108 protein-coding genes, 2 pseudogenes and 1 riboswitch (2 of these 111 running past the window's edge) are annotated in these 112,807 nt (G+C 59.5%); of the genes and pseudogenes, 37 read left to right on the top strand and 73 right to left on the bottom strand.

Annotation, left to right across the window (positions count from 1 at the left end):
• Both ACM6IQ_RS09220 and ACM6IQ_RS09215 read left to right on the top strand, forming a co-directional pair.
• Positions 1 to 709, top strand: partial view of an MraY family glycosyltransferase gene (locus ACM6IQ_RS09220; protein ID WP_414878568.1) — the 3' portion only. Its footprint begins 329 nt before the window's first position; 709 of the gene's 1,038 nt are visible here — the last part of the coding sequence; its start codon lies beyond the left edge, outside the window; it ends in the stop codon at positions 707 to 709.
• Positions 710 to 795: 86 nt separating this feature from the next.
• Complete coding sequence (locus ACM6IQ_RS09215) at positions 796 to 2,790, top strand: polysaccharide biosynthesis protein (protein ID WP_414878567.1); 1,995 nt, start codon at positions 796 to 798, stop codon at positions 2,788 to 2,790.
• Positions 2,791 to 2,954: 164 nt separating this feature from the next.
• Here ACM6IQ_RS09215 and ACM6IQ_RS09210 read toward each other — a convergent pair whose 3' ends face one another.
• The 11 genes from ACM6IQ_RS09210 to mtnA form a co-directional block, all read right to left on the bottom strand.
• Positions 2,955 to 3,194, bottom strand: coding sequence for a LapA family protein (locus tag ACM6IQ_RS09210; protein ID WP_414878566.1), 240 nt, complete (start codon positions 3,192 to 3,194; stop codon positions 2,955 to 2,957).
• Between the two features lie 27 nt (positions 3,195 to 3,221).
• Entirely contained in the window at positions 3,222 to 3,518 is a 297-nt protein-coding gene (ihfB, locus tag ACM6IQ_RS09205) for an integration host factor subunit beta (RefSeq protein ID WP_003369729.1), read from the bottom strand.
• Between the two features lie 136 nt (positions 3,519 to 3,654).
• A complete protein-coding gene (locus tag ACM6IQ_RS09200; RefSeq protein WP_017337301.1) occupies positions 3,655 to 3,933 on the bottom strand; it encodes a hypothetical protein in 279 nt (92 codons plus the stop codon).
• Positions 3,934 to 4,150: 217 nt separating this feature from the next.
• Positions 4,151 to 5,842 (bottom strand): 30S ribosomal protein S1, encoded by a 1,692-nt coding sequence (gene rpsA, locus ACM6IQ_RS09195; protein ID WP_007899744.1) that lies wholly within the window; start codon positions 5,840 to 5,842, stop codon positions 4,151 to 4,153.
• Between the two features lie 120 nt (positions 5,843 to 5,962).
• A complete protein-coding gene (gene cmk, locus ACM6IQ_RS09190; protein WP_017337300.1) occupies positions 5,963 to 6,652 on the bottom strand; it encodes a (d)CMP kinase in 690 nt (229 codons plus the stop codon).
• Complete coding sequence (locus ACM6IQ_RS09185; protein ID WP_414878977.1) at positions 6,649 to 8,856, bottom strand: bifunctional prephenate dehydrogenase/3-phosphoshikimate 1-carboxyvinyltransferase; 2,208 nt, start codon at positions 8,854 to 8,856, stop codon at positions 6,649 to 6,651. The genes cmk and ACM6IQ_RS09185 overlap by 4 nt, the downstream gene beginning before the upstream one ends.
• Before the next feature lie 28 nt (positions 8,857 to 8,884).
• Positions 8,885 to 9,997 carry a histidinol-phosphate transaminase gene (hisC, locus tag ACM6IQ_RS09180; protein WP_017337298.1) on the bottom strand — a complete coding sequence of 371 codons (1,113 nt, stop codon included), beginning with the start codon at positions 9,995 to 9,997 and terminating at the stop codon, positions 8,885 to 8,887.
• A 10-nt stretch (positions 9,998 to 10,007) separates the two neighbouring features.
• Positions 10,008 to 11,102, bottom strand: a complete 1,095-nt coding sequence (gene pheA, locus ACM6IQ_RS09175) for a prephenate dehydratase (protein WP_017337297.1) — start codon at positions 11,100 to 11,102, stop codon at positions 10,008 to 10,010.
• Positions 11,102 to 12,187 (bottom strand): 3-phosphoserine/phosphohydroxythreonine transaminase, encoded by a 1,086-nt coding sequence (gene serC / locus ACM6IQ_RS09170; protein ID WP_414878565.1) that lies wholly within the window; start codon positions 12,185 to 12,187, stop codon positions 11,102 to 11,104. Before serC ends, pheA begins: the two co-directional genes overlap by 1 nt.
• A 220-nt stretch (positions 12,188 to 12,407) precedes the next feature.
• Positions 12,408 to 15,071 carry a DNA gyrase subunit A gene (gene gyrA, locus ACM6IQ_RS09165; RefSeq protein ID WP_017337295.1) on the bottom strand — a complete coding sequence of 888 codons (2,664 nt, stop codon included), beginning with the start codon at positions 15,069 to 15,071 and terminating at the stop codon, positions 12,408 to 12,410.
• Positions 15,072 to 15,497: 426 nt separating this feature from the next.
• The gene (gene mtnA, locus ACM6IQ_RS09160) at positions 15,498 to 16,574 is read right to left on the bottom strand and encodes an S-methyl-5-thioribose-1-phosphate isomerase (RefSeq protein WP_017337294.1); all 1,077 of its coding nucleotides are present in this window, start codon (positions 16,572 to 16,574) and stop codon (positions 15,498 to 15,500) included.
• Between the two features lie 107 nt (positions 16,575 to 16,681).
• Between mtnA and ACM6IQ_RS09155 the strand changes: the two genes are divergently transcribed.
• From ACM6IQ_RS09155 to ACM6IQ_RS09135, 5 genes are all read left to right on the top strand, one after another.
• Positions 16,682 to 18,016 (top strand): TRZ/ATZ family hydrolase, encoded by a 1,335-nt coding sequence (locus ACM6IQ_RS09155; protein ID WP_414878564.1) that lies wholly within the window; start codon positions 16,682 to 16,684, stop codon positions 18,014 to 18,016.
• Positions 18,017 to 18,073: 57 nt separating this feature from the next.
• A complete protein-coding gene (gene ubiG / locus ACM6IQ_RS09150; RefSeq protein WP_038982154.1) occupies positions 18,074 to 18,772 on the top strand; it encodes a bifunctional 2-polyprenyl-6-hydroxyphenol methylase/3-demethylubiquinol 3-O-methyltransferase UbiG in 699 nt (232 codons plus the stop codon).
• Between the two features lie 4 nt (positions 18,773 to 18,776).
• Positions 18,777 to 19,448 carry an N-acetylmuramic acid 6-phosphate phosphatase MupP gene (gene mupP, locus ACM6IQ_RS09145; RefSeq protein ID WP_017337291.1) on the top strand — a complete coding sequence of 224 codons (672 nt, stop codon included), beginning with the start codon at positions 18,777 to 18,779 and terminating at the stop codon, positions 19,446 to 19,448.
• Between the two features lie 168 nt (positions 19,449 to 19,616).
• A complete protein-coding gene (locus ACM6IQ_RS09140; RefSeq protein WP_008031809.1) occupies positions 19,617 to 20,357 on the top strand; it encodes a YciK family oxidoreductase in 741 nt (246 codons plus the stop codon).
• Positions 20,358 to 20,730: 373 nt separating this feature from the next.
• Positions 20,731 to 21,657 carry a GGDEF domain-containing protein gene (locus tag ACM6IQ_RS09135; protein WP_017337290.1) on the top strand — a complete coding sequence of 309 codons (927 nt, stop codon included), beginning with the start codon at positions 20,731 to 20,733 and terminating at the stop codon, positions 21,655 to 21,657.
• 47 nt (positions 21,658 to 21,704) lie between these two features.
• Here the strand turns inward: ACM6IQ_RS09135 and ACM6IQ_RS09130 are convergent, their stop codons facing one another.
• The 4 genes from ACM6IQ_RS09130 to ACM6IQ_RS09115 form a co-directional block, all read right to left on the bottom strand.
• Positions 21,705 to 23,579, bottom strand: coding sequence for an MFS transporter (locus ACM6IQ_RS09130; RefSeq protein WP_414878563.1), 1,875 nt, complete (start codon positions 23,577 to 23,579; stop codon positions 21,705 to 21,707).
• A 96-nt stretch (positions 23,580 to 23,675) separates the two neighbouring features.
• Entirely contained in the window at positions 23,676 to 24,827 is a 1,152-nt protein-coding gene (locus ACM6IQ_RS09125) for a TDT family transporter (protein ID WP_414878562.1), read from the bottom strand.
• Between the two features lie 105 nt (positions 24,828 to 24,932).
• Positions 24,933 to 25,244, bottom strand: coding sequence for a cupin (locus ACM6IQ_RS09120; RefSeq protein ID WP_414878561.1), 312 nt, complete (start codon positions 25,242 to 25,244; stop codon positions 24,933 to 24,935).
• A gap of 44 nt (positions 25,245 to 25,288) precedes the next feature.
• Positions 25,289 to 26,479: an MFS transporter gene (locus ACM6IQ_RS09115; RefSeq protein WP_414878560.1), complete on the bottom strand. Its 1,191-nt coding sequence runs from the start codon at positions 26,477 to 26,479 to the stop codon at positions 25,289 to 25,291.
• A 91-nt stretch (positions 26,480 to 26,570) separates the two neighbouring features.
• Between ACM6IQ_RS09115 and ACM6IQ_RS09110 the strand changes: the two genes are divergently transcribed.
• Together ACM6IQ_RS09110 and ACM6IQ_RS09105 are read left to right on the top strand one after the other, a co-directional pair.
• Entirely contained in the window at positions 26,571 to 27,110 is a 540-nt protein-coding gene (locus ACM6IQ_RS09110; protein WP_414878559.1) for a TetR/AcrR family transcriptional regulator, read from the top strand.
• Positions 27,111 to 27,345: 235 nt separating this feature from the next.
• On the top strand, positions 27,346 to 30,816 hold the full coding sequence (locus ACM6IQ_RS09105) for a NahK/ErcS family hybrid sensor histidine kinase/response regulator (protein WP_414878558.1): 3,471 nt from the start codon (positions 27,346 to 27,348) through the stop codon (positions 30,814 to 30,816).
• Between the two features lie 85 nt (positions 30,817 to 30,901).
• Here ACM6IQ_RS09105 and rmuC read toward each other — a convergent pair whose 3' ends face one another.
• Together rmuC and ACM6IQ_RS09095 are read right to left on the bottom strand one after the other, a co-directional pair.
• Positions 30,902 to 32,266 carry a DNA recombination protein RmuC gene (gene rmuC, locus ACM6IQ_RS09100; RefSeq protein ID WP_193393023.1) on the bottom strand — a complete coding sequence of 455 codons (1,365 nt, stop codon included), beginning with the start codon at positions 32,264 to 32,266 and terminating at the stop codon, positions 30,902 to 30,904.
• A 175-nt stretch (positions 32,267 to 32,441) separates the two neighbouring features.
• Complete coding sequence (locus tag ACM6IQ_RS09095; RefSeq protein WP_017337282.1) at positions 32,442 to 32,765, bottom strand: sel1 repeat family protein; 324 nt, start codon at positions 32,763 to 32,765, stop codon at positions 32,442 to 32,444.
• 976 nt (positions 32,766 to 33,741) lie between these two features.
• Between ACM6IQ_RS09095 and ACM6IQ_RS09090 the strand changes: the two genes are divergently transcribed.
• The 3 genes from ACM6IQ_RS09090 (at position 33,742) to ACM6IQ_RS09080 (ending at position 36,142) form a co-directional block, all read left to right on the top strand.
• The gene (locus ACM6IQ_RS09090) at positions 33,742 to 33,966 is read left to right on the top strand and encodes a hypothetical protein (protein ID WP_008031832.1); all 225 of its coding nucleotides are present in this window, start codon (positions 33,742 to 33,744) and stop codon (positions 33,964 to 33,966) included.
• Positions 33,967 to 34,241: 275 nt separating this feature from the next.
• Complete coding sequence (locus tag ACM6IQ_RS09085; protein WP_008033583.1) at positions 34,242 to 34,724, top strand: hypothetical protein; 483 nt, start codon at positions 34,242 to 34,244, stop codon at positions 34,722 to 34,724.
• A 146-nt stretch (positions 34,725 to 34,870) separates the two neighbouring features.
• Entirely contained in the window at positions 34,871 to 36,142 is a 1,272-nt protein-coding gene (locus ACM6IQ_RS09080) for an OmpP1/FadL family transporter (RefSeq protein WP_414878557.1), read from the top strand.
• 89 nt (positions 36,143 to 36,231) lie between these two features.
• Here ACM6IQ_RS09080 and ACM6IQ_RS09075 read toward each other — a convergent pair whose 3' ends face one another.
• The 14 genes from ACM6IQ_RS09075 to cobO form a co-directional block, all read right to left on the bottom strand.
• Complete coding sequence (locus ACM6IQ_RS09075; protein WP_414878556.1) at positions 36,232 to 36,783, bottom strand: glutathione peroxidase; 552 nt, start codon at positions 36,781 to 36,783, stop codon at positions 36,232 to 36,234.
• A 55-nt stretch (positions 36,784 to 36,838) separates the two neighbouring features.
• Positions 36,839 to 36,961, bottom strand: coding sequence for a hypothetical protein (locus ACM6IQ_RS09070; RefSeq protein WP_017337278.1), 123 nt, complete (start codon positions 36,959 to 36,961; stop codon positions 36,839 to 36,841).
• Entirely contained in the window at positions 36,958 to 38,166 is a 1,209-nt protein-coding gene (locus tag ACM6IQ_RS09065) for an MFS transporter (RefSeq protein ID WP_017337277.1), read from the bottom strand. Before ACM6IQ_RS09065 ends, ACM6IQ_RS09070 begins: the two co-directional genes overlap by 4 nt.
• A 52-nt stretch (positions 38,167 to 38,218) precedes the next feature.
• Entirely contained in the window at positions 38,219 to 38,623 is a 405-nt protein-coding gene (locus tag ACM6IQ_RS09060) for a MarR family winged helix-turn-helix transcriptional regulator (RefSeq protein ID WP_414878555.1), read from the bottom strand.
• Between the two features lie 79 nt (positions 38,624 to 38,702).
• On the bottom strand, positions 38,703 to 39,437 hold the full coding sequence (locus ACM6IQ_RS09055) for an adenosylcobinamide-GDP ribazoletransferase (RefSeq protein ID WP_414878554.1): 735 nt from the start codon (positions 39,435 to 39,437) through the stop codon (positions 38,703 to 38,705).
• A 2-nt stretch (positions 39,438 to 39,439) separates the two neighbouring features.
• Positions 39,440 to 40,015 (bottom strand): alpha-ribazole phosphatase family protein, encoded by a 576-nt coding sequence (cobC, locus tag ACM6IQ_RS09050; RefSeq protein ID WP_017337274.1) that lies wholly within the window; start codon positions 40,013 to 40,015, stop codon positions 39,440 to 39,442.
• Complete coding sequence (cobT, locus tag ACM6IQ_RS09045) at positions 40,012 to 41,067, bottom strand: nicotinate-nucleotide--dimethylbenzimidazole phosphoribosyltransferase (protein WP_414878553.1); 1,056 nt, start codon at positions 41,065 to 41,067, stop codon at positions 40,012 to 40,014. Before cobT ends, cobC begins: the two co-directional genes overlap by 4 nt.
• Positions 41,064 to 41,585, bottom strand: a complete 522-nt coding sequence (cobU, locus tag ACM6IQ_RS09040) for a bifunctional adenosylcobinamide kinase/adenosylcobinamide-phosphate guanylyltransferase (protein WP_017337272.1) — start codon at positions 41,583 to 41,585, stop codon at positions 41,064 to 41,066. The genes cobT and cobU overlap by 4 nt, the downstream gene beginning before the upstream one ends.
• A gap of 40 nt (positions 41,586 to 41,625) precedes the next feature.
• Entirely contained in the window at positions 41,626 to 43,077 is a 1,452-nt protein-coding gene (locus ACM6IQ_RS09035; RefSeq protein WP_414878552.1) for a cobyric acid synthase, read from the bottom strand.
• Positions 43,074 to 44,066, bottom strand: coding sequence for a threonine-phosphate decarboxylase CobD (gene cobD, locus ACM6IQ_RS09030; protein WP_414878551.1), 993 nt, complete (start codon positions 44,064 to 44,066; stop codon positions 43,074 to 43,076). Before cobD ends, ACM6IQ_RS09035 begins: the two co-directional genes overlap by 4 nt.
• Positions 44,059 to 44,967, bottom strand: a complete 909-nt coding sequence (cbiB, locus tag ACM6IQ_RS09025; RefSeq protein WP_414878550.1) for an adenosylcobinamide-phosphate synthase CbiB — start codon at positions 44,965 to 44,967, stop codon at positions 44,059 to 44,061. The genes cobD and cbiB overlap by 8 nt, the downstream gene beginning before the upstream one ends.
• Positions 44,964 to 45,614 carry a 5,6-dimethylbenzimidazole synthase gene (gene bluB / locus ACM6IQ_RS09020; protein WP_414878549.1) on the bottom strand — a complete coding sequence of 217 codons (651 nt, stop codon included), beginning with the start codon at positions 45,612 to 45,614 and terminating at the stop codon, positions 44,964 to 44,966. The genes cbiB and bluB overlap by 4 nt, the downstream gene beginning before the upstream one ends.
• Complete coding sequence (locus ACM6IQ_RS09015) at positions 45,611 to 47,011, bottom strand: cobyrinate a,c-diamide synthase (protein WP_414878548.1); 1,401 nt, start codon at positions 47,009 to 47,011, stop codon at positions 45,611 to 45,613. Before ACM6IQ_RS09015 ends, bluB begins: the two co-directional genes overlap by 4 nt.
• Entirely contained in the window at positions 47,008 to 47,619 is a 612-nt protein-coding gene (gene cobO, locus ACM6IQ_RS09010; RefSeq protein ID WP_017337266.1) for a cob(I)yrinic acid a,c-diamide adenosyltransferase, read from the bottom strand. The genes ACM6IQ_RS09015 and cobO overlap by 4 nt, the downstream gene beginning before the upstream one ends.
• Positions 47,620 to 47,698: 79 nt before the next feature.
• A riboswitch (cobalamin riboswitch) is annotated at positions 47,699 to 47,934 on the bottom strand.
• Between the two features lie 154 nt (positions 47,935 to 48,088).
• Here cobO and ACM6IQ_RS09005 point away from each other — a divergent pair.
• Both ACM6IQ_RS09005 and ACM6IQ_RS09000 read left to right on the top strand, forming a co-directional pair.
• Complete coding sequence (locus ACM6IQ_RS09005) at positions 48,089 to 48,673, top strand: hypothetical protein (RefSeq protein ID WP_017337265.1); 585 nt, start codon at positions 48,089 to 48,091, stop codon at positions 48,671 to 48,673.
• 68 nt (positions 48,674 to 48,741) lie between these two features.
• Positions 48,742 to 50,055, top strand: a complete 1,314-nt coding sequence (locus tag ACM6IQ_RS09000) for a PQQ-dependent sugar dehydrogenase (protein ID WP_017337264.1) — start codon at positions 48,742 to 48,744, stop codon at positions 50,053 to 50,055.
• 117 nt (positions 50,056 to 50,172) lie between these two features.
• Here the strand turns inward: ACM6IQ_RS09000 and ACM6IQ_RS08995 are convergent, their stop codons facing one another.
• The 6 genes from ACM6IQ_RS08995 to ACM6IQ_RS08970 form a co-directional block, all read right to left on the bottom strand.
• Positions 50,173 to 50,826 (bottom strand): O-methyltransferase, encoded by a 654-nt coding sequence (locus ACM6IQ_RS08995; RefSeq protein WP_414878547.1) that lies wholly within the window; start codon positions 50,824 to 50,826, stop codon positions 50,173 to 50,175.
• Positions 50,827 to 50,841: 15 nt separating this feature from the next.
• Positions 50,842 to 51,378 (bottom strand): C40 family peptidase, encoded by a 537-nt coding sequence (locus tag ACM6IQ_RS08990; RefSeq protein WP_017337262.1) that lies wholly within the window; start codon positions 51,376 to 51,378, stop codon positions 50,842 to 50,844.
• Positions 51,379 to 51,600: 222 nt separating this feature from the next.
• Positions 51,601 to 52,227: a C40 family peptidase gene (locus ACM6IQ_RS08985; protein WP_017337261.1), complete on the bottom strand. Its 627-nt coding sequence runs from the start codon at positions 52,225 to 52,227 to the stop codon at positions 51,601 to 51,603.
• Between the two features lie 213 nt (positions 52,228 to 52,440).
• Positions 52,441 to 53,145: a DnaA regulatory inactivator Hda gene (hda, locus tag ACM6IQ_RS08980; RefSeq protein WP_017337260.1), complete on the bottom strand. Its 705-nt coding sequence runs from the start codon at positions 53,143 to 53,145 to the stop codon at positions 52,441 to 52,443.
• A gap of 230 nt (positions 53,146 to 53,375) precedes the next feature.
• On the bottom strand, positions 53,376 to 54,449 hold the full coding sequence (locus tag ACM6IQ_RS08975; protein ID WP_017337259.1) for an AI-2E family transporter: 1,074 nt from the start codon (positions 54,447 to 54,449) through the stop codon (positions 53,376 to 53,378).
• Between the two features lie 38 nt (positions 54,450 to 54,487).
• Positions 54,488 to 55,546, bottom strand: coding sequence for a DUF2066 domain-containing protein (locus tag ACM6IQ_RS08970; RefSeq protein ID WP_414878546.1), 1,059 nt, complete (start codon positions 55,544 to 55,546; stop codon positions 54,488 to 54,490).
• 384 nt (positions 55,547 to 55,930) lie between these two features.
• Here ACM6IQ_RS08970 and purM point away from each other — a divergent pair, with 384 nt between their 5' ends.
• The 5 genes from purM to ACM6IQ_RS08945 all read left to right on the top strand — a co-directional run bounded on the left by purM (position 55,931) and on the right by ACM6IQ_RS08945 (position 59,974).
• Positions 55,931 to 56,989, top strand: coding sequence for a phosphoribosylformylglycinamidine cyclo-ligase (gene purM, locus ACM6IQ_RS08965; RefSeq protein WP_414878545.1), 1,059 nt, complete (start codon positions 55,931 to 55,933; stop codon positions 56,987 to 56,989).
• Positions 56,989 to 57,639 carry a phosphoribosylglycinamide formyltransferase gene (purN, locus tag ACM6IQ_RS08960; protein WP_414878544.1) on the top strand — a complete coding sequence of 217 codons (651 nt, stop codon included), beginning with the start codon at positions 56,989 to 56,991 and terminating at the stop codon, positions 57,637 to 57,639. The genes purM and purN overlap by 1 nt, the downstream gene beginning before the upstream one ends.
• Positions 57,640 to 57,647: 8 nt before the next feature.
• Positions 57,648 to 58,361, top strand: coding sequence for a DUF3108 domain-containing protein (locus ACM6IQ_RS08955; RefSeq protein ID WP_017337256.1), 714 nt, complete (start codon positions 57,648 to 57,650; stop codon positions 58,359 to 58,361).
• A 265-nt stretch (positions 58,362 to 58,626) separates the two neighbouring features.
• Positions 58,627 to 59,043, top strand: coding sequence for an OsmC family protein (locus ACM6IQ_RS08950; RefSeq protein WP_017337255.1), 417 nt, complete (start codon positions 58,627 to 58,629; stop codon positions 59,041 to 59,043).
• 61 nt (positions 59,044 to 59,104) lie between these two features.
• On the top strand, positions 59,105 to 59,974 hold the full coding sequence (locus ACM6IQ_RS08945) for a pirin family protein (RefSeq protein ID WP_414878543.1): 870 nt from the start codon (positions 59,105 to 59,107) through the stop codon (positions 59,972 to 59,974).
• 50 nt (positions 59,975 to 60,024) lie between these two features.
• Here the strand turns inward: ACM6IQ_RS08945 and htpG are convergent, their stop codons facing one another.
• The 3 genes from htpG to ACM6IQ_RS08930 all read right to left on the bottom strand — a co-directional run bounded on the left by htpG (position 60,025) and on the right by ACM6IQ_RS08930 (position 62,936).
• Positions 60,025 to 61,929 (bottom strand): molecular chaperone HtpG, encoded by a 1,905-nt coding sequence (gene htpG, locus ACM6IQ_RS08940; RefSeq protein WP_031318553.1) that lies wholly within the window; start codon positions 61,927 to 61,929, stop codon positions 60,025 to 60,027.
• Positions 61,930 to 62,010: 81 nt separating this feature from the next.
• A complete protein-coding gene (locus ACM6IQ_RS08935; RefSeq protein WP_017337252.1) occupies positions 62,011 to 62,463 on the bottom strand; it encodes a PaaI family thioesterase in 453 nt (150 codons plus the stop codon).
• A complete protein-coding gene (locus ACM6IQ_RS08930) occupies positions 62,460 to 62,936 on the bottom strand; it encodes a PaaI family thioesterase (protein ID WP_017337251.1) in 477 nt (158 codons plus the stop codon). Before ACM6IQ_RS08930 ends, ACM6IQ_RS08935 begins: the two co-directional genes overlap by 4 nt.
• Before the next feature lie 159 nt (positions 62,937 to 63,095).
• Here ACM6IQ_RS08930 and ACM6IQ_RS08925 point away from each other — a divergent pair, with 159 nt between their 5' ends.
• Positions 63,096 to 63,329: a hypothetical protein gene (locus ACM6IQ_RS08925; protein WP_017337250.1), complete on the top strand. Its 234-nt coding sequence runs from the start codon at positions 63,096 to 63,098 to the stop codon at positions 63,327 to 63,329.
• Between the two features lie 67 nt (positions 63,330 to 63,396).
• On the opposite strand, the gene ACM6IQ_RS08920 is transcribed toward ACM6IQ_RS08925, so the two are convergent.
• From ACM6IQ_RS08920 to sdhC, 12 genes are all read right to left on the bottom strand, one after another.
• On the bottom strand, positions 63,397 to 63,798 hold the full coding sequence (locus tag ACM6IQ_RS08920) for an MAPEG family protein (RefSeq protein ID WP_414878542.1): 402 nt from the start codon (positions 63,796 to 63,798) through the stop codon (positions 63,397 to 63,399).
• Complete coding sequence (locus ACM6IQ_RS08915) at positions 63,798 to 64,535, bottom strand: DUF599 domain-containing protein (RefSeq protein WP_017337248.1); 738 nt, start codon at positions 64,533 to 64,535, stop codon at positions 63,798 to 63,800. Before ACM6IQ_RS08915 ends, ACM6IQ_RS08920 begins: the two co-directional genes overlap by 1 nt.
• A 170-nt stretch (positions 64,536 to 64,705) precedes the next feature.
• A complete protein-coding gene (gene brnQ / locus ACM6IQ_RS08910) occupies positions 64,706 to 66,019 on the bottom strand; it encodes a branched-chain amino acid transport system II carrier protein (RefSeq protein WP_017337247.1) in 1,314 nt (437 codons plus the stop codon).
• A 472-nt stretch (positions 66,020 to 66,491) separates the two neighbouring features.
• Positions 66,492 to 67,373, bottom strand: a complete 882-nt coding sequence (sucD, locus tag ACM6IQ_RS08905; protein ID WP_007898976.1) for a succinate--CoA ligase subunit alpha — start codon at positions 67,371 to 67,373, stop codon at positions 66,492 to 66,494.
• Positions 67,373 to 68,539, bottom strand: coding sequence for an ADP-forming succinate--CoA ligase subunit beta (sucC, locus tag ACM6IQ_RS08900; RefSeq protein WP_007898980.1), 1,167 nt, complete (start codon positions 68,537 to 68,539; stop codon positions 67,373 to 67,375). The genes sucD and sucC overlap by 1 nt, the downstream gene beginning before the upstream one ends.
• A 196-nt stretch (positions 68,540 to 68,735) precedes the next feature.
• Positions 68,736 to 70,172 carry a dihydrolipoyl dehydrogenase gene (gene lpdA / locus ACM6IQ_RS08895; RefSeq protein ID WP_017337246.1) on the bottom strand — a complete coding sequence of 479 codons (1,437 nt, stop codon included), beginning with the start codon at positions 70,170 to 70,172 and terminating at the stop codon, positions 68,736 to 68,738.
• 110 nt (positions 70,173 to 70,282) lie between these two features.
• Positions 70,283 to 71,506, bottom strand: coding sequence for a 2-oxoglutarate dehydrogenase complex dihydrolipoyllysine-residue succinyltransferase (odhB, locus tag ACM6IQ_RS08890; protein ID WP_017337245.1), 1,224 nt, complete (start codon positions 71,504 to 71,506; stop codon positions 70,283 to 70,285).
• A gap of 41 nt (positions 71,507 to 71,547) precedes the next feature.
• Positions 71,548 to 74,379 carry a 2-oxoglutarate dehydrogenase E1 component gene (locus ACM6IQ_RS08885; protein WP_414878541.1) on the bottom strand — a complete coding sequence of 944 codons (2,832 nt, stop codon included), beginning with the start codon at positions 74,377 to 74,379 and terminating at the stop codon, positions 71,548 to 71,550.
• Between the two features lie 259 nt (positions 74,380 to 74,638).
• Positions 74,639 to 75,343, bottom strand: a complete 705-nt coding sequence (locus tag ACM6IQ_RS08880) for a succinate dehydrogenase iron-sulfur subunit (protein ID WP_010456852.1) — start codon at positions 75,341 to 75,343, stop codon at positions 74,639 to 74,641.
• A gap of 11 nt (positions 75,344 to 75,354) precedes the next feature.
• Positions 75,355 to 77,130, bottom strand: coding sequence for a succinate dehydrogenase flavoprotein subunit (sdhA, locus tag ACM6IQ_RS08875; protein ID WP_008032662.1), 1,776 nt, complete (start codon positions 77,128 to 77,130; stop codon positions 75,355 to 75,357).
• A 3-nt stretch (positions 77,131 to 77,133) separates the two neighbouring features.
• Positions 77,134 to 77,502, bottom strand: coding sequence for a succinate dehydrogenase, hydrophobic membrane anchor protein (gene sdhD / locus ACM6IQ_RS08870; RefSeq protein ID WP_017337243.1), 369 nt, complete (start codon positions 77,500 to 77,502; stop codon positions 77,134 to 77,136).
• On the bottom strand, positions 77,496 to 77,870 hold the full coding sequence (gene sdhC, locus ACM6IQ_RS08865) for a succinate dehydrogenase, cytochrome b556 subunit (RefSeq protein WP_017337242.1): 375 nt from the start codon (positions 77,868 to 77,870) through the stop codon (positions 77,496 to 77,498). The genes sdhD and sdhC overlap by 7 nt, the downstream gene beginning before the upstream one ends.
• Before the next feature lie 363 nt (positions 77,871 to 78,233).
• On the opposite strand from sdhC, the gene gltA reads away from it, so the two are divergent.
• A complete protein-coding gene (gene gltA, locus ACM6IQ_RS08860) occupies positions 78,234 to 79,523 on the top strand; it encodes a citrate synthase (protein WP_017337241.1) in 1,290 nt (429 codons plus the stop codon).
• Between the two features lie 353 nt (positions 79,524 to 79,876).
• Here gltA and ACM6IQ_RS08855 read toward each other — a convergent pair whose 3' ends face one another.
• From ACM6IQ_RS08855 to ACM6IQ_RS08840, 4 genes are all read right to left on the bottom strand, one after another.
• Positions 79,877 to 80,086: a hypothetical protein gene (locus tag ACM6IQ_RS08855; RefSeq protein ID WP_414878540.1), complete on the bottom strand. Its 210-nt coding sequence runs from the start codon at positions 80,084 to 80,086 to the stop codon at positions 79,877 to 79,879.
• A gap of 202 nt (positions 80,087 to 80,288) precedes the next feature.
• On the bottom strand, positions 80,289 to 81,947 hold the full coding sequence (locus tag ACM6IQ_RS08850) for a cation acetate symporter (RefSeq protein WP_017337239.1): 1,659 nt from the start codon (positions 81,945 to 81,947) through the stop codon (positions 80,289 to 80,291).
• A complete protein-coding gene (locus tag ACM6IQ_RS08845) occupies positions 81,944 to 82,255 on the bottom strand; it encodes a DUF485 domain-containing protein (protein ID WP_017337238.1) in 312 nt (103 codons plus the stop codon). Before ACM6IQ_RS08845 ends, ACM6IQ_RS08850 begins: the two co-directional genes overlap by 4 nt.
• A 194-nt stretch (positions 82,256 to 82,449) precedes the next feature.
• A complete protein-coding gene (locus ACM6IQ_RS08840; protein ID WP_017337237.1) occupies positions 82,450 to 83,301 on the bottom strand; it encodes a glycine betaine ABC transporter substrate-binding protein in 852 nt (283 codons plus the stop codon).
• Positions 83,302 to 83,601: 300 nt separating this feature from the next.
• Between ACM6IQ_RS08840 and ACM6IQ_RS08835 the strand changes: the two genes are divergently transcribed.
• Complete coding sequence (locus ACM6IQ_RS08835) at positions 83,602 to 85,197, top strand: beta-1,6-glucan synthase (protein WP_017337235.1); 1,596 nt, start codon at positions 83,602 to 83,604, stop codon at positions 85,195 to 85,197.
• A 124-nt stretch (positions 85,198 to 85,321) separates the two neighbouring features.
• Here ACM6IQ_RS08835 and ACM6IQ_RS08830 read toward each other — a convergent pair whose 3' ends face one another.
• Positions 85,322 to 85,687 carry a hypothetical protein gene (locus ACM6IQ_RS08830; RefSeq protein WP_414878539.1) on the bottom strand — a complete coding sequence of 122 codons (366 nt, stop codon included), beginning with the start codon at positions 85,685 to 85,687 and terminating at the stop codon, positions 85,322 to 85,324.
• A 226-nt stretch (positions 85,688 to 85,913) separates the two neighbouring features.
• Here ACM6IQ_RS08830 and ACM6IQ_RS08825 point away from each other — a divergent pair, with 226 nt between their 5' ends.
• Positions 85,914 to 87,212 carry a serine protein kinase PrkA gene (locus ACM6IQ_RS08825; protein WP_017337233.1) on the top strand — a complete coding sequence of 433 codons (1,299 nt, stop codon included), beginning with the start codon at positions 85,914 to 85,916 and terminating at the stop codon, positions 87,210 to 87,212.
• Positions 87,205 to 87,993: a VacJ family lipoprotein gene (locus ACM6IQ_RS08820; protein WP_017337232.1), complete on the top strand. Its 789-nt coding sequence runs from the start codon at positions 87,205 to 87,207 to the stop codon at positions 87,991 to 87,993. The genes ACM6IQ_RS08825 and ACM6IQ_RS08820 overlap by 8 nt, the downstream gene beginning before the upstream one ends.
• A 92-nt stretch (positions 87,994 to 88,085) precedes the next feature.
• Here ACM6IQ_RS08820 and ACM6IQ_RS08815 read toward each other — a convergent pair whose 3' ends face one another.
• Complete coding sequence (locus ACM6IQ_RS08815; protein WP_414878538.1) at positions 88,086 to 89,000, bottom strand: DUF808 domain-containing protein; 915 nt, start codon at positions 88,998 to 89,000, stop codon at positions 88,086 to 88,088.
• A gap of 134 nt (positions 89,001 to 89,134) precedes the next feature.
• On the opposite strand from ACM6IQ_RS08815, the gene ACM6IQ_RS08810 reads away from it, so the two are divergent.
• Positions 89,135 to 89,743 (top strand): TetR/AcrR family transcriptional regulator, encoded by a 609-nt coding sequence (locus ACM6IQ_RS08810; protein ID WP_414878537.1) that lies wholly within the window; start codon positions 89,135 to 89,137, stop codon positions 89,741 to 89,743.
• A gap of 113 nt (positions 89,744 to 89,856) precedes the next feature.
• On the opposite strand, the gene ACM6IQ_RS08805 is transcribed toward ACM6IQ_RS08810, so the two are convergent.
• Entirely contained in the window at positions 89,857 to 90,297 is a 441-nt protein-coding gene (locus tag ACM6IQ_RS08805) for a GlcG/HbpS family heme-binding protein (RefSeq protein WP_414878536.1), read from the bottom strand.
• 267 nt (positions 90,298 to 90,564) lie between these two features.
• On the opposite strand from ACM6IQ_RS08805, the gene gcl reads away from it, so the two are divergent.
• The 8 genes from gcl to ACM6IQ_RS08765 all read left to right on the top strand — a co-directional run bounded on the left by gcl (position 90,565) and on the right by ACM6IQ_RS08765 (position 100,155).
• Complete coding sequence (gene gcl, locus ACM6IQ_RS08800; RefSeq protein WP_017337228.1) at positions 90,565 to 92,340, top strand: glyoxylate carboligase; 1,776 nt, start codon at positions 90,565 to 90,567, stop codon at positions 92,338 to 92,340.
• A 61-nt stretch (positions 92,341 to 92,401) separates the two neighbouring features.
• Positions 92,402 to 93,184 carry a hydroxypyruvate isomerase gene (gene hyi, locus ACM6IQ_RS08795; RefSeq protein WP_017337227.1) on the top strand — a complete coding sequence of 261 codons (783 nt, stop codon included), beginning with the start codon at positions 92,402 to 92,404 and terminating at the stop codon, positions 93,182 to 93,184.
• 200 nt (positions 93,185 to 93,384) lie between these two features.
• The gene (locus ACM6IQ_RS08790; protein WP_017337226.1) at positions 93,385 to 94,278 is read left to right on the top strand and encodes a 2-hydroxy-3-oxopropionate reductase; all 894 of its coding nucleotides are present in this window, start codon (positions 93,385 to 93,387) and stop codon (positions 94,276 to 94,278) included.
• A 149-nt stretch (positions 94,279 to 94,427) separates the two neighbouring features.
• Positions 94,428 to 95,708, top strand: a complete 1,281-nt coding sequence (locus ACM6IQ_RS08785) for a glycerate kinase (protein WP_017337225.1) — start codon at positions 94,428 to 94,430, stop codon at positions 95,706 to 95,708.
• Positions 95,698 to 97,113 (top strand): pyruvate kinase, encoded by a 1,416-nt coding sequence (pyk, locus tag ACM6IQ_RS08780; RefSeq protein WP_414878535.1) that lies wholly within the window; start codon positions 95,698 to 95,700, stop codon positions 97,111 to 97,113. Before ACM6IQ_RS08785 ends, pyk begins: the two co-directional genes overlap by 11 nt.
• Positions 97,114 to 97,302: 189 nt before the next feature.
• Positions 97,303 to 98,217, top strand: a complete 915-nt coding sequence (locus tag ACM6IQ_RS08775; RefSeq protein ID WP_414878534.1) for an urea transporter — start codon at positions 97,303 to 97,305, stop codon at positions 98,215 to 98,217.
• A 21-nt stretch (positions 98,218 to 98,238) separates the two neighbouring features.
• Positions 98,239 to 99,063: an ion transporter gene (locus ACM6IQ_RS08770; RefSeq protein ID WP_414878533.1), complete on the top strand. Its 825-nt coding sequence runs from the start codon at positions 98,239 to 98,241 to the stop codon at positions 99,061 to 99,063.
• A 93-nt stretch (positions 99,064 to 99,156) separates the two neighbouring features.
• A complete protein-coding gene (locus ACM6IQ_RS08765) occupies positions 99,157 to 100,155 on the top strand; it encodes a sulfate ABC transporter substrate-binding protein (protein ID WP_414878532.1) in 999 nt (332 codons plus the stop codon).
• 215 nt (positions 100,156 to 100,370) lie between these two features.
• On the opposite strand, the gene ACM6IQ_RS08760 is transcribed toward ACM6IQ_RS08765, so the two are convergent.
• A complete protein-coding gene (locus ACM6IQ_RS08760) occupies positions 100,371 to 100,988 on the bottom strand; it encodes a hypothetical protein (RefSeq protein WP_414878531.1) in 618 nt (205 codons plus the stop codon).
• Positions 100,989 to 101,220: 232 nt separating this feature from the next.
• On the opposite strand from ACM6IQ_RS08760, the gene ACM6IQ_RS08755 reads away from it, so the two are divergent.
• A complete protein-coding gene (locus ACM6IQ_RS08755; RefSeq protein WP_414878530.1) occupies positions 101,221 to 102,426 on the top strand; it encodes an MFS transporter in 1,206 nt (401 codons plus the stop codon).
• An 86-nt stretch (positions 102,427 to 102,512) separates the two neighbouring features.
• Here the strand turns inward: ACM6IQ_RS08755 and ACM6IQ_RS08750 are convergent, their stop codons facing one another.
• Both ACM6IQ_RS08750 and ACM6IQ_RS08745 read right to left on the bottom strand, forming a co-directional pair.
• A complete protein-coding gene (locus ACM6IQ_RS08750; protein WP_017337218.1) occupies positions 102,513 to 102,917 on the bottom strand; it encodes a type II toxin-antitoxin system HicB family antitoxin in 405 nt (134 codons plus the stop codon).
• The gene (locus tag ACM6IQ_RS08745; protein ID WP_017337217.1) at positions 102,917 to 103,129 is read right to left on the bottom strand and encodes a type II toxin-antitoxin system HicA family toxin; all 213 of its coding nucleotides are present in this window, start codon (positions 103,127 to 103,129) and stop codon (positions 102,917 to 102,919) included. The genes ACM6IQ_RS08750 and ACM6IQ_RS08745 overlap by 1 nt, the downstream gene beginning before the upstream one ends.
• A gap of 128 nt (positions 103,130 to 103,257) precedes the next feature.
• On the opposite strand from ACM6IQ_RS08745, the pseudogene ACM6IQ_RS08740 reads away from it, so the two are divergent.
• Both ACM6IQ_RS08740 and ACM6IQ_RS08735 read left to right on the top strand, forming a co-directional pair.
• A pseudogene (locus ACM6IQ_RS08740) lies at positions 103,258 to 103,398 on the top strand (DNA-binding protein); the annotation flags it as partial.
• Positions 103,395 to 103,511 (top strand): annotated as a pseudogene (locus ACM6IQ_RS08735) (PIN domain-containing protein); the annotation flags it as partial. The pseudogenes ACM6IQ_RS08740 and ACM6IQ_RS08735, both read left to right, overlap by 4 nt.
• Before the next feature lie 29 nt (positions 103,512 to 103,540).
• Here ACM6IQ_RS08735 and phnN read toward each other — a convergent pair.
• The 11 genes from phnN to ccmA all read right to left on the bottom strand — a co-directional run bounded on the left by phnN (position 103,541) and on the right by ccmA (position 111,569).
• Positions 103,541 to 104,107 carry a phosphonate metabolism protein/1,5-bisphosphokinase (PRPP-forming) PhnN gene (gene phnN / locus ACM6IQ_RS08730; RefSeq protein ID WP_414878529.1) on the bottom strand — a complete coding sequence of 189 codons (567 nt, stop codon included), beginning with the start codon at positions 104,105 to 104,107 and terminating at the stop codon, positions 103,541 to 103,543.
• Positions 104,108 to 104,185: 78 nt separating this feature from the next.
• On the bottom strand, positions 104,186 to 104,590 hold the full coding sequence (locus ACM6IQ_RS08725; RefSeq protein WP_414878528.1) for a hypothetical protein: 405 nt from the start codon (positions 104,588 to 104,590) through the stop codon (positions 104,186 to 104,188).
• Positions 104,591 to 104,605: 15 nt separating this feature from the next.
• A complete protein-coding gene (gene ccmI, locus ACM6IQ_RS08720; protein WP_414878527.1) occupies positions 104,606 to 105,805 on the bottom strand; it encodes a c-type cytochrome biogenesis protein CcmI in 1,200 nt (399 codons plus the stop codon).
• Entirely contained in the window at positions 105,798 to 106,271 is a 474-nt protein-coding gene (locus tag ACM6IQ_RS08715; RefSeq protein ID WP_414878526.1) for a cytochrome c-type biogenesis protein, read from the bottom strand. The genes ccmI and ACM6IQ_RS08715 overlap by 8 nt, the downstream gene beginning before the upstream one ends.
• Positions 106,268 to 106,804 carry a DsbE family thiol:disulfide interchange protein gene (locus ACM6IQ_RS08710; protein WP_414878525.1) on the bottom strand — a complete coding sequence of 179 codons (537 nt, stop codon included), beginning with the start codon at positions 106,802 to 106,804 and terminating at the stop codon, positions 106,268 to 106,270. The genes ACM6IQ_RS08715 and ACM6IQ_RS08710 overlap by 4 nt, the downstream gene beginning before the upstream one ends.
• A complete protein-coding gene (locus ACM6IQ_RS08705) occupies positions 106,801 to 108,789 on the bottom strand; it encodes a heme lyase CcmF/NrfE family subunit (protein WP_052909691.1) in 1,989 nt (662 codons plus the stop codon). The genes ACM6IQ_RS08710 and ACM6IQ_RS08705 overlap by 4 nt, the downstream gene beginning before the upstream one ends.
• A 3-nt stretch (positions 108,790 to 108,792) precedes the next feature.
• Positions 108,793 to 109,248, bottom strand: a complete 456-nt coding sequence (gene ccmE / locus ACM6IQ_RS08700) for a cytochrome c maturation protein CcmE (RefSeq protein ID WP_017337209.1) — start codon at positions 109,246 to 109,248, stop codon at positions 108,793 to 108,795.
• Positions 109,245 to 109,421, bottom strand: coding sequence for a heme exporter protein CcmD (ccmD, locus tag ACM6IQ_RS08695; protein WP_017337208.1), 177 nt, complete (start codon positions 109,419 to 109,421; stop codon positions 109,245 to 109,247). Before ccmD ends, ccmE begins: the two co-directional genes overlap by 4 nt.
• Positions 109,418 to 110,173 (bottom strand): heme ABC transporter permease, encoded by a 756-nt coding sequence (locus ACM6IQ_RS08690; RefSeq protein WP_017337207.1) that lies wholly within the window; start codon positions 110,171 to 110,173, stop codon positions 109,418 to 109,420. Before ACM6IQ_RS08690 ends, ccmD begins: the two co-directional genes overlap by 4 nt.
• A gap of 95 nt (positions 110,174 to 110,268) precedes the next feature.
• The gene (gene ccmB, locus ACM6IQ_RS08685; protein ID WP_017337206.1) at positions 110,269 to 110,937 is read right to left on the bottom strand and encodes a heme exporter protein CcmB; all 669 of its coding nucleotides are present in this window, start codon (positions 110,935 to 110,937) and stop codon (positions 110,269 to 110,271) included.
• Complete coding sequence (gene ccmA, locus ACM6IQ_RS08680; RefSeq protein WP_017337205.1) at positions 110,934 to 111,569, bottom strand: cytochrome c biogenesis heme-transporting ATPase CcmA; 636 nt, start codon at positions 111,567 to 111,569, stop codon at positions 110,934 to 110,936. The genes ccmB and ccmA overlap by 4 nt, the downstream gene beginning before the upstream one ends.
• Positions 111,570 to 111,766: 197 nt before the next feature.
• On the opposite strand from ccmA, the gene ACM6IQ_RS08675 reads away from it, so the two are divergent.
• Positions 111,767 to 112,807, top strand: the 5' portion of a protein-coding gene (locus ACM6IQ_RS08675) for a flagellar hook-length control protein FliK (protein WP_017337204.1). It continues 534 nt past the right edge of the window; only the first 1,041 of its 1,575 coding nucleotides appear in the window; it begins with the start codon at positions 111,767 to 111,769; its stop codon lies off the right edge, out of view.

The raw sequence follows: 112,807 nt of genomic DNA, 5'->3' as shown, positions 1-112,807 counted from the left end.
ATGGGCTTTATTTTGGATCGGCGGTCTGCCACCTATCGTTTTTTTTGGTATGACTCTAGATATTGAGCTGGTCGGCTTCGTTCTCGGCGTCTTTTATCTAGTATGGATGCTGAACCTATATAATTTCATGGATGGAATAGATGGTATTGCCAGCGTCGAGGCTTTATGTGCCTGCTTCGGAGCCTGTTTACTTTACTGGATAGGCGGATTCGGCGAAATCTATTGGCTACCCCTGATACTCGCTATGGCTGTCGTCGGTTTTCTATATTGGAATTTCCCTCCTGCGCGGATATTCATGGGAGATGCGGGTAGCGGCTTTCTAGGGATTACCTTGGGTGTCATATCATTACAGGCCGCTTGGACCTCTCCCCAACTACTTTGGGGTTGGCTAATCCTTTTAGGCGTATTTATTGTCGATGCGACTTTCACACTGATACGCCGCCTCATCCAAGGACAAAAAGTCTATGAAGCCCATCGTACTCACGCCTATCAGTACGCCTCTCGTAAAGCCGGAAAGCATTTGCCTGTCACGCTTGCGGTGGCAGCTATTAATTTATTATGGCTGCTGCCCATCGCGATCAGCGTAGAGGTATTTGACCTCGATGGTGCTTCATGCCTCGTGCTCGCTTATTTACCATTAATCATTCTGGCCCTGAGTTTTAAAGCCGGAAAGGTCGAAAAACCATTGCTACCGTCTAAGACCTCCTAGCCAAGGTATTCTTCAGGTAGGCTTACTCAGTGCGGACACTCCGCGTCCTGCAAATAAAAGTGTGGCAAGAGGTATGTAAAGGGGTTATGGAACAATTCCGGGCGTTATTATTAGGTCTTCCACGCCGCCACAAACGGCTGATCCAAGTGTTTGCAGACGTTATCCTGATCTGGGTTGCCCTATGGATGGCATTTGTAGTTCGCCTGGGGATTGACGAGATGATCAATCCTTTCACCCAGCATCTCTGGCTCTTTTTCAGCGCACCCGTTGTGGCGATCCCGCTTTTCATCCGATTGGGCCTGTACCGCGCAGTCATGCGCTACTTTGGCAATGATGCACTTATTGCGATTATCAAAGCAGTTAGCCTGTCATCGTTAACACTTGGAATCGTTGTCTATTTGTATAGCAATCATCAAAACGTTGTCCCCCGTTCGATCATTTTTAACTACTGGTGGTTAAGCCTGATCATGGTTGGCGGCTTGCGGCTAGCGATGCGGCAATACTTCATGGGAGATTGGTTTTCCGCAGCTCAGCACGTTCCTTTTACCAATCGGGATGACGGGCTGCCAAAGGTTGCTATCTATGGGGCCGGCGCTGCCGGAAACCAGCTTGTTGCCGCCTTGAGGATCGGACGCATGATGCGCCCGGTTGCCTTTATCGATGATGACGGCAGCATTGCTGATCGAACGATTTCGGGATTGAAAGTCTTCAAACCCGGATCCATTCAAGACATGATTGATACGACCGGGGCGCAGGAAATCCTGCTTGCAATCCCCTCCAGCTCTCGCGGTCGCCGCCGCGAAATCCTCAGCTTACTCGAGGTTTACCCGCTTCACGTACGTAGCGTGCCCGGATTTATGGACCTAGCCAGCGGCCGAGTAAAAGTCGACGACATCCAGGAGGTTGATATTGCAGATCTCTTGGGCCGCGATGCGGTTCCGGCGCAGGATGATCTGCTTGAACACTGCATAAAAGGGCAATCTGTATTAGTGACTGGCGCCGGCGGCTCCATTGGCTCAGAACTTTGCCGACAAATAATTGAGCTGAATCCAACAACAATTCTGCTGTTTGACCATAGCGAATTCAACCTCTACAGCATTCTCTCAGAGCTAGAGCAACGCGCCGCTAGAGAGTCCTTATCGGTAAGAATTCTTCCAATCCTAGGATCCGTTCGAAACCAGGACAAGCTTCTGGACATAATGAAAACATGGCACGTGGACACGGTATATCATGCGGCCGCCTACAAACACGTCCCCATGGTCGAACACAATATTGCTGAGGGGTTGCTGAACAACGTCATCGGAACACTCAATGCAGCCCAAGCGGCACTGCAGGCGGGCGTCGCTAATTTCGTATTGATTTCAACGGATAAGGCTGTACGACCTACTAATGTGATGGGCAGCACCAAGCGCTTGGCAGAACTGACGCTTCAGGCGTTGAGCAACGAAGCGGCCCCCATATTGTTTGGCGACAACTCCGCACTGCCCAGGATCAATAAAACTCGATTCACGATGGTCCGGTTTGGCAATGTGCTGGGATCCTCAGGCTCCGTGATTCCTTTGTTCCATAAGCAAATCAAGTCCGGCGGACCGCTGACGGTCACCCACCCAAAGATCACTCGTTATTTTATGACGATCCCTGAAGCTGCCCAGCTCGTTATTCAGGCTGGCTCCATGGGCAAAGGGGGGGACGTGTTCGTTCTGGATATGGGAGAGCCTGTCAAGATCGTAGAGCTGGCGGAAAAAATGATTCATTTATCCGGCCTCAGCGTTCGATCGGCCAAAAATACGCATGGCGACATCGCTATCGAGTTTACAGGGCTAAGACCAGGCGAGAAACTTTATGAAGAACTACTGATTGGCGATAACGTTGCTGCCACTCAGCATCCAATGATTATGAGTGCGCAAGAGGATCACATTTCGTGGGAAATACTAAAGTCCAGGCTGAACGAACTATTAGTGGCAGTCGACAAGGATGATTATTCTCGCGTCCGTCAACTATTACGAGACACCGTACACGGATACACGCCTGACAGTGAGATCGTAGACTGGATCTACCAACAACGCCGCCTTGAACCTTGATCTCTGCGTGGCAATTAAAAAGACATAGTAAAAGGACAGACTTCTAGAGGTCCGTCCTTTTTATGTTGCGCTCTCCACACGCCCCATCCTCCAGCGACCTCTCTATTCAAGATAGCCCCCCCCCCCCTTATCCAGCATCGAGTACTGACATACGGCTGTTGTGATTAGCCTATACGCTTTTTTGAAACCCTGGATCTACGCATAAAAACCCAGTAGAGAGCCGGCCCAACTATCATTCCAACAAGCAGCGCTGTAATCGTAATCAACGACAATGGAAGTTTCGGCCCCGCCCAACCAAGAAATATCAGTGATACGGATTGCTGGTTTTCAAGACTAAAAGCTAGAACCGCCAAAGCTAGCAGCAACACCAACACAGCGAGCAGTGCACGCTTGAGATTACCCATGAGCAGGTCCCTGCACGTTTGCTAATGTCAAAGGCCCTCCTCCTCATCCTCATTCACCCGATCCCGCAACTCCTTCCCCGGCTTGAAATGAGGAACGAATTTACCGTCAAGACTGACGGATTGACCGGTTTTCGGATTGCGCCCTACTCGCGGCGCCCGATAATGCAAGGAGAAGCTGCCAAAACCCCGGATCTCAATCCGATCCCCAGTGGCCAGGCATTGGGACATTTGTTCAAGCATAGTCTTGATAGCCAGCTCCACATCCTTTGATGAGAGCAGCCCTTGATGGGTGACAATTCGTTCGATCAACTCCGACTTCGTCATATTTTTCCCTTCTTTTTCAAGCAGCTAGGAAAAGCGCTTCAAAGGTTTTAGCATGCCCGGAAGAATTTGAACAGCCCGAGATCTTACATATCTTCAGCGGTATTCAGCGCGAACATTGATCATGCCCCGGCCCCGCTCATCGGCAGATAACCAGCATGGTGCGTGTCAGGTAACCCGCGGGATTGAAGCCGAAAGGATACTCATCTTCCTCTTTGGCATCATCGGATCGCGTGACCACCTTGTAACCGGCTCCCTTGCACTCCTTGGCAGCGCGCTTGTGACACTTTTCCCACCCTGACCCCAATCCTGAACAATCGACCTCAATACCGCTGACACCGCGCACCGCATGGGTCCTGGCAGTAGTGGTACAACCCGCCAATGTCATTAATGCTATTGCGACAATGAGCTTGTTCATTCCTTTCCTTATGCCGGGCGCCCTGCCCGACTGCCGTTCGCTTTTTGCTAAAGACTAGCTGCAAATAAGCGATTGATCCGATTAAAGAAAGAGACAGCTTCGCGGGACTGTTGGTTTCATGGGCGAACACTCTGTACCGGACGATCCCTGGCTGCATCAAATCGCAGGCACAAAAAAGGGCGACCGAAGTCGCCCTTTTTCTATGGTCTGACAGAACTTAGTTCTGTTTTTCCATTTGTGCACGCAACAGGTCGCCCAGAGTGGTAGGACCAGCAGCGATGCTATCCGAAGGCTTGTCTTTCAAGCTTTGGATGGCTTCTTTCTCTTCAGCATCGTCTTTCGACTTGATGGAGAGCTGGATTACACGGCTCTTGCGGTCAACGCTGATGATCTTGGCTTCTACTTCCTGGCCTTCTTTCAGAACGTTGCGCGCGTCTTCAACGCGGTCACGGCTGATTTCGGAGGCTTTCAGAGTCGCTTCGATATCGTCGGCCAGAGTGATGATGGCGCCTTTAGCGTCAACTTCTTTCACGATGCCTTTAACGATTGCGCCTTTGTCGTTCTCTTGAACGTACTCGGAGAACGGATCGCTTTCCAGTTGCTTGATACCCAGGGAGATGCGCTCGCGCTCTGGGTCAACCGACAGGATAACGGTGTCCAGCTCGTCGCCCTTCTTGAAGCGGCGAACGGCTTCTTCGCCCACTTCGTTCCAGGAGATGTCGGACAGGTGAACCAGACCGTCGATGCCGCCGTCCAGACCAATGAAGATACCGAAATCGGTGATCGACTTGATGGTGCCGGAGATTTTATCGCCCTTGTTGAACTGGCCAGAGAAATCTTCCCATGGGTTGGATTTGCACTGTTTGATGCCGAGGGAGATACGACGACGCTCTTCGTCGATGTCCAGAACCATAACTTCCACTTCGTCGCCGACTTGTACGACTTTCGAAGGGTGGATGTTCTTGTTGGTCCAGTCCATTTCGGAAACGTGTACCAGACCTTCAACGCCTTCTTCCAGCTCAGCGAAGCAGCCGTAGTCGGTCAGGTTGGTTACACGAGCGGTGACGCGAGTGCTTTCTGGGTAACGGGCTTTGATAGCAACCCATGGATCTTCGCCCAGCTGCTTCAGGCCCAGGGAAACACGATTGCGTTCGCGATCGTACTTCAGAACCTTGACATCGATCTCGTCGCCAACGTTGACGATTTCGGAAGGATGCTTGATACGCTTCCAAGCCATGTCGGTAATGTGCAGCAGGCCATCGACGCCACCCAGATCGACGAATGCGCCGTAATCGGTGAGGTTCTTGACGATACCTTTGACTTGTTGGCCTTCCTGCAAGGATTCCAGCAGAGCTTCGCGCTCGGCGGAGTTCTCGGCTTCCAGGACGCTACGACGGGAAACGACAACGTTGTTGCGCTTCTGGTCCAGCTTGATGACCTTGAATTCCAGCTCTTTGCCTTCCAGGTGCGTGGTGTCGCGCACAGGACGGACGTCAACCAGAGAACCTGGCAGGAACGCACGGATGCCGTTAACGTCGACAGTGAAGCCGCCTTTAACCTTACCGTTGATAACGCCCTTGACCACTTCTTCGGCTGCGAAGGCTGCTTCCAGAACAATCCAGCATTCAGCGCGCTTGGCTTTTTCACGGGACAGCTTGGTTTCGCCAAAGCCGTCTTCAACCGAGTCCAGAGCAACGTGAACTTCGTCACCGACGTTGATGTTCAGTTCGCCAGCGTCGTTGTAGAACTGCTCAAGCGGGATGAGTGCTTCAGACTTCAGGCCAGCGTGAACGGTTACCCAGCGAGCTTGGTAATCGATATCAACGATAACACCGGTGATGATGGAGCCTGCCTGAAGGTTCAGGGTTTTTAGGCTTTCTTCAAAGAGTTCCGCAAAGCTTTCGCTCATTTTAATTCCTGTTGATGAGGGCGAAGAATACGCCCATCTCCACGTCCCAGACGATGTGGGTTAGTTTCATTTAAAAGAAGCACCGCAGGACTATGACTGGTCCCCTGCGAAGCTTCTTGGTCACCCGGCGATATCGCGAATGGCGATCTCACTCATGATGCGTTCCAGCACCTGATCGATGGATAATTCCGTGGAATCCAGCTGAATGGCGTCAGCCGCCGGCTTGAGCGGGGCTACCGCTCGCTGGGTGTCACGCTCATCGCGTGCACGTATCTCATCTAGCAGACTCGACAGACTAACACCATCGACTTTGCCCTTCAACTGCAAGTATCGACGGCGCGCACGTTCCTCGGCACTGGCGGTGAGGAATATCTTCAGCGGCGCATCGGGGAAAACCACGGTGCCCATGTCGCGACCATCAGCCACCAGGCCCGGTGCTTCCTGGAAAGCGCGCTGGCGCTGCAGCAACGCCTCGCGCACGGCTGGCAACGCCGCGACCTGGGAAGCGCCGGAACCAATGCTTTCGGTGCGGATGACGTCGCTGACTTCATCCCCCTCAAGAATGATGCGCTGCAACTGACCGTCGGTCGCCGCGATGAACTGCACATCCAGATGAGCGGCCAGCTTTTTCAGCAGCTCTTCGTTGGTAAGGTCGACGCCATGGTTATGCGCGGCAAACGCCAGCAAACGATAAAGCGCACCGGAATCCAGCAGATTCCAGCCCAGACGCTTGGCCAGGATCCCGGCTACAGTGCCCTTGCCGGAGCCGCTTGGCCCATCAATGGTGATGACCGGTGCAATGATTTTCACGACTGAGCCTCTTGTGCAACACGGATACCGACCTGTGCGCACAGCGCCAGGAAGTTCGGGAACGAGGTCGCGACGTTGGCGCAATCATGGATGCGGATCGGTGCAGTGGCGCGCAGGGAAGCAACGCTGAAGGCCATGGCAATCCGGTGATCGCCGTGACCGTGAACTTCACCGCCGCCGATCTGGCCGCCGTCAATGATGATGCCGTCCGGAGTCGGTTCGCATTTGACGCCCAGCGCCAGCAAGCCATCAGCCATGACCTGGATCCGGTCCGACTCTTTGACTCGCAGCTCTTCCGCACCGCGCAGGATGGTGCGCCCTTCGGCACATGCCGCCGCCACGAACAGCACCGGAAACTCGTCGATGGCCAATGGCACCAGCGCTTCGGGAATCTCGATACCTTTGAGTTTAGCCGCACGAACGCGCAGGTCCGCTACCGGCTCGCCGCCGACTTCACGCTGGTTTTCCAGGGTGATGTCAGCGCCCATCAGGCGCAGGATGTCGATCACGCCGGTACGGGTCGGGTTGATGCCGACGTGCTCGAGCACCAGTTCCGAGCCTTCGGCGATCGAAGCGGCCACCAGGAAGAACGCAGACGACGAAATATCGCCCGGCACTTCAATGTGGGTGGCGGTCAGCTTGTGGCCGGACTCGACCGACGCGGTCGCACCGTTGACGGTGACCGGATAGCCGAAGCCGCGCAGCATGCGCTCGGTGTGGTCGCGGGTTGGCGCAGGCTCGGTGACGGTGGTCTTGCCTTCGGCGTACAGCCCCGCCAGCAGCAGGCAGGATTTAACCTGGGCGCTGGCCATCGGCATGGTGTAGGTCAGGCCTTTGAGCTTGTTGCCACCACGAATGATCATCGGCGGACGACCTTCTGCAGCGGTCTCGATCACGGCGCCCATTTCACGCAGCGGGTTGGCCACGCGATTCATCGGACGCTTGGACAGCGAGGCGTCACCCGTCAAGGTGCTGTCGAAGTTCTGCGCAGCCAACAGGCCGGACAGCAGGCGCATCGAGGTGCCGGAGTTGCCCAGATAGATAGGGCCCGGCGCAGGCTTCAGGCCATGCAGGCCGACGCCGTGGATGGTCACGCGCCCGTGGTGCGGACCTTCGATCACGACACCCATGTCGCGGAAGGCCTGCAAGGTCGCCAGGGCGTCTTCGCCCTCGAGGAAGCCTTCGACTTCGGTGACGCCTTCGGCGAGGGAGCCGAGCATGATCGAACGGTGGGAAATCGATTTATCGCCCGGTACACGAATCCGCCCAGTCAGGCGGCCACCAGGTTGTGCCAGGAAAATCAGGTCGTTGGAGTTCATAGCGTCCACATAAGCCCGGCGGGCCAGGATTTTACTGAAATGTTCGCGGGCAACCCGGGCGCGAGTGAATACGCCCAACAATTGGTGCCCATCCCCTGCATCGACCGCGTCGCGCAAGGCGTCGAGGTCACTGCGAAATGTATCGAGTGTGCGCAGGACAGCTTCGCGGTTGGCGAGGAAGATGTCGTGCCACATGACCGGGTCGCTTCCTGCGATTCTTGTGAAATCGCGGAAACCGCCGGCAGCGTACCGGAAGATCTCAAGGTTTTCATTGCGCTTGGCCAGCGAATCGACCAAACCGAACGCCAGCAAGTGCGGCAAGTGACTGGTCGCCGCCAGCACTTCATCGTGGCGCTCGACCTGCATGTGCTCGACATCGGCGCCCAGTTCGCGCCACAAACGGTCAACCACTGCCAGTGCCGCCGGATCGGTTTGATCCAGCGGTGTCAGAATCACTTTATGGCGACGGAACAGCTCGGCATTGGAGGCTTCCACCCCGCTCTGCTCGGAACCGGCAATCGGATGGCCCGGCACGAAACGCGCCGGCATGCCGCCAAACGCCTCGGTCGCGGCACGCACGACATTGCCTTTGGCGCTGCCGACGTCGGTCAGAATCGCTTGCCCCAGGTCCATGCTGGCCAGGCGGCCGAGCATCTTCTCCATGGCAAGGATCGGTACGGCCAGCTGAATCACATCTGCGCCCTGACAAGCGACCGCCAGGTCTTCTTCGCAGCGATCGACCACGCCCAATTCAACCGCAAGCTTGCGCGACTGCGGATCGAGATCGACACCGACGACTTCGCGGCACAGGCCGCTTTCACGCAAACCCTTGGCGAACGAACCGCCAATCAGCCCCAGACCGACCACCACCAGGCGACCGATCATAGGTTCAGCAGATTGCAGAGCAGTGACATCAACCACGAGCCAGGACCTTGGTCAGCGCCTCAAGGAAGCGGCTGTTTTCCGCCGGCAGGCCGATGGTGATGCGCAAGTGGTTCGGCATGCCGTAGTTGGCCACCGGACGCACGATCACGCCTTCGCGCAACAACCCCTGGAAAACCGGGGCCGCCACACGACCCAGGTCAACACAGATGAAGTTGCCCTTGGATGGAATCCAGCTCAGCCCCAGCTCACGGAAACCCGCTTCAAGCTGCTGCATGCCGGTTTCGTTCAGGCGACGGCTTTCTGCCAGGTAGTCGGTATCTTGCAGTGCAGCGCAAGCAGCGGCCAGGGCCAAGCTGTTGACGTTGAACGGCTGGCGCACACGGTTCAGCACATCGGCAACCACCGCGGTGGACAAGCCATAACCGACCCGCAGCGCCGCCAGGCCGTAAGCCTTGGAGAAGGTGCGCGAGACCAACAGATTCGGGTAGGCCGCCAGGTAGTCGAGACCATCCGGCAAGTCGCTGCCTTCGGCGTATTCGATGTAGGCCTCGTCCAGCACCACCAGCACATGTTCCGGTACGTCCTGCAGGAACTCGTCCAGCGCTTCGGCGCCAAACCAGGTCCCGGTCGGGTTGTTCGGGTTAGCGATGAAGACCACGCGGGTATCGGCATCGATTGCAGCCAGCATGGCCGACAGATCATGACCCCAGTCTTTGGCCGGAATCACTTTGGCCGTAGCACCGACAGCTTGCGTGACGATCGGATAGACCGCAAACGCGTGCTCGCTGAATACCGCGTTCAGGCCCGGTGCCAGATAAGCGCGAGCGACCAGCTCCAGGATGTCGTTGGAGCCATTGCCCAGCGTCACCTGATTCAGCTCGACGCGGCATTGGTCGGCCAGCAGGGTCTTGAGCGCAAAACCGTTGCCGTCCGGGTAACGAGTCAGCTCGGCCAGCTCTTCACGAATCGCAGCCAGCGCCTTCGGACTGGCACCCAACGGGTTTTCGTTGCTCGCCAGTTTGACGATGCTGGCCGGATCGATATTCAGCTCGCGCGCCAGTTCATCCACAGGTTTGCCCGGAACGTAAGGCGAAAGTTGTTGCACGCCTGGCTGTGCCAGAGCGAGGAAGTTGCCACTCATTTGCTACCCCTTAGAGAACGGCTTTCGGGTAGGAACCCAACACTTTAAGTGCCACTGCTTCCTGACTGATTTTTTCCAGCACACCTTTCACCAGCGGATCGCGATGGTGGCCGACGAAGTCGATAAAGAACACGTAGGTCCATTTACCGCTGCGCGAAGGACGTGTCTCGATTCGCGTCAGGTCGATGCCATTGTCGTGGAACGGCACCAGCAACTCGTGAAGCGCGCCTGGCTTGTTGCTCATGGAGACGATGATCGAGGTCTTGTCGTCGCCCGTCGGCGGCACTTCCTGGCTGCCGATCATCAGGAATCGCGTGGAGTTGTCCGGGCGATCCTCGATTTTCTCGGCCAGACGGGTCAGCCCGTACAGGCCTGCGGCCATGTCGCCGGCAATGGCCGCCGAGTTCCACTCACCCTTGACCCGCTTCGCGGCTTCGGCGTTGCTCGACACCGCCACGCGCTCGACATTCGGGTAGTGTGCGTCCAGCCACTTGCGGCACTGGGCCAGCGACTGGGCATGGGAATAGATACGGCTGATGCTGTCGGTCTTGGTGTTTTCACCGACCAGCAAGTGATGGTGAATCCGCAACTCGACTTCACCACAGATGACCATGTCGTGCTCAAGGAAGCTGTCGAGGGTGTGGTTGACCGCGCCCTCGGTGGAGTTTTCCACCGGGACCACGCCAAAGTTCACCGCACCGGCCGCCACTTCGCGGAACACTTCGTCGATCGCCGCCATGGGCTTGCTGATCACCGCGTGACCGAAGTGTTTCAGGGCCGCGGCCTGGGTGAAGGTGCCCTCAGGGCCGAGGTAAGCCACTTTCAGCGGCTGTTCGAGGGCCAGGCACGAGGACATGATTTCGCGGAACAACCGCGCCATCTCTTCATTGCCCAGCGGTCCCTGATTACGCTCCATCACGCGCTTGAGCACCTGAGCTTCGCGCTCAGGACGATAGAACACCGGCACTTCGCCTTCGGCCAGCGAGGCCATCTTTACTCGCGCAACTTCCTGGGCGCAGCGTGCGCGCTCACTGATCAGCTCCAGGACTTTTTCGTCCAGGGCATCAATGCGCAGGCGCAGTGCCTTGAGTTCTTGCTCAGACATTAGCCATGTTCCTTCTCGAACTCTGCCATGTACGAAACCAGTGCGTTGACCGCAACGATGTCGACGGCGTTATAGATGGAGGCGCGCATGCCGCCCACAGAACGGTGCCCCTTGAGGTTCAACAGCCCACGCTCGTCGGCACCGGCCAGGAATGGCTTGTCGAGACGATCGTCAGCCAGACGGAACGGCACGTTCATCCACGAGCGGTCGGACTTGTTGATCGGGTTGCTGTAGAGGCCGCTGGCATCGATGAAGTCGTACAGCGTGCGCTGTTTCACTTCGTTGAGCTTGCCGATGGCTTCGACACCACCCTGCTCTTTCAGCCACTCGAACACCAGGCCGGACAAGTACCAGGCCAGGGTTGGCGGGGTGTTGTACATCGAGCCGTTATCGGCCGCGACCTTGTAGTTGAGCATGGTCGGGCACAGGGAACGGGCATGACCCAGCAGGTCTTCACGAACGATGTTGACGACGATGCCGCTCGGGCCGATGTTTTTCTGGGCGCCGGCGTAGATCATGCCGAAGCGCGAAACATCGATCGGACGCGAGAGGATGTCCGAGGACATGTCGGCGACCAGCGGAACGTCACCGGTTTCCGGGACCCAGTTGAATTCCAGGCCGCCAATGGTTTCGTTCGGTGCGTAGTGAACGTAGGCCGCGTCTTTCGACAGCTTCCATTCGTTCTGACCAGGGATAGCGAAATAGTCGTAAGGCTTGGCGGTGGCGGCGACGTTGACGTTACCGTAGCGCGAAGCTTCTTCGATGGCTTTCTGCGACCAGATACCGGTATCGATATAGTCGGCGGTGCGACCTTCCGGCAACAGGTTCAGAGGAATCTGAGCGAATTGCTGGCTGGCACCACCTTGCAGGAACAGCACTTTATAGTTCGAGGGGATATTCAGCAGATCCCGCAGATCCTGCTCGGCCTTGGTCGCAATGGACACGAACTCATCACTGCGATGGCTCATTTCCATGACCGAGAGGCCCTTGCCGTGCCAATCAAGGAGTTCACCCTGGGCGCGCTGCAGGACAGCTTCGGGAAGTGCCGCAGGACCGGCACAGAAGTTATAGGCTCTCTTGCTCACATCCAATCTCGCTCTGATTTGGTGGTAGTCACGCAATAAATCTGTAGGAGCTGTCGAGCAGAGCGAGGCTGCGATCTTTTAGAGCCAAGTGAAAGCAAGAGCCAGATCAAGAGATCGCAGCCTCGCTTCGCTCGACAGCTCCTACATTAAAATCAATTCCACAGTTCCTGGAGGACAAACAACAAGGGGGCGAATTTTCATCCGCCCCCTGTTTGTCCGCTTACTCTTGCGGTTCTTCGTCGGCAGCGGCGTCGAGTTGCTGGTCTTCGGCAGCGTCGTCGATCACGACTTCACCGTCGAACACTGCACCTTCTTCGCCCTCTTCGCCTTCCAGCTCTTCGCCTTCGACTTCCGACGGCTCCTGAACCCGTTCCAGCCCTACCAGCGTTTCATCGCTGGCCAGCTTGATCAGGGTCACGCCCTGGGTGTTACGACCCAGGCTGGAGACTTCGTCGACACGGGTGCGAACCAGCGTACCCTGGTCGGAAATCAGCATGATCTCCTCGCCGTCGAGCACCTGAACCGCGCCGACCAGACGGCCGTTACGGTCGTTGCTGACCATGGCGATAACGCCCTGACCGCCACGCTTGTACTCAGGGAACTCGGTGATCGCCGTACGCTTGCCGAAACCACGGGCCGAGGCGGTAAGGATCTGGCTGCCCTCTTCCGGAATCAGCATGGAAATCAGCTTCTGGCCTTCCGGCAGACGCATGCCGCGGACACCGCGAGCGGTACGGCCCATGGCGCGGACGTCGGTTTCCTTGAAGCGAGTGACCTTGCCACCGTCGGAGAACAGCATGACTTCACGATCGCCATCGGTAATGGCGGCAGAGATCAGTACGTCACCTTCATCCAGTTCCAGCGCGATCAGACCGACGCTGCGTTGGCGGCTGAAGGATTCCAGCGGGGTCTTCTTCACGGTGCCTTTGGCGGTGGCCATGAAGATGAAGTGACCTTCGGTGTATTCCTCGACCGGCAGCATGGTGGTGATGTATTCATCACTGTCGAGCGGCAGCAGGTTGACCAGCGGACGACCACGGGCTGCGCGGGACGCTTCCGGGATCTCGTAGGTTTTCAGCCAGTACACCTTGCCTTTGCTGGAGAACAGCAACAGCGTGGTGTGGCTGTTGGCGACCAGCAGGTGAGCGATGTAGTCCTCATCCTTGACGCCGGTAGCCGATTTGCCTTTACCGCCACGACGCTGGGCCTGGTACGCAGCCAATGGCTGGGTCTTGGCATAGCCACCATGGGAAATAGTCACGACGCGCTCTTCTTCCGGGATCATGTCACCCAGGGTCAGGTCGAGACGGGCATCGAGAATTTCGGTGCGTCGCACGTCGCCGTATTCGGCACGGATCACTTCCAGCTCTTCGCGGATCACTTCCATCAGGCGCGTGGCGCTGTTGAGGATGCGGATCAGCTCGCCGATCTGGTTGAGGATCTCTTGATACTCGGCCAGCAGTTTTTCGTGTTCCAGACCGGTCAGGCGGTGCAGACGCAGTTCCAGAATGGCTTGCGCCTGTTCCGGCGACAGGAAGTACTTGCCTTCGCGCAGACCGTATTGCGGATCGAGGTTTTCCGGACGGCACGAATCGGCACCGGCACGCTCGACCATCGCGACCACGGCGGAGGATTCCCAAGGCGTGCTGATCAGCGCTTCCTTGGCTTCCGACGGGGTTGGCGAGGCCTTGATCAGGGCAATGACCGGGTCGATGTTCGACAGGGCAACCGCTTGACCTTCCAGAATGTGACCACGTTCGCGGGCTTTACGCAGCTCGAACACGGTACGACGGGTAACGACTTCGCGACGGTGGCGAACGAAGGCTTCCAGCAGGTCCTTGAGGTTCAGGATCCGCGGACGGCCGTCGATCAGCGCCACGATGTTGATACCGAACACCGCTTGCAGCTGGGTCTGGGCGTAGAGGTTGTTGAGGATCACCTCAGGCACTTCGCCACGACGCAGCTCGATCACGACGCGCATACCGTCCTTGTCGGACTCGTCGCGCAATTCGGTGATGCCTTCCAGCTTCTTCTCTTTTACCAGCTCGGCGATCTTCTCGATCAGACGGGCCTTGTTCAGCTGGTAAGGGAGTTCGGTGATGACGATCTGCTGACGGCCACCGACCTTGTCGATGTCTTCGATGATCGAGCGGGCGCGCATGTAAATGCGACCGCGACCGGTGCGGTAGGCTTCGATGATGCCGGCGCGGCCGTTGATGATCGCGGCAGTCGGGAAGTCCGGGCCGGGGATGTATTGCATCAGCTCATCGATGGTCAACTCGGGGTTGTCGATGAGGGCCAGGCAACCGTCGATGACTTCACCGAGGTTGTGCGGCGGAATGTTGGTCGCCATGCCCACGGCGATACCGCTGGAGCCGTTGACCAGCAGGTTGGGAATACGGGTCGGCATGACCGCCGGGATCATTTCGGTGCCGTCGTAGTTCGGCACCCAGTCCACGGTTTCTTTATGCAGGTCGGCCAGCAGTTCGTGCGCCAGCTTGGTCATGCGCACTTCGGTGTATCGCATGGCCGCGGCGTTGTCGCCGTCCACCGAACCGAAGTTGCCCTGGCCGTCTACCAGCAGGTAGCGCAGCGAGAATGGCTGCGCCATCCGAACGATGGTGTCGTAAACCGCGGTATCACCGTGAGGGTGATACTTACCGATCACGTCACCGACAACACGGGCAGATTTCTTGTACGGCTTGTTGAAGTCGTTGCCCAGCTCGCTCATCGCGAACAGCACACGCCGGTGCACGGGCTTCAAGCCATCGCGCGCATCCGGCAGTGCCCGCCCGACAATTACGCTCATCGCGTAGTCGAGGTAGGACTGCTTCAGCTCGTCTTCGATATTGACCGGGAGGATTTCTTTGGCCAGTTCGCCCATGAGAAGCCTGATTCCTTTTTCTGGTGAAACTTCGTCACATCCATATGGGACGAACGAAGCTCGCCGATGCAGGCTGATTGCCAGTGCACCGACTTACGACAAATCAACGAGTTATGCCATGGATCTGCGCAGTAAAGGCAGCCACATCGGGCTACCTTGGAAACCGCCGGATGTTATCACAAGAGCCGCCACGCACCTATCCCCCAGACGCGCATGGAGTGTAGTTAGTTGACTGGTGGCAGGCTTAACGGCGACGAGAGAGGCTCAGAGCCACTCCGAATGCAGAATTCGCGACCGAATTACGGATGTTTATTGGCATTGCGCGCCTCATCGCCAGCAGGCTGGCTCCCACAGGATCGGTGTCGATCACAAAACCTGTGGGAGCCAGCCTTCCGGCGATGGCGATTCACAAGACGCCGAACGCCCTCAATGCAGTCGCTTGCGGCACATCAACTGCGCCATCTTCGCCGTATCCGGACGCTCGACGATGCCTTTCTCGGTGACGATCGCGTCGATCAAATCCGCCGGGGTCACGTCGAACACCGGGTTGAACGCATCGACATCCGCCCCGACTCGCTTGCCGCCCACTTCCAGCAACTCGCGGCCGTCACGCTCTTCAATCGGAATGTCGTCGCCACTGGCCAGGTTCATGTCGATGGTCGAACTCGGCGCCACCACCATGAAGCGCACGCCGTGGTGCATGGCGTTCACCGCCAGTTGATAAGTACCGATCTTGTTGGCCACGTCGCCATTGGCGGTGATCCGGTCGGCGCCGACGATGACCCAGGTAATGCCTTTGGTCTTCATGATATGGGCAGCGGCAGAGTCGGCATTCAAGGTCACGGGAATGCCTTCGTTGGCCAACTCCCACGCCGTCAGACGCGAACCCTGTAGCCAAGGACGGGTTTCGTCGGCGTAGACGCGCTCGACCATGCCCTCGATGAACGCCCCGCGAATCACCCCCAGCGCGGTGCCGAAGCCGCCGGTGGCCAACGCGCCGGTGTTGCAGTGGGTCAGGATCGCCTGCGCGTTGCCCTGATGCTTGCGGATCAGGTCAACACCCAGTTGCGCCATGGTCAGGTTGGCTTCGCGATCACTTTCGTGAATGGCAATGGCCTCCGCTTCCAGCGCCGCCAGTGGGTCTGCATCTTCCTTGAGACGATCCAGGCGGTCACGCATGCGACTCAAGGCCCAGAACAGATTCACCGCCGTTGGCCGGGAATCGGCCAGCAACGCGTAATCCTCTTCCCACGCAGCCTGCCAGTCACCGCCTTCTGCAATTCGGGCACGGGCTGCCAGCACCATGGCATACGCAGCACTGATGCCAATCGCCGGAGCACCACGCACCACCATCGAACGAATGGCTTCGGCCACGCCAGCAGCGCTGGTGTAGGCAATCCAGGTTTCCTCGAATGGCAAAATACGCTGATCCAGCAGGTACAGGGCGCCATCACGCCAATCGATGGCCTTCACCTTCTCCGCAGCCAACAGTCGATCGCGCATCCCACACCCCGTACTCAGTAACAAAGCCGCCGATTATAGCGATCCCCCCGCGAAGACGCTCGGGTATACTTCGCCATCCTTTACAAAAGCACTGGAACCGACCCTCGATGCCGAACACTGCCGTTGCGCTCGACCTGTTATTGCTGCCGACCTGGCTGGTACCCGTCGAACCCGCTGGCGTTGTCCTCAAAGAGCATGGCCTGGGCATTCGCGACGGGCGCATTGTCTTTATCGGCCCGCGCGCGGCTGCGCTGAAGCTTGACGCCACCGAAATCCGCGAACTGCCGGACATGTTGCTCAGCCCCGGCCTGATCAATGCTCACGGGCATGCGGCGATGACGCTGTTCCGCGGCCTGGCAGACGATCTGCCGCTGATGACCTGGCTGGAAAACCACATCTGGCCCGCCGAGACCAAGTGGGTCGATGAAGCCTTTGTACGCGATGGCACCGACCTTGCCATCGCCGAACAGATCAAAGGTGGCATCACCTGTTTCTCTGACATGTATTTCTTCCCGAAGGTTGCCAGCGAACGCGTGCATAACAGCGGCATTCGCGCACAAATCGCGATTCCGATCCTCGATTTCCCGATCCCGGGCGCCAGCACGGCGGACGAAGCCATTCGTCAGGGTGTTGAACTGTTCAACGATCTCAGGCACCACGAGCGCATCAAAGTCACCTTCGGCCCCCACGCGCCTTACACCGTGGGCGACGAAAACCTGGAGAAAATCCGGGTGATCGCCGAAGAGCTGGACGCGTCGATTCACATGCACGTCCACGAAACCGCCTTCGAAGTGCAGCAATCGGTCGAGCAGCGCGGCGAACGCCCGTTGGCCCGACTCGCGCGCCTGGGCCTGTTGGGGCCACGCTTCCAGGCGGTTCACATGACTCAGATCAGCGATGAAGACCTGGTGATGCTGGTAGAAAGCAACACCCATGTGATTCATTGCCCAGAGTCGAACCTGAAGCTGGCCAGCGGTTTCTGCCAGGTGGAGCGGTTGTGGCAGGCTGGCGTCAATGTGGCCGTCGGCACCGATGGCTCGGCCAGCAATAATGACCTCGACCTGCTTGGCGAAACCCGCACCGCCGCATTGCTCGCCAAAGCCGTCGCCGGCTCGGCCACCGCGCTGGACGCCCATCGCGCCCTGCGCATGGCCACCCTGAACGGCGCACGCGCCCTGGGCATCGAGGCGGAGGTCGGCTCGCTGGAAATCGGCAAAGCCGCGGACATGGTCGCGTTCGACCTTTCCGGCCTGGCGCAGCAACCGGTCTACGACCCGGTTTCGCAGCTTATATATGCCACCGGTCGCGACTGCGTGAAACACCTTTGGGTGGGTGGCAAGCAACTGCTCGACGACCGTCGCCTGACCCGTCTCGATGAAGAACAGCTTTGCGCCACCGCCAAGGCCTGGGGCCGGCGCATCAGCGGCCACACCGAATCGTAAGCACCCCGGGGCGAACCGCCGGGGCAACAGGATTTTTCAAGTTTTAGAGGATGAACCATGAGTAACGTCGACTACGCCGAAATCGCCAAATTCGAAGCCCTGGCCCATCGCTGGTGGGACCGCGAAAGCGAGTTCAAACCGCTGCATGACATCAATCCGCTGCGGGTCAACTGGATTGACGAACGCGTCAACCTGGCCGGCAAGAAGGTTCTCGACGTCGGTTGCGGCGGCGGCATCCTCAGCGAGGCCATGGCTCAACGCGGCGCGACCGTGATGGGCATCGACATGGGCGAGGCGCCGCTGGCCGTTGCTCAGCTGCATCAGCTGGAATCCGGCGTGAGCGTCGAATACCGGCAGATCACCGCCGAAGCCCTGGCCGAAGAGATGCCGGAGCAGTTCGACGTGGTCACTTGCCTGGAAATGCTCGAGCACGTACCGGACCCGTCGTCGGTGATCCGCGCCTGCTTCAAAATGGTCAAGCCGGGTGGCCAGGTGTTCTTCTCCACCATCAACCGCAACCCGAAGGCGTATCTGTTCGCCATCGTCGGTGCCGAATACATCATGAAGCTGCTGCCGCGCGGCACCCACGACTTCAAGAAATTCATCCGCCCTTCCGAGCTCGGTGCCTGGAGCCGCATGGCCGGCCTGACCGTCAAGGACATCATCGGCCTGACCTACAACCCGCTGACCAAGCACTACAAACTGGCCTCCGACGTGGACGTCAACTACATGATCCAGACCCTGCGCGAGGAGTAAGCAGATGCGTATCAGAGCAGTTCTTTTCGACATGGACGGCACCCTGCTCGACACCGCGCCGGACTTCATTGCGATCTGTCAGGCGATGCGTGCCGACCGCGGCCTGCCGCCGATGAATGACAAGCACATCCGCGACGAGATCTCCGGCGGCGCCAGGGCGATGGTTGCCGTGACCTTCTCGATGGACCCGGAATCTCCGGGCTTCGAAGCACTTCGCCTGGAGTTCCTCGAGCGTTATCTCGCGGGCTGTGCGGTTCACAGCAAGCTGTTCGACGGCATGGTGGAAGTACTGGCCGACATCGAAAAAGCCAACCTGATCTGGGGCGTGGTCACCAACAAGCCACTGCGGTTTGCCGAGCCGATCATGCAGCAACTGGGGCTGGCCGAGCGTTCGGCGCTGCTGATCTGCCCGGATCACGTGAAGAACAGCAAGCCGGACCCGGAGCCGTTGATCCTCGCGTGCAAGATGCTCGACCTCGATCCGGCCAGCGTGCTGTTCGTGGGTGATGACCTGCGTGATATCGAGTCCGGCCGCGATGCCGGCACCCGAACGGCCGCCGTGACCTATGGCTACATTCATCCGGACGATAACCCGCGGCATTGGGGGGCGGATGTGGTGGTCGATCATCCGCTGGAGTTGCGCAAGGTTTTGGATAGCGCGCTTTGTAGCTGCTAAACCGATGGTTTGCCGGAAACATAGTGGTGAGGGGATATATCCCCGTTGGGTCGCGAAGCGGCCCCAAACCGTTAATTGCGGCTGCCCCGCGGCCGAAGGGGGATAAATCCCCTCGCCACGGCAAGCCCGCTCGCCACTGGTTCGATGCACGATTTTGACGAGGTTTTTATGTTTGATTATTCCGCCCGCCCTGAATTGCTCAAGGACCGGGTCATTCTGGTCACCGGCGCTGGTCGCGGCATCGGCGCTGCCGCTGCGAAAACCTATGCCGCCCACGGCGCCACCGTACTGTTGCTGGGCAAGACCGAAGCCAACCTGACTCAGGTCTATGACGAAATCGAGGCCGCCGGCCATCCACAACCGGCCGTGATCCCGTTCAACCTCGAAACCGCCCTGCCCCATCAATACGATGAGCTGGCGGCGATGATCGAAACCGAGTTCGGCCACCTCGACGGCTTGCTGCACAACGCATCGATCATTGGTCCGCGCACCCCGATCGAACAGCTGTCCGGCGAAAACTTCATGCGCGTCATGCAAGTCAACGTCAACGCCATGTTCATGCTCACCAGCACGTTGTTGCCGCTGCTCAAACTGTCGCAGGATGCTTCGGTGGTGTTCACTTCCAGCAGCGTCGGCCGCAAGGGCCGTGCGTATTGGGGTGCATATGGCGTCTCCAAGTTTGCCACCGAAGGCCTGATGCAAACCCTGGCCGACGAAGTCGACACCGTGGCCCCGGTGCGCTCGAACAGCATCAACCCCGGCGCCACCCGCACCAGCATGCGCGCCCAGGCTTACCCCGGCGAAAACCCGCTGAACAACCCGACGCCCGAAGAGATCATGCCGGTCTATCTCTACCTGATGGGTCCGGACAGCACCGGCATCAACGGCCAGGCATTCAACGCCCAGTAACGCCGTGCGTCGCTTTTGTGCCGTGGCGAATTTTTGTCATGGCACTCAACAAGCGACATAACTGAAGGTCATGCCAGTCAAATAAATGCCATCCTGTTCGGCAAAAACCGCCGAAAAACGACACAGGCTATTGATTAACAAGCAATTTAATCCGAATGAAACGAATGGCACGAGTTTCGCTCTATATCTGCTCAGACACGCCGTGTGAAAGCAGACGGGCCGACGCTCGCGTCGATAGGTTACTAATCTTCGACAAAGCAGATTAGACTTGCGCCAAATGTCCTACGGGACTGATGGACCAGTACGACGCGCAGCCCAAAGCCGCTCTCACCCAGCCTGTAAGACAGCCTTACTGCTTAGGGGCGCACGCCATATGAAATCACCTTCCCAGACCAACGCAATTGACTTCGATAGCGCCAAATTGCAACGCCTGGGCTTTGGTCAACAGCCCCTGCTTCTGAAGCGGCCGGTCAGTCTTGCGCAAGTGCGCCAGCAACTGAGCCTGCAACTGCAAACCACGCTTGAGCCACAACGCATTCTCGGGCTCTTCTACCGTGAAATTCACCGACTCGTGCCGCTCGACGCCTTAAGCTACCAGCACAAAGCCAGCGACTTGCGGCTGGAGCTCGGTCTGCGCGGTCACCACTCGATCAGTTACACCCTCAGCCATGAAGGCGAGCACCTGGGCGAACTGGTTTTCCGCAGAAATCAGCGCTTCAGCGAGCAGGAGCAGGGCAACCTCGAGTCGCTGCTGTCCGCATTGCTGTACCCGATGCGTAATGCCCTGCTCTACCGCGCCGCCACCCAAAGCGCCTTGCGCGACCCCCTCACGGACACCGGCAATCGCATTGCCATGGACCAGACGCTGCAACGGGAAATCGACATGTCGCGTCGGCATCTGCAACCTTTGTCGCTGCTGATGCTGGACATCGACCACTTCAAACAGATCAACGATACCCACGGCCACAGTGCCGGCGATGATGTGCTCAAAGCCGTTGCAGCCTCGATCAAAGGCCAGTTGCGCAACGTCGACATGGTGTTTCGCTTTGGCGGCGAAGAGTTCCTGATTCTGCTGTCCAACACCGGCCGCGAGGCGGCGGCCATGGTCGGCGAGCGGCTGCGGTTTGCCGCCCAGGCCAAGGATTATCTGGCCGATGGCAAGCTGATCGAGCTGACCGTCAGCCTCGGCTGTGCGACCCTGCTGCCCGGCGAGTCAGTCGAAAGCCTGTTGCGCCGGGCCGACAGCGCGCTGTATGTGGCCAAGCGTGAAGGACGCAACCGATTGGCGATGGCGGGCTGAAGATTCGCCGGCGGGCTCGCAACCGTAGCGGCCCGCATTGACAGGAATCAGCGCACAGCGCCACGCAGTTCCCCGACCATCCCTTGCAACCTGGCAGGCTCTGCCGCCTCGACCGCCACCGCCGGCCCCGCCACCAGGGTCACCCGCGACCACAACCGACGGAACACGCCTTTGTCGGGATCGCGACTGAAGAAACTCCCCCACAGCCCCTGCAATGCCAACGGAATCACTGGCACCGGCGTCTCTTCGAGAATCCGCGTCAGCCCGCCCTTGAATTCGCTGATCTCGCCGTCGGTAGTCAGTTTGCCTTCAGGGAAGATGCACACCAGCTCACCGTCCTTCAGGTATTGGGCGATGCGCGTGAAGGCCCTTTCGTAAATCTGAATGTCTTCCTGACGTCCCGCGATAGGAATGGTCCCGGCCGTGCGAAAGATGAAGTTCAGCACCGGCAGGTTGTAGATCTTGTAGTACATCACAAAGCGAATCGGCCGACGCACCGCGCCGCCAATCAGCAACGCGTCGACAAAGGACACGTGATTGCACACCAGCAGCGCCGCGCCCTCATCCGGAATCGCCTCCAGATTGCGATGCTCCACGCGGTACATGGAGTGGCTGAGCAGCCAGATCATGAAGCGCATGCTGAATTCGGGGACGATTTTGAAGATGTAGGCGTTGACGCCGATGTTCAGCAGCGACACCACCAGGAACAGATGCGGGATCGACAACTTGGCCAGGCTCAGCAACACGATCGAAACAATCGCCGAGACCACCATGAACAGCGCGTTGAGAATGTTGTTGGCAGCGATCACTCGCGCCCGCTCGTTCTCCGGGGTGCGTGACTGAATCAGCGCGTACAGCGGCACAATGTAGAAACCGCCGAAAACCCCGAGGCCGAGAATGTCGATCAACACCAGCCAGGTGTGACCAAAGCCGAGGATTTCGATCCAGCCATGGCCGTTGACGCTGTCGGGAATTGAGCCGGAATGCCACCACAGCAACAATCCGAACACGGTCAGACCGAACGATCCGAACGGCACCAGCCCGATCTCGACTTTGCGTCCGGACAGTTTTTCGCAGAGCAGCGAGCCGAGTGCGATACCCACCGAGAACACGGTAAGAATCAGCGTCACCACGGTTTCGTCACCGTGCATCCACTCCTTGGCATACGCCGGGATTTGCGTCAGGTAAATCGCCCCGACAAACCAGAACCATGAGTTACCGACAATCGAGCGCGATACCGCCGAGGTTTGCCCCAGGCCCAGTTTCAAGGTGGCCCAGGATTGACTGAAGATATTCCAGTTCAGGCGCATTTCCGGCGATGAGGCCGCTGCCCGGGGAATGCTGCGACTGGCCAGATAACCCAGCACTGCAATGCCGATGATCGCCGTGGACACGATGGGTGCGTAATGCGCGGACGACATCATGATCCCGGCGCCGATGGTCCCGGCGAGGATGGCCAGGAAGGTGCCCATTTCCACCAGCCCGTTGCCGCCCACCAGTTCTTCTTCACGCAAGGCCTGAGGCAGGATCGAGTATTTCACCGGCCCGAACAGCGCCGAGTGCGTCCCCATGGCAAACAGCGCCAACAGCATCAGCGACAGGTGATCGAAGACAAATCCGAATGCGCCGACCGCCATGATCGCGATCTCCCCGAGCTTGATCAGGCGAATCAGCGCGTCCTTGGCGAACTTCTCGCCGAACTGACCGGCCAGCGCCGAAAAAAGAAAGAACGGCAGGATAAACAGCAGCGCACACAGATTGACCCAGATCGAACGATCACCCTCGATAGTCAACTTGTACAGAATGGCGAGGATCAACGACTGCTTGAAGACGTTGTCGTTGAACGCCCCGAGGGACTGGGTCACGAAAAACGGCAGGAAGCGCCGGGTGCGAAGCAGGCTGAACTGTGAGGGGTGACTCATCTTCCGTGTTCCTGAATTTGGGTAGAGAGTGGCGTGGATACCATTGTTGGAATGTCGATCGTCGATCCAGGCCACACCTTACCTAATCTTTGCCGGTTATTTGTTTAATCCTGCAATGCACGGCGAGACAAACAACTCGCCCCGCCATGCGCCCTGTACGGTGCGTTTGGCGACGATCAGCCACATCACGGCCAGCATCGCCACCAGCACACAGCCAAAGGCACTGAAAAACGTCAGGTTCAAGGTACTGGCCAGTTTCAACGTTGCCAGAGAATAGACGCCCAGCGGAAAGGTGAACCCCCACCAGCCGAGGTTGAAGGGTATGCCGGCGCGCAGGTAACGGCCGGTGATCAACAACGCGATCAGCATCCACCACAGACCAAAGCCCCACAAGGTGATCCCGGCCACCAGCCCCAGCCCGGCGGCGATCTCACCGATTCCCGGTAAACCGTTGGCGGCAAAGATCGCCGGTGCGTCGCCCCCCAGCAGCAACATCCCCAGCGCCCCGGTGCCAATCGGGCCGAGCGCCAGCCAGCTCGAAGCGGCCATGTTTTCGTGGGGCAGTTTGTGCAGCGCCATGCGCAGCAACAGGATCGTCAGAATGCTGAACGCCACCGGCAGGGAAAATGCCCAGAGCACGTAGCTGGTGACCAGCACCATCAGTTGCGAATGAGCGTCGGCCAGATGCGGCGCCAGCAAGCCGCCGCTGGCCGCCGCCACTTCCGCAGCCACCACCGGCAATAGCCAGACGGCAGTCATCTGATCGATGCTGTGTTCCTGGCGGGTAAACATCATGTAGGGGATCAGCACCCCGCAGGCCAGCGACATCGCCACGTCGAGCCACCACAGCGCTTCGGCAACATGAATCACGCCCTCGCCCCAGCGCGGCAGGCCGAACACCAGAAAACCGTTGATGATCGTCGCCAGTCCCATGGGAATCGTGCCGAAAAACATTGATACCGTGGAGTGGCCGAAAATCCGTCGTGCTTCGTCGAAGAACAGCACCCAGCGTGCTGCGTACAGTACCGTGAACACAGCGAACAGAAAGATATTGAACAGCCAGAGGGCTTCGGCAATCACTTGCAAGCCCGTGCTCGCGACCGGCAACTGCGCCAGCGCCAGCGCCAGAACGCCGGTGCCCATGGTCGCGGCGAACCAGTTCGGAGTGAATTGGCGGATCACCTCGCGCGGATGCTGCAAATGACTGAACGGTTTAAGGCCGGGCTTGGCGGTTTCAGAGCATGTCATGTCAAATTCCTCTCCTCGGTTGAGGTGGAATCCATGGTAGATCCGAATCGAATATCGATATAACGGGTAATATCTCTAACTATTATCTATTTAGCAGATATAGCATCAGACACTGCCTTCCGATTCGATCACCAATACCCTCGCCACACCCAGCGGATGCGCCACATGCTCGGTGCCTACAGCGGCGTAAAAGATATCTCCTACATTCAACATCACCTCTTTCTCCAGACCTACTTCGCGGTAGTGCATCTGCACCTGGCCATCGAGCACGACGAACACTTCCTGACCGTCATTGATGTGCCATTTGTAGGGCTGGTCGGTCCAGTGCAAACGGGTGGTGATGCCATTCATGTTCGCGATGTCGAGCGCGCCCCAGGCACGGTCAGCGGTGAAGGATTGGCTGCGGATGATTTTCATGGTCGGTCCGTGGAAATGAATGGCAGTGCCAAGGCTAGCGATCATTAAACATCGGCGCTACAGACTTTGATGGGCTGCTCACGCTGCAACGCCAATAAGGCACCGACAGACAGGATGATCAGCACCGCGCCATAACCGTCGGTGGTGGTCACCAGGCCAAACGTCCGCGTCAGGCTCCCCGCCAGCAACGATGGCAAACAGAACGCCAGGTAACTGAGCACATAAAATGCTGACATCAACCCTGCCCGTTCATGGGGCAGCGCCAGTGGTACCAGACTGCGCACCGAGCCGAGGAATCCGGCACCGAATCCGCAACCGGCCACCAGTGTGCCAAGGAAAAACAAAGGCAGGCTGGCGCTGTGCACACCCAGTAAAAGCAACACGACACCTGCTGGCAGGAAGGTGCCCCCCAACTTGAGAGCCTTGGCGGCGGGCTGGTTACGCAGGATGAAAATCATCAGAGCGCCAGTCAGTGTCAATGCCGCTACTGCCGCCCCACCCATCAGATTCGAGGTTGAACCGGTAGCGGTGCGCAACAGCGAGGGGGCAAGCGAGGCAAAAAAACCGCCGAGCGCCCAGGTCGAGAGATTCAGCGGCAACACCCGCCACAAAGTGGCGCGTGCCTGGGTCGGTACATGCAGGGTTGGGCGCAACGAGGCCCATGCCCCCGGCTGCGGACTGACGCTTTCCGGCAGGCGCCAGACGTACAGCGCCTGCATCACAAACAGCGCGAGCAGCACCCAATAGGTCAACTGCAACGGCAGCGGCGCAAACTCGGCCAGCAAGCCGCAGCCCATACCGCCAATCGCCATGCCGAGCAGCGGTGCAACGCTGTTGACCAGCGGCCCCTGATGGCGATCGATGTCGAGCAGCGCGGCACTCAATACGGCAGTGGCCATCCCGGTGGCAAACCCCTGAAGGACCCGCGCACTGATCAACCAAACTACGCTGTCAGCATTGATAAACAGCAGCATCGCCAGCAGGTTCAGCAGGACAGCCGTGAAAATGACCGGCTTGCGCCCCAGATGATCCGAAAGCGAACCGACGGTCAGCAGCGCCACCAGCAAACTGATGGCGTACACACCAAAAATCACGGTCAGGGTCGTTGCCGAGAATTGCATTTGCTCCTGATACAAGTGATACAACGGCGTCGGTGCCGTGGAAGCGGCGAGAAAACTCAGTAAAGTGATCGCCAGAAACCACAGGCTTGAACGGTTGGAAGCTGAATTCGACATGCGCACACTCCGCAAAAGCTAATTTTTTGCTTTTGCGGAGTGTGCTATTCACCAGCGCTTAAAGCAAATTATTAGTGTTAAGGTCCGATGCATGGCTATTAAAGAAGGTTTACGCCCTGGCGGACGCAGCGCCCGGGTGCAAGAGTCGATTCACTCGGCGGTCCGCGCACTTCTTGAAGAGCAGGACCGCTCCACCGTGACCGTCCCGCAAATTGCTGCGCGCGCAGGGGTTACGCCGTCGACCATTTATCGACGCTGGGGCGATTTGTCGACATTGCTGGCGGATGTCGCCCTGGCGCGCATGCAGCCCGATAGCGAACCGGCCAACACCGGCAGCTTGCGGGGAGACGTGCGAGCGTGGGCGGAGCAGTATCTGGACGAAATGAGCTCCGAACCTGGCCGCAACATGCTGCGCGATGTGCAATCGAGCCTGACGCCGGGCTTTTGCACATCGCTCATTGGCGGGCAGTTGCAAACGATTCTGGATCGCTATCCTGATCAACCGAAACCGAATGTTGATCGACTGATCAATCTGGTGGCGGCGCCTTCGGTGTTTCGCATTCTGTTTTCGGCGGCACCGCTGGAGGTTGAGGAGCTGCATCAGTTGATCGAGATTGCGTTGAGTCAGTGAGGGCTTCTTCGCGAGCAAGGACCACACATTTAACCGAGTTCTCCTATAAGCATGCAGTCGAATGTGAGAGCGGGCTTGCTCGAGCAGGGGCCTGAAAAAACACCTTGGATACATCTGAAACACCGCCTGCGACACCCCACCACGCCACGACCTTGGTCGACACTGACTAACGCAGACGGTCGTGCGAGACTGTCTGTCCGGGCGGGAGTCCCGGTATCTTTTGTCTGGAGTTCCCATGTCGCTGTCCAGCGGGCTGATCGCCGCCGTTGCCCTGGCCTATATGGCCATCATGTTCGCCATCGCCTTCTACGGTGACCGTCGCAGTGCGCCGTTACCGCCGCGGGTGCGCGCCTGGGTGTACAGCTTGTCGCTGGCGGTCTATTGCACCAGCTGGACGTTCTTCGGCGCCGTCGGCCAGGCCGCCGAACAACTCTGGTCGTTCCTGCCGATCTACCTCGGGCCGATCCTGCTACTGGTCTGCGCACCGTGGGTCCTGCAAAAAATGGTGATGATCAGCAAGCAGGAGAACATCACCTCCATTGCCGACTTCATCGCCGCCCGTTACGGCAAATCCCAGTCGCTGGCGATTGTCGTGGCGTTGATCTGCCTGGTCGGCGTTTTGCCCTACATTGCGTTGCAGCTCAAAGGCATCGTGCTCGGGGTGAACCTGCTGATCGGTGCCGGCGCCGACGCCATGGGCACTCGCGCCCAGGACACGGCGTTGATTGTATCGCTGGTGCTCGCGCTGTTTACCATCGTGTTCGGTACCCGCAACCTCGACGCCACCGAACACCACCGGGGCATGGTGCTGGCGATTGCCTTCGAATCGCTGGTCAAGCTGTTCGCGTTTCTGGCGGTCGGCGCGTTCGTGACCTACGGCCTGTACGACGGCTTCGACGACCTGTTCGATCAGGCGATGCTCGCACCGCGCCTTGAAGCGTATTGGAAGGAAACCATCAACTGGCCATCGATGGTGGTGCAAACCGGTGTGGCGATGATGGCGATCATCTGCCTGCCCCGGCAGTTCCACGTGACGGTGGTGGAAAACATCGACCCACAGGATTTGCGCCTGGCCAAGTGGGTCTTCCCGGCGTACCTGGCGTTGGCGGCCTTGTTCGTCGTCCCGATCGCCCTGGCCGGTCAGATGCTGCTGCCCAGCTCGGTGTTGCCGGACTCGTTTGTCATCAGCCTGCCATTGGCGCAAGCCCACCCCGCGCTGGCGATGCTGGCCTTTATCGGCGGTGCCTCGGCGGCAACCGGCATGGTGATTGTGGCCAGCGTGGCGCTGTCGACCATGGTGTCCAACGACATGCTGTTGCCATGGTTGCTGCGCCGCAATAACGCCGAGCGGCCGTTCGAAGTATTCCGCCAGTGGATGCTCTCGGTGCGCCGCGTCAGCATCGTGGTGATTCTGCTGCTGGCCTACGTCAGCTATCGCCTTTTGGGGTCCACCGCGAGCCTGGCGACCATCGGCCAGATCGCCTTCGCCGCCGTGACCCAACTGGCACCGGCCATGCTCGGCGCACTGTACTGGAAACAGGCCAACCGCCGCGGCGTGTTCGCCGGCCTCGCCGCCGGGACATTCCTGTGGTTCTACACGCTGGTCCTGCCGATTGCCGCCCACAGCCTCGGTTTATCGTTGAGCAGTTTCCCCGGCCTGGCCTGGTTGCACAGCAACCCGCTAAACCTGCCGCTCACCCCACTGACCCAGGGCGTGGTGCTGTCACTGGCCGCCAACTTCACCTTGTTCGCCTGGGTATCGGTGCTGTCGCGCACACGGGTTTCGGAACACTGGCAGGCTGGCCGTTTCATCGGCCAGGAGATCAGTGCCCGCCCCAGCGCCCGCTCGATGCTGGCGGTGCAAATCGACGATCTGCTGCATCTGGCCGCACGGTTTGTCGGTGAAGAACGCGCCCGTCAGAGTTTTATCCGTTTCGCTTACCGACAGGGCAAAGGCTTCAACCCGAACCAGAACGCCGACGGTGAATGGATCGCCCACACCGAGCGCTTGCTGGCCGGTGTGCTCGGCGCCTCCTCGACCCGCGCCGTAGTAAAAGCCGCTATCGAAGGTCGGGAAATGCAACTCGAGGATGTCGTGCGAATCGCCGACGAAGCCTCGGAAGTGCTGCAGTTCAATCGCGCACTGCTGCAAGGCGCGATCGAGAACATCACACAAGGCATCAGCGTGGTCGACCAGTCGTTGCGACTGGTGGCGTGGAACCGGCGTTACCTGGAGCTGTTCAACTACCCGGACGGCTTGATCAGCGTTGGCCGGCCGATTGCCGACATCATTCGCTACAACGCCGAACGCGGTCTGTGCGGTCCGGGCGAAGCCGAAGTGCACGTCGCCCGCCGTTTGCACTGGATGCGCCAGGGCCGCGCCCACACCTCTGAACGACTGTTCCCCAATGGTCGTGTGATCGAGCTGATCGGCAACCCGATGCCGGGCGGCGGTTTCGTCATGAGTTTTACCGACATCACCGCGTTCCGCGAAGCCGAGCAGGCGCTGACCGAAGCCAACGAAGGCCTGGAGCGGCGGGTCACCGAGCGCACCCACGAGCTGTCGCAACTCAACGTGGCGCTGACCGAAGCCAAGGGCACCGCCGAGTCGGCCAACCAGTCGAAAACCCGTTTCCTCACGGCGGTCAGCCACGACCTGATGCAACCGCTGAACGCCGCGCGACTGTTTTCTGCGGCGCTGTCCCATCAGGAAGACAGTTTGTCCAGCGAAGCGCAGAAACTGGTCCATCACCTGGATTCGTCATTGCGCTCGGCCGAAGACCTGATCAGCGATCTGCTGGACATTTCCCGCCTGGAAAACGGCAAGATCAACCCGGATCCGAAGCCGTTTGTGCTCAATGAACTGTTCGACACGCTCGGCGCAGAATTCAAGGCGCTGGCCCGGGACCAAGGGCTCAAATTCCGCGTTCGCGGCAGCACGCTGCGGGTCAACAGCGACATCAAACTGTTACGTCGGATCTTGCAGAACTTTCTGACCAACGCCTTTCGCTACGCCAAGGGGCCCGTGCTGCTGGGGGTTCGTCGGCACAAGGGCGAACTGTGCCTGGAGGTCTGGGACCGTGGGCCGGGGATTGCACAAGACAAACTGAAAGTGATTTTCGAAGAATTCAAACGCCTGGACAGCCACCAGACCCGTGCCGAGAAAGGTCTGGGCCTGGGCCTGGCGATTGCAGACGGGTTGTGCCGCGTTCTGGGCCACACCTTGCAAGTGCGTTCCTGGCCGGGGCGCGGCAGTGTATTCAGCGTCACCGTTCCGTTAGCCAAGACGCAAATCGCGGCGCCGGCCAACGTCACCGAGCTCAACGGCAAACTCCTGAGCGGCGCGCAGGTGCTGTGCATCGACAACGAAGACAGCATCCTGGTTGGCATGAACAGCCTGCTGACCCGCTGGGGTTGTCAGGTCTGGACAGCGCGCAACCGCGACGAATGTGCGGCCCTGCTGGGCAATGGCATGCATCCGCAACTGGTGCTGGTGGATTATCACCTGGACGATGGCGAGACCGGGACCGACTTGATGGCCTGGTTGCGAACCCGCCTGGGCGAGCCGGTGCCAGGCGTGGTGATCAGCGCCGATGGGCACCCGGAAACCGTGGCCCAGGTGCATGCAGCGGGGCTGGACTACCTGGCCAAACCGGTGAAACCGGCAGCGTTGCGGGCGTTGTTGAGTCGGCATTTGCCGTTGTAAGCCCAAAAGATCGCAGCCTTCGGCAGCTCCTGCAGGGTTTTGTGTACATCTGCAGGAGCTGCCGAAGGCTGCGATCTTTTTGATTTTACTCGGGCAACTCTGCCAACCCGTCCACATCGGTCATCGCCCGCTCCAGCAGGTCCGCCGGCAGGCTTTTACTCGCTCGCGCGCCCAGCAACTTGAGCTGCTCACTGCGGCTGACCAGATTGCCACGGCCTTCAGTCAGCTTGTTACGCGCCGAGCTGTAGGCCTTGTCCAGTTGCTGCAAGCGATTGCCGACTTCATCCAGGTCCTGAATGAACAGCACGAACTTGTCGTACAGCCAACCTGCCCGTTCGGCGATTTCCCGGGCGTTCTGACTCTGGCGCTCCTGCTTCCACAGGCTGTCGATGACACGCAGGGTGGCCAGCAACGTGGTCGGACTGACGATCACGATGTTTCGGTCGAAAGCCTCCTGGAACAGGCTCGGCTCCGCCTGCAACGCTGCGGAAAATGCCGCTTCGATGGGGACGAACAGCAAGACGAAATCCAGGCTGTGCAAACCGTCGAGCCGCTTGTAATCCTTGCCAGCCAGGCCTTTGACGTGAGTGCGTAGCGACAGCACATGCTGCTTGATGGCGATCTGGCCGATGGCATCGTCTTCCGCCGCCACGTATTGCTGATAAGCCGTCAGACTGACCTTGGAGTCGACAACCACCTGCTTGTCGCCCGGCAGATAAATGATCACGTCTGGCTGGAACCGCTCACCGTCCGGACCTTTGAGATTGACTTGGGTCTGATACTCGCGGCCCTTCTCGAGGCCGGCGTGTTCAAGCACCCGCTCAAGAATCAGCTCGCCCCAGTTGCCCTGGGTTTTCTGCCCTTTCAAAGCGCGGGTCAGGTTGGTGGCTTCATCGCTCAGGCGCAGGTTCAGCTGTTGCAGGCGCTCCAGCTCCTTGGCCAGCGAGAAGCGCTCGCGCGCCTCGGCCTGATAACTTTCCTCGACCCGCTTTTCAAACGACTGAATGCGCTCCTTCAAAGGATCGAGCAACTGGCCCAGACGCTGCTGACTGGTTTCGGCGAAACGCTGCTCGCGCTCGTCGAAGATCTTGCCGGCCAGTTCGGCGAACTGGGCACGCAATTCGTCTCGCGAGCCTTGCAGGTCGTTGAGACGCTGCTGATGGCTTTCCTGTTGCTCGCGCAGCTCGGCGTTGAGGGAGGCGGCCTGGGCGTCCAGACGTCGCAACTCAGCCTCTTTGCCGGCGCGTTCGATATTCCAGGCGTGGGACGCATCGCGGGCGTCATCGCGTTCGATCTGCAACAGTTCGACTTCACGGCGCATCGCGGCAAGGTCTGCCTGTTTGGCGGCGTTGGCCTGCCCCAGATCGGCAATCTCGTCGCGACAGGCTTCGAGCTGGGCGTTCAGTCCATCCTGGGCCAGTTGGGTCATGGCCAGGCGTTCTTCCAGCAGGGCGACATCCGACTGCGAGGCGCTCGCCCGGCGCTGAAGTTGCCAGGCCAATGCCAACAACGGCAGTGCAGCCCCCGCCAGCCCGAGCAATATGCTGGTCAAGTCCATCGCCATCGCCATTCCTGCCCATTCGATAAAGCTTGAAGGTTAACCAAGGTGTCAGGTCTTGGACAGCTCAGTCTTCGATCAGACCCAGTTCCTGTTGGGCGCGTCGATCCCCTGCCCGCGCGGCCTGACGCAAAAGGTCCTGGCCGATTCGGCGATCCCGGGCATTCCCGCATTCGCGGCACATCAACTGGCCGAGACGGCTTTGCGCGGCCACTACGCCTTCTCGGGCCGGTTGCTTGAGCAATCGCCCGGCGAAGTGTTTGACGTTGCTGTTTTCACCCAGGCGCGGGCTGTCGAGCAGCCACTCGGCCACACGCATCGAAAAGCGCTTGGGCGGGGTAACACGGGGAGGTGTAGAGGTTACAGAAACGGGTACTGAGCGAAACTTCATAAACCACTGTGGGGCAGATCGGAAGGCGCGCCACTCTACTCTTTTTTTCTTACAGGTAAAGCCTAAAAAAACCCGGCACGCCCGTGCTAGAGCAAGCGCTCGGGACAATCCACAGAAGCTGTGGATAACTCAGTGGACAACCGCCCTTGAACTCTCTCAAAGCCCTGTGGAATGGGGCTCGCAGTCAAACTGACGATTTTTTCACCAGTAAAAAAAAGCGATGTTTTTCATTGACTTAAATTTTGGTTGCAGGCACCCACTGCGCTGGAGGGCTAGATGACAGTGGGGTGACAACTCGCGCAACTTATGTGCACAAGTGCCTCCGAGACAGTTATATCGATGCGCTTTTTCGGCGCATTTTGTTAGCCGGTCTGGGGATAAACCCTGCCAAACCCTTGGTTCAGGCTTACTTTGACCCGATGAACGTCGCAGACCGACCGTCGGATTTTGAGCCATTACAAGGCGATCATGGCTGCCAATTAACACCTGCGAGGTGATACCAGAAGATGTTTTTGGCTAACACACTTCCTTTCTGCAATTCAATCCGTTACTATCCGCGGCGTTAGTACCAAGCTGAAAGTCAATTCTGGTCGAACAAATCCCCCCGATATGCCTTCCAACAGGAAGCATCAATCGAACAAGCGGGATCGACCACCTCGATGGTTTCCAGGTAAAACTTGCGTCAACACTGCCTTTGAATCGAAAACAAAGGGTGTTGCGAAGCTCATTTACTCTGACCGAACCAGCCTGCAATTGATCAGGATCTTCACCCCGGGCCCAGAACCTTTGCCCTTGATGTGTTGCCTGCCCTCCTAAGTACCTACCTGCCAGCCCAAGCGCGCCAATTTAATCAGCGCTTCAAACTGGCTGCTTTGTTCCAGTCGGGTTCTTCGTTCGACCAATGGTGGTCGTCGTCACTGGAACGTTTTAACTTTGCACGGTTCTTATCCGTGTCGCTTGTAGGAACACCCATTAAATGACTACTCAAATCCACACCCAGGATGCTATCCGCACCCTAACCAACGCTTTTGCCCCAATGAACTGCCTGATCATGGCCGCTCGCAAAGGCTGCTTCAGCTTCACACTGGTCAACGAACACGGCATCGCTCGTCACAGCGAACGCCTGTACCCCGATCAATACTCCAGCGCCGAGCCGCTGCAGGCTGTGATCGAGCGTACCCGTCAGGCACTGGTTGCCTGATACGCCGCAAAGGCTGAAAACCTCAGAAGCCTCGCTGAAAAGCGGGGCTTTTTATTGCCCGATATTTCTGTTTTCGCGCCCGCCGCGTAAGCACTAACCGATATAACGGTTATAACTGGCTGTCGGAAATATTTTAAAAACAGTCCTTTACAGCGCGAATATGACACTACACTTCAACTCAAGCGGCCTGAGCCGCTTCCGGCGAGCCTGATTCGATCCACCCGCTGCCAACGCTACCTTCAGGACTCGCCGACCACTTCATGTTCGAGGGTTTTATGGGTATCGCTGCCAGCGAACTGTGCCGCTATGTGATACGTCCGACATTGATCTACCTTGGGCGCCATAGCGCAACCGCCGAATCCCTGCTGCTGGGCATCGCCGCCAGTCAGTCAGCCTTGGGCTCCGCCCTGCACGATCGCCGTGGACACGGCCTGTACCGAATCGCCGAACCCCGCCACCAGGCACTCTGGGACCATTACCTGGCACTTGATCCGGAGCGCGCCAGCCTGGTCCGCGGCCTGGCCAGCCAGCATGCTTTCCTGAGCGGCCCGCACCTCGAACTGACCGTCAACCTTCGTTATGCCACCGCCATCGCCTGGCTGCTGGTCGAAGAACAGAACACTCCGCTTCCCGAAGCAGACGACCTGCTGGGAATGGCCCGCATCTGGCGCCAGACCTTCCAGCCTCAAGGACGCCTGAGAGACTTCACCTATGCCTGGCAAACCTGTGTTTCACCATTGAATCAGGTTGCCTGCTAATCCCCCCCTTTTCCGAAGATCGCGCAACACGCCGCGATTTGGTCGGATTGTCCTACAAAACCGCTCTAAATCAAGGCATACAGCCTATGGCGCTGGGACGAAAATGTTGGTAATTTTCGGCCCGGTGATCACCAAGAGTTCTAATAATGAAAAAAGTAATGCTCAAAACCACCCTTAGCCTTGCCGTTGCCGTGGCCTCCACCCAAATCTTCGCAAGTGGCTTCGCCCTCAATGAGCAAAGCATCAGCGGAATGGGGACAGGTTTTGCCGGGCGATCTTCTTCTGCCGACGACGCTTCCACCGTGTTTGGCAACCCTGCCGGTATGTCTCGCCTCAAGCGCGAACAAGTAACCGGTGGCGTTGCATTTATCGACGCACACACAGACATCAGTGATGCCAGTTCCCGCCCTAATGGTGGCTCCAACAAAGGTGACATGGTCCCTTTCATGGGCGTGCCTATGGGTTACTACGTCAAGCCTATCGACGATCATTGGGCATTCGGTCTCGGTGTATACGCACCGTTCGGCCTGGTGACCGACTATGAGAACAACTTTGCCGGTCGTTACTTCGGTAGCAAGAGCGAAGTCAAAATCGTCACCCTGCAGCCAACCGTCAGCTATGCCTTCAACGACAAGGTGTCGATCGGTTTCGGTCCGACCATCAACCGTATTGACGGCACCCTGGAATCGAACCTGTCGGCAACGCAGGCCCGTCCAGACGGCAAGGTCAAGATCGAAGGTGACGACACTGCGCTTGGCTACAACTTCGGTATCCTGGTTCAAGCCACCGATAGCACTCGCGTCGGCCTGACCTATCACTCGAAAGTGAAATACAAGCTCGAGGGCAACACCAAGGTCAACTACCAACTCTTCGCGCTGCAGGGTCAGAACCCGAGCCAGAAGTACGACGCGTCGCTGGACATCACCACGCCTGAATCGGTCGACTTCTCGTTGACTCATAAGCTGGACGACCAATGGACGCTCTACGCCGGTAGCACCTGGACTCGCTGGAGCCGCCTGAAAGAGATCTCCGTCGAGAACGAAGGCGTTCCAGCGGCCCTGCGCCCTCAGTTTGGCACCATCACCGAAGAACAGAACTGGCATGACACCTGGGCTCACGCCATCGGTGCTTCGTATCAAGTGAACAAGCAATGGGTCCTGCGTACCGGTTTCTCCGTCGATCAGGCGCCGACCAACAACGAGAACCGTTCCCCACGCATTCCGACTGGCGATCGCAAGATTTTCAGCCTGGGCGCCGGCTGGAGCCCGACCGACGACCTGACCATCGACGTCGCGTATTCGTACCTGGTCGAAGAGTCGGTCAAGATCAACGAGACCAACGCTCGCAACCAGAACTACACCGCCAAGTATGAAAACTCGGCAAACGGTTTCGGTGTGGGTGCAACCTACCGCTTCTGATGACTCACGGCGAGCCTGAACCGCTCGCCGCTTGAATCAAAAAAGCCCCGCGCTCTTGTACAGAGGCGGGGCTTTTTAGTGGGTATCGATCAGGGCTGCGAGGCCAGTGCTTTCTCCACTGCCTCGATAAACTCGGGGTCATCAGGCTTGGTCAGGCTGGAAAAATTGGCGAGCACTTTGCCCTTGCGATCGACCACGTATTTGTAGAAGTTCCACTTCGGCGCATCACTCTGCGCAGCGAGCACCCGGAACAGGTGGGTCGCGTCATCACCGCGGACTTTCTGCGGTTCGGTCATGGTGAAGGTCACACCGTAATTGACGTAGCACACCTTGGCGGTCTCTTCGCCGTCCTTGGACTCCTGCTTGAAGTCGTTGGAAGGCACACCGATTACCTCCAGGCCCTGGCCCTTGTAACGCTGGTTCAGCGCCTCAAGGCTTTTGAACTGGGGGGCGAAACCGCAAAAGCTGGCGGTATTGACCACCACCAGCGGTTTACCGGCAAAGCGCTGACACAGGTCGATGGATTCCTTGGCGCGCAGCTTGGGCAACGAGCCTTCCAAAAGCTCGGGACACTCGGCCGCTTGAGCCAATCCGGTAAACGCCACCAGTAACGCGGGAACGGCCAGCCAGCGCATCAGCATGTCCAAACCTCCTTGAAAAGTCGCCTGAGACGAACTTACTCGCCCTCACATCGTGCTAGCAAGCACCCATACCCAATTGCATCAACGCCAGCCCGCCCTGATGCCAACCCCACCACGCCAACGCCAGCAGTAACACGCCGCCCGTTGCCACGGCGATCCGCGGCCAGAGGCTGTTCATGTCGCACTCATCCGGGTTTGCAGGCGCGCCACCGGCCGCTCACGCACCGGCCAATTCAGGGCAGCCGCCAACAGACTCAAGAGAATCGCTACCTGCCAGATCAAGTCATAGCTCCCGGTCCGGTCATACACCACCCCGCCCAACCAGCCACCCAGGAATGATCCGAGCTGGTGGAACAGGAAAACAATCCCACCGAGCATGGACAGATTTCGCACGCCAAACAAGGTCGCCACGGTGCCGTTGGTCAATGGCACCGTCGACAGCCACAGGAAACCCATGGCCATGCCAAACAGATACGCCGTGGTCGTCGTCACCGGCGCCCACAGAAACAGGACAATGACCACGGCCCGCAGTAAATACAGGCCGGTGAGCAAACGCGGCTTGGACATCCGCCCGCCGAGCCAGCCCGCCGTGTAAGTACCGAAGATGTTAAACAAGCCGATCAGCGCCAGCACCGTCGTGCCGACCGTGGCGGGCAAATGCTGATCCACCAGATACGCCGGCAAGTGCACGCCGATGAACACGACCTGGAAACCGCAGACGAAAAAGCCGAACGACAGCAGCCAGAAGCCCGAATGGGAACAGGCTTCACGCAAGGCTTCGGAGAGGGTCTGTTCATGACCGAAAACTGGCAACGGCTTGTCCTTGAGCATGCTCACCAGAGGCACGATCAGCGCGACCAGCAGGCCCAGCGCCAGCAATGCCGCCGACCAGCCGAGCCAACCGATCAAACCCAGCGTGCCAGGCACCATCGCGAACTGGCCAAAAGAGCCGGCTGCGCTGGCGATGCCCATGCCCATGCTACGTTTCTCTGGGGGTACCACGCGGCCAACCACGCCCAGGATCACCGAAAATGAGGTGCCCGACAGCCCGATACCGATCAACAGGCCCGCGCTCAACGACAGGGTGACCGCCGAATCGGACAACCCCATGAACAGCAGGCCCATCGCGTAGAGCACGCCGCCGATCAGCACCACTTTCGCCGCGCCGAAGCGGTCGGCCAGCGCACCGGTGAAGGGCTGCGCCAGCCCCCAGATCAGGTTTTGCAGGGCGATGGCAAAGGCAAACGTCTCACGCCCCCAGCCAAATTCGGCACTCATCGGCGCCAGGAACAACCCGAAGCCGTGTCGCACGCCCAGAGACAACGCAAGGATCAGCGCACTCCCCACTAAAACCCAACCGCAAGTACGCCACATCGATGTCATTCTTATTCTCCGGTAGCGGGTATATACCCGCTTAAGATCGGAAAAACCGGCGTCACGCCAGTTCGTCCAGCAACTTCAGCAAAATTTCGCGTTTTTCGGCACCCAGTCGATCAACCAGTCGCTGCTGCGCCGCCTCCCAGGCTGGCAACGCCGCGGTCAAACGCTCAGCGCCAGCCTCGGTCAGCTTGACGATGCGATTGCGCATGTCTTCGCCCTCGACCAGCCTGACCAGGCCTTCGCCCTCCAGCACTCGCAGATTACGACCGAGGGTACTGCGGTCCAGGCCCATGGCGTCCGCCAGGACGGAAATACTCGGTTCATTCAGACGCTGCAGATTGCACAGCAAAGAATACTGAGCAACGTTGATTCCGAAGCCGTCGAGAGCGCCGTCGTAATGCCTGCTGACGCCACGGGCGGCGCGACGCAGGTTGATGCATAAACATTGGGATTCGAGCATGGTGCGTGTATATACCCGCGGTTAAATGAAAGCAAATTTTTAAAACATGTTACCCGTAGGAGCGAGCGGTGCGGCGATCCTACAAAACTAATGCAAGCCCTACGATCACCGTCATTTCCAGCAACTCTAGCAATGCACCGGCCGTATCGCCCGTGGTCCCGTCCAGTCGCCGCAGCATCACCTGTCGCAACCAAAAGAAGACCAGTAAAGCGATTACCAACGCCAAAACACCGCCGAGACCTGCAATCAGCACACACGCCAACGCACTGACCGCCAGCACCCACTTGCCGGCCAAACGCGGCAGATGATCGGCCAGTGCCTGCCCCAAACCACCGGCCCGCACATAGGGCGTGGTCAGGAACAACCCCAGCAACGCGGCACGGCCAATCAACGGAACGACGATCAGGAAAACGCTGTGTTGTTGCTCGATCAATGCCAGCAGCGCAGCGAACTTGAGCAGCAACACCAGCACCAGCGTCACCACCGCGATCGGACCGCTGCGCGGGTCTTTCATGATCGTCAGCGTGCGTTCACGGTCGCCGAATCCACCGAGCCAGGCGTCGGCGCTATCGGCCAGACCGTCGAGGTGCAACGCTCCGCTGAGCAATACCCAAACCGTCAGCAACAGCGCTGCGTGCAGTATCAAAGGCGTGCCGAGCAACAGCCAATTCAGCGCCCACAAGATCGCGCCAAACAGCAGCCCCACCAAGGGATAAAACAGCAGGGAGCGCCCCAACTCCTCGGGCGCCGGCATGCCCGGCAGACGAATCGGCAGACTGCTCAAAAATTGCAGGGAGATCCAGAACGGCAACATGATCAGATCGCTTCCTTGAGGATGACGCCAGTCTCGATGCTCAGAGAAAACAGCGCACCATGGCCGACTTCAACGTTCAGCAACTGCTCACGTGGCAAGCCCCGCGCCTGCGCCAGCAACAAACGCATGACGCCGCCATGGCTGATCAGCAAAACACGTTCGCCCGCATACGCCGCATGCAACCGGGCGACAGCCGCCAATACCCGCGTCGAAAAATCCTCGACCCGCTCCCCTTGAGGTGGCGTAAACGAATAAGGGTCAGCCCAGAACAGGCCCAGCGCTTCGGCATCGGTTTGCATCAACGCCAACGCGCTCTGCCCTTCCCACGCACCGAAATGCAGTTCCTGCAGATCCTTATCCAGCTGCACGGGCAAGCCCAGTTGCGCCCCGAGCTCTTGCGCGAACCGCGCACAACGTTGCAACGGCGAACTGACCAGACGATCCCAAGGCCCCTGCTCGACCACCGCCGCGCGCATCTGCGCCCAACCTGTGTCGGTCAACGCGTCGTCGAGGCTGCCGCGCAGGCCGCCACCGAGTTCGGTTTCGCCGTGGCGCAACAGATCAAGGCGCAAAGTCATGCCGGACGATCCGCCACGGCCGCTTCGGCGAACGTCGCCATTTGTCCGTGAAGGTCGCACGCCAGGCGCAGCAGCGGCACGGCCAACGCAGCGCCGCTGCCTTCACCCAGACGCAGGCCGAGATCGAGCAACGGTTCGGCGTTCAAGGTTTCCAGCACATGACGATGACCCGGCTCGGCGCCGCGATGACCGAACAACAGCCACGGGCGGCAGTCAGGATTCAGGCGCACCGCCACCAACGCGGCAACGCTGCAAATGAACCCGTCGACCAGCACTGCGATGCCTTCCTGGGCACACGCCAGGTACGCACCGACCAACGCTCCAATTTCGAAACCGCCGAGGCTGAACAGGGTTTGCAGCGCGTCGTCACGCTGAGCGCGGTGCAAAGCCAAAGCGCGTTCGATGACCTGGGCCTTGAGGCTGACACCCGCCGCGTTCAGGCCGGTGCCCGGCCCGGTCAAGTGCAGCACCGGGCAATCCAGCAACGCACAAGCCAACGCGCTGGCCGCCGTGGTATTGCCGATGCCCATTTCGCCACCGATGAACAACTGCGTACCGGCGGCGCTGGCACGCTGCACACTGTCACGACCGGCCTGCAAGGCGAGCGCGCCCTGCGCTTGAGTCATGGCGGGACCTTCAACAAAATTCGCGGTGCCTGCGCCGATGTTCAAGTGCCGCACGCCCGGCAGATTCAACGATGGCGTCACGGTCCCGAGGTCGACCACTTCGAGGGAAGCGCCGAGCTGGCGCGCCAGCACACTGATCGCCGCGCCACCGCTGACGAAGTTGTGCAGCATCTGCCCGGTGACTTCCTGGGGAAACGCCGACACGCCTTCGGCGACCACGCCATGGTCACCGGCAAAAATCGCAATCCACAACTGATCCAGGCTCGGTTTGACCTGCCCCTGCAACCCGGCCAATTGCACCGCTACCGACTCGAGCCGCCCAAGAGAGCCGGCGGGCTTGGTCAGCTGCTGTTGCCGTGCCTGAGCCTGTTCGACGGCTTGAGCGTCAACCGGCTTGCACGGGTTCAGCCACCAGGTTTGAGTCATAACGCAGTTCCTTTCAAGGTCAGGGGCAGGCCGGCGACGGTCAGGACGACTCGCTGACAGCGCTCGGCCAAGGCTTGATGCAGCCAACCGGCTTCATCGACATAGCGGCGAGTCAATTCGCCCAGCGGCACGACACCCATTCCGGTCTCGTTGCTGACAAAAATAATTTCACCCGGCAATTCGGCCAGGCAGTCCAGCAAGGCTTCGCGCTCGGCGGTCAGTCGCTCGGCGTCGTCGAGCATCAGCAGATTGGTCATCCACAGGGTCAGGCAATCCACCAGCAGGCAACGATCGGCGCGGGCGGATTCGCGCAGGACGCGGGCGAGTTCAACGGGCTCTTCGATCAGCGCCCACTCGGCCGGACGGCGTGCACGGTGATGGGCGACCCGTTCGTTCATTTCACCGTCCAGGGGTTGGCTGGTGGCGATGTAGGTCACGCTCAGGTGGCTGTCGGACGCGAGTTTCTCGGCCAGGCGACTTTTGCCGGAGCGGGCACCGCCGAGGATCAGTTGCAGCATGGTTCATTCCTTTCAATCTTCGGTGACTGTGCCGGCCTCATCAAATCCCGCAGAGTTCACGCAGCAGCCGGGTATCCAGATGCTTCTCCACCAGATCCGCCAGACGTTCGATATCTCGCTCGCGCAACCCGTGGTAATCCACGTCCTGCACCTCCTGCAAACCCGCCCAACGCAACAGCGCACTGCACGCCGCCGGCGATTCGAACAGACCATGCAGGTAGGTGCCGAAAATCTGTCCGTCGCCACTTTGCGCGCCGTCGCAACGACCATCGTCCAACTGCACGGCGGCATTTTCCAACGCGGGTCCGGTGGTCACGCCAGCATGAATTTCATAACCGCTGACTTCAGCGTTTTCCAGCGTCAGGCGCCCGCGCACATTGCGCAGTTGCTTCTCTTCTTCGAGCTGCGTTTCGAACGCCAACAAACCCAGACCGGCACTGGAGCCCGGCGCACCTTCGAGGCCCAACGGGTCGTGCACCTGCTCGCCGAGCATCTGCAGGCCGCCGCAAATCCCCAACACCTTTCCGCCATAGCGCAAATGCCGGGCGATGGCGGTGTCCCAGCCATTGGCGCGCAAATACGCGAGGTCGCTGCGCACGCTTTTCGACCCGGGAAGAACGATCAGGTCAGCGGGTGGAATCGCCTGGCCGGGGCCGATGAATTGCAGGTCCACTTGCGGGTGCAGGCGCAGCGGATCGAAATCGGTGTGGTTGCTGATACGCGGCAACACCGGCACAACGACCTTCAGCACCTGGTCGGCCTTGTCGGTCTGGCGCTGATCGATGCCGTCCTCGGCCTCAAGGTGCAGGTCCATCACGTACGGCAGCACGCCGATCACCGGTTTGCCGGTGCGCGCTTCCAGCCAGTCGAGACCGGGTTGCAGCAAGGCAATGTCGCCGCGAAAACGGTTGATGATGAAGCCTTTGATCCGCGCCTGCTCGGTGGGAGAAAGCAATTCCAGCGTGCCCACCAGATGTGCGAAAACGCCGCCGCGATTGATGTCGGCGATCAGCAGCACCGGGCAATCCACCGCCTCGGCGAACCCCATGTTGGCGATGTCGCCGGCCCGCAAATTGATCTCGGCCGGCGAGCCTGCGCCTTCGACCATCACCACCGGATACGCCGCGCTCAGCCGCTCATGGGACGCGAGCACCGCTTGCATGGCGATGGCTTTGTAGTCGTGATACGCAACCGCGTTCATCGTCGTGACAGCGCGCCCGTGAATGATCACTTGGGCGCCAGTGTCGCTGTTGGGTTTGAGCAGCACCGGGTTCATGTCGGTGTGCGGGTCGAGATAAGCGGCCTGAGCCTGCACCGCTTGTGCACGTCCGATCTCGCCACCGTCGGCGGTCACGGCACTGTTGAGCGCCATGTTCTGCGGCTTGAACGGCACGACGCGTACGCCCTGCCGCGTGACCCAGCGACACAGCGCCGTCACCAGTGTGCTTTTACCGGCGTCCGAAGTCGTGCCCTGCACCATCAACGTTGTCATCGGGTTTCCCTGGCGTAGGCGTCGAACGCTTGATCAAGTCGGGCCCAGTCGGCTTCTTCGCCGGGCAGGCCGAACCGCAGGCTGCTGTTGTGGATGAACAACCGCAGCAGAATGCCGTGGCGGGCCATGAATTCATGGAGTGCTTCGGCGTGTTCGGTGGTCAGCCACTGAAACAGGGCACAACCGCCCTGAGGTTTGAAACCGTGCTTTTCCAACAGTGCAGCCAAACGCTCGCTGGCCGCTTCGGTGCGCACACGCTGTCTGGCGTGGCCTTCGGTATCCTGCAGACAGGCTTGCCCCAACACGCGAGTCGGTCCGCTGACGGCCCAGGGCCCGACTTGTTCGGCGAGCAGCTTGAGCAGCTTGCGCTCCGCCAGCACGAACCCCAGCCGGACACCGGCCAGGCCAAAAAACTTGCCGAAGGAGCGCAACACGATCAAGCCGACCTGATGGGCGCACGGCGCCAGGCTCAGCTGTGGCGTGTTGTCCATGAACGCTTCGTCCACCACCAGCCAGCCACCGCGCTGGGCCAGTCTGGAATGCCAGTCGAGCAGACGGCTCGGGGTCAGGCTCAGGCCCGTCGGATTGTTGGGGTTGACCACCACCAGCACATCGAGACTGTCGAGGAAAAAGTCGACCTCTTGCTCCAGCACTTCACGCACGATGTAGCCGCTGCGGCGCCAGGCTTCGGCGTGCTCGGCGTAACACGGCGACAGCACGCCGACCTTGCCGACCCGGCGCAAACGCGGCAGCAACTGGATCGCCATTTGCGAACCGGCCACTGGCAGCACCTGCGCGGCACCGTAGTAATCGCAGGCGGCTTGTTCCAGTCCGTCATCGGTTTCCGGCAATCGCGCCCAGGCGCGCAACGGAATGTCGGGGACCGGAAACGGCCAGGGCGCGAGGCCGCTGGACAGATCAAGCCAATCAGCTTCGGCGATGCCGTATTCGAGCGCCGCCTTGCGCAACCGTCCACCATGCTCAAGCATAGAATTCAGCCCCCACGCAGAGAATCAGCAGCCATAACCATACCCCGCGCTGGACCAATTGCCAGCCTCGGTCGATGGAGTCGGCGTCCGCCGGCGCGCCCTCGCCCAGTTGCGGACGCTGATGCAGTTCACCGTGATAAATCGCCGCCCCGCCCAACTCGACGCCCAGCGAACCGGCACCCGCGGCCATCACCGGGCCGGCGTTCGGACTGTCCCATGTCGGACCCTGGGTGCGCCAGCATTTCAAGGCGAGTCGGGTTTTGCCCAGCAGCGCGTAGGTCAACGCCACCAGTCGCGCAGGAATGTAGTTGAGCACGTCGTCGATCTTCGCCGCGGCCCAGCCAAAACGTTCGAAGCGCTCGGTGCGATAACCCCACATCGCATCCAGCGTATTGCTCAATCGGTAGAGCACCACGCCGGGCGCGCCGGCCACTGCAAACCAGAACAGCGCGGCAAACACCGCGTCGCTGCCGTTCTCCAGGACGGATTCGGTGGCGGCGCGGGCGACCTCGGTTTTATCCAGCTCACTGGTCTGGCGGCTGACCAGGTAACCGACACGCGTGCGCGCTTCCTCCAGATCATCACTGCGCAGCGCCGTGGCCACCGGCGTGACGTGTTCACCGAGGCTACGCAGGCCGAGGGCGCAATAGAGCGCGAGAATCTCGACGATCCAGCCGACATAAGGCGCCCAGGAAAAAGCCGTGGCGAGCAAGGTCAGTGGCACGACCGCGATCACCCAGGCGGTAACGCCGTGGCTGCGCCAGCCGCGTCCTTCACCATTGAAACGTTGTTCGATGCGGTCGGCAAAACGGCCGAACGCCACCAGCGGATGCCAGCGTTTGGGTTCACCCAGCAGCGCATCCAGCGCCACTGCGGCGACACTCAACAACGCCACACTCATTGACTCACTCCCCAATAATTCTCATACAGCAATTCGCTTAGCGGACGCGCCTGCGCCCAGCCTTCGAGTACCAGCATCGGCGCCGGATAGAATTCCTTGACCGGCCCGAGGCAAAGAATCGCCAAAGGTTTGGCCCCGGCGGGCAATCCCAGCAGGTCGGCCAGGGTTTGCGGTTCGAATAAAGAGACCCAGCCCATGCCCAGTCCTTCGGCGCGGGAGGCCAGCCACAGGTTCTGGATCGCGCAGGACAACGAGGCCATGTCCATTTCGGGCAAGGTGCGGCGGCCGAAAATGTGGCGTTCGCGGTCGTCCATCAGCGCGGCGACCAACACTTCCGCGCAGTCGTTGATGCCTTCGACTTTCAGCTTCATGAATTCGTCGGTGCGTTCGCCGAGGGCTTCGGCGGTGCGGATGCGTTCTTCTTCCACCAGCACTTGGATCTTGCCGCGCAGGGTGCGATCGCTGATGCGGATGAATCGCCAGGGCTGCATCAGGCCGACGCTTGGGGCCTGATGCGCGGCTTCGAGCAGTCGCCGGAGCAACTCAGGTTCGACGGTGCCGCCGCTGAAGTGGCGCATGTCGCGGCGTTCGGCTATCGCGCGATACACCGCCTGCCGTTCGGCTTCACTGAATGCGTTGTCGGTCATGGCCTCATCGCTGGCAGGCCAGCTCCCACAGGGATCTGCGTTTCTTCAGGTAATACACGGTCAACTGTGGGAGCTGGCCTGCCAGCGATGGCAGCTTCACGGTCAGGCGCAAACAGCGCAGCTACAGCGTTCGGATTGGACGGGAAATAGAAATGCACATAGGAAGCCGTCATCCGCCCCTGCCGATAAACCGCCTCCGCTCCGCGCCCGCCGTTAGGACTGAGGCCACGGGCAATCGGCTCAAGTTCGGTGCTGGTCAACGAATGATGATAGGTGTGGCCGCGCAGCGAACCTTCGGGCAATTCCACCGCCTGCAACGCCAGCGCCGCCAGCCGTTTCTGCATCACCGCATCACCGGCCAGCAACCCCACCAGTTCTGCGCGAGTACCTTCGACATCGGTCAGCGAATCGAGCAGATACAGCATGCCGCCACACTCGGCCAGCAACGGTTTGCCCGCCGCATGGTGAGCGCGAATGGCGCCAAGCATGAAGGTGTTCTGTGCCAGCGCGACATGGTGCAATTCCGGGTAACCGCCCGGCAGATAGAGACTGTCTGCCTCCGGCAATTGCATGTCGCGGATCGGCGAGAAGAATGACAATTCGGCGCCCATGGCTCGCAGCAAATCCAGGCTCGCGCCGTAGGTGAAAGCGAAGGCTTCATCACGGGCCACGGCAATCCGTACACCGGCCAGCAACGGTTCGGCGGCGATCACTTCTGGAGCGGCGAACTCCACAGGTGGCGGCAGCGCAACGTCACAGCTGTTGGCCAGTGATTCGGCCGCCGCATCGAGACGCAGGTCGAGATCGTTCAACTCGCTGGCCTGAACCAGACCGAGGTGCCGACTCGGCAATTCAATCCCGGTCTCCCGGGACAATGCGCCGTACCAGCGCAAGCCTTCAGTCAGGCTGCCTTCAAGCAACTGCGCATGGCGCAAGGTGCCCACCCGGTTGGCCAGCACGCCAGCGAACGGCAGGTCGGGCTGATACTTCGCCAACCCCAACGCCAGCGCACCAAAGGTCTGCGCCATCGCCGTGCCGTCGATCACCCCGAGCACCGGCACACCGAAATGCCGCGCCAGGTCAGCGCTGGACGGCGTACCGTCAAACAGCCCCATGACGCCTTCGATCAGGATCAGATCGGCTTCACCGGCGGCTTCCCACAACAGTCGACGACTTTCCTGCTCGCCGACCATCCACATGTCCAGTTGGTAGACCGGCGCACCGCTGGCGCGCTCGAGAATCATCGGGTCGAGAAAGTCCGGACCGCATTTGAACACGCGCACCTTGCGCCCCTGATTGCGATGCAAACGGGCCAGCGCGGCGGTGACGGTGGTCTTGCCCTGACCGGAAGCCGGCGCGGCAATCAAGACCGCCGGGCAATGACGTGGTTGACTCACAATTCGACGCCTTTTTGCGCTTTGATGCCGGCCTGGAAGGCGTGCTTGATGACGCCCATTTCTGTAACGGTGTCGGCCAGTTCAATCATTTCCGGCTTGGCGCCGCGACCGGTGACCACCACGTGCTGCATCGGCGGCCGTGCCTGCAAGTCGCTGAGCACCTGATCGAGATCGAGGTAACCGTGCTTGAGGGCAATGTTCAGTTCATCCAGCACCACCAGGCCGATCGACGGATCCTGAAGCAGTTCACGGGACACTGCCCAGGCGGCTTCGGCGGCGGCGATGTCGCGTTGGCGGTCCTGGGTTTCCCAGGTAAAGCCCTCGCCCATCACATGAAAACGCACCTGCTCGGGAAAGCGCCGGAAAAACAGTTCTTCGCCCGTGCTGTTGCGGCCCTTGATGAACTGCACCACGCCGCATTGCATGCCATGGCCCAGGGAGCGGGCGAGCATGCCGAACGCCGAGCTGCTTTTGCCTTTGCCGTTGCCGGTCAGCACCAGCAGCAGGCCGCATTCATTCGGCGAGTTGGCGATGCGTTCGTCGATCACGGCTTTTTTGCGCAGCATGCGCGCCAGATGGCGTTCGTCACGATCGGGAGTATCAGTCATGGGGAGCTCTCCGTTGAGGCTGGATAACGGCGGGCAGGCACAAGAATAGACGGCAAGAAGCCTGGCATCGCCCACCGTGATGCCGCTGGATGGATCAGGCCGGTCTCCGGGCTCATGAGCGGCACTCCGCCTGACTGCGCGCCTTCCCATGCCGATATCGACACAGTGGCAACAATGCTCAGTCTTCACTCATTTACCGTTGCGGGGGCAGCGCCGGGATCGTGATTGTTCATGAATGGAACGAATGCACTCACCGGCTTCCCTGTTTCACTCTGTCGACCAAGGCCACAGAGCACCTGAAACAAGCCGCGAAGGTTAGAGGGTTGGGGGTGGAGCGTCAATTAAAGCCGGGACGCCGTCGGGCGATTAACTGCCGTTGATCAATTAACTGACGCCAATCTTGTGCCACACTCTCAGCAGTGATATCAAAGAGCCACAACCTGACAACACAATAACAAGGGTGAGCCACATGCAAGGCATGATCATCAGCAATCCGAAGCTGGAATTCCTGCGCCCGGTGCTGGAGCGCTGGTTTGACTGTATCGACCGTTACAACGCCGTGCGCGGCGATAACGACACGCCTTACTGGTACGACGAAAAAGCCAACCTCGGCTTGCTCTCCGCCGCCGCATGGGCGGCGGAAATGGTCACGCTGCAACAGACACCGACCCGCAAACAGAACGAGGAAGGCGAACGCAACGCCCGCGCCGACCTGTTCATCGCCACCAGCGAAGAACGCGCCTACCTTCAAGCCACGCAGCGTTGGCCACGGGTCAACAACCTGAACCTGACACAGGCGCTGGCCGATATCACCAGCGACGCCAGGCGAATCAGCTACGCCAGTGACCTGAAACTCGGCTGCCTGTTCGTTGCACCGCAAAAAGCCCAGCATGGCGCCACCCCGGAAGAACTCCAGGACATGGTCGACGATCTGCAAAAGGAACACTCCTGCGCCGTCGCCTGGTATTTCCCCTACGCCTACCGCAAGTTGCGCAACGAAGCGGGCAACTATCACCCCGGCATCGCCGTACTGTTCAAGGAAGCCCGCGGCTGACCGGTTGAACCATCGCGGGTGTGCGCTTCTCTATTGATCAGGTCACTGCATTTATAGGGAAGATCAGCATGCACAAGCCCCCGTTCGTTCTCGTCATCGCCCTGGCCGGAGGGCTCGCCGCCTGCGGTGAAACCTCCAGCCTGCAAGTCTCCGACGGCACCGGCCCGTCACCCAAATTGCCAGAACCGAACAAAACCCTGATCCCGACGGTGAACATCGCCCCGGCAATCGGCTGGCCGGACGGTGCGAAACCCACCACCGCAGCGGGCACCCAGGTGGCGGCGTTCGCCGAAGACCTCGATCATCCGCGCTGGCTGTACGTGCTGCCGAACGGTGACGTGCTCGTCGCCGAAACCAACGCGCCGCCCAAACCCGACGATGGCAAAGGCGTTAAAGGCTGGGTCATGAAGAAAGTCATGGGCCGCGCCGGTGCCGGTGTACCGAGCCCGAATCGCATTACGCTGTTACGGGACAAGGACCATGACGGCATCGCCGAAACCCGTACGGTGTTTCTGGAAAACCTCAATTCGCCCTTCGGCATGACCTTGGTTGGCAATGACCTGTATGTCGCCGACACGGATCGCTTGCTGCGCTTCCACTATGAGAATGGCGACACGGCCATCAAGTCGCAGCCGATCAAAGTGGTTGATCTGCCGGGCGGCACACTGAATCACCACTGGACCAAAAACGTCATTGCCAGCAAGGACGGCAGCAAGCTGTACGTCACGGTGGGTTCCAACAGCAATGTCGCCGAAAACGGCATGGACCAGGAAGAAGGTCGCGCGGCGATCTGGGAAGTGGATCGCGCCACCGGCAATCACCGGATCTTCGCCTCGGGGATTCGCAATCCAAATGGCCTGGCCTGGGAGCCGCAGACCGGCGCACTGTGGACGGCCGTCAACGAGCGGGATGAAATCGGCAGCGACCTGGTGCCGGACTACATCACTTCAGTGAAGGACGGCGGATTCTACGGCTGGCCTTACAGCTATTACGGCCAGCACGTCGACATTCGCGTCGAACCGCAAAATCCGGACCTGGTCGCCAAGGCCATCGCGCCGGACTACGCGGTCGGCCCGCACACCGCATCGCTGGGCCTGACGTTCGCTGAAGGCAACTCGCTGCCAGCACAATTCAAGGAAGGCGCATTCATTGGGCAGCATGGTTCGTGGAACCGTAAACCGCACAGTGGCTACAAAGTGATTTTCGTGCCGTTCAGTGCCGGCAAGCCGATTGGGCAACCGATTGATGTACTCACGGGCTTCCTCAATGACGAAGAGAAAGCCATGGGTCGGCCGGTGGGTGTGGTGATCGATCAGCAGGGTAGCTTGCTGGTGGCGGATGATGTGGGGAACAAAGTGTGGCGGGTTTCTGCGGCAAAGTAGCTGCCACACGCAAGACCTGTGGGAGCAAGCCTGCTAGCGATAGGGTCAGCACATCCGACATTGATGTACCTGGCGCACTGCTATCGCGAGCAGGCTCGCTCCCACAGGGGACCGCGGTTAGCGCTTGCGGCAAAGCGTCAATCCATCGCCCAACGGCAACAGCGACAGATCCACACGAGCATCATCCTTCAAGGCGAGATTAAGCGCCTGGATGGCTCGGGTGTCTTCGCTCTCGGGATTCTGCTCCAGCACCCGCCCGCTCCACAGGGTGTTATCGAACACTGCCAGGCCTCCAACGCGCAGCAGACGCACCGCGTGCTCCAGGTAGGCCGGGTAGTTGGCCTTGTCGGCATCAATGAACATCAAATCGAATTGTCCGGGCTGATCCAACTGAGCCAGGGTTTCCAGCGCAGGCGCCAGGCGCAGGTCAATTCGTTCGGCGAGCCCTGCTTCCTGCCAGTAACGGCGCGCCGTGGCGTTGTAGTCACCAGGCATGTCACAGCAGATCAGTGAACCGCCATCCGGCAACGCCGCCGCCATGCACAACGCGCTGTAACCGGTGAAGGTGCCGACTTCCAGCAGGCGCCTGGCACCGGTGAGTTTTACCAGCAATGCGAGGAATTGCCCCTGCTCCGGCGCCACCTGCCAACGCGCCATCGGCAGGGCCTGGGTTTCATCGCGCAAACGCTTGAGCAGCGGCGTTTCCCTCAGGGAAACGTCGAGCAGGTATTGATACAGGGAATCATCGAGATTGAGCGTGCGAGCGGTCATGACGACCTCTGCGAATCAAGGGTTACGCGCCAGATGCTCAGGTTGCAGGACACGCTTGGCGCTGAGGTAGGCTTTCTGCCAATAAGCTTTGGACAAGCTGTCGAGCTTCACCGTGCCGCCCGTGGCTGGCGCATGGACGAAGCGGCCTTCACCGACGTAGATCCCGGCGTGGCTGACCTGAGAGCCGCCATTGGTGGCGAAGAAAATCAGGTCGCCGGTTTGCAGGCCTTCCTTGCCGACACTGGCCGCTTGCATGCTGATCATCTCGCGGGTGGTGCGCGGCAGCGAGATGCCAGTGACGTCACGGTAGACATAACCGATCAGGCCGCTGCAATCGAATCCGGAATCCGGCGTGTTGCCGCCCCAGCGATAAGGCGTGCCCACCAGACCCAACGCGCGAAACAGCACGTCTTCGGCCTCAGGGGAAAAGGGTTGGGGTGACCCGAAAACAATCGGCGCACGAACCACCGGCGCAGGTGGCGGTGTACGGCTGGCGCATGCGCTGAGCAGCGCTGCGAAGAACATGAGTGCGAGGCGGGCCGACATCGTCATAAGCAGAACATCCTGATCTGGCTGCGGCTTTTTTCTGCCGACAGGGCAGAAAAGAAAACCGCCTGCGCAGGACGCAGGCGGTTTGCCATCAATAATAGATCAGGATTCTAGCGGCTATGCGGCAAACTTCAAGTAAGACTTTAAGTTCGCCTTACAAACTATCCGCCTACTCTGTTGCAGAGAGGCTTTTTGTCGCCACTGACGTGGCGACAGGATCAAGCATTACTTGCGTGCCGTGACCACGGTCGGGGCCATCGCGAGTGCGCGCTTGGCTTCGATGAAGGTCTTGCTCCAGTAGCTGTCGCCCAGGCTATCGACCCGGACCCCACCGCTTTTGCGGCTGCTGGAGTGGATGAACTGGTTGTCACCGAGGTAGATCCCGGCGTGACTGACACGACCGCGGCGGCCATTGGTGGCGAAGAACAGCAGATCGCCCGGCTTGAGCGCACTGCGAGCAACCAGCGGCGCGTCCACGTTGATCATTTCGCGAGTTGAGCGCGGCAGGTTCATGCCGGCCTCTTCCCGGAACAGGTAACCGATGAAACCGCTGCAATCAAAACCCGCCTCGGAGGTGCCGCCGAAACGGTAACGGGTACCGATCAGGGACATGCCACGCTCAAGGATGCTGTCGGCGAGCACCGGAAGCTGGTACGACTTGCCGTCGGCGAAGTCAGCCAGCTCTTTATCGGTGGCCAGCTCTTCCTGGAAAAGAACGGAAGAGGATTGCGCAGTAACTGAATTTTTTACCTGCTGTTGAGGCGCTTGCTCCGACACTGGAGAGTGGGCAGCGCAACCGAACAACAGGGTGACGAGTGCGAGAGGCACGAGGGGTGCAAAGCGATTTAGCATGGGCACGACCGTGGCTGATAGTTGTAAAGAAGCCGAGACTATGCCCGCTATCATCCTCATTTGCAAATTCAATCGAACTTTATGTGACTTTCCGGTTTCGCGTTTCCATCTAAGCGCTTAAGCCCCATTTAGACGCTTGCGCGGCCTACACCCTGTAGGAACGCGAACTTTTTGGCGCCTGAAATATGCCAAAAGCCTTGTGGGACTTGGGCTTTACCAGCCCAGCGTCTCTTTGAGAAACGGAATGGTCAGCTTGCGCTGAGCTTGAAGGGAGGCCTGATCGAGACGCTCAAGCAGCTCGAACAGCGCACTCATGCTGCGAGTGCCACGGGTCAAGATAAAATGTCCGACTTCGTCGGTCAGGTGCAATCCGCGACGGGACGCACGCAGTTGCAGGGCGCGCAATTTGTCTTCGTCGGACAGCGGTCGCATCTGGAAGATCAGCGCCAGCGTGAGTCGGGATTTCAGGTCCGCCAGCTTCACCGGCAGTTCACGCGGTGACGTCGATGCGGCAATCAGCAGGCGCCGACCGCTGTCACGCAGGCGATTGAACAGATGGAACAACGCCTCTTCCCAGTCCGCCTTGCCGGCCACCGCCTGCAGATCATCCAGGCAGACCAGTTCGTACTGTTCGAGGTTGTCGAGAATTTCGATGCCGCGATCCATCAACTCGGCCAGTGGCAGATACACCGCCGTCTCACCCATCTGTTCGAAGCGCAAGCAGGCCGCCTGCAACAGATGCGTGCGCCCTACCCCGTGCTTGCCCCAGAGATAAATCAGGCTTTCGGTCCAGCCGGCGTCGGCTTCGCACAGCCGCTCGACATAGCCGAGTGCAGCGGCATTGGCGCCTGGGTAGTAATTGATAAAGGTAGCGTCATCACGCAGACGCACACCTAGGGGCAGCTGAATCGGTTTCATGCTGACTGAACAGTTCCAAAGGAACCGTTAGTGGCCTCTGTGTAAAGTTTGCGAAGTTTATACCCGTGAAGCTGACCGCACAATGCGACAGACCATAAGCAAAATCAAAGGTTTGCGTTATCGCACTGGTTTCATGAGCGTTTCTTTGGCGGCGCATGTGACAGCCGCCCATGGGACAGAGGCCAGCCTGGCACTGGACCAGGCTGCCCGCGACGCGTCATCGAAGACCTCTAGAGCTCAGGTTCGTCGACGCCACCGTAGATATCCGAATCTTTATACAAATCATGCACATGGCGCACAAGAACCATGATCACCGCCGCCACCGGGAGCGCCAGCAGCACGCCGGTAAAACCGAACAGCTCACCACCGGCCAGGATCGCAAAGATAACCGCCACCGGGTGCAGACCGATCCGGTCGCCCACCAGCAACGGTGTGAGCACCATGCCCTCCAGCGCCTGGCCAACCATGAACACCGCGACGATGCCAACCATGGGGTACAAGTCGCCACCGAACTGGAACAGGCCGGCAATCAGCGCCGCACCTATCCCTATGACAAACCCCATGTACGGCACAATCGCCGCCAGGCCGGCGATCATCCCGATCAGCAGCCCCAGCTCGAGCCCTACCAGCATCAGGCCCGCCGAATAGATCACGCCCAGCGCCACCATCACCAGCAATTGCCCGCGCACGAACGCGCCGAGCACTTCATGGCATTCGCCCGCCAGGATCACCACGCGCTCTTCCCGGTCACGAGGCAACAGGCTGCGGATCTTGGCCATCATCAGGTCCCAGTCCCGCAACAGATAAAAGCTCACCACCGGGATCAGCACCAGATTGGCCAGCCATCCGATCAATGCAAGGCCCGATGCAGTCGCCTGACTCAGCACCACGCCGACGATGTCGGTGGTCTGGCCCATGTGTTCGCTGATCGCCGCCTTGAGCTTGTCGAACTTCCAGAAACCATCCGACAACCCGAACTTCGATTGCGCCCATGGCAATGCGGTGTGCTGCAACCAGTCGAGCATCTGCGGCGCCAGTTCATACAAGCGAAACAACTGCTTGGCGAGCATCGGCACCAGCACCAGCAACAAGGTGGTGAAGATCAAGGTGAACAGCGCGAACACCGCCACTACGCCCCAGGTCCGGGACAGACCGGCCTTTTCCAGCCGATCCACCAGCGGGTCGAACAAATAGGCCAACAGCAGCGCCACCAGAAACGGCGTGAGAATCGGATGCAACAGCCAGATAAACGCGCAGAGCAGAACCACCCCACCCAACCAGAACCAACGCCGCGTATCGGCCATGTACCACTCCATATGCATCTATATAAAGAAAGAAAACCTTACCAACGGAAACGCAACTGCGGCACCGGTGCGGGCGGTGGCGCGACAGCAGGCGCCGAACCCTGGGCCACCGGCTGAACAGGCACGCTCGGTGCCGGGGCCTCACCCGCCGGAACCTCTTGCAACTTCGCCAGCGACAACTGCGACCGCAACTGTTCGGCGCTGCCATTGACCCGGTAGAGAGCCCGGTCAGCGTCAACACTCTGCAGGCGCGCGCCAAACGGCTCCAGCAAACGCCCAAGTGTCGCGTAACGCTCCAGGTTCATGCCCTGCACTTCCAGCAACTGCTCGCCCGAACTGCCGGGCTTGACCACAAAGCGGGGTGCCAGGCGCTGACTGACCGCGAGCAGTACCGCATCGGCGACCGCGGCCTGATCCGCGCCCTGCACGCTGCCCGCTTCCTTCTGATCGCCCAGCCACAAATGCCATTTGGCCTGCCACTGACCACCCTCTTCACGGGCATGCACGGCCAGCAAGGCGTCAGCATTGTAGCGATCCGATGCGCCGCGCAACGGCGTCGCATCGGTGCCTTCAAGATTCGGCGCGGTGGCGACCAGTTGCTCGCTCAGGTCCGCCAGTGGCAGGCGCAGCGGCATTCCACGGTGTTGTGCCGCGCGACGCAGTGGCGCCGCAATGGCCTGGCCATCACCCACCAGGCTCGAACCTTCGGTTGAGTCGTTCAGCCACCACGTCAGGATCGATGGCCGGTTCGCGCCCCACAGCGACAGCCCGGCACGGCGCAACGCCTGCTCGGTGCTGGCCGGGTCGAAATCCACCTTCAGCACTTCCGGCGGACCGGCTTCGAAACCGTACTGGCTGATGATCTGCTGCGGGTCCTTGCGAATGGCCGCCAACCCCGGACTTTGCCCGGCCTTGGGATCGCCGGTCAGGCGCAACACCAGCGTGTCGAGCGCGCGCTGGGTGGCTTGATCACGCTCTTCTGGCGCCTGACTGGTGACAGGCTCGCGCACCTGATAAAGGCTTTTGACGGTTTCGGCATGACTCGCCAGGCTGGCCAGAGACAAACAGCCCACAAACAATGATCTGAAAAAACGCATGGAAGATTCCTGACGACAAGGGCGGCTGGAACTGACCGCATGAAGACAATCGAGCAAGGCTGTGACCATCGCCCGACGTAAAACATTCACGCGTCCCGGTTAAGTTTTTCGCACTGCCATAACGATAGACGGTTAATCGCGATACCTTATACAGCCAAGCGGGAGGCGACCAACACGGGCAATCGTGGTTTTTTTGTATCGATATGCCCCTGCTGTCGGCCTGAGGATGGCCGCTGCCCCTCAAGCCTGATAAAATCGCGCGCCTTCGCAGACCGGCAACAGCCGGGCACCCTGAAATTCGCGCAAGGCACATGCCCTTCGTTTGTTTCGGCGGTCCCACTGGACTCGGTCGTTACCCCTGAATCCCCCCTAAAGGCCTGGATCATGAGCAAGCAACCCTCCCTGAGCTACAAGGACGCCGGTGTAGACATCGACGCCGGTGAAGCATTGGTCGAACGCATCAAGAGCGTCGCCAAGCGCACTGCGCGCCCGGAAGTCATGGGCGGCCTGGGCGGTTTCGGCGCCCTCTGCGAAATCCCGGCCGGCTACAAGCAGCCTGTGCTGGTTTCCGGCACTGACGGCGTCGGCACCAAGCTGCGTCTGGCGCTGAACCTGAACAAGCACGACAGCATCGGCATCGACCTGGTGGCCATGTGCGTGAATGACCTGGTGGTCTGCGGCGCCGAGCCGCTGTTCTTCCTCGACTACTACGCCACCGGCAAACTCAACGTTGAAACCGCGACCCAGGTCGTGACCGGTATCGGCGCAGGCTGCGAACTGTCCGGTTGCTCCCTGGTGGGCGGCGAAACCGCTGAAATGCCGGGCATGTACGAAGGCGAAGACTACGACCTGGCCGGCTTCTGCGTCGGCGTCGTGGAAAAATCCGAAATCATCGACGGTTCGAAAGTCGCTGCCGGCGATGCCCTGCTCGCCCTGCCGTCTTCCGGCCCGCACTCCAACGGCTACTCGCTGATCCGCAAGATCATCGAAGTGTCCGGTGCCGACATCGAAAACATCCAGCTCGACGGCAAGCCGCTGACCGACCTGCTGATGGCCCCGACCCGCATCTACGTGAAGCCGCTGTTGAAGCTGATCAAGGAAACCGGCGCCGTCAAAGCCATGGCCCACATCACGGGCGGCGGCCTGCTGGACAACATCCCGCGCGTGCTGCCAAAAGGCGCTCAAGCGGTGGTTGACGTTGCAAGCTGGACTCGCCCTGCCGTGTTCGACTGGCTGCAAGAGAAAGGCAACGTCGACGAAAACGAAATGCACCGCGTGCTGAACTGCGGCGTTGGCATGGTGATCTGCGTGGCTCAAGAGCACGTTGACACCGCGCTGAACGTACTGCGTGAAGCGGGCGAGCAGCCTTGGGTCATCGGCCAGATCGCCACCGCTGCCGAAGGCGCGGCCCAGGTTGAACTGAAGAACCTCAAGGCTCATTGATGTCTCAGACCTGTGATGTGGTGGTGCTGTTGTCCGGCACCGGCAGTAACTTGCAGGCCCTGATCGACAGCACGCGGACCGGCGACAGCCCGGTCCGCATCGCCGCGGTGATTTCCAACCGCGCCGACGCCTACGGCCTGCAACGTGCCAGGGATGCGGGCATCGACACCCGCTCCCTGGATCACAAGGCGTTCGAAGGCCGCGAAGCCTTCGATGCCGCGCTGATCGAACTGATCGACGGCTTCAATCCCAAACTCGTGGTCCTGGCCGGTTTCATGCGCATCCTCAGCGCTGACTTCGTGCGCCACTACGCGGGACGCCTGCTCAACATCCATCCCTCGCTGCTACCCAAATACAAAGGGTTACACACTCATCAGCGCGCGCTGGAGGCCGGCGACACTGAACACGGCTGTTCCGTGCACTTTGTCACCGAGGAACTCGATGGCGGACCACTGGTCGTACAGGCAGTAATACCGGTAGAGTTGCATGATTCGCCGCAGAGTCTGGCGCAGCGAGTTCACACCCAGGAACACCTGATCTACCCGATGGCCGTACGCTGGTTTGCCGAAGGTCGTTTATCTCTCGGTGAACAAGGTGCTTTACTGGATGGCAAGTTACTCGCGGCCAGCGGCCACTTGATTCGAACCTAGGAGATTTTATGCGTCGCGCCCTGCTCTTCGCTTGCGCTCTGCTTGCCCTGCCTTTCGCGCAGGCCACAGAACTTCAACCCTTCTCCGCCAGCTACACCGCCGACTGGAAGCAGCTTCCAATGAGCGGCACTGCCGAGCGCAGCCTGACCAAGGAAGCCAACGGCGTCTGGAAGCTCAGCTTCAAGGCCTCGATGATGATCGCCAGCCTGACCGAAGAAAGCACCCTGACCCTGGACAAGGACACCCTGCTGCCACAGTCCTACCACTTTGAACGCGGGGGCCTGGGCAAAGCCAAAAAGGCCGACCTGGATTTCGACTGGACCACCAAAAAGGTCACCGGCACCGATCGTGGTGACGCCGTCAACATTCCGCTCAACCGCGGCATGGTCGACAAATCCACCTATCAGCTGGCCCTGCAACACGACGTGGCCGCCGGCAAGAAAAGCATGAGCTATCAGGTGGTCGATGATGGTGAAGTCGATACCTATGACTTCCGCGTGCTGGGCTCGGAAAAAGTCGACACCAAGGCTGGCCAGATCGACGCGATCAAGGTCGAGCGCGTGCGCGATCCGACACAAAGCAAGCGCATCACCGTGCTGTGGTTCGCCAAGGACTGGGATTACCTGCTGGTCCGCCTGCAACAGGTCGAAACCGACGGCAAGGAGTACAACATCATGCTCCTCGACGGCAAGGTCAACGGCAAGGCTGTCAAAGGCAGCTGATCCGGATCGACACAAGAAGCCTCGCTAATGCGGGGCTTTTTTTCGCCTGACGCAAAGTAACCTGTGGCGAGGGAGCTTGCTCCCGCTGGGTTGCGAAACGACCCCAAAAAAAGGGACTGCTACACAGTCCTGCGGGAGCGAGCTCCCTCGCCACAGGGAATTGCAATTGCTTCAAACAAGAAAGTGGAACGCGTATCAGGAGGAATGCTCTATACCTTCAAGGTCTTTTTTGATCGAATGACTTTTCCTACTGCCGAGGTTTCCCATGACAGTCACCGTCAATACCGTTTCCGCCGAAGGTTATCGTCACAGCGTACAAATCGATGACCACGAACTCTTTGCCGATGTGCCGACTTCCGCCGGCGGTGAAGGCTCGGCACCCGAGCCACATGATTACTTCGACGCAGCGCTCGGCGCGTGCAAGGCCCTGACCCTGAAGCTGTATGCGAAGAAAAAAGACATTCCGCTGACGGGTGTTGGTGTCGAGGTCAAACGCGACAACAGCGAAGAACAGAAAGGCAAATATGTCTTGCACGTCAAACTGACCCTCAAAGGTGTGCTCACCGACGCGCAACGTGACGAACTGCACCGCGTGGCTGACCGTTGCCCTGTGCACAAGCTGATGACCACTACTGAAGTCAGCATCGAAACCCATCTGTCCGAAGGCGCGTTCAGCCAATAGCGGCAAGGGCCGGGCAAGCGGGTTATGCTCCACGCGTCACCCGCTCAGCCTGGAATGCACCATGAACACTCCCCTCGTGATCCGCCCCCGCGCCGAAGATGTTGAAGGCCAGCCGATTCTTCGTCCGCTACCGTCAGCCAAATGCCGCAGCGTCGGGCCTTTTGTGTTTTTCGACCATATGCTCGAAACCCGTTATCCGGCGGGCAAAGGCATGAACATCCGTCAGCATCCGCACATTGGTCTATCGACCCTCACCTACTTGTTCGAAGGAAAAATCCAGCACAAGGACAGCCTCGGTTCCGATCAGGTGGTAGAGGCCGGAGACGTCAGCTGGATGACCGCCGGCAGCGCGATTGCCCACGTCGAGCGCACGCCCCAGGCATTGAAGGACAGCGGATTCACGATGCACGGCTTGCAGATCTGGCTGGCATCGCCAAAGGAACATGAACAGGGACCGGGACACTACAGCCACCATCCGGCCGCCACACTGCCGGTCAGCGACAACCTCGGGGTGAAGATCCGGATGATCGCCGGGTCAGGCTTCTGCCTGGAATCGCCGGTGCCGGTGCTTTCTCCTACGCTGTACGCGGAACTGAACCTGCAGACAGCGACCACGCTGCTGATTCCCACCGAGCATGAAGAACGGGCGCTGTACGTGTTGAGCGGCGAATTACAGCTCGATGGCGAGCTGATAGAACCCCATGCGCTGGTGGTGCTGCCTGCGGGAGAAGAGATGACGTTGTTCGCCGAGAGCGACTGTCATGCGGTGCTGTTGGGTGGCGCGCCGCTGGATGGGCCACGAAGGATCAACTGGAATTTTGTGGCAAGCGATCCGGCGGCTATCGATGAAGCCCGCCGGCGCTGGGCAGCCGGGGATTGGCCGACGGTGCCCGGGGAAGTTGAGCGGATCGAACTGCCCCCCGCCCGCTAAAGCCCAGGGATAAAAAAACCCGCCGAAGCGGGTTTTTTTGTACAACGCCGTTAAACCGACAGTTCAACCAGCAGCTTGTTGAGGCGGCGCACATACGCGGCCGGGTCTTTCAAGCTGTCGCCGGCCGCCAGGGCCGCCTGATCGAAGAGAATGTGCGACAGGTCGCCGAAGCGCTCGTCGCTCTGCTCGTTGTCGAGTTTCTCGATCAGCGGGTGGGCCGGGTTGAACTCGAAGATCGGCTTCGAATCCGGAACCTTCTGACCACTGGCTTCGAGGATCTGGCGCATCTGCAGGCCCAGGTCCTGTTCGCCGATAGCCAGAATCGCCGGAGAGTCGGTCAGACGGTGGGAAACCCGCACTTCAGCAACCGAATCACCCAGTGCAGTTTTCAGACGCTCGACCAGACCCTCTTTGGACTTGGCGACTTCTTCCGCGGCCTTCTTGTCCTCTTCCGAGTCCAGGTTGCCCAGGTCCAGGTCACCGCGCGCCACGTCAACGAAGCTCTTGCCGTCGAAATCGCTGAGGTAGCTCATCAGCCACTCGTCAATACGATCGGTCAACAGCAGCACTTCGATGCCTTTCTTGCGGAAGACTTCCAGGTGCGGGCTGTTTTTGACTTGCGCGTAAGTTTCGCCAGTCAGGTAGTAAATCTTGTCCTGACCTTCCTTGGCGCGAGCCAGGTACTCGGCCAGACCCACGACCTGCTCCCCTTCTTCACCCTGAGTGGACGCGAAACGCAGCAAGCCGGCGATTTTCTCTTTGTTGGCGAAGTCTTCTGCCGGGCCTTCTTTCATGACCTGACCGAAATTTTTCCAGAAGCCCTTGTATTGCTCAGGCTCGTTTTTCGCCAGTTTTTCCAGCATGTCCAGAACACGCTTGGTCAGCGCCGACTTCATGGAATCGATGATCGGGTCTTTCTGCAGGATTTCCCGCGACACGTTCAGCGACAGGTCATTGGAATCGACCACGCCTTTGATGAAGCGCAGGTACAGCGGCAGGAACGACTCGGCTTGATCCATCACGAACACACGCTGCACATACAGCTTCAGGCCTTTCGGCGCTTCACGCTGGTACAGGTCGAACGGAGCACGGGTCGGAACATAAAGCAGCGAGCTGTACTCGAGCTTGCCTTCGACCTTGTTGTGGCTCCAGCTCAGCGGGTTTTCGAAGTCATGAGCGATGTGCTTGTAGAACTCCTGATATTCCTCGTCCTTGATCTCGGTGCGAGGACGGGTCCACAGGGCGCTGGCGCGGTTGACGGTTTCCCACTCAACGGCTGGCTTCTCTTCACCCTCGGCGGCGGCCACTTCTTTCGGCAACTCGATCGGCAAAGCGATGTGGTCGGAGTACTTCTTGATGATGTTGCGCAGGCGCCAGCCATCGGCGAACTCGTCTTCACCGGACTTCAGGTGCAGCACGATGCGAGTGCCGCGCTCGGCTTTCTCGACGGTGGCCACTTCAAAATCGCCTTCGCCCTTCGACGACCAGTGCACGCCTTCGCTGGCGGCAGCACCGGCACGACGGCTGAACACGTCAACTTTGTCGGCGACGATGAATGCGGAGTAGAAACCCACGCCAAATTGACCGATCAGGTGCGAATCTTTTTTCTGATCGCCAGACAGGTGTTTCATGAAATCGGCGGTGCCGGATTTGGCAATCGTGCCCAGGTGGGTGATCGCATCTTCACGGCTCATGCCGATACCGTTGTCTTCGAGGGTGACGGTTTTAGCGTCCTTGTCGAAGCTCACACGGATTTTCAGTTCGGCGCCACCTTCCAGCAACTCAGGCTTGGACAGGGCTTCGAAACGTAATTTGTCGACAGCGTCAGAGGCGTTCGAGATCAATTCGCGAAGGAAGATTTCCTTGTTGGAATACAGCGAATGGATCATGAGGTGCAGCAGTTGCTTCACCTCGGTCTGGAAGCCCAGGGTTTCCTTTTGAGTTTCCACACTCATGGTCATCAAACTCCAATCAGATGGCAGTGGCCGCGACCTTCAGGGTCGGCGGCGGGTTGTCATCAAAGTTGGGGGCTCGGATCAGGATTTCAAGGGCTCATCGATTTTGAAGTGGGCACGGGCGGTGGCAATTGGCTCGGCTTCGGTGCTTTGCCAGGCGGTTACCGCCACGTTTGCGACACGTCGCCCCTGACGACACACCTGGCATCTGGCCCAGGTGTCGCGAAACTGCCCCGTGCGCAGGTAGTCGAGGGAAAAGTCGATGATCTTCGGCACGCCCGGCGAACCGGTGAGAATCAGCAGGTGCAGCGCGGCGGACAGCTCCATGAACCCGGCAATCACACCACCATGAATTGCCGGCAGCAAAGGGTTACCAATGTTGTCCTTGTTCGCCGGGAGGCGAAACAGCAGGTCATCCCCGACCCGCGAGCATTCGACACCGATCAGTTTGGCGTAGGGAATCAGGTGCAGCAGCGCGGCGTAGTCGCCCTGCTCATGGGCCTGTTGCAGTTGTTCCTTGAAGTTGTCGATCATTTCGCCCCTCCGGCGATGGCGCCACCGAAGCCTTTGGTGCCTTTGACGCCCTTGCCCATGCGCATGAACGTGCCCACCACATGGGCGATAGGCTGTTCGGGATCATCCTGATAGGCAAAACCACGGGCGAAGATCACGTCCGTAGTGACCCGATAGCACTGGGCAAAGCCATACACATCCTTGTGCGGCTCGGCCGCGTGCATGTAGTCGATGCGCAGATCGAGGGTCGGGCAGACTTCGAACTCGGGCAACACGCAAAGGGTGGACATGCCACACGCGGTGTCCATCAAGGTCGTCAGCGCACCGCCGTGGATCACGCCGGTTTGCGGGTTACCGATGATTTGCGGGCTGTACGGCAGAATCACGGTAAGCCCGCCACTGCTGACGCTGTGAACTCGCAGCCCGAGTACCTGACAGTGTCGCAATGCCGATAAAAATCGCGTCGCACGCTCAAAAACGGGGTTTTCGGCCATTTGATAAAAACTCTTCTTAGTATTCCGACACCGCACTAGGCGGATTCGGTAAAAGTTCCCGTGGGAATTATCTTATATATCTGAACGAATTGAGGAACTTAACCCTGTTGGCTGTGCTCGAAAGGCCAAGTAGATATTTTCCATAAGGAGAAACACCCCATGCGTAAGACTTTAGCTATTGCCTTGATGTTGACCGCTTCCCTCGGTCTCGCAGCCTGCGATAAAAAATCCGAGGACAAAGCTCAAGAAGCCAACGAACATGCTGAGCAGGCTCAGCAAGACATGAACAAAGCTCAGGATAAAGTGAACGACGCAGCGAAAGAAAACGCCGAAGCCGCCAAAGCTCAGGCTGAATCGAACGAAGCCGCTGTGAAAGAAGCACCTAAAAACTAAATCAGTTTTTAGCGTGATAAAGAAGACCCGCCAAGTGCGGGTTTTCTTTTGCCTGTCATTTGCCCTGCTAGAGCAAAATAGTTCTAAAAGTCGGACTAATCATCAGTAGCAACGAACACACTAGCCCGACAACCCACACCAGACTTCGTTGCCAGGCGAGATCGCCCCAATAGCACAGTAAGTAAATGACTCGCGTGATCACAAAGATGATTGCCAGCGAGTCAATCAGCCATCCCGCCGTCTGCGTGGTGTGCGCCATCAACACCCCCACCGCGAACAATATGAAGGCTTCGAAGCAGTTCTGATGGGCCGCTACCGCGCGGGCACCGAAGCCGGTGAGTTGGGCCTGCTGCTGGCGAGGCAGGTGATTGTTGTAACCACCCTGCTCTTTCATGGCCTTGGCCACCGGCATGCGGGCCACGTAAATCAGCAAGGCGCTGATCAACACACACCAGAACGGAATACTCATCAAGCAGCCTCTTTGTTCGCTTCAGGCAAGGGCGCCTCTGTAGGGGTATAGACCATCACGTCGAGAACGTCGGAATGAAACTCCCGGCGATAGAGCACCAGCACTACGCCGGCACTCATCAACATGAACAACCAGGGGCTGACGAACCAGGCCAGCATGGTCATGCCGAAGTAATAGGAGCGCAGGCCGAAGTTGAACTGGTTGGCGGCCATCGAGATGACACGCGCCGCCCGGGCCGCAAACGCTTTACGCTCCTGCTCCGAGACATGGCGCTCGCCGACCATGGGTGCCGAACCGATCAGAATGGCCGCGAAGTTGTATTGGCGCATGCACCAGCTGAACGTAAAGAACGCATACACAAACACCAGCGCCAGGCACAGCAACTTGATCTCGGACATCCCCTGGGAGGCCTGCTGCACCATCGGGATATCCGCCAGCAACGACACGGCCCGTTCCGACGCGCCCAGCACGGTGAGAATGCCAGCCAGGATAATCAGCGTGCTCGAGGCGAAGAACGAAGCGTTGCGTTCCAGGTTGCCGACCACGCTGGCGTCGGCGATACGGTTGTCGCGCAGCAGCATGCGGCGCATCCAGTCTTCGCGGTACAGGTGCAGCACACTGGCCAGGCACGCGGTGTCGCGGCCTTTCCATGTCGCATAGCGGGTATAGCCGCCCCAACAGATGACAAACCAGGCGGCGGCGAGAATGTGGATCAGGTTGGCGTGGATGAACGACATGCAGGTCCTTGTGATGTGTTTGCGGAGGCTCCCGCAGGGGATTTGCAGTGTTTCGACGTTAGCTCACAAAAAAAGACACTGCATCACGCGCATAAAAAATGCCCCGTATCGATTGATACGGGGCATTTCTGTTGTAGCTCAAGACCCGCTTGTGGCGGGCATGAAGCGACTTAAGCCAAGGCTTCTTCGCGTTTACCCAGCAGGCGGTCGCATACCACTGCAACCACCAGCGTCATGACCGATGGCACCAGCCACGCCAGGCCTTGCTCGCTCAGCGGCAAGTGAGCCAGTTGCGTCGGCATCCAGTCCGCCAGACCCGCGCCCTTGAGCGCGTCGATCAGACCGAAGATGAACGACACCAGCATCACCGGACCGACGATGCGCCCCTGTTCATGCCAGAAGTCCTTGCAGAAACTCAGGGCGACCAGCGCGATGCACGGCGGGTAGATCGCGGTGAGTACCGGGATCGAGAACGCGATCAGCTTGGTGAGGCCCAGATTGGACACAAACAGGGAAAACACGGCCAGGATAATGACCAATGTTTTGTAGGACAGCGGCAGCACACGGCTGAAGTATTCGGCGCAGGCGCAGGTCAGACCGACCGCCGTGACCAGGCAGGCCAGCGAGATCAGCACCGCAAGGAAACCGCTGCCCAACGAACCAAAAGTGTGTTGAACGTAAGCGTGCAATACCGCCGCACCGTTGGTCGCGCCGGCAGCCACTTCATGGCTGCCCGAACCGAGACGGAACAGGCTGACATACACCAGCGCCAGACCGACGCCGGCGATCAGCCCGGCAATGATCGCGTAGCGGGTGATCAACACCGGCGACTCGACGCCGCGGGAGCGGATGGCGTTGACGATGACAATGCCGAACACCAGCGCACCGAGGGTATCCATGGTCAGGTAACCATTGATGAAGCCCTGGGAGAACGGTGCTGCGACATACTCAGGCGTCGCCACGCCGATATCACCGGCAGGCAAAGCAAACGCGGCAATGCCGAGAACCGCCAGGGCGATGATCTTCAGCGGTGCGAGAAACCGTCCAACGGTATCCAGCAAGCGGCCCGGGTAGAGCGAGATGAAGAACACCAGCAGGAAGTACACCGAGCTATAGAGAAACAGCGCCAGCGGGCTTTCGCCGGTCAGCGGCGCCAGGCCCACTTCGAACGATACGGTCGCAGTGCGCGGCGTCGCGAACAGCGGACCAACCGCGAGGTAGCATGCAGCGGCCAGCAAGCCGCCAGCGACTTTGCCGATGGGACTGCTCAAGGCATCCATGGCGCCGCCGACCTTGGCCAGGGCCACGACGGTAATCACCGGCAGACCGACCGCGGTGATCAGAAAGCCCAGCGCCGCCATCCAGACATGAGGCCCGGACTGCAAACCGACGATAGGCGGGAAGATGATGTTGCCAGCCCCGACGAACAGGGCAAACGTCATAAAACCAAGTGCCAGGATGTCCTGGCCTTTCAACACTTTCATTAAGGAAATACCACACTACTGAATCGGAATTTAGAGAGGGATTTCCCTTTATGGGTGAGGGAAATGCTGTCGGTCCGCATAGGACTGACCCTTTAGCGCGAAGCAACCTTGTGGGTCGCGGACGCAAAATGGCGGCTAGCCTAACGAACTTGAGCTAAAAACGCACTGTTAGAGGGCGAACATTCCGATCTGCGACATTTCCGTGTCGCGTTTACATATCTAATTTACCTGCACAGAACCCTGTGGCGAGGGCGCTTGCTCCCGCTCGGCTGCGAAGCAGCCGTAAAACCATGAAATGCGGCGCACCCGACATGCCTCGGTCGCGTGATTTGGGGGCCGCTTCGCAGCCCAGCGGGAGCAAGCTCCCTCGCCACAAAAAGCACTGTGGCCTGTGGAGATATGGAATCACGGAAACGACAAAGGCCACCTGAAGGTGGCCTTTGTTTGGTGAAGCGTCAGCTAAGCGCGAGGCTTACTTGATCGCCCAACCGGTCAGCTCGGACAAAGCCTTGCCGATGTCTGCCAGCGAACGCACGGTTTTAACGCCTGCGTCTTCCAGGGCAGCAAACTTCTCGTCTGCAGTGCCTTTGCCGCCAGAGATGATTGCGCCAGCATGGCCCATGCGCTTGCCCGCAGGGGCAGTCACACCAGCGATGTAGGAAACAACCGGCTTGGTCACGTTTGCCTTGATGTAGGCAGCCGCTTCTTCTTCAGCCGAACCGCCGATCTCGCCGATCATCACGATCGCTTCGGTCTTCGGGTCTTCCTGGAACAGCTTCAGGATGTCGATGAAGTTCGAACCCGGGATCGGGTCACCGCCGATGCCGACGCAAGTCGACTGACCGAAACCGGCGTCAGTGGTCTGCTTCACAGCTTCGTAGGTCAGGGTGCCGGAACGGGAAACGATACCGACCTTGCCTGGCAAGTGAATGTGACCTGGCATGATGCCGATCTTGCATTCGCCTGGAGTGATCACGCCTGGGCAGTTAGGACCGATCAGGACTACGCCCAGCTCGTCGCACTTGACCTTGGCATCCAGCATGTCCAGGGTAGGAATGCCTTCGGTGATGCAAACGATCAGCTTGATGCCGCCGAATGCCGCTTCCAGGATGGAGTCCTTGCAGAAAGGAGCTGGAACGTAGATCACGCTGGCGGTGGCGCCAGTGGCAGCTACAGCGTCTTTCACGGTGTTGAACACTGGCAGACCCAGGTGCTCGGTGCCGCCTTTACCAGGAGTTACACCGCCAACCATCTTGGTGCCGTATTCGATGGCTTGCTGGGTGTGGAAACTACCTTGCGAACCGGTAATACCCTGGCAGATAACTTTGGTGTCTTTATTGATCAGGACGCTCATTATTTGCCCTCCGCAGCTTTAACGACTTGTTGAGCAGCGTCGGTCAGGCTGGTAGCAGCGATGATGTTCAAACCGCTTTCTGCCAGTACTTTAGCGCCCAGCTCAGCGTTGTTGCCTTCAAGGCGAACAACAACCGGGATTTTCACGCCGACTTCTTTCACAGCGCCGATGATGCCTTCGGCAATCATGTCGCAACGAACGATGCCGCCGAAGATGTTGACCAGTACTGCAGCGACGTTAGTGTCGGACAGGATGATCTTGAACGCTTCGGTAACGCGTTCTTTGGTAGCACCGCCGCCCACGTCGAGGAAGTTGGCTGGTTTGCCGCCATGCAGGTTGACGATGTCCATGGTACCCATGGCCAGGCCAGCACCGTTGACCATGCAACCGATGTTGCCTTCCAGTGCTACGTAGTTCAGTTCGAACTTGGCAGCGTGCGCTTCGCGCGGATCGTCTTGCGACGGATCGTGGAAAGTCTTCAGCTTAGGCTGACGGTACATGGCGTTGGCGTCGATGTTGATCTTGGCGTCGAGGCAATGCAGATCGCCGTCAGCCTTGATCACCAGCGGGTTCACTTCCAGCAGAGCCAGGTCGTGATCCTTGAACAGCTTTGCCAGACCTACGAAGATCTTGGCGAACTGAGCAACCTGCTTGCCTTCCAGACCCAGCTGGAATGCCAGCTCGCGACCCTGGAATGGCTGAGCGCCAACCAGTGGATCGATAGTGGCCTTCAGAATTTTTTCTGGAGTGTCGTGAGCGATTTTCTCGATGTCCACGCCACCTTCGGTGGAAGCCATGAACACGATGCGACGGCTCGAACGGTCAACGACAGCGCCCAGGTACAGCTCTTTAGCGATATCAGTGCACGATTCAACCAGGATCTTGGTGACTGGCTGACCATTGGCATCAGTCTGGTAAGTCACCAGACGCTTGCCCAGCCACTGCTGTGCGAATGCCTTGGCGTCTTCTTTGCTGCGAACCAGCTTTACGCCGCCCGCTTTACCGCGACCACCAGCGTGGACCTGGGCTTTGACAACCCACTCGGTGCCGCCGATTTTGTCGCAAGCTTCTGCTGCTGCTTCCGGGGTATCTACCGCATAACCGGTGGAAACTGGCAGGCCGTACTCAGCGAACAGCTGCTTACCCTGATACTCGTGAAGATTCATGCTTATTACCGTCTTCGTTAGGTACTGCGCATTCGGTGCTGCACTTGTTCAAGTGCCGCACCACCTGTGACTGCTGCTTGCGTAGCCTTTCCGGACAACCGGTGCAGCTACGCAAGACTGCGTCCAGCGGATATTCCGCGGTGAGACTTGCATGCAAGGCTCACGACGGGCCATACCGCCGTGGTTTCTTATTGTCTTAACGCTTCTTGCGGTTGGCGATGTGAATGGCGCCGCCATTCACTGCCAGAGCTGCTTCGTGCAAGGCTTCAGACAGGGTCGGATGGGAGAAAACCATCATGCCCAGGTCTTCAGCGCTGGTGCCGAATTCCATACCGATCGCGCCCTGCTGAACCAGTTCTGCAGCGCTCGGGCCAATCACGTGGACGCCCAATACGCGGTCAGTCTTGGCATCGGCAATGACTTTCACGAAACCGCCGGTATCGTTGGCTGCCATGGCACGGCCACTGGCTGCGAACGGGAAGGTGCCAACGTTAACTTCAACGCCTTCAGCCTTCAAGGCCTGCTCGGTTTTGCCGACCCATGCGATTTCCGGGTGAGTATAAATAACCGAAGGGATCAAGTCATAGTTCATCTGGGCTTTGTGGCCCTTGATGCGCTCGACGACCATGATGCCCTCTTCCGAAGCTTTGTGAGCCAGCATCATGCCGCGCACCACGTCACCGATGGCGTAAACGCCCGGTACGGTGGTGGCGCAGTGATCGTCAACGTGCACGAAACCGCGCTCGTCGAGGGTCACGCCGCAATCGGCGGCCAGCAGATCCGTGGTGACCGGACGGCGACCAACGGCTACGATCAGCTTGTCGAAAGTGATGTTCTGTTCGCCATTGGCATCGGTGTAGTTCACAACGACTTCGTCGCCGTTCACTTTCGAACCGGTGACGCGAGCGCCCAGCTTGATGTCCAGGCCCTGTTTGGTCAGGGTTTTCAGCGCTTCCTTGGAAACGGCTGCGTCAGCGGCCATCAGGAAGGTGTCCAGCGCTTCAAGAACAGTCACTTCCGCGCCCAGACGGGACCAGACCGAACCCAGTTCCAGACCGATCACGCCAGCGCCAATCACGCCCAGACGTTTTGGAACCGATTGAAATTCCAGAGCGCCGGTGGAGTCGACGATCACATTCTGGTCGACCGGAGCCGGTGGAATGTCGATCGGACGCGAGCCTGGAGCCAGGATCACGTTCTCGGCTTCAATGATTTCTACCGAACCGTCAGGCTTGGTGACTTCGACTTTCTTGCCAGCCAGCAGTTTGCCGTGGCCCTGGATCGAAGTAACGCCGTTGGCCTTGAACAGGGTGGCAACGCCGGAAGTCAGGCCTTTGACGATGTTGGCTTTACGGCCGACCATTGCTGGCACGTCCATGGTCACGCCAGCGTGGTTGATGCCGTGGATCGCGAAACCGTCTTGGGCTTCGTGGAACTTCCAGGAGCTGTCCAGCAGCGCCTTGGATGGAATGCAGCCGACGTTCAGGCAAGTACCGCCGAGGGCCAGTTTGCCTTCCTTGTCGGTGTATTTCTCGATGCAGGCAGTGGTGAGGCCCAGTTGCGCTGCTTTGATGGCAGCCACGTAGCCGCCAGGGCCCGCGCCAATCACTACCACGTCGAATTTCTGAGTCATGTGTCATTCCTTCTCGAATCAAACCGGACGGCCCCTTTTGGGGACCGTCGTGGGACGAAGCTGGTCATTACAGGTGGGCCGCCATCCTGCAGCGGCCCCATGCAACGAAATCAGATATCCAGCAGCAAACGAGCCGGGTCTTCCAGCAGGTTCTTGATGGTAACCAGGAAGGTCACAGCTTCTTTGCCATCGATCAGACGGTGATCGTAGGACAGAGCCAGGTACATCATCGGACGGATAACGACCTGACCGTTGATCGCCATAGGGCGCTGCAGAATGTTGTGCATGCCCAGGATGGCCGCTTGTGGCGGGTTGACGATCGGAGTCGACATCATCGAACCGAAGGTACCACCGTTGGTGATGGTGAACGTACCGCCGGTCATTTCATCCATCGACAGTTTGCCGTCGCGAGCCTTCTTGCCGAAGGTAGCGATGCCGCCTTCGATTTCAGCCAGGCTCATCAGTTCGGCGTTACGCAGAACCGGTACAACCAGACCGCGGTCGCTGGAAACAGCCACACCGACGTCGGCGTAGCCGTGGTAAACGATGTCGGCACCGTCGATCGACGCGTTGACAGCCGGGAAGCGTTTCAGCGCTTCGGTGGCCGCTTTCACGAAGAACGACATGAAGCCCAGGCGTACGCCGTTGTGGGACTTCTCGAACAGGTCCTTGTACTTCGAACGCAGGGCCATGACTTCGGTCATGTCGACTTCGTTGAAGGTGGTCAGCATCGCCATGTTCGACTGAGCTTCTACCAGACGCTTGGCCACGGTAGCGCGAACGCGGGTCATCGGTACGCGCTTCTCGATGCGGTCGCCAGCGGCGAACACAGGAGCAGCGGCAGCCGGAGCGGCAGCCTTGGCAGGTGCGGCAGCCGGAGCGGCTTTCTTGGCAGCAACAGCGGCCACCACGTCTTCCTTGGTCACACGACCGCCTTTGCCAGTGCCGGCAACGGAAGCGATGTTGATGCCGTTTTCTTCAGCCAGCTTGCGAGCAGCCGGTGCAGCAACAGGATCGTCTTCGCCTTCGGCGGCAGGAGCAGCAGCCTGTGCAGCGGCCGGAGCAGCAGCGGCAGCCGGAGCAGCGGCAGCAGCGCCGCCCGCTTCGATGGAGCCCAGGACTTCGTCGGACAGAACGGTGTCGCCTTCGTTCTTGACGATCGCGCCCAGCACGCCATCAGCGGTGGCCAACACTTCCAGCACAACCTTGTCGGTTTCGATGTCGACGATCAGGTCGTCACGCTTTACAGCGTCGCCCGGTTGTTTGTGCCAGGTGGCAACGGTGCCGTCGGCAACCGATTCCGGGAAAGTGGGGGCTTTGATTTCGATAGCCATTATCTGTGAGTCCTTAAATTCGGTTTCAGGTGCGCGAGGCGTTAAACAGTAAAGGCGTCTTGCAGCAGTTTTTCCTGCTGCTCAGCGTGCATCGATGCGTAACCGCATGCAGGTGCAGCAGAAGCCTCACGGCCCGCGTACTCAAGTACGAGAGACTTGTTGAGATTGCTGATGCTGCGACGCATGTGGTGTTGGCTGCAGTACCACGCACCCTGGTTCATCGGCTCTTCCTGGCACCAGACGGCATTTTTGACGTTGGTGTAAGGAGCCAGGACTTCTTTCAAGTCGTCCTCAGGGAATGGGTACAGTTGCTCGATACGCACGATGGCGATGTCATCACGACCTTCGGCACGGCGTTTTTCCAGCAGGTCGTAGTAGACCTTGCCGCTACACAGAACAACGCGCTCGACCTTTTTCGGGTCCAGGGCATCGATTTCCGGGATAACGGTCTGGAACGAACCTTCCGCCAGATCTTCCAGCGTCGAGATGGCCAGTTTGTGGCGCAGCAGCGACTTCGGAGTCAGGACGATCAACGGCTTGCGCAGCGGGCGAATCACCTGACGGCGCAGCAAGTGGTAGATCTGAGCCGGCGTAGTCGGTACGGCAACCTGAATGTTGTGCTCGGCGCACAGCTGCAGGTAACGCTCCAGACGAGCCGAAGAGTGCTCCGGACCCTGACCTTCATAACCGTGCGGCAGCAGCATGGTCAGACCGCAGAGACGGCCCCACTTGTGCTCGCCACTGGTGATGAACTGGTCGATAACCACCTGGGCACCGTTGGCGAAGTCGCCGAACTGGGCTTCCCAGATCACCAGCGCCTCAGGCGTGGTGGTCGAGTAACCGTATTCGAACGCCAACACGGCTTCTTCGGACAGGAACGAATCGTACAGGTCAAAACGTGGCTGGCCGTTGTACAGGTTTTGCAGCGGGATGTAGGTGCCCGCGTCTTTCTGGTTGTGCAAGACAGCGTGACGGTGCGAGAACGTACCGCGACCGATGTCCTGACCCGTCATGCGAATCGGGTGACCTTCGAACGCCAGGGTCGCGTACGCCATGGTTTCGGCGTAACCCCAGTTGATCGGCAGGCCGCCGGCTTGCATTTTCTGACGGTCTTCGTAGATCTTCGAGACCTGGCGCTGAACCACGAAGCCTTCCGGAATTTCCAGCAGCTTGGCAGACAGTTCCTGCAAGGTTTTCAGATCGAAACGCGTGTCGTGACGTGCAGTCCAGGCGTGGCCCAGATACGGACGCCAGTCCACGAACAACTCTTTGTTCGGCTCTTTGACCAGGCTTTTTACTACATGCAGACCGTTGTCCAGCGCGTTGCGGTATTCATCGACTTTCGCCTGAACACGCTCAACGTCCAGCACACCGCTCTGAGTCAGGCGATCGGCATACAGCTCACGGGTGGTGCGCTGTTTGGTGATCTGCTGATACATCAGAGGTTGGGTGCCGCTTGGCTCGTCGGCCTCGTTGTGGCCGCGACGACGGTAGCAGACCAGGTCGATCACCACGTCACGCTTGAACTGCATGCGGTAGTCGATGGCCAACTGGGTCACGAACAATACGGCTTCCGGATCATCACCATTCACATGGAGGATCGGCGCCTGGATCATCTTCGCAACGTCGGTCGCGTACTCGGTGGAACGCGAGTCCAGCGGGTTGCTGATGGTGAAACCGACCTGGTTGTTGATCACGATGTGCACGGTGCCGCCGGTCTTGAAACCGCGGGTCTGCGACATCTGGAAGGTTTCCATGACCACGCCCTGACCGGCGAACGCCGCGTCACCGTGGATGGAAATCGGCAGAACCTTCTCGCCGGTAGGGTCGTTACGACGATCCTGACGGGCGCGAACGGACCCCTCGACCACTGGAGATACGATTTCCAGGTGGGACGGGTTGAACGCCATGGCCAGGTGAACTTCACCACCGGTGGTCATGACGTTGGACGAGAAGCCCTGGTGGTATTTAACGTCACCGGAACCCAGTTCAACCTTCTTCTTGCCTTCGAACTCGTCGAACAGCTCGCGCGGGTTCTTGCCGAAGGTGTTGACCAGCACGTTCAGACGGCCACGGTGGGCCATGCCGATAACGATTTCCTTGGTGCCGTAGGAACCGGAACGCTGGATCAGCTCGTCGAGCATTGGAATCAGGCTCTCGCCGCCTTCCAGACCGAAACGCTTGGTGCCCGGGTATTTGGTGCCCAGGTATTTTTCCAGGCCTTCACCGGCAGTCACGCGCTCGAGCAGGTGGCTCTTGATATCGGCGGAGTACGTCGGACGACCACGCACGCTTTCCAGACGCTGCTGGAACCACTGGCGCTGCTCGGAATCGGTGATGTGCGTGAATTCAGCGCCGATGGTGCGGCAATATGTCTGCTGCAACGCTTCGTGAATTTCGCGTAGGCTCGCCTCCTCTTTGCCGATGAACAGGTCGCCGGCACGGAAGGTCGTATCAAGATCGGCATTGGTCAAGCCGTAATGATTGATCGACAGGTCTGCAGGTGCAGGACGCTGCCACAGCCCCAGCGGGTCAAGCTGGGCTGCCTGGTGGCCACGCATACGGTAGGCCTGGATCAATCGCAGCACTTCAACTTGCTTCTTCTCGTGCTCACTGCTCACGCTGCCGGCGGAAACCGGTTGTGCGCGGCGCTGGTTCTTTGCCAGCAAGACGAAATGATCGCGAATTGTGGAGTGCGAAACATCGGTGGCAGAGTTGCCGTCAGTAGGCAACTTCTGAAAGTAGGTGCGCCACTCTTCTGGCACAGCGTTAGGGTCGTGCAGGTAGAGCTCATAAAGCTCTTCCACATAGGCAGCGTTTCCACCTGAAAGGTGGGCACTGTTCCACATGCGCTGCATCACGCTTTCTTGCATGCTTGGTCACCCTCGGTTAGGGGAACACCACCGGCGTCGACACCGAGCAAACTTGCAGAAGTCCGAATGCAGCGACCAAAACAAGCCACTTAGGATCACGCTGATAGTCCGGGTACCAGCCCGGATGCCCCTGCTTGTCTCATTTCTTCAAAATAAGAGCCGCAGCCTTGTAAGCTGCTGCCCAGGTTAAAACTACGGCGCCGGTTGAAGCCTGCGCCGTAGCATCTACGGGTACAGCGGTCCTGCAGTTACAGCTGAATCACACGCCGCTTTGCAGCAGCATGTTACGCACGTGACCGATGGCCTTAGTCGGGTTCAGGCCTTTCGGACAGACGTTGACGCAGTTCATGATCCCGCGGCAGCGGAATACGCTGAACGGGTCATCCAGCGAAGCCAGACGCTCGGCAGTCTTGGTGTCGCGGCTGTCTGCCAGGAAGCGATACGCTTGCAGCAGAGCAGCTGGACCCAGGAACTTGTCCGGGTTCCACCAGAAGGACGGGCAAGAGGTCGAGCAGCAAGCGCACAGGATGCACTCGTACAGACCGTCGAGCTTTTCACGCTCTTCCGGAGTCTGCAGACGTTCGATGGCCGGAGCCGGCGTGTCGTTCTGCAGGTATGGCTTAACCTTCTCGTATTGCTTGTAGAAGATGCTCATATCGACGACCAGGTCACGGATAACCGGCAAACCTGGCAGCGGACGAACGATCAGCTTGTTACCTTTTACGACAGAAGACAGCGGCGTGACGCACGCCAGACCGTTTTTGCCGTTGATGTTCATGCCGTCGGAACCGCAAACGCCTTCACGGCAAGAGCGACGATAGGAGAAACCTTCGTCCTGCTCCTTGATCAAGGCCAGCACGTCCAGCACCATCAGGTCTTTACCACCGGTATCGACCTGGAATTCCTGCATGAACGGCGCAGCGTCCTGATCAGGGTTGTAGCGATAAACACTGACTTGCAACATGGCGGCCACCCTTAATAAGTCCGAATCTTAGGTTCAAAAGTCGGAACAGTCTTCGGCGAGAAGTTCACAGCACGCTTGGTCACGCGCTTGTCACCCGGGAAGTACAGGGTGTGGCACAGCCAGTTTTCGTCATCGCGATCTTCGTAGTCTTCACGGGCGTGAGCACCGCGGGACTCTTTGCGGATCTCTGCAGCGATGGCGGTGGCTTCAGCAACTTCCAGCAGGTTCTGCAGTTCCAGCGCTTCGATACGCGCAGTGTTGAACGCCTGGCTCTTGTCGTTGATCTTGACGTTGGCGATACGGCCACGCAGATCAGCCAGTTGAGCGATGCCCTTCTGCATGTATTCACCGGTACGGAATACACCGAAGTAGTTCTGCATGCAGCTTTGCAGCTCTTTACGCAGAGTGGCGACGTCTTCGCCTTCGGTACGCGAGTTCAGGCCATCGAGACGCGCCAGGGCAGCGTCGATGTCGGACTGGCGTGGACGGGCGTAATCAACGCCTTCTTTCAGGGTCTGCTCCAGGAACAGGCCAGCGGCACGGCCGAACACCACGAGGTCGAGCAGCGAGTTGCCGCCCAGACGGTTGGCACCGTGAACCGATACGCACGCCACTTCACCTACCGCGAACAGACCAGGAATGATCTGATCAACGCCGTCAGCGTCCTGAGTGATTGCCTGACCATGAATGTTGGTGGCAACGCCGCCCATCATATAGTGGCAGGTTGGAACGACCGGGATCGGCGCAACGGCAGGATCGACGTGAGCGAAGGTCTTGGACAGTTCCATGATGCCTGGCAGACGGCTGTGCAGAACTTCTTCACCGAGGTGATCGAGTTTCAGCATTACGTGGTCGCCATCGGGACCGCAACCGTTGCCAGCGATGATTTCTTTAACCATCGAGCGAGCAACAACGTCACGACCGGCGAGGTCTTTGGCGTTCGGAGCATAACGCTCCATGAAACGCTCGCCGTGCTTGTTGATCAGGTAGCCGCCTTCACCGCGGCAGCCTTCTGTTACCAGTACACCGGCGCCGGCGATACCGGTCGGGTGGAACTGCCACATTTCAATGTCTTGTACCGGCACGCCAGCACGCAGAGCCATGCCGACGCCGTCACCGGTGTTGATCAGGGCATTGGTGGTGGACGAGTAGATACGGCCCGCACCACCAGTCGCCAGTACAGTGGCGTTTGCGCGAACGTAGGAGGTTTCACCGGTTTCGATGCAGATGACGATCATGCCGACAAAGGCACCATCTTCATTCTTCACCAGATCGACGCCGTAATATTCGTTGAGGAATACGGTGCCGGCCTTCAGGTTGGCCTGATACAGGGTGTGCAGCAATGCGTGACCGGTACGGTCGGCAGCGGCGCAGGTACGGGCAGCCTGGCCACCTTTACCGAAGTCTTTCGACTGACCGCCGAACGGACGCTGGTAGATGCGACCCTGTTCGGTACGGGAGAACGGCAAGCCCATGTGCTCGAGTTCGAAGACTGCTTCCGGGCCTACGGAACACATGTATTCGATAGCGTCCTGGTCACCGATGTAGTCGGAACCCTTGACGGTATCGTACATGTGCCAGCGCCAATCATCGTTTGGATCGGCGGACGCGATGGCGCAGGTGATGCCACCCTGGGCTGAAACCGTGTGCGAACGAGTCGGGAAAACCTTGGTGACAACGGCAGTCTTGTGACCGCCCTGTGCCAGCTGCAGCGCAGCGCGCATGCCGGCACCGCCGCCGCCAATGATGATGGCGTCGAACGAAAGCGTATTAACTGTAGTAGACATGAATCAGATACCCCAAAGAATCTGCACACCCCAGACGAAGTAGGCGAACATCGCAACGCCGCATACTGCCTGGAAGAGGAAACGTATCGCAGTCGCGGACTTGCCGAACGCCATTGGCGTCAAGTAGTCGGTCGCGATGGTCCACATGCCGACCCAGGCGTGAGCGCCGAGGGCAACGAGGGCCAGGAGACTGAAAATACGCATCCAGTTGTTTGCGAACAGTTCATGCCATTGGGCGTAGCCGATGCCGGGATGGGCAACCACGTATCCGATCAGGAAAATGAAGTAAGCCGCGAGAACGACCGCAGACACACGTTGTGCCATCCAGTCATAGAGGCCCGAACGCGACAGGTTCGTGACGTTAGTTACCATATCCAAACTCCTGCCAGAACGATTACCACCACGGAAACGGCGATAACGATTTTCGAGCCCAGTTTGCCGCCTTCAAGCGTCTCACCGATGCCCATGTCCATGATCAAATGGCGCACACCGGCAACCAGGTGATACAGCAAGGCGGACAGGATGCCCCAAATCACTAGCTTGGCTAGCGGACTGGTCAGACACGCTTTCACCTGACCGAAGCCTTCTTCCGAGTCGAGCGACTTGTCCAATGCATAAAGCATGATGGCCAGGCTGACAAAGAGGATGACACCGGAGATTCGGTGAAGAATGGACGTGTAAGCAGTGACTGGGAGTTTGATGGTCCTTAGGTCTAGGTTTACAGGTCGTTGGCTATTCACGGCTTTTTTTCACACTGAAGAGCCCCTAACAATCAGGGCAAAGTTGTTGGGGAGTGCACTGGTCAGGTACCCACCACCCAGGGAGTGCGACCCCCAATAAAGCAGGCCCAAAAGCCCCTGGCGGTCGGAGGCCGAGTATAGACAGTTAGGCTACTAATGACAACGCGTTCACCTTCCCCTAATAGCGCATTGCACAAGTTGCATAAAAGGCGTAAATGGCAGTCAATTTCGAGGAAAAAGTCCGGTTAAAGCCTTCTGGAGCAAGACTTTAGGCAAATTGACATTCGAATTTATCTCACTATAGTGGTGCGGGCCCTGCGTGGGGGGTCTGTCTGATGATTTCAAGCATAAATAGGAGGCCACATGGCTGACAAAAAAGCGCAGTTGATCATCGAGGGCGCAGCCCCCGTCGAGCTGCCCATTTTAACCGGCACCGTTGGTCCCGATGTTATCGATGTTCGGGGCCTGACGGCCACGGGCCGTTTCACCTTTGACCCTGGTTTCATGTCGACCGCTTCCTGCGAGTCGAAGATCACCTATATCGACGGCGACAACGGCATTCTGCTGCACCGCGGCTACCCGATCGAACAGCTGGCTGAAAAGTCGGACTACCTGGAAACCTGCTATCTGCTGCTCAACGGTGAATTGCCGACCGCAGAACAGAAGGCCCAGTTCGTCAGCACCGTGAAGAACCACACCATGGTTCACGAGCAGTTGAAGACATTCTTCAACGGCTTCCGTCGCGACGCCCACCCGATGGCTGTCATGTGCGGTGTAGTCGGCGCCCTCTCGGCCTTCTACCACGACTCCCTGGACATCAATAACCCGCAGCATCGCGAAATCTCCGCGATCCGCCTGGTTGCCAAGATGCCGACCCTGGCAGCGATGGTTTACAAGTACTCCATGGGCCAACCCATGATGTACCCGCGCAACGACCTGACGTACGCGGAAAACTTCCTGCACATGATGTTCAACACCCCGTGCGAGATCAAACCGATCAGCCCGGTACTCGCCAAGGCCATGGACCGGATCTTCATCCTCCATGCCGACCACGAGCAAAACGCATCGACTTCCACCGTACGCCTGGCCGGTTCTTCGGGTGCCAACCCGTTCGCCTGTATCGCTGCCGGCATCGCTGCACTGTGGGGCCCTGCCCACGGCGGCGCGAACGAAGCTGTTCTGACCATGCTCGATGAAATTGGCGATGTCTCGAACATCGACAAGTACATCGCCAAGGCCAAGGACAAGAACGATCCGTTCAAGCTGATGGGCTTCGGTCACCGGGTTTACAAGAACCGCGACCCACGCGCCACCGTGATGAAGCAGACCTGCGACGAAGTGCTGAAGGAACTGGGCATCAACAACGATCCGCAACTCGAACTGGCCATGCGCCTGGAAGAGATCGCCCTGACCGATCCGTATTTCATCGAGCGCTCGCTGTACCCGAACGTCGACTTCTACTCGGGGATCATCCTCAAGGCGATCGGCATTCCAACCAGCATGTTCACGGTGATCTTCGCTCTGGCGCGGACTGTCGGCTGGATCTCCCACTGGAAAGAAATGCTCTCCAGCCCGTACAAGATTGGCCGTCCGCGCCAGCTGTACACCGGCTACGAGTCGCGTGATATCACCAAGCTGGAAGACCGCAAATAAGACTTGTCTTGCGATAACGTCTTAAAGTTGTACCGAGAACGGCCTCTTATATAGAGGCCGTTTTTGTTTGCGCGCTTTGAATGTGTGGATGTGGATGTGCATATCCATTCCTGCGGTAACGGCGCCTATTGGTTCCGCTTTTACAGCGGGTTACTTGGAAAAGCGCCAAGTAACCAAGCGCTCTTGCCCCACCACTCGGCACCTCGCTTGAGCTCGGTGTGCCCGAACACAGGCATTGCTCCGCGGGTCGCCGCGATGGGCCATCCCTGGCCCGGCGCGGCTAAGCCGGCATCCTTGCCGGTTTACCCGCTGCGCAATACCTGCGTTCGGCCAGCGTGGTTTAACGGGGCGCCTTAGATCAAAATCAAAACCTCGACGGCCTTCGGGCCGACCGGGGTGGCAAGCGACTGTGCACACACTCTCGATTTGCAATGAATCCCTGTGGGAGCGAGCCTGCTCGCGATAGCGTCGTCCCGGTCAACATCAATGTTGAATGGAAGTCCGGCATCGCGAGCAGGCTCGCACACAGTGGGAATTTCGTTGGGCATGGCATTGGTGTTCACCTGCGATCACCTGACCGAACTAACCGTCAGGTCAGCTCGAAACTAGCAGGCGCCGTTACACCAAACACGGATATGCACATACTCAAAAAACCGGTCGGGACCATCGCCCCAAAGGGTCCGATAACCGCCCACAGAAAAATGCCCCGATCTCTCGACCGGGGCATTTCTGTTCAACCCAACTTACACAAACACTCTCGAAACCTTAGTGCGAAACCGCCCCACTCGCCCCCAGACCCGTCTGCGAACGAACAAACTGCGGGAAGAACAACGCCCGCTCATTGTCAGCCGCCGTCGACTTGTCAGTGATCGAGAAGAACCAGATCCCCACAAACGCAATGATCATCGAGAACAACGCCGGGTATTCATACGGGAAGATCGCCTTCTCGTGATGCAGGATCTGCACCCAGATGGTTGGCCCGAGGACCATCAAGCCTACCGCACTGACCAGACCCAGCCAGCCACCGATCATCGCACCGCGGGTGGTCAGCTTCTTCCAGTACATGGAAAGCAGCAGCACCGGGAAGTTGCAGCTCGCCGCGATGGAGAACGCCAGGCCCACCATGAACGCGATGTTCTGGCTTTCGAACAGAATACCCAGACCGATCGCCAGCACCGCCAGTGCGATGGTGGTGATTTTCGAGACACGAATCTCGTCCTTCTCGTTCGCCTTGCCTTTCTTGATCACGCTGGCATAGAGGTCATGGGACACCGCCGAAGCACCGGCCAGGGTCAGACCGGCAACCACTGCCAGAATGGTCGCGAACGCTACCGCCGAGATGAAGCCCAGGAAAATACTGCCACCGACCGCATTGGCCAGGTGCACCGCTGCCATGTTGTTGCCGCCCAACAGCGCGCCAGCCGCATCTTTGAAAGCCGGGTTGGTGCTGACCAGCAGGATCGCGCCGAAGCCGATGATGAAGGTCAGGATGTAGAAGTAACCAATGAAGCCGGTTGCGTACAGCACGCTCTTGCGAGCTTCTTTCGCATCACTCACGGTGAAGAAGCGCATCAGGATGTGTGGCAGGCCAGCGGTACCGAACATCAGCGCCAGGCCCAGGGAGAACGCGGAGACCGGATCTTTCACCAGACCGCCCGGGCTCATGATCGCCTCACCTTTAGGGTGAACCTTGATCGCCTCGGAGAACAGGGCACTGAAGTCGAAGTTGACGTGCTTCATTACCATCAGCGCCATGAACGAGGCACCGGACAGCAACAGCACAGCCTTGATGATCTGCACCCAAGTGGTCGCCAGCATGCCGCCGAACAGCACGTACATGCACATCAGGATACCGACCAGGATCACTGCAACGTGGTAGTCGAGACCGAACAGCAGCTGGATCAGCTTGCCGGCACCGACCATTTGCGCGATCAGGTAGAACGCCACCACCACCAGCGAACCGCAAGCGGACAGCGAGCGAATCTGGGTTTGCCCAAGGCGGTAGGACGCCACGTCGGCAAAAGTGTATTTACCCAGGTTACGCAGGCGCTCGGCGATCAGGAACAGAATGATCGGCCAGCCCACCAGGAAGCCGATCGAGTAGATCAGGCCGTCGTATCCGGAGGTGAACACCAGGGCGGAAATACCCAGGAAGGACGCCGCGGACATGTAGTCGCCGGCGATCGCCAGGCCGTTCTGGAAACCGGTGATTTTGCCGCCGGCCGCATAGTAGTCGGCCGCCGAGTTGTTTTTCTTCGAAGCCCAGTAGGTGATATACAAAGTCGCGCCGACAAACGCCACGAACATCAGGATCGCGGCGACGTTCAGCGGTTGTTTGGTCACTGCACCGGTCAGGGCTTCAGCCGCCCAGGCGCCAGGTGCGAACGCTGCGATGCTCAAAAGAGCCATTAGACGCCGGATCATTGCTGAGCCTCCTTGAGAATCGCATTGTTCAGGTCGTCGAATTCGCCATTGGCGCGTCGAACGTAGATCGCGGTGAGGATGAAGGCCGAAAGAATCAGCCCGACACCGATCGGTATGCCCCAGGTTATCGATGACTCAGGGCTGATCTTCGCGCCCAGAATATGCGGCCCGTAAGCGATCAAAAGGATGAATCCGGAGTAAAGCCCAAGCATGATCGCCGAAAGAATCCAGGCGAACCTTTCTCGCTTACTAACCAGCTCCTTGAAGCGCGGGCTGTTTTGAATCGAGAGGTAAATGCTGTCGTTCATTGTTTTTATCCTCGCAGCACAGATTATTGGTGGAACGGTATCCACTCTATGCGGCTGCGGGGCAGGTTCCAGACGACCTTAGTATTAGAACGACATGACAGAATCGCCATTTTCCAGCATGCAGAAAATAAAAGGCCCCCAGGCATTTGTGCCAAGGGGCCTTCAGAGGTGCTGACCCAACGCGTCAGCTCAGATTATTTGATCCAGTCTGCAACGCGCTCCGGGTGCTTGGCGACCCAATCCTTCGCGGCCGCTTCAGGCTTGGCGCCTTCTTGAATGGCCAGCATGACTTCGCCGATTTCGTCTTTCGAAGACCATTGGAAGTTTTTCAGGAACTTGGCCACTTCCGGTGCTTTGGTTGCCAGCTCTTTGCTGCCGATGCTGTTCACGGTTTCAGCCGCGCCATACACGCCTTTCGGGTCTTCGAGGAAGCGCAATTTCCACTTGGCGAACATCCAGTGCGGTACCCAACCGGTCACGGCAATGGATTCGTTTTTCTTCTCGGCGCGGGTCAGCTCGGCAATCATGCCGGCGCCGGAACTGGCCTTGAGTTGATAGCCAGTCAGGTCGTAGTCCTTGATGGCCTGCTCGGTCTTGAGCATCACGCCCGAACCGGCGTCGATGCCGACGATGCGTTTCTTGAAGCTATCGTCTGTTTTCAGATCTTCAAGCGACTTGGCCTTGACGTACTCCGGCACGATCAGACCGATTTTCGCGTCCTTGAAGTTCGGGCCGTAATCGACGACCTGGTCTTTGTTCTTGGCCCAGTAATCACCGTGAGTCACCGGCAACCAGGCCGACAGCATAGCGTCGAGTTTGCCTGTCGCCACGCCCTGCCACATGATCCCGGTCGCGACGGCTTGCAGCTTCACGTCATAACCCAGCTTCTGCTTGATCACTTCGGCGGCCACATGGGTGGTCGCTACGCTGTCGGACCAGCCATCAACGTAACCGATGCTCAGGGTCTTGCTCTCGGCATTGGCGAATGTGGAGCCAATCGCAAGTACCAGAGCGGCACCTGCGCCTAAAAGTCGTCGCATCTTCATCGTTACTTCCCCGAAAGTGCTGCGCTCGACGGATGCCGAGTCGCGTCAACGTATTGTTATGGTGCACAGCGCCCCCATCACGCCCACCGCAAACTCGTTCGATCATCAGCGCGATTTATCAACAAGGGAACTGACGCCTCGATAATCAACCTGACGCCAACCGGAACCTGTGCTGTCAGCGACCTCAAGGCATCGAGAAACGACATCAGAACGCCATTAATCACGACCACCTTCAGCGCTCCCGCCGATCCGCCCGAACTTTGCATGTCAAAATCATGCAGGCCACCAAGCGCGGGGCAATTGCAGGTAACATGCGCGGCTTTGCTCCCAGACGGCCTGACCATGCCCGCGACATCACGCTTTCCTTTTTTTGCATATTTATTCGCCTGCCTGCTGGGGCTTTTTGCCCTTGGCGGTTTTTGGTACGGACTCGGCAAACCGGTGAGTCTGCCGGACGTGGCCAGCGCAACGCACAAGCTGCAATGCGCCTCCTACACCCCATTCGACAAAGACCAATCGCCGTTCGATCAGCCGTTCAAGTTGCGCCCCGAGCGCATGGACGCCGACCTCGCCTTGCTGGCCACCCGATTCGAATGCATCCGCACCTATTCCATGACCGGCCTCGAGGCACTGCCCGATCTGGCCCGAAAGCATGGCCTGAAGCTGATGATCGGCGCCTGGGTCAACAGCAATCCGGTGGACACCGAGAAAGAAGTCGACCTGCTGATTGCCTCCGCCAACGCCAACCAGGACGTGGTGACGTCGGTGATCGTCGGCAACGAGACTCTATTGCGCAAGGAAATCACCGGCGCTCAGCTGGCCAGGCTGATCGGCAAGGTCAAAAGTCAGGTCAAGCAGCCTGTCACTTATGCCGACGTCTGGGAATTCTGGCTCAAACACCCGGAAATCGCCCCCGCAGTGGACTTCCTGACCATCCACCTGCTGCCCTACTGGGAGGATGAGCCTTCGAACATCGACGCCGCGCTGCAGCATGTTCGCGAAGTGCGTCAGGTGTTCGGCAACAAATTCGCACCCAAAGACGTGATGATCGGCGAAACCGGCTGGCCAAGCGAAGGCCGTCAGCGCGAAACCGCCCTCCCAAGCCGAGTCAATGAGGCCAAGTTCATTCGCAACTTTGTGATCATGGCCGAGCAAGAAGGCTGGCACTACAACCTGATCGAAGCCTTCGACCAACCCTGGAAACGCGCCAGTGAAGGGGCGGTCGGTGGTTACTGGGGGCTGTTCGATGCCGATCGTCAGGACAAGGGCGTGCTGGCGGGGCCAGTGTCGAACGTGCCGTACTGGTCGCAGTGGCTGGTGGTGGGTGGCGTGATCTTCCTCGGCACACTGATCCTGGGCGGACGCGTACGCAGCACTCGCGCGGCCTTGGTTCTGCCGCTTCTGGGCGCGCTGGCAGCCTGTTCGATTGGTGCATGGGGCGATTTGGCGCGGGTTACCACGCGATTTACCAGTGAATGGTTGTGGGTCGCCTTGCTGACCGGTTTGAACCTGCTGGTGCTGGCGCATGCAGCGCTGACATTGAGCGCTCGCACGGGTTGGCGTGGGCAAGCCTTCGCTGCGCTGGAACGTAGGGCGGGCTGGTTGCTGGCAGTGGCAGGTTTTGCGGCGGCGGTGATGATGCTGGAGCTGGTGCTGGATCCGCGTTATCGCAGCTTCCCGAGTGTCGCGTTCATCCTGCCGGCGCTGGTTTACCTGTGCCGTCCGGTGAGCGTGCCACGTCGAGAGATTGCCCTGCTGACCTTCATCGTCGGTGCCGGCATTGCGCCGCAGTTGTATCGCGAAGGTTTGCAAAACCAGCAGGCCTGGGGCTGGGCATTGGTGAGCGTGTTGATGGTGGCGGCGTTGTGGCGCAGTTTGCGGGTGCGCAAGGGCTGATCTTTCAGTGCTGCTACCGGCCCTGACGCGGGCAAGCCACGCGCCCACAGGTTCTTCAGCGAATACAGATTTTGTGTACGACAAAGATCCTGTGGGAGCGCGACTTGCCCGCGAGGGCTGACGATCAGGCGCGAGGCGCACGGACCAGTCGCAAAGCAGCAATCACCACAGCAAACACAGCCATCGTCGTGTTGTACAACGCCAGCGCCGGAAACCCGAACACCAGCGCCAGTATCGCCAACCACCACCCTGCCCGGCCCGGCAACACAAAGCCGATTACCGCTGCCGCCAGGGCGGTCCAGCCCAATACCTGGAAATGAATCATCAAGCCCAGGTTCGAACGGACCACGCATTCCCAGCGGCTCGCGTCGTCGACGCAGAGACCGACCCACTGCGCATCCTCCATGAAGCCATAACGCGCGCCATAACTGGCGGCCAGCCATAAAGGCAGCAAGACAAGCAGCAGAATCACGGGCAAACGGCGGGACATGAGGCACTCCAATAAGCGAAAACGGCGGCCAGCTTAATCCGACGACAGCCTGACGCAAGCGTTAACAACAGTTAACTGGGCAGTCAATCGCTGCAAAGTGTATCGTCCACCTACCATTACTCCGAAATTAGGCCTGATTGGTGCCGATGCATGGCACTTTGACGCAACCCCTGTGGTCATAGCCTGCGAACTTCATCCGGCACCATTCTCTCTAAGGGATCTAGTCATGCTCCGTTCCTTGCGCTTCGCCGCCCTGTTTGGCGGCCTTATTTTGAGTGCGTCCGCACTGGCGGTCGATATCGACGCCGCCAGTTATGGCTACCCTTTGACCAACCCGTTCGAGGCGACTATCGCCACGACGCCGCCGGACCTGCGTCCGGAGTTGCCGCTTGACGATGACATCGACCAGGAAACCCGCAGCGTCACGTTGCGCCCGGAGCGTGAGTTCGAACTGCCGGACAACTTCTGGCCGGTGAAGAAACTGACCTATCGCATCGCCACCCAGGATAAAGCGGCCCCACTGATCTTCCTGATCGCCGGCACTGGCGCGCGCTATGACAGCAGCCTCAACGAATACCTGAAAAAGCTCTACTACAAAGCCGGTTACCACGTAGTACAGCTGTCGTCGCCCACCAGCTTCGACTTCATGAGCGCTGCGTCACGCTTTGCCACGCCCGGTATCACCAAGGATGACGCCGAAGACATGTACCGGGTGATGCAGGCCGTGCGGGCACAAAACCCGAAAGTGGCCGTCACCGATTACTACCTGACCGGTTACAGCCTGGGTGCCCTGGACGCCGCATTCGTCGCGCATCTGGACGAAACCCGCCGCAGCTTCAATTTCAAGAAAGTCTTGCTGCTCAACCCGCCAGTCAACCTCTACACCTCGATCACCAACCTGGACAGGCTCGTCCAGACAGAGGTCAAGGGCATCAACAACAGCACGACGTTCTATGAACTGGTACTGAACAAACTGACCCGCTACTTCCAGCAAAAAGGCTACATCGACCTCAACGATGCCCTGCTCTATGACTTCCAGCAGTCCAAGCAACACCTGACCAACGAACAGATGGCCATGCTCATCGGCACGTCGTTCCGCTTCTCGGCCGCCGACATCGCCTTTACCTCGGACCTGATCAACCGTCGCGGCCTGATCACGCCGCCGAAAACGCCTATCACAGAAGGCACGACGCTCACTCCGTACCTCAAGCGTGCGCTGCAGTGCGACTTCGACTGCTACATCACCGAACAAGTGATCCCGATGTGGCGCGCGCGCACCGACGGCGGCAGCCTGCTGCAACTGATCGACCAGGTCAGCCTGTATGCCTTGAAGGATTACCTGCACGACAGCCCGAAAATCGCGGTCATGCATAACGCCGACGATGTGATTCTCGGCCCTGGCGACCTCGGTTTCCTGCGCAAGACCTTCGGCGATCGCTTGACCGTTTATCCACTGGGCGGCCATTGCGGCAACCTTAACTACCGCGTCAACAGCGACGCCATGCTGGAGTTCTTCCGTGGCTAAATACCTCCTGCTTATCGCAGCGTTACTCTGTGCAGGCGTCGCCAATGCCGACAACAGCAAAGCCAACGCGCCAGTTGTCATCGACAATGACGGTTTCAAGGAGCCGTTGAGCAAACTGAAATTCAACCCGGGCCTGGACCAGCGCGAGTTCGAGCGCTCCACCCTCAACGCACTGAACGTGTACGACCCGCTGGAAGAGTGGAACCGCCGGGTGTATCACTTCAACTACCGCTTCGACCAATGGGTGTTCCTGCCGGTGGTCGACGGTTATCGCTACATAACGCCTGGTTTCCTGCGCACCGGCGTCAGCAACTTCTTCAACAACCTCGGCGACGTGCCGAACCTGATGAACAGCCTGCTGCAGTTCAAGGGCAAGCGTTCGATGGAAACCACCGCGCGCCTGCTGCTCAATACCACCATCGGTATTGCCGGCCTGTGGGACCCGGCCACCGCCATGGGCCTGCCGCGCCAGAGCGAAGATTTCGGCCAGACGCTCGGCTTCTACGGCGTACCGGGCGGCGCCTACTTCGTGCTGCCGATCCTCGGCCCTTCCAACATCCGCGACACCGGCGGCCTGGCCGTGGACTTCACTGCCGAAAACGCGATCAACTTCCTGAACGTCGCCGAAGTCAGCTCCAACCACCCTGAAGTGTGGATCCTGCGCAGCATCGACAAGCGCCACCAGACCAGCTTCCGCTATGGCCAGCTGAACTCGCCGTTCGAGTATGAGAAGGTGCGCTACGTGTACACCGAGTCGCGCAAGCTGCAGATCGCCGAGTAATCCGGCAGCAACAAAAAAGGCCATTCGATGCGAGTCGAATGGCCTTTTTCATGCGCGGTACTTCAAACACCACAAATCAACTGTGTCAGGCGTTAGCCTTTCACTGTTTTCCAGATCTTGCTGACAACCATCACACCCGCCAATACCACCGCACCCGCCACAATCCCCGCCGCCGCGTTCAACAATGTCGGCACGATAAACCCGGCACCGCCCGCCCCCGCGCTGACGCTTTCGATCCAGTGATGAACCACCGGTACGCCGTGGGTGAGAATCCCGCCGCCCACCAGAAACATCGCCGCTGTGCCGATCACCGACAGGCTTTTCATCATGTAGGGCGCCGCACGCAAAATCCCGCCGCCGATGCTTTTAGCCATCTGGCCGGGCTTCTGGGTCAGCCACAGGCCGAGGTCATCGAGCTTGACGATGCCGGCCACCAGACCATAGACGCCGATGGTCATGACGATGGCGATGCCTGAGAGCACGATGACTTGCTGGGTCAGCGACGCATCCGCCACGGTGCCGAGGGTGATGGCGATGATTTCCGCTGAAAGAATGAAGTCGGTGCGGATGGCGCCCTTGATCTTGTCCTTTTCGAACGCCACCAGATCGACCGCCGGATCGGCCACGGCTTCGACCAGTTCCGCATGCTCTGCCTGATCTTCAGCCTTGCTGTGCAGGAACTTGTGCGCGAGCTTCTCGAAACCTTCGAAACACAGGTAGGCGCCGCCGACCATCAGCAACGGCGTGACCAGCCAGGGAATGAACGCACTGATCGCCAACGCCGAGGGCACCAGGATCAGTTTGTTGAGAAAGGAGCCCTTGGCAACCGCCCAGACCACCGGGATTTCCCGCTCGGCGCGTACACCACTGACCTGCTGGGCGTTGAGCGCCAGGTCGTCACCGAGCACGCCGGCGGTTTTCTTGGCGGCCATTTTGGTCATCAACGCCACGTCGTCGAGTACGGCGGCAATGTCGTCGATCAGCAACAGTAAACTGCTTCCTGCCATGAATCAGGTGTCCTTCTTGAATGAATACTGCGCAGCATAGCGTGGCCGAGCACCACACGGGGCATTCTTGAGCGCCGCGCGAGGCCGGTGCTACCATGCGCAACCGCCAGAACAGGCAAGGAACCACCTGGTTTATGAGCACTATCCGCGAGCGCAACAAAGAACTGATCCTGCGTGCCGCCAGTGAAGAATTTGCCGACAAGGGCTTCGCTGCGACCAAAACCAGTGACATCGCAGCCAAGGCGGGATTGCCCAAGCCCAACGTCTACTACTACTTCAAATCCAAGGAAAACCTCTACCGCGAGGTCCTGGAAAGCATCATCGAGCCCATCCTGCAGGCCTCGACACCGTTCAACGCCGACGGCGTGCCCAGTGAAGTGCTGAGCGGCTACATTCGCTCGAAAATCCGCATCTCCCGCGACCTGCCCTTCGCCTCCAAGGTGTTCGCCAGCGAAATCATGCACGGCGCCCCGCACCTGAGCGCCGACCTGGTCGAACAACTGAACAGCCAGGCCAAGCACAACATCGATTGCATCCAGACCTGGATCGACCGCGGCCAGATCGCCCCCATCGACCCCAACCACCTGATGTTCAGCATCTGGGCCGCGACCCAGACCTACGCCGACTTTGACTGGCAGATCACCGCGATTACCGGCAAGGCCAAGCTGGATGAAGAGGATTATGAAGCCGCGGCGCGGACGATTATTCGGTTGGTGCTTAAAGGATGTGAGCCGGATCATTAAAAGTGCGGTGACTTTATCGCTAGCACGCTAGCTCCCACAGTGATCTCTGATGCTCAGATAATCCCCTGTGAGAGCCAGCCTGCTGGCGATGGCGATAGATCAATCAATAAAGATTAAGCACTCACCCCCGCATCCGCCCGCAACTCCAACGCCTCGATCGCATTGATCGCACACTGTTCGTCGACATCCGACAGATCCCCGCTGATCCCCACCGCTCCCAGCACATTCCCGTCCTGATCCCGAATCAACACCCCTCCCGGTGCCGGCACCACACTGCCCTGCCCCAGACTGTTCAAAGCCGCAATAAACGCCGGGCGTTGCTGGGCGTCCAGTGCCAGCAGGCGAGAGCCTTTGCCCAGTGCGATGGCGCCCCAGGCTTTGCCGATGGCGATGTGCGGTCGCAGCAGGCTGGCGCCGTCTTCGCGTTGCAGCGAAAGCAAATGCCCGCCGGCATCCAGCACGGCAATGGTCAACGGGGCCGCCGAAATCGCACGCGCGGCGGAGATGGCCTGACTGGTCAGGTTGACTGCCATTTTCAAGGTTAAAGCGCTCATGGTGCCGTCCTCATTTTGTTATAGGGAAAGCGAATGGACTGCGCGTTTGTGCTGCAGACCGCTGCAACAAATAGAACACAATGAGTTATTTTTTTGTATACAATAATTCTCGAAAAGCGCCCCATGCGACGAAAAGCCACAGCAGAACAGGCTTCCGACGAATGAAACAGTCGCTTGAGAAAATGGATTGACCTGCGCCGTCCGCCGTGAATACACTCTGCGCAAAGCCACTTGTATACAATTACAAAACGTAAGAGGCACAAAACCATGAGCAAAATGAGAGCAATCGAAGCAGCCGTTCTGGTGATGCGCCGCGAAGGGGTTGATACCGCTTTTGGCATCCCGGGCGCCGCGATCAACCCGCTGTACAACGCCTTGCAGAAGGTCGGTGGCATCGATCACGTCCTCGCTCGCCACGTTGAAGGCGCCTCGCACATGGCCGAGGGCTACACTCGCACCAAGGCCGGCAACATCGGCGTGTGCATCGGCACCTCCGGCCCGGCCGGTACGGACATGGTCACCGGGCTCTACAGCGCCTCGGCCGACTCGATCCCGATCCTGTGCATCACAGGGCAAGCACCCCGCGCCCGGATGCACAAGGAAGACTTCCAGGCCGTCGACATCACCAGCATCGTCAAGCCAGTGACCAAGTGGGCAACCACCGTTCTGGAGCCGGGCCAGGTGCCTTACGCGTTCCAGAAGGCGTTCTTCGAAATGCGCTCCGGCCGCCCGGGTCCGGTGCTGATCGATCTGCCGTTCGACGTGCAGATGGCCGAAATCGAATTCGACATCGATGCCTACCAGCCGCTGCCATTGGCCAAGCCGAGCGCGACCCGCGTTCAGGTGGAAAAAGCCTTGGCCCTCCTTGATCAGGCCGAACGTCCGTTGCTGGTGGCCGGTGGCGGCATCATCAATGCCGACGCCAGCGAATTGCTGGTGGAATTCGCTGAGCTGACCGGTATTCCGGTGATTCCGACCCTGATGGGCTGGGGCACCATTCCGGACGATCACCCGCTGATGGTCGGCATGGTTGGCTTGCAGACCTCGCACCGTTACGGCAACGCCACGATGCTGAAATCCGACGTCGTACTCGGCATCGGTAACCGTTGGGCCAACCGTCACACCGGTTCGGTCGACGTGTACACCGAAGGCCGCAAGTTCATTCACGTCGACATCGAAGGCACTCAGATCGGCCGCGTGTTCACCCCGGACCTGGGCATCGTGTCCGACGCCGCTGCCGCGCTGACCGTATTCATCGAAGTCGCTCGGGAATGGCAGGCCGCCGGCAAACTGAAAAACCGCAGCGCCTGGCTGCAAGACTGCCAGCAGCGCAAAGCCAGCCTGCAGCGCAAGACCCACTTCGACAACGTGCCGGTCAAGCCGCAGCGCGTGTACGAAGAGATGAACCAGGTGTTCGGCAAAGACACCTGCTACGTCAGCACCATCGGTCTGTCGCAGATTGCCGGCGCGCAGTTCCTGCACGTCTACAAGCCGCGTCACTGGATCAACTGCGGTCAGGCTGGCCCGCTGGGCTGGACCATTCCGGCAGCGCTGGGCGTGGTCAAGGCCGATCCGACCCGCAAGGTCGTGGCACTGTCGGGCGACTATGATTTCCAGTTCATGATCGAAGAGCTGGCCGTGGGCGCGCAGTTCAAACTGCCGTACATCCACGTTGTGGTAAACAACTCGTACCTGGGGCTGATTCGTCAGGCCCAGCGCGGTTTTGACATGGACTACTGCGTGCAGCTGTCCTTCGATAACCTGAACGCTCCGGAACTCAACGGTTACGGCGTCGATCACGTCGCGGTCGCCGAAGGCCTCGGTTGCAAGGCGCTGCGTGTGTTCGAACCGGGTCAGATCCAGCCTGCCCTGCGCAAGGCTCAGGAACTGATCGAAGAGTTCAAGGTGCCGGTGATCGTCGAGATTATTCTGGAGCGCGTGACCAACATTTCCATGGGCACCGAGATCAACGCCGTCAACGAATTCGAAGACCTGGCGCTGGTCGGCAACGATGCGCCGACGGCGATTTCGTTGCTCGATTAACTTGTAGGGTCGCTCCCACAAGGATCCGGGAACGACCACCCCACACATACGGGAGACCACCATGCCGCGTTTCGCAGCCAACCTGTCCATGCTGTTCACCGAACAGGATTTCCTCGCCCGTTTTGAAGCGGCCGCCAAGGCCGGCTTCAGTGGTGTCGAATACCTGTTCCCCTACGACTTCAGCTCCGCCGACATCAAGGCCAAGCTCGACGCCAATGGCCTGACCCAGGTGCTGTTCAACCTGCCGGCCGGTGACTGGGCCAAGGGCGAGCGCGGCATTGCCTGCCTGCCGGACCGGGTCGAAGAGTTCCGCGCCGGTGTCGATCTGGCCATCGCTTACGCACAAGTGCTGGGCAACACCCAGGTGAACTGCCTGGCCGGTATTCGTCCACAGGGCATCGACGATGCCACCGTGGAAAAAACCTTTGTCGCCAACCTCAAGTACGCGGCCGACAAGCTGCAGGCGGCGGGTATCAAACTGGTGATGGAAGCGATCAACACCCGCGACATCCCGGGTTTTTATCTGAACAACACGGCGCAAGCCCTGTCGATTCGCGAACAGGTCGGCAGTGCCAACCTGTTCCTGCAATACGACATCTATCACATGCAAATCATGGAGGGTGACCTGGCCCGCACCATGGCCGCGCACCTGGGCGAGATCAACCACATCCAGCTGGCCGACAACCCTGGACGCAACGAACCGGGCACCGGTGAAATCAACTACCGCTTCCTGTTCGAACACCTGGACCGCATTGGTTATCAGGGTTGGGTTGGCTGTGAATACAAGCCGCTGACCACCACCGAAGCGGGTCTGGGCTGGCTGAAAACCCATAACGCGATTTGAAGCTGACGCAGAACCACTGTGGCGAGGGAGCTTGCTCCCGCTCGGCTGCGAAGCAGGCGCAAAACCTGAATGCCGCTTCTGCCTGATACACCACAGCGGTTGATTTTGGGGCCGCTGCGCGGCCCGGCGCGAGCAAGCTCCCTCGCCACAGGGTGTGCTGCACACATTATTTGGCAAGACAAAAACAAGAGGAATTTCTCATGGCTAAAATCGGATTTATCGGCACCGGCATCATGGGCCACCCAATGGCGTTGAACCTGCAAAAAGCCGGTCACAGCCTGTTCCTGTCGGCGCACCACGACGCCGCGCCTGCCGACCTGGTTGCCGGTGGCGCCGTCGCTTTGGCCAACCCGAAAGAAGTCGCGCAAGAAGCCGAATTCATCATCGTCATGGTGCCGGATACTCCGCAGGTCGATGACGTACTGTTCCGCGCCGACGGCGTAGCGGCCGGTGTCGGCAAAGGCAAAATCGTGATCGACATGAGCTCGATCTCGCCCACCGCCACCAAAGCCTTCGCGACCAAAATCAACGAAAAAGGCGCGCAGTACCTCGACGCACCGGTTTCCGGCGGTGAAGTCGGCGCCAAGGCTGCGACCCTGAGCATCATGGTCGGCGGCGATGCCGACGCCTTCGAACGCGCACTGCCGCTGTTCCAGGCCATGGGCAAGAACATCACCCTGGTCGGTGGCAATGGCGATGGCCAAACCGCGAAAGTGGCGAACCAGATCATCGTCGCGCTGAACATCCAGGCCGTCGCCGAAGCCCTGTTGTTCGCCTCGAAAAACGGTGCCGATCCCGCCAAGGTACGTGAAGCGCTGATGGGCGGTTTCGCTTCATCGAAGATCCTCGAAGTGCACGGCGAACGCATGATCAAAGGCACCTTCGACCCGGGCTTCCGCATCAGCCTGCACCAGAAGGACCTGAACCTGGCCCTGCAAGGCGCCAGGGAGCTGAACATCAACCTGCCGAACACCGCGAACGCCCAGCAAGTGTTCAGCACCTGCGCGGCCATCGGTGGCAGCAACTGGGATCACTCGGCACTGATCAAGGGCCTGGAGCACATGGCGAATTTCTCGATTCGCGATAAGCAGTAAGCCCTGCCCTGAAACCTGTGGGAGCTGGCCTGCCAGCGATGAAATCGACGCGGTGTGTCTAAAAGACCTCAGCGCCTGAATCGCTAGCAGGCTAGCTCCCACAGGAACCCGAGTTGCTCTTCCAATAACAAGAATTCCGGGAGCCCGCCATGTCGGTCGATCCGCAACAATTCCTGCGCGAGCTGTTTGCCACAGCCATCGACGCGGCCCATCCGCAGCAAGTACTCGAAGCCCATTTGCCCGCCGATCGCACGGGTCGAGTGATCGTGATCGGCGCCGGCAAAGCCGCCGCCGCCATGGCCCAGGTGGTCGAGCGCTGCTGGCAGGGTGAAGTGTCCGGTCTGGTGGTGACGCGTTACGGCCACGGCGCCCCATGCGAAAAAATCGAAGTGGTCGAAGCCGCGCACCCGGTGCCGGATGCCGCCGGTCAAGCGGTCGCCAGGCGCGTCTTTGAACTGGTCAGCAACCTGACGGAAGACGACCGCGTGATCTTCCTGCTTTCGGGCGGTGGCTCTGCACTGCTCGCACTTCCCGCCGCCGGCATCAGCCTCGCCGACAAGCAATCGATCAACAAAGCCCTGCTCAAATCCGGCGCGACCATCGGCGAGATGAACTGCGTACGCAAACACCTCTCGGCGATCAAGGGCGGTCGCCTCGGCAAGGCCTGCTGGCCGGCCACTGTTTATACCTATGCCATTTCCGATGTGCCCGGCGACCTCGCCACGGTCATCGCCTCCGGCCCTACCGTGGCCGACCCAAGCACCTCCGCCGAAGCACTGGCGATTCTCAAGCGCTACGGCATCGAGGTCCCGGCCTCGGTCCGCAACTGGCTGCAAAGCCCCGACTCGGAGACGGTCAAACCCGGCGATCCGAGCCTCGCGCGCAGTCATTTCCAATTGATCGCCCGTCCACAGCAATCGCTTGAAGCGGCCGCCGTGAAAGCGCGTCAGGCCGGTTTCAGCCCGCTGATCCTCGGCGACCTCGAAGGCGAGTCCCGCGAAGTCGCCAAGATGCACGCTGGCATTGCGCGGCAAGTGGTCTTGCATGGCCAGCCATTGCCGGCGCCGTGCGTGATCCTCTCGGGCGGCGAAACCACGGTCACCGTGCGCGGCAATGGCCGAGGCGGACGTAACGCCGAATTCCTGCTCAGCCTGACCGACAGCCTCAAAGGCCTGCCCGGCGTCTACGCGCTGGCCGGTGACACCGATGGCATCGACGGCTCCGAAGACAATGCCGGCGCGATCATGACCCCGGACAGCTACGCCCGCGCCGCCGCCCTCGGTTTGAGCGCCAGCGATGAACTCGACAACAACAATGGCTACGGCTATTTCGCGGCGCTGGACGCACTGATCGTTACCGAGCCGACCCGCACCAACGTCAACGATTTCCGCGCCATTCTGATTCTCGAGAGCCCTAAACATGACGCCTGATAAAAAGGTCAAAATCCTCGCCACCCTCGGCCCGGCCACCGATGGCCTCGAAGACATCCGCGAGCTGGTGCAGGCCGGAGTCAACATCTTCCGCCTGAACTTCAGCCACGGCGATCACGCCGACCACGCCCAGCGCTATCAATGGATACGTGAAGTCGAGCGTCAGCTGAATTACCCGTTGGGCATTCTGATGGACCTGCAAGGCCCGAAACTGCGGGTCGGCAAGTTCGCCGAAGGCAAGGTGCAACTGCATCGTGGCCAGGCGCTGCGCCTGGATCTGGACCCGACGCCGGGCGACCAACGCCGGGTCAACCTGCCGCACCCGGAGATCATCGCCGCACTGGAGCCGGGCATGGACCTGCTGCTGGACGACGGCAAACTGCGTCTGCGCGTGGTCACCAAGTACGCCGATGCCATCGACACCACGGTGCTCAATGGCGGTGAGTTGTCGGACCGCAAAGGCGTGAACGTGCCGCAGGCAGTTCTGGAACTGAGCCCGCTGACGGCCAAGGATCGTCGAGACTTGAGTTTCGGCCTGGAGCTGGGTGTGGACTGGGTCGCGCTGTCGTTCGTACAGCGCCCGGAAGACATTCGCGAAGCGCGTGAGCTGATCGGTGACAAAGCGTTTTTGATGGCCAAGATCGAGAAACCGTCGGCAGTCACTCAGCTGCGGGAAATCGCTGAACTGAGCGACGCGATCATGGTTGCCCGTGGCGACCTCGGCGTCGAAGTGCCGGCCGAAAGCGTGCCGCAGATTCAGAAAAACATCATCGGCATTTGCCGCGAACGCGGTAAACCGGTGGTGGTGGCGACACAGATGCTCGAGTCGATGCGCTTCTCCCCGGCGCCCACCCGCGCTGAAGTCACCGACGTGGCCAACGCCGTGGCCGAAGGTGCGGATGCGGTGATGCTATCGGCGGAAACCGCGTCCGGGGAGTACCCGATGGAAGCCGTGCAGATGATGAGCAAGATCATCCGCCAGGTGGAAAACGGCCCGGACTATCAAACGCAACTGGACGTCAGCCGGCCGAAGGCTGAGGCGACCGTTTCCGATGCGATCAGCTGCGCGATCCGCCGTATCAGCAACGTGCTGCCGGTGGCGGTGCTGGTCAATTACAGCGAGTCGGGGGCGTCGAGCCTGCGTGCTGCGCGGGAACGGCCGACCGTGCCGATTCTGAACCTGACGCCGAACCTGCAGACAGCTCGCCGCTTGACGGTCGCGTGGGGCGTGCACTCCGTGGTGAATGATCGGCTGCGGCAGGTGGATGAAGTGTGTTCGACGGCGCTGGAGATTGCGCAGGCGCAGGGTATGGCGCAGCGCGGGGATACGTTATTGATCACGGCGGGGGTGCCGTTTGGGCAGCCGGGGTCGACTAACTCGTTGCGTATAGAAACGTTGATTTAAAGAACGAGCTCTGTGGCGAGGGAGCTTGCTCCCGCTCGACGGCGAAGCAGTCGTCGCTTTGGCATGACGGTTCCAACAGAAAAACCGCATTCGCCGAATCGGGGTCGCTTCGCGGCCCAGCGGGAGCAAGCTCCCTCGCCACAACGTTTATGCAAGACCTTGGTTTTTCCCACTGCCCCAGACTTCATCATGCCTGCCCACCACTTCAACACCCACTGCCCCGATTGGGCGACTGCCCTGCTCAACGGCTTCAGTCAGATTTTCCTCCAGCGCCATCCGCTGTGCGGCCTGCTGTGTCTGTTGGCGATTCTTTTTACCGCACCGGCCCTGCTGGGTGGTGCCCTGCTGGGCGGCCTCGCCGGTTTGCTCACCGCGCAACGTCGCAATTACGCCAAGGCCGATCGTCAGGCCGGACTGTTCAGCTACAACGGTGTCCTCCTCGGCTTGCTGCTGAGCCTGTATTTCCCCTGGTCCGCCCTGTTGCCGCCGCTGATCATTGCCGCTGGCGGACTGAGTGCCATGCTCACCCAGCAATGGTTGAAACGCGCCCGCGACCATCATTGCCTGCCGGCCTACACCGCGCCCTTCGTCGGCATGAGCTGGTTGCTGCTGTCGTTTGCCGCGCCACAACACCCCGCGCCACTGATCGAAATGAACACGTTCAACTTGTTCGCCGCTGCGCTGAAGGGGCTTGGTCAGGTGATGTTTCTCGGTCATCCGCTGGCGGGGGCACTGATCGCCGCGGGCTTGCTGCTCGCCGACCGTCGCGCGTTTATGTGGGCTTTGCTGGGCTCCGTTGTCGGACTCGGGTTCGCCTTGCTTCATCACGAAACGTCAACCGCGCTGCTGGGGCTCGGGGGTTACAACGCCGTGCTCGCCGCCCTCGCCTTCAGCGGACAACGCCGCCGGCCCTGGTTGCCACTGCTGGGCATTACCCTTGCCGTATTGCTCACACCGGGCTTCGCCGCGCTCGGTCTGGCCACGCTCACCGCGCCATTCATCCTCGCGTGCTGGCTGATCCGCGCAGGCATTCGCGTGCTGCGCCAGGCCGCCGTCGACAGTGCGCCTTGCGCTACCGGGGAGAATCACCCTAGGCTGCGCTGATTCTCGATTCAGGCGTTTTCCATGGACAGCAGCAAAAACTGGCGTGAAGACCTTTACGTCATGGTTTTCCAGAGCGACACCAAGGCCGGACGGCGCTTCGACGGCATCCTGCTGTTGATCATCCTTGCCAGCATCATCATCGTGATGCTCGACAGCATCGACACGATCCACCAGAACTACGCCAACGTGCTGGCGTACATCGAGTGGGGCTTCACCGTCATCTTCGCCATCGAATATGGCCTGCGGCTCTACTGTTCGCCGAAGCCATTGCGTTACGCGTTCAGCTTTTACGGACTGGTGGATTTGCTGGCGATCGTGCCGGGCATCCTCGCGCTGTATTACGCCGATGCGCAGTATTTGCTGATTATCCGGATCATTCGGATGCTGCGGATTTTCCGCGTGCTCAAGCTCAGCCCTTATCTGAAACAAGCCAATTACCTGATGTCGGCGCTGCGCGGCAGCAAGCAGAAGATCGTGGTGTTTCTGGTCAGCGTCTGCACACTGGTAACAGTGTTCGGCACGCTGATGTACGTGATCGAAGGTCCGGAGCACGGCTTTACCAGCATTCCGAAAGGTATCTACTGGGCAATCGTGACGCTGACCACCGTCGGCTTTGGCGACATCGTGCCCAAGACGCCGCTGGGCCAGGTGATTTCCTCGCTGGTGATGATCACCGGTTACTCGATCATCGCGGTGCCGACGGGGATTTTCACCGCGGAGCTGGCAAACGCCATGCGCGGCGAACAGTTGCAACACGAGTGCCCGGTGTGCAAGAAAAACAGCCATGAGCATGGCGCTGCATTTTGCTCGCGGTGCGGCAATGCTCTGTTTAAGAAACAGGAATAAGCAAAGTACTTTTTAATCTTTAAAGGACTATGCAAGCGCAGTTATAGTCGCTGGCAAATCGCCTCATTTTTAAATTAGAACAAGGAAAGCGCAGTGAAAAAACTCTTTGGCGCCTCACTTCTGGCCGCTGGCCTGGCATTGGCCAGCGTGGCTCAGGCTGCACCGACTCTGCTCAACGTTTCCTATGACGTGATGCGCGATTTCTACAAGGACTACAACGCTGCCTTCCAGAAACACTGGCAAGCCGAGCACAACGAAAACATCACCCTGCAGATGTCCTTCGGCGGTTCCAGCAAACAGGCGCGCTCCGTGATCGACGGCCTGCCGGCTGACGTCATCACCATGAACATGGCCACCGACATCAACGCACTCGCGGACAACGGCAAACTGGTCCCGGACAACTGGGTCACACGCCTGCCGAACAACAGCGCGCCGTTCACTTCGGCAACGGTGTTCATCGTTCGCAAAGGCAACCCGAAAGCGTTGAAAGACTGGCCTGACCTGCTCAAGGACGGTGTGCAAGTGATCGTGCCGAACCCGAAAACCTCGGGCAACGGCCGCTACACCTATCTGTCGGCCTGGGGTTATGTGCTCAAAAACGGCGGTGACGAGAACAAGGCCAAAGCCTTCGTCGGCAAACTGTTCAAACAAGCGCCCGTGCTCGATACCGGTGGCCGTGCCGCCACCACCACCTTCATGACCAACCAGATCGGCGACGTGCTCGTGACCTTCGAAAACGAAGCGGAAATGATTGCCCGCGAGTTTGGCCGCGACCAGTTCGAAGTCATCTACCCAACCGTCTCCGCAGAGGCCGAACCGCCGGTGTCTGTGGTCGACAAAGTGATCGAGAAGAAAGGCACCCGCGCTGCAGCCGAGGAATACCTGAAGTACCTGTGGTCGCCGGAAGGTCAGGAAATTGCCGCCGCCAACTACCTGCGTCCACGTGATCCGGCGGTACTGGCCAAGTACAACGATCGCTTCCCGAAGGTGGATTTCCTGTCGGTGGAGAAGACCTTTGGCGACTGGCGCACCGTGCAGAAGACTCACTTCAATGATGGCGGAATTTTTGATCAGATTTACAACGGCCAGTAATTCCTGAGCCAATGAAAAAGGCGACCCGAGAAGGTCGCCTTTTTTGTGGGCGTTTTTCGCCACGAATCAGTGTGCAAGCGAGCCTTGTGTGGCGAGGGAGCTTGCTCCAGCTCGGCTGCGAAGCAGTCGCAAAGTTTTTGGGGCCGCATCGCGACCCTGCGGGAGCAAGCTCCCTCGCCACACAGGCTCGCTCTCACAGGTTCTGCCCCAAGCAGCTACATCGGCGGTGTGACGCCATCCTTGCCGGCCGAAATCGACTGCGCCGTCAGCGTCCCGTCGGCACTCTGCGTCACGAACGTCACGATCTTCACACCCACTTTCAGCAAGCTGCGGTCCCCTGGCAACAGGTTCACAATCGGCACATCCTCCGGCACCAGAATCTTCTGCTGACCACCTTTGTAGTTGACGGTCAGCACACGACCATTGCTCACCACCAGATCGCCGACGCTGCCATTGGTCATGCTGCTGCCCTTGACCAGATCGAAAGGCCGATGGCCGTCGCCGCTGCCGGCCAGCTCCGGTGGGAAGACATGGACTTCCAGGGCTTTGAGCGAACCGTCTTCCTGCGCAATGGCCGCCGACCCTATGTAGCTGCCCGGTTTGATGTCTTCGATATTGGCCAGGGTTACAGCGCGGACCTTGGTGTCCCTGGTCAAATTGATGACTACGTTTTCACCACTGTTGACGTGGACTTTCAGCACCTCTGGAGTCACTCCGGTGATCTCGCCGCGCAAGCCGATGCGCATGCCCGGCGCGTCGGCCGCCTGCGCGAGACTTGCCATAAACAACCCGATCAAAGCGCCGCAAATCAGGTGACGGAACATCGCGTTCATGAAAGTGCCTTCCGGTTATGAATCGTGAAGAGAACATAAGCACGCTATCGAACAAGATGTAAGTGAATGTATCATCAGACTTCAAAATTCTGGCGCAGGGTTCATCGGCAACGGTACACACCGGCGCCTCTCATTCCGCAATGGAATGATTGCTATCACTCCAATCCCACTTCCGCCGTTCCGGCCAGCCGCTTAGCCTGCGCGCATTCCATTTTGCTCAGCGAGACACGTTATGAACCCAGCGAACCAGGCACCTCACGGCGCCACGACAATGACCAAAGGCATGGTGCTGCTGTTCGCCTTTTGCTGTGGCGCCATTGTTGCCAACATTTACTACGCCCAGCCGATCATCGGCCTGATCGCGCCGGACATTGGCCTGACCAGCACCATGGCGAGCCTGATCGTTTCGCTGACCCAGATTGGTTACGCGCTGGGCCTGTTCTTCCTGGTGCCGCTGGGCGATCTGCTGGAAAACCGTCGGTTGATGATCATCACCACGGTGGTGGCGATTGCCAGTCTGTTGGGCGCTGCGTTTACCGATCAACCCAACGTGTTTCTGTTGATCTCGTTGCTGGTGGGTTTCAGCTCGGTGTCGGTGCAGATCCTGATTCCACTGGCCGCGCACCTGGCGCCCGAGGAGACCCGTGGCCGGGTGGTCGGCGGAATCATGGGCGGTTTGCTGCTGGGGATTCTGTTGGCGCGGCCGGTATCCAGCGTTGTGGCTGATCACTTCGGCTGGCGCGCGATGTTCGTGATCGCCGCCGTGTTGATGGCGGCGATCAGCATCGTGCTGGCGGTGACGATTCCCAAGCGCCAGCCCGATCACAGCGCCTCTTATGGCCAATTGCTGGGCTCGCTGTGGACGCTGTTGCGCCAGCAACCGGTACTGCGTCAGCGTGCGTTCTACCAGGGTTGCATGTTCGCCACGTTCAGCCTGTTCTGGACAGCGGTGCCACTGGAACTGGCACGTAATCATGGCCTGTCGCAAACCCAGATCGCGATCTTCGCTTTGGTGGGAGCCATCGGTGCGATCGCCGCGCCGATCGCCGGTCGACTGGCTGACGCAGGCCACACCCGCATCGCTTCGTTGCTGGCCCTGCTGTTCGCCAGCCTGAGCTTCCTGCCGGCGCTCATCCATCCGGCCTACAGCGTCATCGGCCTTGCCGTCACCGGCGTGGTGCTCGACTTCTGTGTGCAAATGAACATGGTCCTGGGCCAACGCGCGGTCTACGCCCTCGACGCCAAAAGCCGCAGCCGCCTGAATGCGCTGTACATGACCAGCATTTTCATCGGCGGCGCCTTCGGCTCCTCGGTCGCCAGTGCAGTGTATGAGCACGGCGGCTGGTTGTGGATCGTGATCGTGGGCAGCGCGTTTCCGTTGTTGGCATTGTTGCGGTTCTTGAGTGTTTCCAAAGAACCTTCCCTGGCAACGGCGTAAGGCTTTTCGCGAGCAGGTTCGCTCAAAGGGTTTGCACGAACCTGTGGGAGCGAACCTGCTCGCGATATCGATGGCGCCGGCACGATTCAGTGCCGAACCAGCTTCTCCATCGCCGCATCTGCCAGAAAGGAAGAACGGCTTTTGACATTGTGCTCGCGCACATACCGGTCAATCCGCTGGATCACATAGCCGGGCAACGTGACATTGACCTTCTCGGTCTTGCCCATATACGGCGCGATGTCCAGCTCCAGCATTCCCCATCCCATGTCGGCAAAGTCCGGGTTGCCACGATGGACGGCTGCCGAAGTCGGCATCGGAATCGATTCCCCGTCAGCGGCTATTTCCTGAAGCAGGATATGGGCAATCTCGATCGCCGCGTTATAGGCATCTTCAAACGTATCCCCGGCCGTTGCGGCGCCCGGAATATCGGGGATCTGAATACCGATGGCGGTGGTCTCGTCGCCCCACTCGATACAGATTGGATATTGCATTATGGATCTCCTGCGTAACTGGCTGGCGGGCAGTAAAGCCCGGCTCGCCTCCTGATGCTTTTAACCGTCCCGGTCGGTAAATCCTTTTTCGGGTGAGGGACGGGAATCGTGTACGGGTTGTATCGATGGGTGAAGAGATGATGGCTGCCGGTAATCCGATCCAGCGTCCAGCCCGCCTCCTCCAGCTCCTTGATCAATAACCTGCTTTGCACCACCAGCCTCCTTGCTCCGGCCCAGACAAAAGTAACTCTAGAGTTATCTTTACTCAAGCACAAAAATCCTGATCACGACGTTCGGTTGTTTTACGAAGTGTGATTGCCGCCAAGATAGAGCGTTTGTGGAGGATGCCTACCCCAAAACCGGCAAGCACCGACGTGTGCACTTTGCCGATTTGATGGACTATAAAACCCGGCGCAACATTGCCAGCGAGCAAGCAATGAAGCTTCTCGCCGAGCAGGCACAAGCATTAAGGCGTGCGTGACGGGTCACGAAGATTTGATCGAAGGATTAACGTTGCCCGATATAGACGATCGCCATGTGCTGGCGGCAGGCATTCGCTGTAACGCGATCGTCATCATCACTTTCAATCAGAAAGGCCATGCTCTGATCAATGCCCTACAAGATCAAATGCATAGGTCGGGCTTGCCGATGCAGGTCAGCAGGCTCTCGACGGTATGCTCCAGCGATCCGGAGTTGTCGAGCACGTGCACGCTCGGTTCCTCCGCCAACAGGCGCTCACTGAAATGGGCATTACGCGCCAGCCGCTGTTCGATCTCGGCCTCCGACTCACGTCCGCGCGCCAACAGGCGCTGACGCAACACCGCCTGGTTCACGGTCAGCAACAGTACCCACACGTCTGGATAACGTTCACGGGTTTGCGGCAAATGCGCACGCGAACCGTTGACCATCACGTCGTCCCCCGCCGCCAGCCACTCGTCGATTTCCCGTGGGATGCCATAAGCCAGGCCATGAGCCTGCCAGCTGAGGGCAAATGCACCCTGGTCCCGCATCTCGGCGAACTGCTGCAGGCTGACGCCCAGCGCCGCCTCCCCGACCGCTTCCGCGGAGCGGGTAATGACCCGCCGCACGATACGACAGCCGCGTTCGGCCAAGCGCGTTCGAGCGGCATCCAGCAGGCTGTCCTTGCCCGAACCTGAAGGCCCGATGAGATAGATCAACCTGCCGGACATCAAAACATCCTCTTCGCTTGTCGCCTGCTGGACCACAACGCCCACAAAAAAGGCGCCCCCCGAAGGGTCGCCTTTGCGTTACTGCCCGAATTGCCGTCCCAACCCACCCGGCACGCCATGGATATCCGTCTCTTCCCAAGGCCCGTTCGGGCTGATCGACCGGCTCCAGCCATTGTCGAAGCGATAATACGTGCGCTGGCGGTAGAAGGTATTGGTCTGGTCATCCAGCACATAAACACCAAGCTTGGGATCCCAATGGCTGTTGCCACCCGGCGGCGGCGCGAAGCTGGCGGAGGTGCGTGGCAGTGGCTTGGCAGGTTTGGCCGGAACGCTCGGCTTGCTCGGGGTCGGCGAGGTAGACGGCGTGGGCTTGGGCTGCGAGGGCGGAATCGGCGGCAGCGACGTCGGCTCCGGCCGCTGGACCGCGCACGCGCTTAACCCCAGGACCAGACTGAGCAGGGTGATACGAGCGATAGCGGTCATGGTTGCGTTTTCCTGTTATTTGTCCGGACTGTCGATGGTCAGTTTTTGTGGCGCGGTGGTGCTGCTGGCCAGCGGCTGGCTGCGACCGATCCATTCGCCGGCAGTCGGTTGGCCGGCACGAGAGATGCGCGCAACCAGTTGGACTTCAGGGAAGTTCGACAGTTTCAACTGCGGCATCATTGCGTCGGCATCGCCCAATTCGACAGTCGCCGGCAAGTCAGCCACGGTCAGGCGCTTGGCGGCCAGTGGCGCCGGCGGGCCATTGGTGGCGCGAGCGAAGATGAACACGCTGTCACCCGGTTGAACCTTGGCCTTGAGCGCTGGCGCCAGATCGACGCTGACTTTGATCAGTGCCGACTTGACCGCAGGCGCCTGGGCAACCTTGCCACCGCTGGCTTCGAGTTTTTCAGTGGCGCGGGCAATACCGCCTTGCAGCGCCGCCCGGGAGTTGTCGTCCGGCGGCAGTTGCGCCAGCAGACGATTCCAGTAGTCGATGGCATCCTGATAACGCGCGCTTTCAAACGCGGCAATGCCAAGCAGACCCAGGCTGGTGACTTCCTTAGGATCGGCTTTCAAGGCTTCGTCGGTGAGGGCCTGAACCTTGTCCGACCACTTCTTGCCGTCGGCGAAGTACTGAGCCTGCGCCCATTGCCCGAGCAATTCCGGCTGACGACCGGCCAGGTTCACCGTGCGTTCGAAGATCTTCGCCGCATCGCCAGGACGATCCTGTGCCATGTAGGTCCGACCGAGGAAGTACAGGCCTTCTGCCGAATCCGGTTGAGCCGCGACGGCGCGCTCCAGGCGACGGGTCATCTCTTCCATCGACTGCGGTGCCTGAGAGAATTCACGGGTCAGCTCGACCTTGTCGCTCGCCCCGAAATGCAGGTAGAGCCCAAGCCCCAGTACCGGCACCAGAATCGCCGCCAGCAAGGGCAACGGTTTGCCCAGGCGCGCCACGCGCGGTGCCTCGACGCCTTCAGTGTCGGCGAGCAACTCTCGGGCAGCTTCGGCGCGACCGGTTTCCAGTTGCGACGCGTTGAGCACACCCTCTTCCTGCTCGGTTTGCAACTCGGCCACGCGCTCCTGATACAGCGCGACGTTCAGGGCCGTACGATCTTCTTCCAGCTGAGCGCGACGGCCGCGCAGAACGGGGATCAACAGAAAACTCAGGGCAACCAGAAGCAGCAGACCTGCAGCGAGCCAGAAATCAATCATTCTTGGTTTTATCCAACAAGTGGTCGAGGCGCTCGCGCTCCTCGGCAGAAAGCGCCTCCGGGCTGTCGGCGCGTTGCACGCGACGACGGCGGACGATCACGGCGATGATCACAAAACCACCCAGCAACAGGCCGGCCGGGCCGAACCAGAGCAAGGCAGTCTTGGCGTTCAGAGCAGGTTTGTAGCGGACGAAATCACCGTAGCGATCGACCATGAAGTCGATGATCTGCTGATTGTCCTTGCCTTCGCCCAACATGCGGAAAATCTCTTTGCGCAGGTCAGCGGCGATCGGTGCGTTGGAATCGGCAATGTCCTGATTCTGGCACTTGGGGCAACGCAGCTCTTTGGTCAGCTCGCGAAAACGCTCGCGGTCGCCTTCTTTGGCAAACTCATAGGTGTCGATGGCCGCGTGTGCCACGCCAGCCATGCTCAGCCCCAGCACAACAGCAGCTATCCAGCGCTTCATGGTTTGGCCTCGTCGACCAGCGCCTGATACTTGGCCGCCAGTTTTTCCCGCCAGACCTGTTCGTCGATCACACCGACAAACTTGTCGCGGATGATGCCCTTGGCATCGATGAAGAAGGTTTCCGGAGCGCCATACACGCCAAGGTTCAGGCCCAGCGTGCCCTCGTCGTCGCGGATGTCCAGTTGATACGGGTTGTGGAATTCCTTCAGCCACTTCAAGGCGTCCGCGTTGACGTCCTTGTAGTTGATGCCGTAGATCACCACGCCCTTCTCGGCCAGTTTGTTCAACACCGGGTGCTCGACCCGGCAGGAAATGCACCAGGTGCCCCAGACATTGACCAGCGCCGGTTTGCCCACGATGTCAGCCTTGGTCAGGGTCTTGTCGCCCTGCACCGCTGGCAGGGAAAACTCAGGGAACGGCTTGCCGATCATTGCCGAAGGCAGCTCGGCGGGGTCCAGGTACAGACCGCGATAAAGGAACACAGCCACCACCAGAAAAATCACCAGTGGCAACAGCATCAACCAACGTCTCATGCAGTCGCTCCCGACATGCCCAGTGCTTCGCGCACGCGGCTTTTTACCTTGACCCGATAACGCCGGTCCATCGCCGCCAACAACCCGCCGAGCCCGGTGAGCAAACCGCCGAACCAGATCCAGCGCACGAACGGTTTGACGTGCACGCGCACGGCCCAGGCGCCATCGCCCAGCGGTTCGCCGAGTGCGACGTAGAGGTCACGGGTGAAACCGGCGTCGATCCCGGCTTCGGTCATCACCGAGTTCTGCACGGTGTACAGGCGTTTTTCCGGGTGCAGCACGCTGATTTCCTTGCCGTCGCGGATCACCCGCACGGTGCCTTTGTCGGAGGTGAAGTTCGGGCCTTCGAAGTGTTTGGCACCTTCGAACACGAACTGGTAACCGCCCAGGTCCATGGATTCGCCCGGCGCCAGGCGCAGGTCGCGTTCAGCACTGTTCTGGCTCGACAGCACGACACCGAGTGCGCACACGGCGATGCCCAAATGCGCAATTTGCATGCCCCAGTAGCTGCGGGTCAGGGTCGGCAGGCCTTTGATCAAGCCTTTGTGCCGCGTCTTGTCGAAGATGTCGCGCACGCCGGCCAGCAACACCCAGGCCGCGAGCATGAAGGTCGCGATCACCGCCCAGTTGAAATCGCCGTAAGCGACGCCAGCCACCACCGCCAGTGCGGCACTGCCGAGCAGCACCGGGGTCAGCATGCTCATCAGCCATTTGACCGGGGTGTCTTTCCAGCGCACCAACATGCCGACCGCCATCACCACCATCAGCAACGCCATCAACGGAATGAACAGTGCGTTGAAGTACGGCGGGCCGACCGACAGCTTGGCGCCGGTCATGGCATCGAGGATCAGCGGATACAAGGTGCCGAGCAGGATCATCGAAGCCGCCACCACCAGCACCAGGTTGTTGCCCAGCAACAGGGTTTCCCGGGACCAGAGGTTGAAGCCGACATGGCTTTTCACCACCGGCGCGCGCAGGGCAAACAGCGTCAGCGAACCGCCGACCACAAACAGCAGGAAGATCAGGATGAACACGCCGCGCTCCGGGTCGGAGGCAAAGGCGTGAACCGAGGTCAACACGCCGGAACGCACGAGGAAGGTTCCCAGCAAGCTCAGCGAGAAGGCGGCGATGGCCAACAGCACGGTCCAGCTCTTGAACACGCCACGCTTTTCCGTGACCGCCAACGAGTGAATCAACGCGGTACCCACCAGCCATGGCATGAACGAGGCGTTTTCCACCGGGTCCCAGAACCACCAGCCGCCCCAGCCGAGTTCGTAATAAGCCCACCACGAACCGAGGGTGATGCCGATGCCGAGGAAGGCCCAGGCGACGATGGTCCATGGACGCGACCAGCGCGCCCACGCCGCATCAAGACGGCCGCCCAGCAGCGCGGCGATGGCGAACGCAAACGCTACGGAGAACCCGACATAACCCATGTAGAGCATCGGCGGGTGGACGATCAGGCCGATGTCTTGCAGCAACGGATTGAGGTCGCGACCGTCCGCTGGAATTTGCGGGAGGATGCGGGCGAACGGGTTGGAGGTGAGGATCAGGAACAGCAGGAAACCGGTGCTGATCATGCCCATCACCGCCAGCACGCGGGCCAGCATCACTTGCGGCAACTGCCGGGAGAATACCGACACCGCGAAGGTCCAGCCACCGAGAATCAACGCCCACAGCAGCAACGAACCTTCGTGCGCGCCCCACACGGCGCTGAACTTGTAGTACCACGGCAATGCGCTGTTGGAGTTGCTGGCGACGTAGGCAACGGAGAAGTCGTCAGCCATGAATGCGTAGGTCAGGCAACCGAAGGCGAACAACAGAAAGGCAAACTGGCCCCAGGCGGCCGGCTGAGCCAGGCTCATCCACAAGCGGTCGCCGCGCCAGGCTCCCAGCAACGGCACCACGGCTTGAACCAGCGCGAAACACAGCGCCAGAATCATCGCCAGGTGGCCCAATTCAGGGATAAAGATTCCGGATGTCATCAATTAGCCCTCTTTTGCTGGAATGGGTGCCGACTGGCCGCTGTCTTTCAGGGCCTTGGTCACTTCCGGCGGCATGTATTTCTCGTCGTGCTTGGCCAGCACTTCGTCAGCCACCACCACGCCGTCGGCGTTGAGCTTGCCCAGGGCGACGATGCCCTGCCCTTCGCGGAACAGGTCCGGGAGGATGCCGCGGTAGCTGATGGTTACGGACTTGTTGAAGTCAGTCACGATGAACTTCACGTCCAGCGAATCGCCGGAACGTTGCAGCGAACCTTTTTCGACCATCCCGCCGGCACGAATGCGCGTGTCTTGCGGCGCTTCGCCATTGGCGATTTGCGTCGGTGTGTAAAACAGGTTGATGTTCTGCTGCAGGGCGCTCAGGGCCAGGCCGACAGCAGCGCCGACACCGACCAGGATCGCGAGAATGATGATAAGACGCTTTTTGCGCAGCGGATTCACTTGCCGTTCTCCCGGCGCAGTCGACGCGCCTCTTGTTGCAGATACCGCTTGCGGGCCAGAACCGGCGCCGCCACGTTGAGGGCCAGCACCACCAGGCAGATGCCATAGGCTGACCAGACATACAGGCCATGATGGCCCATGGCGAGAAAGTCGCCGAATGAAGCAAAACTCATCGAGCGGCCTCCAGACTGTTCTGTACTTCTGCCTTGACCCAACTGGCGCGGGCTTCGCGCTTGAGCACTTCAAGGCGCATGCGCAGCAGCAGTACCGCGCCGAAGAAACAGTAGAAACCCAGCGCCGTCAGCAGCAGTGGCAGCCACATCTCGGCCGGCATAGCCGGTTTTTCGGTGAGGGTGAAGGTCGCGCCCTGGTGCAGGGTGTTCCACCACTCCACCGAGTACTTGATGATCGGGATGTTGATCACGCCGACAATCGCCAGCACCGCGCAGGCCTTGGCTGCGCTGTCACGATTGCTGATGGCGTTGCCCAGCGCAATGAGACCGAAGTACAGGAACAGCAGAATAAGCATGGACGTAAGTCGCGCATCCCAGACCCACCACGAGCCCCAGGTCGGCTTGCCCCAGATCGCGCCGGTGACCAACGCCACGGCGGTCATCCACGCGCCGATGGGGGCCGCGCATTGCAGGGCGACGTCGGCCAGTTTCATCTTCCACACCAGCCCGACGATCCCGCAGACCGCCAGCATCACGTAGATGGACTGCGCCAGCATGGCGGCCGGAACGTGGATATAGATGATGCGAAAGCTGTTGCCTTGCTGGTAGTCAGGCGGCGCGAAGGCCAGCCCCCAAACGACGCCGACGCCGATCAGCAGCAACGCCGCGACGCTCAGCCATGGCAACAGTTTGCCGCTGATGCCGTAAAACCATTTGGGTGAGCCGAGCTTATGAAACCAGGTCCAGTTCATTACTGTTTCCATCACGGGTGCTACTCGCCATCACGAGTAGCGAAGGGTCTGCCTTTCTTACAAGAAAGCGATCAAAAAATGATCAGACCTCATTATTATTCGCCGACGCTGATCTTCAGGCCAGCAGCTATTGCAAAAGGTGTAAGGGTTATCGCCAAGGCGGTCAGGCTACCAAGCCACAGGAGATAACCGGTCGCCGGCATTCCCTGCAAGGCCGCCTGCAAGGCGCCACTGCCAAGAATCAACACCGGGATGTACAACGGCAGAATCAGCAGCGCCAGCAACAGGCCGCCACGCTTCAACCCCACCGTCAGGGCGGCGCCCACCGCACCGAGCAGGCTGAGCACCGGTGTACCGAGCAACAGGGAAAGCAGCAACACCGGCAGACAGGCGGTTGGCAAACCGAGCATCAACGCCAGCAGTGGAGCGAGCAAAACCAGTGCCAGACCAGAGAATGCCCAGTGTGCCAGTACCTTGGCCAAAACCAGAAGAGGCAGGGGGTGCGGCGAAAGGACCCACTGTTCAAGGGAACCGTCTTCGAAATCACTGCGGAAAAGCCCGTCCAGCGAGAGCAAAACCGATAAAAGGGCCGCGACCCAGACCAGTCCCGGAGACAAGGTTTGCAACAATTGAGACTCGGGACCGACCGCCAACGGGAACAGAGCAACCACGATGGCGAAGAATACGAGCGGATTGGCCAACTCCGCCGGACGGCGGAACAACAAGCGAGCCTCACGGGCGACCAACAGGCCGAAAACACTCATACGGCCCAGTTCCCCAGATCAATGTCGCGATAGCCGACCGGCATCCGGGTCAGCGTGTGGTGAGTGGTCAGCACGACCATACCGCCACGCTCACAGTGCGCGGCCAGGTGCTCTTCGAGTTGCGCAACGCCTTGCTTGTCGAGCGCGGTGAACGGCTCGTCGAGGATCCACAGCAGCGGACTGTCCAGGTACAGACGCGCCAACGCCACACGGCGTTGCTGGCCGGCGGACAGGGTGTGACAGGGAACATCTTCGAAACCGCGCAGTCCGACTGCGGCAAGCGCGGCCCAGATGGCTTCATGGGAGGCCGGTCGATGCAGGGCGCAGAGCCAGCTGAGGTTTTCTTCCGGGGTCAGCAAATCCTTGATGCCGGCGGCGTGACCGATCCACAGCAGGTTGCGCGCCAGTTCACTGCGTTGTTCGTTCAACGGTTGGCCGTTGAGCAGTACTTGACCGGTGGTCGGTTGCATCAGGCCAGACAGCAGACGTAAAAGGCTGGTTTTGCCACTGCCGTTGGGGCCGCTGATTTGCAACATTTCGCCACTGGCCAGTCTCAATTCGAGATTTTCGAAGAGCAGCCGAAGGTCTCGCTCACAGGCGAGGGCAACGGTTTGCAGGACAGGACTGGTCAAGAGATCACGGGCCTTTTGCGGTTCAAGTCGGCGGCGGAGCGGCCGCTAAAGAGATGCAGCATAGATGCATTGGCGGCCTGTTCTAGAGAGCTGCGTCAAACAATTGCAATGTTTTCGCCACTCTCCGAAAGACGGGCGGCATTATACATGCCATGCCCTACTCTAAAGAGGGCAATTTCCTCAGGTTGTGACCGCGTATGACAGGCGAAATGAACATCCTCCCGCTACCACCGACCACGCCCGCGACGTCACGTCCGCAGGTGGTGAGTGGCGATTTGCTGAAGCTGCTGACGCCGATGGAGGGCCTGATCACCGCCGGGCAATCCGCCAAGGCCGAAGTGCTGTCGCTCAAGCAGGCGGATCAGACCTTTCAACTGTTGCTCAAGGTCACCCTCGAAAGCGGCCGTCAGACCACGGTTCAGGCCACCAGCAGTCAGCCGCTGCCTCAGGGCACGAACCTGGCGATCACCCAGCCATCGGCGAGCAACCTTGCCATCACCGTGCAACAGGCCATCGCCTCCAGCGTTGCCACCCTCACCCGCCTCGACACGGCACAACTGCCGGTGGGCACCTTGCTGCAAGGCAAAGTGCTGACTTCCCAGGTAATGCCGCAAGTGCCGGGGCAGCCGACGGTGTTTCGTTCGCTGGTGAGCCTGCTCAACACGTCACTGAGCGGCAATACCCTGAGCATCGACAGCCCGACGCCGTTGCGCATCGGCACGTTGTTGAGCGCGCTGGTGCAAGACACCCAGACCCTGAAATTCGTCCCGCTGAGCAATCGGCAGGAACAATTGGCAGTCACCCAGCAACTGGTCAGCCAGCAAAGCCGCCAGGGCTCGCTGGACGGATTACTCAAACTCTTGCAAAACCTGCCCGCCACGAATCAGACCTCCAGCGATCTGCGAGCCGCCGTGGACAAGCTGCTCGCCGGTCTGCCGGACGTTCAGCAACTGAGCACGCCCAAAGGCCTGGCCCTGGCACTGGCCAGTAGCGGCCTGTTTCTCGAGGCGAAACTGCTCACCGGGCAAAATCCGACACTGGCGCCAGACATGAAAGGCGACCTGCTCAAGCTGATCGCGCAACTGAGCCAGGGGCTGCCGGCCAATACCAACCTCAACGCGATCATTGCTGCCAATACCCTGGCCCAGACGATGCCGAGCTTCGTGCGCAGCGCCCTCGGCATGCTCGGTCAGGTCAGCGCCAAACCGCAGCCGACCGGTTTCCCCTTGCCCGAGCGT

The organism is Pseudomonas sp. IT-P100, from assembly GCF_949767185.1.
Classification (GTDB): domain Bacteria; phylum Pseudomonadota; class Gammaproteobacteria; order Pseudomonadales; family Pseudomonadaceae; genus Aquipseudomonas; species Aquipseudomonas fluorescens_B.
This window is presented reverse-complemented; position numbering and strand designations above follow the sequence as displayed.

What these genes read in the sequence shown, in the direction of transcription:
- ACM6IQ_RS09215 (WP_414878567.1), top strand. Translation starts at nt 796, where the DNA reads ATGGAACAATTCCGGGCGTTATTATTAGGTCTTCCACGCCGCCACAAA.
- ACM6IQ_RS09210 (WP_414878566.1), bottom strand. Translation starts at nt 3,194, where the DNA reads ATGGGTAATCTCAAGCGTGCACTGCTCGCTGTGTTGGTGTTGCTGCTA.
- ihfB (WP_003369729.1), bottom strand. Translation starts at nt 3,518, where the DNA reads ATGACGAAGTCGGAGTTGATCGAACGAATTGTCACCCATCAAGGGCTG.
- ACM6IQ_RS09200 (WP_017337301.1), bottom strand. Translation starts at nt 3,933, where the DNA reads ATGAACAAGCTCATTGTCGCAATAGCATTAATGACATTGGCGGGTTGT.
- rpsA (WP_007899744.1), bottom strand. Translation starts at nt 5,842, where the DNA reads ATGAGCGAAAGCTTTGCGGAACTCTTTGAAGAAAGCCTAAAAACCCTG.
- ACM6IQ_RS09185 (WP_414878977.1), bottom strand. Translation starts at nt 8,856, where the DNA reads ATGATCGGTCGCCTGGTGGTGGTCGGTCTGGGGCTGATTGGCGGTTCG.
- hisC (WP_017337298.1), bottom strand. Translation starts at nt 9,997, where the DNA reads ATGAGTGGCAACTTCCTCGCTCTGGCACAGCCAGGCGTGCAACAACTT.
- pheA (WP_017337297.1), bottom strand. Translation starts at nt 11,102, where the DNA reads ATGTCTGAGCAAGAACTCAAGGCACTGCGCCTGCGCATTGATGCCCTG.
- gyrA (WP_017337295.1), bottom strand. Translation starts at nt 15,071, where the DNA reads ATGGGCGAACTGGCCAAAGAAATCCTCCCGGTCAATATCGAAGACGAG.
- mtnA (WP_017337294.1), bottom strand. Translation starts at nt 16,574, where the DNA reads ATGCGCGATCGACTGTTGGCTGCGGAGAAGGTGAAGGCCATCGATTGG.
- ACM6IQ_RS09155 (WP_414878564.1), top strand. Translation starts at nt 16,682, where the DNA reads ATGCCGAACACTGCCGTTGCGCTCGACCTGTTATTGCTGCCGACCTGG.
- ubiG (WP_038982154.1), top strand. Translation starts at nt 18,074, where the DNA reads ATGAGTAACGTCGACTACGCCGAAATCGCCAAATTCGAAGCCCTGGCC.
- mupP (WP_017337291.1), top strand. Translation starts at nt 18,777, where the DNA reads ATGCGTATCAGAGCAGTTCTTTTCGACATGGACGGCACCCTGCTCGAC.
- ACM6IQ_RS09140 (WP_008031809.1), top strand. Translation starts at nt 19,617, where the DNA reads ATGTTTGATTATTCCGCCCGCCCTGAATTGCTCAAGGACCGGGTCATT.
- ACM6IQ_RS09135 (WP_017337290.1), top strand. Translation starts at nt 20,731, where the DNA reads ATGAAATCACCTTCCCAGACCAACGCAATTGACTTCGATAGCGCCAAA.
- ACM6IQ_RS09130 (WP_414878563.1), bottom strand. Translation starts at nt 23,579, where the DNA reads ATGAGTCACCCCTCACAGTTCAGCCTGCTTCGCACCCGGCGCTTCCTG.
- ACM6IQ_RS09125 (WP_414878562.1), bottom strand. Translation starts at nt 24,827, where the DNA reads ATGACATGCTCTGAAACCGCCAAGCCCGGCCTTAAACCGTTCAGTCAT.
- ACM6IQ_RS09120 (WP_414878561.1), bottom strand. Translation starts at nt 25,244, where the DNA reads ATGAAAATCATCCGCAGCCAATCCTTCACCGCTGACCGTGCCTGGGGC.
- ACM6IQ_RS09115 (WP_414878560.1), bottom strand. Translation starts at nt 26,479, where the DNA reads ATGTCGAATTCAGCTTCCAACCGTTCAAGCCTGTGGTTTCTGGCGATC.
- ACM6IQ_RS09110 (WP_414878559.1), top strand. Translation starts at nt 26,571, where the DNA reads ATGGCTATTAAAGAAGGTTTACGCCCTGGCGGACGCAGCGCCCGGGTG.
- ACM6IQ_RS09105 (WP_414878558.1), top strand. Translation starts at nt 27,346, where the DNA reads ATGTCGCTGTCCAGCGGGCTGATCGCCGCCGTTGCCCTGGCCTATATG.
- ACM6IQ_RS09095 (WP_017337282.1), bottom strand. Translation starts at nt 32,765, where the DNA reads ATGAAGTTTCGCTCAGTACCCGTTTCTGTAACCTCTACACCTCCCCGT.
- ACM6IQ_RS09090 (WP_008031832.1), top strand. Translation starts at nt 33,742, where the DNA reads ATGACTACTCAAATCCACACCCAGGATGCTATCCGCACCCTAACCAAC.
- ACM6IQ_RS09085 (WP_008033583.1), top strand. Translation starts at nt 34,242, where the DNA reads ATGGGTATCGCTGCCAGCGAACTGTGCCGCTATGTGATACGTCCGACA.
- ACM6IQ_RS09080 (WP_414878557.1), top strand. Translation starts at nt 34,871, where the DNA reads ATGAAAAAAGTAATGCTCAAAACCACCCTTAGCCTTGCCGTTGCCGTG.
- ACM6IQ_RS09075 (WP_414878556.1), bottom strand. Translation starts at nt 36,783, where the DNA reads ATGCTGATGCGCTGGCTGGCCGTTCCCGCGTTACTGGTGGCGTTTACC.
- ACM6IQ_RS09070 (WP_017337278.1), bottom strand. Translation starts at nt 36,961, where the DNA reads ATGAACAGCCTCTGGCCGCGGATCGCCGTGGCAACGGGCGGCGTGTTA.
- ACM6IQ_RS09065 (WP_017337277.1), bottom strand. Translation starts at nt 38,166, where the DNA reads ATGACATCGATGTGGCGTACTTGCGGTTGGGTTTTAGTGGGGAGTGCG.
- ACM6IQ_RS09060 (WP_414878555.1), bottom strand. Translation starts at nt 38,623, where the DNA reads ATGCTCGAATCCCAATGTTTATGCATCAACCTGCGTCGCGCCGCCCGT.
- ACM6IQ_RS09055 (WP_414878554.1), bottom strand. Translation starts at nt 39,437, where the DNA reads ATGTTGCCGTTCTGGATCTCCCTGCAATTTTTGAGCAGTCTGCCGATT.
- cobC (WP_017337274.1), bottom strand. Translation starts at nt 40,015, where the DNA reads ATGACTTTGCGCCTTGATCTGTTGCGCCACGGCGAAACCGAACTCGGT.
- cobT (WP_414878553.1), bottom strand. Translation starts at nt 41,067, where the DNA reads ATGACTCAAACCTGGTGGCTGAACCCGTGCAAGCCGGTTGACGCTCAA.
- cobU (WP_017337272.1), bottom strand. Translation starts at nt 41,585, where the DNA reads ATGCTGCAACTGATCCTCGGCGGTGCCCGCTCCGGCAAAAGTCGCCTG.
- ACM6IQ_RS09035 (WP_414878552.1), bottom strand. Translation starts at nt 43,077, where the DNA reads ATGACAACGTTGATGGTGCAGGGCACGACTTCGGACGCCGGTAAAAGC.
- cobD (WP_414878551.1), bottom strand. Translation starts at nt 44,066, where the DNA reads ATGCTTGAGCATGGTGGACGGTTGCGCAAGGCGGCGCTCGAATACGGC.
- cbiB (WP_414878550.1), bottom strand. Translation starts at nt 44,967, where the DNA reads ATGAGTGTGGCGTTGTTGAGTGTCGCCGCAGTGGCGCTGGATGCGCTG.
- bluB (WP_414878549.1), bottom strand. Translation starts at nt 45,614, where the DNA reads ATGACCGACAACGCATTCAGTGAAGCCGAACGGCAGGCGGTGTATCGC.
- cobO (WP_017337266.1), bottom strand. Translation starts at nt 47,619, where the DNA reads ATGACTGATACTCCCGATCGTGACGAACGCCATCTGGCGCGCATGCTG.
- ACM6IQ_RS09005 (WP_017337265.1), top strand. Translation starts at nt 48,089, where the DNA reads ATGCAAGGCATGATCATCAGCAATCCGAAGCTGGAATTCCTGCGCCCG.
- ACM6IQ_RS09000 (WP_017337264.1), top strand. Translation starts at nt 48,742, where the DNA reads ATGCACAAGCCCCCGTTCGTTCTCGTCATCGCCCTGGCCGGAGGGCTC.
- ACM6IQ_RS08995 (WP_414878547.1), bottom strand. Translation starts at nt 50,826, where the DNA reads ATGACCGCTCGCACGCTCAATCTCGATGATTCCCTGTATCAATACCTG.
- ACM6IQ_RS08990 (WP_017337262.1), bottom strand. Translation starts at nt 51,378, where the DNA reads ATGACGATGTCGGCCCGCCTCGCACTCATGTTCTTCGCAGCGCTGCTC.
- ACM6IQ_RS08985 (WP_017337261.1), bottom strand. Translation starts at nt 52,227, where the DNA reads ATGCTAAATCGCTTTGCACCCCTCGTGCCTCTCGCACTCGTCACCCTG.
- hda (WP_017337260.1), bottom strand. Translation starts at nt 53,145, where the DNA reads ATGAAACCGATTCAGCTGCCCCTAGGTGTGCGTCTGCGTGATGACGCT.
- ACM6IQ_RS08975 (WP_017337259.1), bottom strand. Translation starts at nt 54,449, where the DNA reads ATGGCCGATACGCGGCGTTGGTTCTGGTTGGGTGGGGTGGTTCTGCTC.
- ACM6IQ_RS08970 (WP_414878546.1), bottom strand. Translation starts at nt 55,546, where the DNA reads ATGCGTTTTTTCAGATCATTGTTTGTGGGCTGTTTGTCTCTGGCCAGC.
- purM (WP_414878545.1), top strand. Translation starts at nt 55,931, where the DNA reads ATGAGCAAGCAACCCTCCCTGAGCTACAAGGACGCCGGTGTAGACATC.
- purN (WP_414878544.1), top strand. Translation starts at nt 56,989, where the DNA reads ATGTCTCAGACCTGTGATGTGGTGGTGCTGTTGTCCGGCACCGGCAGT.
- ACM6IQ_RS08955 (WP_017337256.1), top strand. Translation starts at nt 57,648, where the DNA reads ATGCGTCGCGCCCTGCTCTTCGCTTGCGCTCTGCTTGCCCTGCCTTTC.
- ACM6IQ_RS08950 (WP_017337255.1), top strand. Translation starts at nt 58,627, where the DNA reads ATGACAGTCACCGTCAATACCGTTTCCGCCGAAGGTTATCGTCACAGC.
- ACM6IQ_RS08945 (WP_414878543.1), top strand. Translation starts at nt 59,105, where the DNA reads ATGAACACTCCCCTCGTGATCCGCCCCCGCGCCGAAGATGTTGAAGGC.
- htpG (WP_031318553.1), bottom strand. Translation starts at nt 61,929, where the DNA reads ATGAGTGTGGAAACTCAAAAGGAAACCCTGGGCTTCCAGACCGAGGTG.
- ACM6IQ_RS08935 (WP_017337252.1), bottom strand. Translation starts at nt 62,463, where the DNA reads ATGATCGACAACTTCAAGGAACAACTGCAACAGGCCCATGAGCAGGGC.
- ACM6IQ_RS08930 (WP_017337251.1), bottom strand. Translation starts at nt 62,936, where the DNA reads ATGGCCGAAAACCCCGTTTTTGAGCGTGCGACGCGATTTTTATCGGCA.
- ACM6IQ_RS08925 (WP_017337250.1), top strand. Translation starts at nt 63,096, where the DNA reads ATGCGTAAGACTTTAGCTATTGCCTTGATGTTGACCGCTTCCCTCGGT.
- ACM6IQ_RS08920 (WP_414878542.1), bottom strand. Translation starts at nt 63,798, where the DNA reads ATGAGTATTCCGTTCTGGTGTGTGTTGATCAGCGCCTTGCTGATTTAC.
- ACM6IQ_RS08915 (WP_017337248.1), bottom strand. Translation starts at nt 64,535, where the DNA reads ATGTCGTTCATCCACGCCAACCTGATCCACATTCTCGCCGCCGCCTGG.
- brnQ (WP_017337247.1), bottom strand. Translation starts at nt 66,019, where the DNA reads ATGAAAGTGTTGAAAGGCCAGGACATCCTGGCACTTGGTTTTATGACG.
- sucD (WP_007898976.1), bottom strand. Translation starts at nt 67,373, where the DNA reads ATGAGCGTCCTGATCAATAAAGACACCAAAGTTATCTGCCAGGGTATT.
- sucC (WP_007898980.1), bottom strand. Translation starts at nt 68,539, where the DNA reads ATGAATCTTCACGAGTATCAGGGTAAGCAGCTGTTCGCTGAGTACGGC.
- lpdA (WP_017337246.1), bottom strand. Translation starts at nt 70,172, where the DNA reads ATGACTCAGAAATTCGACGTGGTAGTGATTGGCGCGGGCCCTGGCGGC.
- odhB (WP_017337245.1), bottom strand. Translation starts at nt 71,506, where the DNA reads ATGGCTATCGAAATCAAAGCCCCCACTTTCCCGGAATCGGTTGCCGAC.
- ACM6IQ_RS08885 (WP_414878541.1), bottom strand. Translation starts at nt 74,379, where the DNA reads ATGCAAGAAAGCGTGATGCAGCGCATGTGGAACAGTGCCCACCTTTCA.
- ACM6IQ_RS08880 (WP_010456852.1), bottom strand. Translation starts at nt 75,343, where the DNA reads ATGTTGCAAGTCAGTGTTTATCGCTACAACCCTGATCAGGACGCTGCG.
- sdhA (WP_008032662.1), bottom strand. Translation starts at nt 77,130, where the DNA reads ATGTCTACTACAGTTAATACGCTTTCGTTCGACGCCATCATCATTGGC.
- sdhD (WP_017337243.1), bottom strand. Translation starts at nt 77,502, where the DNA reads ATGGTAACTAACGTCACGAACCTGTCGCGTTCGGGCCTCTATGACTGG.
- gltA (WP_017337241.1), top strand. Translation starts at nt 78,234, where the DNA reads ATGGCTGACAAAAAAGCGCAGTTGATCATCGAGGGCGCAGCCCCCGTC.
- ACM6IQ_RS08850 (WP_017337239.1), bottom strand. Translation starts at nt 81,947, where the DNA reads ATGATCCGGCGTCTAATGGCTCTTTTGAGCATCGCAGCGTTCGCACCT.
- ACM6IQ_RS08845 (WP_017337238.1), bottom strand. Translation starts at nt 82,255, where the DNA reads ATGAACGACAGCATTTACCTCTCGATTCAAAACAGCCCGCGCTTCAAG.
- ACM6IQ_RS08840 (WP_017337237.1), bottom strand. Translation starts at nt 83,301, where the DNA reads ATGAAGATGCGACGACTTTTAGGCGCAGGTGCCGCTCTGGTACTTGCG.
- ACM6IQ_RS08830 (WP_414878539.1), bottom strand. Translation starts at nt 85,687, where the DNA reads ATGTCCCGCCGTTTGCCCGTGATTCTGCTGCTTGTCTTGCTGCCTTTA.
- ACM6IQ_RS08825 (WP_017337233.1), top strand. Translation starts at nt 85,914, where the DNA reads ATGCTCCGTTCCTTGCGCTTCGCCGCCCTGTTTGGCGGCCTTATTTTG.
- ACM6IQ_RS08815 (WP_414878538.1), bottom strand. Translation starts at nt 89,000, where the DNA reads ATGGCAGGAAGCAGTTTACTGTTGCTGATCGACGACATTGCCGCCGTA.
- ACM6IQ_RS08810 (WP_414878537.1), top strand. Translation starts at nt 89,135, where the DNA reads ATGAGCACTATCCGCGAGCGCAACAAAGAACTGATCCTGCGTGCCGCC.
- ACM6IQ_RS08805 (WP_414878536.1), bottom strand. Translation starts at nt 90,297, where the DNA reads ATGAGCGCTTTAACCTTGAAAATGGCAGTCAACCTGACCAGTCAGGCC.
- gcl (WP_017337228.1), top strand. Translation starts at nt 90,565, where the DNA reads ATGAGCAAAATGAGAGCAATCGAAGCAGCCGTTCTGGTGATGCGCCGC.
- hyi (WP_017337227.1), top strand. Translation starts at nt 92,402, where the DNA reads ATGCCGCGTTTCGCAGCCAACCTGTCCATGCTGTTCACCGAACAGGAT.
- ACM6IQ_RS08790 (WP_017337226.1), top strand. Translation starts at nt 93,385, where the DNA reads ATGGCTAAAATCGGATTTATCGGCACCGGCATCATGGGCCACCCAATG.
- ACM6IQ_RS08785 (WP_017337225.1), top strand. Translation starts at nt 94,428, where the DNA reads ATGTCGGTCGATCCGCAACAATTCCTGCGCGAGCTGTTTGCCACAGCC.
- pyk (WP_414878535.1), top strand. Translation starts at nt 95,698, where the DNA reads ATGACGCCTGATAAAAAGGTCAAAATCCTCGCCACCCTCGGCCCGGCC.
- ACM6IQ_RS08775 (WP_414878534.1), top strand. Translation starts at nt 97,303, where the DNA reads ATGCCTGCCCACCACTTCAACACCCACTGCCCCGATTGGGCGACTGCC.
- ACM6IQ_RS08770 (WP_414878533.1), top strand. Translation starts at nt 98,239, where the DNA reads ATGGACAGCAGCAAAAACTGGCGTGAAGACCTTTACGTCATGGTTTTC.
- ACM6IQ_RS08760 (WP_414878531.1), bottom strand. Translation starts at nt 100,988, where the DNA reads ATGAACGCGATGTTCCGTCACCTGATTTGCGGCGCTTTGATCGGGTTG.
- ACM6IQ_RS08755 (WP_414878530.1), top strand. Translation starts at nt 101,221, where the DNA reads ATGAACCCAGCGAACCAGGCACCTCACGGCGCCACGACAATGACCAAA.
- ACM6IQ_RS08750 (WP_017337218.1), bottom strand. Translation starts at nt 102,917, where the DNA reads ATGCAATATCCAATCTGTATCGAGTGGGGCGACGAGACCACCGCCATC.
- phnN (WP_414878529.1), bottom strand. Translation starts at nt 104,107, where the DNA reads ATGTCCGGCAGGTTGATCTATCTCATCGGGCCTTCAGGTTCGGGCAAG.
- ACM6IQ_RS08725 (WP_414878528.1), bottom strand. Translation starts at nt 104,590, where the DNA reads ATGACCGCTATCGCTCGTATCACCCTGCTCAGTCTGGTCCTGGGGTTA.
- ccmI (WP_414878527.1), bottom strand. Translation starts at nt 105,805, where the DNA reads ATGATTGATTTCTGGCTCGCTGCAGGTCTGCTGCTTCTGGTTGCCCTG.
- ACM6IQ_RS08715 (WP_414878526.1), bottom strand. Translation starts at nt 106,271, where the DNA reads ATGAAGCGCTGGATAGCTGCTGTTGTGCTGGGGCTGAGCATGGCTGGC.
- ACM6IQ_RS08710 (WP_414878525.1), bottom strand. Translation starts at nt 106,804, where the DNA reads ATGAGACGTTGGTTGATGCTGTTGCCACTGGTGATTTTTCTGGTGGTG.
- ACM6IQ_RS08705 (WP_052909691.1), bottom strand. Translation starts at nt 108,789, where the DNA reads ATGACATCCGGAATCTTTATCCCTGAATTGGGCCACCTGGCGATGATT.
- ccmD (WP_017337208.1), bottom strand. Translation starts at nt 109,421, where the DNA reads ATGAGTTTTGCTTCATTCGGCGACTTTCTCGCCATGGGCCATCATGGC.
- ACM6IQ_RS08690 (WP_017337207.1), bottom strand. Translation starts at nt 110,173, where the DNA reads ATGAACTGGACCTGGTTTCATAAGCTCGGCTCACCCAAATGGTTTTAC.
- ccmB (WP_017337206.1), bottom strand. Translation starts at nt 110,937, where the DNA reads ATGAGTGTTTTCGGCCTGTTGGTCGCCCGTGAGGCTCGCTTGTTGTTC.